The organism is Rhodococcus sp. ACS1 (genome assembly GCF_002300155.1).
Classification (GTDB): domain Bacteria; phylum Actinomycetota; class Actinomycetes; order Mycobacteriales; family Mycobacteriaceae; genus Rhodococcus_F; species Rhodococcus_F koreensis.
This window is the reverse complement of sequence record NZ_NSDZ01000010.1, coordinates 562,766-676,616: the sequence shown is the minus strand read 5'-3', so window position 1 is coordinate 676,616 and position 113,851 is coordinate 562,766. Positions and strand designations below refer to the sequence as shown.

The window sequence follows — 113,851 nt, the reverse complement described above, 5'->3', positions numbered from 1 at the left end:
ACTGACATTCATCGACACACTGTTGAGTTCTCAAAGAACACGCGCACACCATCACTGCCGAAGTATCAACTTCAGCCGCTCCGGGGCAACCGTTCCAACTTATCTCCTGCCGCGTCCCGGCGCAAACCGGGGCGATCAGGACATCTCGAAAGCATCGAAACTTGCTCGGTGTTCTCGGGAAGTTCAGGCGCCTGCGTCCAACCTCGTGTCCCCGGCCTCTCGGTCGGGGTTGGTGTCCGTGTCGCTCTGACCTGGAATAAGTTACGCGAATGAAAACGGAGCGTCAAATCCCCTGGTCAAAGGCATCCGGTACGTGAAATCCGCTGGTGGCCCGCGCTACGCGCGGGCCACCGGACGGAGTAGGTCCGAATTACGCCGCTGTGACCCGCCGCACGCTAGTTCGACAACACTTTGACGCCGGCGAAGTTGCGCTTTCCGCGCCGAACCACGAGCCACGTCCCGTGCAGCAGATCGCCCGATTCGGGAGTCCAGTCCTCACTGGAGATCTTCTGGTTGTTGACGGAGGCGCCGCCTTCCTTCACAGCGCGGCGGGCCGCACCCTTGCTCTCGCACAAGCCGCTGAGAACGAGAAGGTCGACGATGCTGGACGGCTCGCCCGGCGCGAGTTCTGCGACGGACGCCTCCCGAAGGGCGGCGCCGAGCGTCGGCTCGTCCAGGTCCTGCAGTTCCGCGCGGCCGAACAGTGCCTGGCTCGCGAGCTCCACGGCACGGGTGTTGGCTTCGCCGTGCACGAGTGTCGTCATCTCGGCGGCGAGCCGGCGCTGGGCCTCGCGGGCATGCGGCCGCTCGGCGGTGGCCGTCTCCAGTTCCGCCAGCTCCTCGGCGGTGAGGAAAGTGAACCACCGCAGGTACTTGATCACGTCGGCGTCGCCGGTGTTCACGAAGTACTGGTACCACGCGTAAGGGCTCGTCATCTCCGGGTCGAGCCACAGGCTTCCGCCTCCGGTCGACTTTCCGAACTTCTTGCCGTCCGCCGACGTGACGAGCGGGACTGTCAGACCGTGAACCGATTCGGCGTCGACGCGCCGGTTCAGCTCGACGCCGGCGATGATATTGCCCCACTGATCGGATCCGCCGACCTGCAGTGAACAACCGTGGCTGCGTCGCAGGTGCAGGTAGTCGTTGGCCTGGAGCAGCATGTAGCTGAATTCGGTGTAGGACATGCCGTCGGTTTCGAGGCGACGCTTCACGGTGTCCCGCGCGAGCATCACGTTGACGGAGAAGTGCTTGCCCACGTCGCGGAGGAAGTCGATGGCCGACAGCTTGCCGGTCCAGTTCATGTTGTTCTCGATGACGGCGCCACTCGGCGAGTCGTCGAACTCGACGAACCGTTCGAGCTGACCCCGAATCCGATCGGCCCATTCCGCCACGGTGTCGGCGGAGTTCATCGTGCGTTCACCGACGTCGCGGGGATCGCCGATCAGACCGGTCGCGCCACCCGCCAGCACGATGGGACGGTTGCCCGCGCGCTGGAATCGCTTCAGCGCGAGCAGCGGCACGAGATGGCCGGCGTGCAAACTCGGTCCGGTCGGATCGAAACCGGCATAGAGCGTGACCGGTCCGGCGTCGAGATCACGGCGCAGCGCGTCCAGATCGGTTGATTGGGCAATGAGCCCGCGCCAGGTCAGTTCATCGATGATGTTCTCAGTCACGGGTTCGATCATCCCATCCGCTCGTCGGCGGGCGTCGCACGCGGGCTTCTCCGGTACGCGGACACCGCCGGCGACTCCGGAATCCAGAAGCGCCACGGGCGGTCGGCGGCCGTGCTGACCCCGACCCGCGGGCCGCTCACCCAGCCGTCCGAATCCGCAACCTCCAGCCGAACGGGCGAATCGGTTTCGAACAGTGCCGCACCGTTCTCGGCGAGGGTGACGCCGGTCGCGGACCCCAGGTTGCCGGGCCCGCGCGCCCAGTCGGCCGGTCTCGTCACGCGGGGTCTGCGTGCCCGGACCGTCGCGGACCCGTCGAGCACTTCGCCCGCACGCAGCAGCACTCCGCCCGCGGTGCCGACCGGCCCGTAGGACACGTTCATGCAGAAGTGCATCCCGTAGCTGCGGTAGACGTACAGGTGCCCGGCCGGGCCGAACATCACCTCGTTGCGCGGCGTCCTCCCCCGGTACGAGTGCGAAGCCGGGTCGGGCCACGGGCCGTCCTTCTCGCCGCCGTACGCCTCCACCTCGACGATGCGGATCCGGACGTCGCCGACGATCAGCGTGGATCCGAGGACGATGTGCGCGGCGTCCACGGGTTCCGCCCGGTCGAGTCGATCGATGGTCACGTCCCGATTCTCCACAACCGTTGACGCCGCCACCCCGACGGTCGCATAATTCATCACACAATGAATTCACCCAGTGATGAATTGAGGCCCGCCATGAATGGCAGTGCAGCGATCGACATCCGTGATCTGCACGTGCGCCGAGGCAGGAACGAGGTGCTGCACGGCATCGACGTCCAGGTGCCGAGCGGATCCATAACCGGCCTCCTCGGACCCTCCGGATGCGGAAAGACCACGCTGATGCGGTGCGTGGTCGGCACTCAGATCGTGGAATCCGGGACGGTCACCGTGCTGGGGTCCCCCGCAGGCTCGGTCTCGTTGCGAAGCCGCGTCGGGTACGTCACCCAGTCCCCCAGCGTGTACGCCGACCTCACGGTCAGGAAGAACGTCGCCTACTTCGCCGCGCTCTACGGTCAGCCGTCGAGCGCGGTCACCGAAGCGGTCGACGCGGTGGGGCTGACGCGCTTCGCCACCCAGAAGGCGGCAGATCTGTCGGGTGGGCAGCTGGGCCGGGTCAGCCTGGCGTGCGCGCTGGTGGCGCGCCCCGAGATCCTCGTCCTCGACGAACCCACCGTCGGCCTGGACCCACTCCTGCGCGTCGAACTCTGGGAGCGGTTCGAGGAACTCGCCGCCGCCGGCACCACTCTGCTGGTGTCGAGCCACGTCATGGACGAGGCCGAACACTGCGCGTCGCTCCTGCTCATGCGGGACGGCTACGTTCTCGCGCAGGTCTCCCCCGGCGGGCTCCGGGAACAGACCGGTGAGACGAGCCTCGAAGACGCCTTCCTGAACCTCATCCGCGCATCACATGTCGGGAGTGAGAACTGATGAACGTCACGATCTTCGCGGCCACGGCGGGCCGGATCCTCGCGCAACTGCGGACGGATCACCGCACGGTCGCCATGATTCTGGTGGTGCCCAGCCTGCTGATGGTGCTGCTGTACTTCCTGTATCAGAACGTTCCGGCGCCGCCCGGTCAGCAATCGCTGTTCGAGCGCGTCGCGATCACGATGCTGGGCATCCTGCCGTTCGTCGTGATGTTCCTCGTCACGTCGATCGCGATGCAACGCGAACGGACGTCCGGCACCCTCGAACGCCTGCTCACGACGCCCATGGGCAAACTCGACCTGCTCGGCGGCTACGCCGCGGCGTTCTCCAGCGCCGCTGCGGCGCAGGCGGCGCTGGCGTGTGCGGTCTCGTTCGGATTTCTCGGCCTCACCACCGAGGGCAGCGTGACGTGGGTGCTGCTGATCGCCGTGCTGAACGCGATCCTCGGCGTGGCACTCGGTCTGCTGTGCAGCGCGTTCGCGCGCACCGAATTCCAGGCGGTGCAGTTCATGCCGGTGGTCGTGGTTCCCCAGCTCTTCCTGTGCGGGCTCCTCGTTCCACGGGATCAGCTCCCCACCTGGCTGGAGTGGATCAGCAACGTCCTCCCGCTGAGCTACGCCGTCGAGGCGTTGCAACAGGTCGCCACCCACCCCGGGGCGACCGGCCTCATGTGGCGTGACCTGGCGGTGGTCGCCGCCTTCGCCCTGTTCGCACTGTCGCTGGGCGCCGCGACGCTGAGGCGCCGCACACCATGACCGACCCCGCGACACGCACTGACGGCGCCCCCGGGCTGCGGACCGGACGACGCCCGGGCAACCCGGACACGCGGTCACGGATACTGACTGCCGCACGAAAACTGTTTGCACAGAACGGCTTCGACAAGACCAGCGTCCGTTCCGTGGCCTCCGGGGCGGGCGTCGACTCCGCTCTGGTCCACCACTACTTCGGAACGAAGCGACAACTGTTCCTCGCGTCGGTGGACATTCCGGTGGACCCGACGAAGGTGATCGCGCCGGTGCTCGACACCCCGCCGGACGAGATCGGCAGCCGCCTCGCCCGGGCCGTGTTCTCGGTCTGGGAGTCGCCGCACAAGCCCGCCGTGGTCGCGGCGTTCCGGTCCGCGATGGCGGGGAACGAACCGACCCTCATCCGCACGTTCCTCCTCGAGGTCGTGCTCCGAGACCTCGGACCGCGCGTCGACGAACCACCCGGAACCGGCATGCTGCGCATGCAATTGGTGGCATCGCAGATGGCCGGTGTGCTGGTGACGCGGTACATCCTCGAAATCGAGCCACTCGCGTCGCTGCCCGTCGACGACCTGGTCGCGATCGTCGCCCCGACGTTGCAGCGTTATCTCACCGGCGATCTGCCGGTGTGATCAGGCCTCGCCGGCCGCCCGGGCGAGCAGCGTCTCGTGCTCGGCCGCGTCGACGTCCCTGGCCTCGTCGATCAGCAGGACGGGGATCCCGTTCTCGATGGGATACGCCCGCCGAAGGCGAGGGTTGTAGAGCAACTCGTCTCCGACCAACAGCAGAGGACCCTTGTCCTGTGGGCACGCGAGAATGCCGAGCAACGTCGGATCAATAACCACGGAAGTCCTCTCCAACCGTTCGGGTGAGCAGTGTCAGGCTACCGCGCGCCGGCGGGCACTCCGGCGGAGCCGTCCTCGAACTCGGCGGCCACCGCCTTGGTCAGCCGCCGGTACTGGTGCGATTCCGGATCGGCGTACCACACACGGGTTCCCGGCTTGGGCAGGCCGGCAGCGCTCAGGGCATCGGCATTCGGGCGGTACGAGGACCCCAGCGGGATGTCCCCCACCACCTGGATGATGTCGGGCCGCAGCGCGGGAGCAAGCGCGTCGAGCGCGTCGGAGATCTCCGCCAGTCTCGGCGGCGGCCCGTCGCGGAGGGTGAACGCGGCAACGGCCAGCGTGCGACCGCCGACCGCGACCCCGTAGGCCACCGCGAGGTCGACACGATCGACGGACCCGAGCGCGTCGACGATCGGCTGGGTGAACACCGCGCCCCGGGGAGTCGCGATCACGGTCTTCCTGTGGTCGACCAGCCAGTAGTCCCCGTCGGCGTCGCGGCGGAAGAGGTTCTCCGTCGGAATCCACGCGTCGCCCGCGGCGAAGATTCCCCGCATCGCGCCGCCGGACATCTCGGCGTGCACGCCCGCCCTGCCGAGGAGCAGACCGACCTCGTCGTCCTCGCATTCGCGGATGAATCCCTGCTCGTCCTCCAGCAGCCGGCCGGCGATCGGGTCGTAGGCCGCGAGCCGCACCTCGGCGCTGCCGGGCAGGGGCCGCCCCTTCGCCCCGACCTTCGCGCCTGCGACGTTCGCGAGAACCACGTCGCCCTCGGTGGAGGCGTAGAACTCGAGGACCTTCGCCGGTGCGAATCGTTCCGTCGTGCGGCGCCACAAGCCCTGCGGCATTCCGGATCCGATGAAGAGCCGGACGGGGTGGCTTCCGTCGAGCGCGAGGTTCTCGGCGTCGAGGATCTCGCGCATCATCGTCCACGTGTAGCTGACCACTGTGACGCCGTAGCGGTGGACCTCCTCGGCGAACCGCTCGGGGTCGAGTCCGCGCGAGAGCGCGATCCGCGATCCACCCGCCACGGCGCCACCGATCGCGGCGAGCAGGCTCGACGAATGATGCAGAGGCGCAAGGCAATACACGGTGTCACCGCGGTCGAGATCGGCAGCCGAGGCCGTTCCGAACGCCGACAGCGCCCACCGGTAGTTCGTGATCTGCTTGGTCTCCCAGTGCCCGTTGGACTCACTGCAGATGATGAACGCCAATTCGCGGGCCAGTCCGGGATCGGGCCGGTACCAGCCCGGCAACGTCACCGCGTCGGGGTCGATCTTCTCGAGATCGACGACGTTTGCAGACGCATCCACGTCGAGATTGCGCTGGGCGCCGCCGCCGAGCACGAGCACTTGGATGCCGGTGGCGAGCGCGGCGTCCAGATTCTCCGGATCGGTGACGATGCGCTCGACACCGTCGATTCGGAGGGCGGTGTGGACTTCCCGCCCCGGGGGCAGGAGGACCGCGACGGCACCGAGACGGGACAGCGCGACGATGGCGGCGAGCGCGCTCGGGCGCGTCTGCATCACGACGCCGACGTGAGCGGCGGGACGGACACCGGCCTGGATCAGACCGCGGACCACGTTGTCGATCCGCTGATTGACCGCCTCGTAGGTATGCACGCGATTGTCGAAGAGGAAGCACTCGCCGCCCGGCGCCTTTCGGCGCTGCTCGGCCAGCAACCGGCTGAGCGAGATCTGGGTGTGCGGCTGGATCTGGCCGAGCCGGGCCAGCCGGGGCAGCGCCCGCGTGGCCTCGCCGGACAGCTCCACCGTGCCGCGCAACGCGCCGGACGCGAAGTCGCTGATTCCTTTGCCGACACCGACACCCACCTCGGCGACCGACGCCACGGTGTGAATGATGCGGTCGCTGATGGACACTCCGGATTCGCTACCGAAGTGCTCGTCGTAGCGCATGAGCTCGATGTTGGTGGGGCGCGGCCCCAGCCCCTCGTTCCACAGCACCCACTTGCCGGTCGTCGGCCACGTGTGGGTCGCCGCGGCCGAGCCGACCACGAGACCGAAATGCCCTGCCCGCAACGTCGATTCGTACACGTTCGCACGTGGGGCGGCCCGGCGGATGCCGCGGACGGCCAACGGCTGACCGATGTCGTCGACCTCTCCCACGAACGCGAGGACCGGACAGGTCAACTCCGCGAGCGACACCACCTGGTCCTTGATCACGAACCCGCCGGTCATCATGCGGTTGTGCACGATGAACTGCTTGAGCAACTCCGCGACGGCCGGACCGGACCACGCAACCCAGCCCTCGGTCGCGAGGAACCGTCGCTGCTGCTCCCGCGGCAACAGCGCTTCCCTGTCGTGCAACTGACGGAGGAAATCCAACCTCGACTTCAGTGTCTTGACGGGGTCGAGGAGCTGAAACCCGGTGCGGGCCATCCACCCCGACACCGCGAGCCGGTTGAAGACGTGGTCCGCGAGGAAACCCGCGGCGTCGGTGGCGAACCCGGCCGGGATCCCGAACGGCAGCCCGGCGAGCGTGTCGACCGGACTGCCGAACGTCACGAGCCCGGCGATGTTGCGGCTGCGGCGGTACGCGGCGGCCTGGTAGGCGAACATGCCGCCCTGCGAATATCCGGAGAGATAGACGTCACGCCCGGTGTGCGACCGCACCTGATCGATGATCTCGCTGATCGCGACGATGTGGTCGGCGAGATTCCGATCCCAGCCGCCCTCTTCGGAATCCGGCGAACCGAAGTCGACGACCCAGGGGTCGATCCCCATCGAGCGCAGGATGCCGACCGCGCCCTGGTCCCGTGTGACGTCGTAGACGTCGGCCGACATCATCATCGGCGGGACCAGGACGATCGGGGGTCCGGCGTCGGCCGGGTCCGTGTCGGGGAAATACCGTCGGAGCCGATACATCGGTGCGCGTTCGACCACCTCGAACGGCGATGTGGTGAGGTCCGTCTCGAGTCCGCCGAGACGAACCACCTCCAACCCGTTCTGCGCCGTCGCCACCACGCGACGGATCGGGCCCATCACCGTTTCGGTATTCAGTCCCACGAACACTCTCCCAGACTCTCGAACCGTGACGCACGTCTCGCTGCCGCCCGCCCTCACCCTACTGCGCTCGACGCGTCACACAGCCCCTAATCCGGGGCGTCCGACGCCGGTGTCATCGACACCACTCGCGCAGCGACTCGGACAGCTGACGGACCCCGCCCAACTGTTCGGCCACACGGATACCGGCCGTACCGCCGCGGGCGTTACGCGAGGCGATCGAGCCCTCGACGGTGAGCACCTCCCGCACGTCCGGGGTGAGAGCCGGATCGACTCCGGCGAGTTCTTCGTCGGTGAGATCCTCGAGTCCGGCGCCCCGCGCCTCGGCGACGCGGACACACGCCCCCGCAGCCTCGTGCGCGACGCGGAAGGGGACGCCCTGACGGACGAGCCACTCGGCGATGTCGGTGGCCAGCGTGAAGCCCGCCGGTGCCAGTTCCGCCATTCGATCCGTGTGGAATTCGAGGGTGGAGACCAGTCCGGTGATCGCCGGGAGCAGCAACTCGAGCTGCGCCACCGAATCGAAGACCGGTTCCTTGTCCTCCTGCAGATCCCGGTTGTACGCGAGCGGCTGCGCCTTCAGCGTCGCCAGCAGACCGGTCAAGTTGCCGATCAGCCGGCCCGACTTGCCGCGGGTCAGCTCGGACACGTCGGGGTTCTTCTTCTGCGGCATGATCGACGAGCCGGTCGACCAGGCGTCGGCGAGCGTGATGTAGCCGAATTCCGGAGTGCTCCACAGGATGACCTCCTCGGCCATCCGCGACAGGTCGACGCCGATCATCGCGAGCACGAACGCCGCCTCGGCCGCGAAATCCCGCGACGACGTGGCGTCGATCGAGTTCTCGGCCGACGAATCGAACGCGAGCTCCGCGGCGATCGCCTCCGGATCGAGTCCGAGCGACGATCCGGCCAGTGCTCCGGAACCGTACGGCGACACGGCCGCCCGCACGTCGAAGTCCCGCAGCCGCTGAACGTCACGGAGCAACGGGTGCGTGTGCGCCAGCAGGTGGTGCGCGAGCAGCACCGGCTGCGCGGCCTGCAGGTGGGTCTTGCCCGGCATCACCGCGGAGGGGTGCGCGGCGGCCTGCGTGGCGAGGGCGTCGACGACGTCGAGCACACCCTCGGCGACGCGGCGGACGGCGTCCCGCAGCCACATCCGGAACAGCGTCGCCACCTGATCGTTGCGCGAACGCCCGGCGCGCAGGCGTCCCCCGACCTCGGGACCGACCCGATCGATCAGACCGCGCTCGAGCGCCCCGTGCACGTCCTCGTCGGATTCGCTCGGGACGAACTCGCCGCTCGCGACGTCGGCCGCGAGCCTGCCGAGACCGTCGAGCATCGTCGCCAGGTCCTGGTCACCGAGCAGGCCGGCCTTGTGCAGCACCCGGGCGTGCGCCTGGGAGGCGCGCACGTCGTACGGGGCCAGCACCCAGTCGAAGTGAGTGGACTTGCTCAGCGCCGCCATGGCGGCGGCCGGTCCGGACTCGAACCGGCCACCCCAGAGGGCTCCTTCGTTGGTGCCGTGAGCACTCATACCTAGAGACCCAGATCGCGCTTCGCCGCGACCTTCGAGGACAGTCCGTGGATCTGGACGAATCCCTTGGCGTACGACTGGTCGAACGTGTCGCCCTCGTCGTAGGTGGCCAGGTTGAAGTCGTACAGCGACTGGTTGCTGCGGCGGCCGTTGACGATGATCGCACCGCCGTGCAGCACCAGCCGGATGTCACCGGAGACGCGTTCCTGCGTCTTCTCGATGAACGTGTCCAGCGCGACCTTCAGCGGGGAGAACCACAGGCCGTCGTACACCAGCTCGCTCCAGCGCTGCTCGGTCTGACGCTTGTAGCGACCGAGTTCGCGTTCCTGCGTGACGTGCTCGAGTTCCTGGTGCGCGTTGATGAGCACCATGGCACCGGGAGCCTCGTAGATCTCCCGGCTCTTGATGCCGACGAGACGGTCCTCGACGACGTCGAGGCGGCCGACACCCTGGGCGCCTGCGCGGCGGTTGAGTTCCTGGATCGCCTCGAGGACACTGACGGGCTTGCCGTCGATCGCGACGGGGCGTCCGGCCTCGAAGCTGATGATCAGCTCGTCCGGGGCCTGCCAGTTGACGGTCGGATCCTGCGTGTAGTCGTAGACGTCCTTGGTCGGCGCGTTCCACAGGTCCTCGAGGAACCCGGTCTCCACGGCGCGGCCCCACACGTTCTGGTCGATCGAGAACGGTGACTTCTTGGAGACGTTGATCGGGATCTCGTTTTCCTCGGCGAACGCGATCGCCTTCTCCCGGGTCCATGCGTAGTCGCGGACCGGTGCGATGACGTCGAGGTCGGGAGCGAGCGATCCGAAGCCCACCTCGAACCGGACCTGGTCGTTGCCCTTGCCGGTGCAGCCGTGCGCGACGGTGGTGCCGCCGTGGGCACGCGCGGCCTCGACGAGGTGCTTGACGATCAGCGGGCGGCTGATGGCCGACACGAGGGGGTAGCGGTCCATGTAGAGGGCGTTGGCCTGGATGGTCGGCAGGCAGTATTCGTCGGCGAATTCGTCGCGCGCGTCCACCACGACCGATTCGACCGCACCGCAGTCGAGTGCACGCTGGCGCACGACCTCCATGTCCTCGCCGCCCTGGCCGAGATCGATGGCGACAGCAACAACTTCCTTGCCGGTCTCCTTGCCGATCCAGCTGATGGCGACTGAGGTGTCCAGCCCGCCCGAGTAGGCGAGTACGACGCGATCGGCCATGGTCCTTGTGCTCCTTAGGTTGAAGATCTGTAGAGATGATTCAGTTGTCAGGCGAGGGATTCGATCTTGGCCGCGAGTTCCGCCCCGCTCAGCGGCTCGCGTGCCACCACGAGAATGGTGTCATCCCCCGCGATGGTTCCCACGACGTCAGGTAATGATGCCCGATCGAGTGCGCTCGCCAGATAGTGCGCTGCCCCCGGGGGAGTTCTCAGCACCGCCATGTTGCCACTGGCATCGGTCGACACCAGTAGCTCCCCCAGCAACCGCGACAGCCGGTCGGTTCCGCCGGAGACGCCGCGGACGGGATTTCCGTCCTCGGGCACCACGTACACCCCGGCGCCACCGTCGGCGGCACGGAGTTTCACGGCACCGAGTTCTTCGAGGTCGCGCGACAACGTGGCCTGGGTGGCATCGATGCCTTCGGCCGCGAGCAGCGCCGCGAGTTCGGTCTGGCTGCGGACCGGGTTGTTCGACAGGATCGCGACGATGCGCGCCTGCCGACCCGCCCGGGTCGGCGCCGTTGCCGCGTTCGCTGTGCGCTGCGGCGGTGCCGCACCTGTGCGCTGCGGCGGTGCCGCACCTGCGCGCTGCGGCGGTGCCGCATTCACGGACGGTCCCCGGTTCGTTGTGCGAGCAGCCACACCAGCAGTGCCTTCTGCGCGTGGAGGCGGTTCTCCGCCTCGTCCCAGACGACGCTCTGCGGTCCGTCGAGGATCGCGTCGGTGATCTCCTCGCCGCGGTGGGCGGGCAGGCAGTGCAGGACCACCGCATCGGCATCGGCCCTCGCGAGCAGCGCCTCGTTGATCTGGAACGGGCGGAACGGGCCGACCCGGTCGAGTCCGTCGTTCTCCTGGCCCATCGACGTCCAGGTGTCGGTGACGAGTGCGTCCGCTCCGACGACCGCCGCCTGCGGATCCTCGCTGAGGGTGATGGTCGCGCCGGTGTCGGCGGCCCGCGCGCGGGCTGCGTCGACCACCCAGGGCAGGGGTGCGAATCCCTCGGGGCTGGCGATGGTCACGTCGACGCCTGCGGTGACACCGCCCAGCATCAGCGAGTGCGCCATGTTGTTGGCGCCGTCACCGAGGTAGGTGAGCTTCAGACCCTTCAGCGAGCCCTTCCGCTCCGCGAGGGTCTGCAGGTCGGCCAGAACCTGGCACGGGTGGAACTCGTCGGACAGCGCGTTGACGATCGGGACGTCGGCGCCGGACGCCATCGCCTCGAGCCGCTTCTGCCCGAACGTGCGCCACACCACGGCGTCGACGTACCGCGACAGGACGCGGCCGGTGTCCTGCAACGTTTCCTCGCGGCCGAGCTGGGTGCTGCGCCCGTCGACGACGATCGCGTGACCGCCCAGCTGCGCGATGCCCATCTCGAACGAGAACCGGGTACGCGTGGAGTTCTTCTCGAAGATCACGCCGACCCCGCGGGGGCCCTCGAGCGGACGTTCGGCGAACGGGGCCTTCTTCAGCCTGGCGGCGAGTTCGAGGACCTCCGCCTGCTGTTCGGGGGTGAGGTCGTCGTCCCGGAGAAAGTGTTTCACCACGGTCGTCACTGCTTTCCCGGCTGAGCGGCCGATTGCGCGTTGTCGAGGATCGCAGGCAGCGCCGCGACGAATCCTTCGGCCTGCTCGTCCGTGAGGACGAGGGGCGGAGCGAGCCGGACGACGCCCGGCTGCGCGGCGTTGATCAGGTATCCGGCCTCGCGGGCGGAGTTCTCCACCGCGGGGGCCACGTCCTGGGTGAGGACGATGCCGAGCAGCAGTCCGGCGCCGCGGACGTGGTCGATCAGCGGGTGGCCGAGACCTTCGATGCCTGCCGACAGCGTCTTGCCGAGCGTGTCGGCGCGGGAGATGAGGTCGTCCTCGGCGATGGTCCGCAGCACGGCGAGCGCCGCCGACGCGCAGACAGGATTCCCGCCGAACGTCGTGCCGTGCTTGCCCGGCCCGAACAGGTCCGCGGTCGCGCCGGTGGCGATGCACGCGCCGATCGGCATCCCGCCCCCCAAGCCCTTCGCGAGAGTCATGACGTCGGGCACGATCCCGACCGCCTGGTGAGCGTAGAACCAGCCGGTGCGGCCGATCCCGGTCTGCACTTCGTCGAGCACGAGCAGTGCGCCGCGATCGGCGGTGATCTGCCGTGCGCCTGCGAGGTATCCCTCCGGCGGAACGACGACTCCGCCCTCGCCCATCATCGGCTCCAGGAACACGGCTGCGGTGTCGGCGTCGACGGCCTTGTCGAGTGCGTCGAGGTCGCCGTACGGCACGTGCATGACACCCGGAGGCATCGGCTCGAACGGCGCCCGCTTGGCGGCCTGCCCGGTGAGCGCGAGAGCGCCCATCGTCCGGCCGTGGAAGGAGTTCTCCGCCGCGATGATCTTCGATCGTCCCGTGGCCCGCGCGAGCTTGAACGCCGCCTCGTTGGCCTCCGTGCCGGAATTGCAGAAGAACACGCGCCCGGGTGCGCCCAGATGGGACAGCAATTTCTCGGCCAGTTCGATCGCCGGCTCGCTGGCGTACAGGTTCGACACGTGACCGAGGGTCGACAACTGCGCCGTGACGGCCTCGATGATCGCCGGGTGTGCGTGCCCGAGGATGTTGACGGCGATGCCGGCGAGGAAGTCGACGTACTCCTTGCCGTCGGCGTCGGTGAGCACCGCACCCTGACCGCGCGTGAGTGCCACCCGGGGGACGCCGTACGTGTTCATCAGGGCGCCGGACCAGCGCTGCTGGAGTTCCGGGGTTCCGGTCATGGGGCAACTCCCTCGGTAGGTGAAGTCGGGGCGGGCGTGACCATCGTGCCGATGCCCTCGCCGGTGAACAGTTCGAGCAGAACGGAATGCGCGAGGCGGCCGTCGATGACGTGCGCGGTGGGTACCCCGCCGCGGACCGCGCGCAGGCAGGCCTCCATCTTGGGCACCATGCCTGCGTCGAGACTCGGCAGCAGTTGCGCGAGCGCGTCCACGTCGATCTCGGTGGCCAGCGAATCGCGGTCCGGCCAGTTCGTGTACAGCCCTTCGACATCCGTGAGGACCACGAGCTTTTCGGCGCCGATGGCCTCGGCGAGCGCGGCGGCGGCGGTGTCCGCGTTGATGTTGTGCACCACACCGTCCGAGTCGGGGGCGATGGTCGACACCACGGGAATTCGGCCCGCGCGGATGAGGTCGAGAACAGCCTCCGGATTCACGGTCGTGACGTCGCCGACGAGTCCGATGTCCGTCGGCCTGCCCTCGACCATCACGGTGCGCTTGGTGGCGGTGAACAGATGTGCGTCCTCGCCGGAGATCCCGACGGCGTACGGTCCGTGGGCGTTGATCAGCCCGACCAGTTCGCGGCCGACCTGACCGAACAGCACCATCCGGACGACGTCCATCACCTCGGGGGTGGTGACGCGGAAGCCGCCCTTGAATTCCCCTGTCATGCCGAGCTTTCCGAGCATGGCATTGATCTGGGGGCCGCCGCCGTGCACGACGACCGGCTGAATTCCGACCGTCCGCAGGAACGCCATGTCGGCGGCGAACGCCGTCTTCAGCGCGTCGTCGACCATGGCGTTGCCGCCGTACTTCACGACGACGACCTTGTCGCGGAACTGCTGCAGCCACGGCAGCGCCTCCGCCAGGACGTGTGCCTTCTGGTGATCGGTGATGCCGGTGAGCGCTTCGCTGGCCGCTGTCATGACGAATACGCCGAATTCTCTTCGACATAGGCGTGCGAGAGGTCGGTGGTCCGGATGGTCACCGCGTGCTCGCCCAGACCCAGGTCGATGTCGAGGGCGATGTCGATGTCGCTCAGGTCCACGTCCCGCGCACCCGGGGCGCCGACGCCGTCGATGCAGACGGGGGCGCCGTTGAACGACACCGAGATCTTGTCGGGGTCCAGTTCGATCGGCGCGATGCCGATCGCGGCGAGGACCCGGCCCCAGTTGGGGTCGGAACCGAACAGCGCCGTCTTGACGAGGCTGTCCCGCGCCACCGTCCGGGCCCCGATCAGCGCGTCGTGCTCGCTGACCGCGCCGCTGACGGTGACCTGCACCCGCTTGGTGACGCCCTCCGCGTCGGCCATCATCTGCTCGGCCAGATCGTCGCAGACGGCCGTCACGGCCGCGTTCAGTTCGTCCTGGGTGGGTGTCACGTTGCTCGCACCGGACGCGAGCAGCAGCACGGTGTCGTTGGTCGAGGTGGCACCGTCGACGTCCAGTCGGTCGAACGTCAGCCGGGTGGCGGCCCGCAGCGCGGCGTCGAGTTGAGCGGCGGTCGCGACGGCGTCTGTCGTCACCACGCACAGCATCGTCGCCAGCGCCGGCGCCAGCATGCCGGCGCCCTTCGCCATCCCGCCGACGTTCCACTTGCCCGCATGATGCAGGGCGGCCTGCTTCGGCACCGTGTCGGTGGTCATGATCGCGTACGCGGCGTCGGTGCCACCCGAGATTCCGCCTGCGAGTTCGTGGACGGCCTCCGTGACGCCGGTCAGGACCTTGTCCATGGGCAGGCGGTCGCCGATCAGACCGGTCGAGCACACCGCGACCTCGACGGCACCGGTCTCGGTGCCCCAGTTGCTCAGCGCCGACGCCACTTCCTCGGCCGTCTTGTGCGCGTCCTGGAATCCGCCCGCACCCGTGCACGCGTTGGCACCACCCGAATTGAGCACGACGGCGCGCAGCCTGCCCGTGGTGAGCACCTGCTGCGACCACAGCACGGGGGCGGCTTTCACCTTGTTCGCGGTGAAGACGCCCGCCGCCGCGAGTTCCGGCCCCTCGTTGAGGACGAGGGCCAGGTCGGCGTTTCCGCTCGCCTTGATACCCGCCTTGATCCCGGACGCGCGGAAGCCCGCGGGCCCCGACACCCCCTGGCTGCGGACCAGGGTGCCGCCGGCGACTTCCCGGGTCGGGTGCGGATCGATCGTGCTGTCACTGCTCACGGGGCAACTCCCACTGTCGAGAGACCGGCGGTCTCGGGTAGTCCAAGCGCAAGATTCATCGATTGCACCGCTCCCCCGGCGGTGCCCTTCGCAAGGTTGTCGATCACGGCGATCACGACGATCTGTCCGGCGTCGGCGTCGACCGTCACCGCGATCTGGACCGCGTTCGATCCGATGACCGCCCCGGTCTGCGGCAGCACGCCCTGGGGCAGCACGTGCACGAACGGCTCGTCCGCGTAAGCCTTTTCGTAGATCGCGCGCACCTCGTCCTCGGTCGCCGTGGTGACCGCGGTGCAGGTGGCGAGGATGCCGCGCGGCATGGGCGCCAGCACGGGGGTGAACGACACGGTGACACGCTCACCGGCGAGTTCGGAGAGATTCTGGATGATCTCCGGTGTGTGGCGGTGCACGCCGCCGACGCCGTACGCGCGGACCGAACCCATCACCTCGGAGCCGAGCAGATCGGCCTTGGGGGCACGTCCCGCGCCGGACGCGCCGGTCACCGCGACGATCGTGACCCGCGGTTCGACGACGCCCGCCGCGACCGCGGGAGCCATCGCCAGGCTCGACACCGTCGGGAAGCACCCGGGGACGGCGATGCGGGTGGCGCCCGCCAACTTCTCGCGGGCACCGGGAAGTTCCGGAAGTCCGTACGGCCAGCTACCTGCGTGCGGGCTCTTGTAGTACCGCTCCCAGTCCTCGGCGTTCGTCAGCCGGAAGTCCGCGCCGCAGTCGATGATGACCGTGGACTCGGGCAGGTCCTTCGCGTACTGCGCCGAATTGCCGTGCGGCAGACCGAGGAACACCACGTCGTGACCGGAGAGCGTGTCGACGGTGGTGTCTTCAAGCACTCGGTCGGCGAGGGGAAGCAGATGCGGATGGTGTGAGCCCAGGGTCGAGCCGGCGTTGCCGCCGGCGGTGAGCGCGCCGATGACGAGCGAACCGTCCGCATACGACGGGTGCCCCAGCAGCAGACGCAGCACTTCGCCACCGGCGTATCCGCTCGCGCCGGCGACGGCAATCCTGATCGGTTTTCCCGCGTGCTCAGTCATACGATTGATTATGCATCATCATGCAAGCTAATACACAACGTGGTCTTTCGGCGGGACGGAAACCGCGGTCACTGCTTGCCGAGCGACCGCCGGATCTCGTCGAGCTTGGCCTTACCCGCCTTCTCCCGCTTCTCCCACGCATCCTCCAGCGATTGCCCCGACGGGCTGTCGTGCGCGAGTTCCGAGGAGCCCATCGCCGTGCCGAACCGTCCCTCGATCCGCTCACGTACGCGGTCGAACGTCGGGACACCGCCCGGGGTGTAGTCCGGCTCCGGCACACCCAGCACGATGTGGGGCACGACCTCCGCGGTCACCGGATCCTCGGCCGGAATCGCCGCACCCACGTCCACGGCCGCGAGAAGCGCGCCGAGACCCGGACGTCCGGCGGCCACCGCACGCACCACCTCGAGGAACTCGGCGTCGGTCAACTGACTGGCCGCCGCCACGACGTCGCGCACCTCGGTCATCGCCTGCTCCTCACCGTCCCGGGCCCTCCACCCAGGCTACGGGTCAGCTGCGCAGTTCGGCACCCACCGCCGCGGTCGCCGCGGCGACCGCGGCATCGCGAGCGGCGCTCGCCTCGTCCTCGGTCAGAGTGCGGTCGGCGCCCCGGAATCGCAGCGCGAACGCCAGCGACTTCCGGCCCTCCCCGACCTGCTCACCCTCGAACACGTCGAACAACCGGATGTCCTCGAGGAGTTCCCCGCCACCCGACCGCAGGGCCGCCTGGACCTCGGCGGCGGGAACCGCGGTGTCGACGACGACCGCCACGTCCTGAAGGACGGCGGGGAACGGCGAGACCTTCGGCGCAGGCAGATTCTCCACCAGCGGCAGGGCACTCAGATCGATCTCCACGGCACTCGTCCGCGGGGGAAGCCCGGCGCGCTCGAGCACCGCGGGGTGCAACTCGCCCGCGTGTCCGACGACTACGCCGTTCACGAGAAGTTCCGCGCCCCGGCCCGGGTGCCACGGCAGGTACTGCGTCGCGCGGAACTCCAGCTCGACACCGGCCGCGGCGGCCACCGTGCGGGCTGCGGCGAACGCGTCGGTGGCGTCGGCTGCGCGTCCCGCGCCCCACGGACCACTCGGCTCACGCTGCCCGGTGAGCACCGCCGCCACGTGCACCGGCTGATCCGGCAGCGACTGCAGCAGCGCCGTGATCTGCTCGTCGGTCGGACGACGGTCCACCGGCAGCGCCGCGACCGGCTTCGTGTCCGCGCCGGGCAGCACGACCTGCGCGATGCCGAACAGCGACAGGTCGCGCTGACCGCGGGAGACGTTGCGGGCGAGGACCTCGAGCAGTCCGGGCAGCAACGTCGTGGCCAGTTCCGGCCGATCCGATTCGAGCGGATTGAGCACCCGGCCGGTGTTCCTGCGCGGATCCTCCGGGTCCAGCCCCCACGTGTCGAAGACTGCGGTGGGCAGGAAGACGGGGGGAAGGATCTCGACGTACCCCGAGAACGCCAGGGCGCGGCCGACGGCCCGCTTGCGGCGCTGCGTCGGCGTCAGCCCGCGACCTGCGGGGGCCGCGGGCAGCACCGACGGAATCTTCTCGAGACCCTCGAGGCGCAGCACTTCCTCGACCAGGTCGGCGGGCTGTACCAGGTCGGGCCGCCACGACGGCGGGGCCGCGACGAGCTGGCCGTGCCCGCTGTCGCTGACGCCGACCTCGACGTTGCAGCCGATCTGCGTCAGGCGGCGTGCCGCGGTGCCGGTGGGGTAGTCGACGCCCGCCACGCGGTCGGGGAGGTCGATGTCCATGTGGATGGGCTGGTGCGGGGTGACCTCGCCGATGTCGGTGAGCGCCGACTCGACCCGTCCGCCGGCGATGTCGACGAGCAGTGCGGCAGCGCGGTCCAGTGCCGCAACGGGGATCTCGGGATCGACGACGCGTTCGAAACGCTTGCCCGCCTCGCTCGTCAGCTTGTGCCTGCGCGCGGTCTTGAACACCGCGAGCGGATCCCACGTGGCCGCCTCGAGCAGGATGTCGGTGGTTCCGGGTCCGACCTCGGTGGACGCGCCACCCATGATGCCTGCCAGCGACAGGACCCCCGAATCGTCGGCGATCACGACGTCCTCGGGATCGAGGACGCGCTCGGTCTCGTCGAGAGTCGTCAGCTTCTCCCCCTCCACCGCGCGGCGCACGACGAGCTCGCCGCTGATCTTCGCGGCGTCGAACGCGTGCAGCGGCTGGCCCAGTTCGAGCAGAACGTAGTTGGTGACATCGACGGCCGGCGAGATCGGCCGGACACCCGACAGCAGCAACCGGCGCTGCAGCCACCACGGACTCACCGCATTCGGATCGATACCCGTCACCCGGCGGGCGGCGAAGCGCGTCGCCTTCGACTCGGGTTCGACGCGGATCGGCCACGCCTCCCCGTCCGCCGGAGACGGCGGCACCGCGGCGGGGTCGGCGAAGTCCAGGTCGAACCCGCACGCCAGTTCACGGGTGAGCCCGCGGACAGAGAAGCAGTAGCCGCGGTCCGGGGTGATGTTGAGTTCGATGACCGTGTCGTGCAGACCCATCAACTCGTTGGCGTCCGCACCCGGGAGTGCGGTGCCCGGCTCGAGGACGAGGATGCCCGAGTGATCCTTGCCGATGCCCAGTTCGGCCACCGAGCAGATCATCCCGTCGGAGACCTGCCCGTACGTCTTGCGGGACGCGATGGCGAAACCACCGGGAAGGACCGCGCCCGGGAGCGCGACCACCACGAGGTCGCCTTCGGCGAAGTTCCGGGCGCCGCACACGATGCCCTGCGGCTCGGCCGCCCCCACATCCACCGTGCAGAAGCGGATCGGCTTCTTGAATTCGGTGAGCTCGGTGATCTCGAGAACCTTGCCGACCACGAGGGGGCCGTCGACGGGCTCGAGCCGGTCGACTTCCTCGACCTCGAGCCCGACCCGGACGAAACCTGCGTCGAGTTCCTCGGCGGTGACGTCCCAGTCCGGGGTGGCACGCTGCAGGATCTCGGTCAGCCAGGATTGCGCTACTCGCACGTCTGCTCAGCTCTCTCGTTCGTGAAGATGTCGTGACTGTGGTGGACGGGATCCGGGTGACGCGGGGTCAGCCCTGGACACCGAAGGGCAGCGTGAACCGCACGTCGCCCTCGACGATGTCGCGCATGTCCGGGATCCCGTTCCGGAACTGGAGTGTGCGCTCGAGCCCCATGCCGAACGCGAACCCGGTGTACACGTCGGGGTCGATTCCGGAGGCGCGCAGCACATTCGGGTTGACCATTCCGCAGCCGCCCCACTCGACCCAGCCCGCGCCGCCCTTCTTGTTCGGGAACCACACGTCCACCTCGGCGGACGGTTCCGTGAACGGGAAGTAGTTCGGGCGCATCCGGGTGCGGGTCTCGGGACCGAACAGTGCGCGGGCGAACGCGTCGAGCGTGCCGCGCAGATGCGCCATGGTGAGGCCCTTGTCGACCGCGAGCCCCTCCACCTGGGAGAAGACGGGGGTGTGTGTCGCGTCGAGTTCGTCGGTGCGGAACGTCCGTCCGGGGCACACCACGTAGATCGGCACCTCGCGCGAGAGCATCGTGCGCACCTGCACCGGCGACGTGTGCGTGCGGAGCACCTGTCGCGAACCCTCCGGTGCGATGTGGAACGTGTCCTGCATCGTCCGCGCGGGGTGATCGGGCAGGAAGTTCAGGGCATCGAAGTTGAAGTGCTCGGTCTCCACCTCCGGCCCCTCGGCGACCTCCCAGCCCATGGCCACGAACACGTCCTCGACCTGCTCGGAGATGATGCTGATCGGGTGGCGGGCACCCACCGGCTGACGCTGCGACGGCAGCGTCACGTCGATGGCCTCGGCCACGAGAACGGCGGCGTCGCGCTCGGCGAGCAGCACGGCACGGCGCTCGTCGAACGCCGCACTGATCCGAGTGCGGGCGACGTTCACGCGCTTGCCCGCGTCGGCCTTCTCCTTGCCCGGAAGGGCTCCCAGTCCGCGGCGGGCGAGGGCGATCGGCGACTTGTCGCCCATGTGCTCGACCTTGGCCTTCGCCAGGTCGTCGAGATCCGCCACCGACGCGAACGCCTTCTCGGCGCTCTCCGCCGCCGCGGTCAGGGCGTCCTCGGTGAGCGCACTCGCATCGATCGCGCCGCCTTCGACCCCCGTGGAGGCAGCGCCCTCTTTTTTAGCCACGACCGGTGCCACTCCTTACGTTCTTTCAGTCAACACTCTCGACGAAACCGAACAGCTCGCCGTCAAATCCTATGCGATCCGATTTTCGCCGTTTCAGCTGTCGGTTCGCTTGCGGTTCTGGACCCGGGCGCTCGAATACAGGCAGATCGACGCCGCCGTCGCCAGGTTGAGGCTCTCGGCGCGACCGTGGATCGGGATCCGCACCCGGTGGTCCGCTCGCGCCGCGGTGGGCGCATCGAGGCCATGGGCCTCGTTGCCGAACAACCACGCCGTGGGGCGGGCCAGGAGTTCGTCGGCGTCGTCCAGATCGACTTCGCCGTCCGCCGCCGTGGCGAGCAACTGGATGCCCGCCGCGCTGATGCTGTCGAGAACCGCGGCCGTGTCCCGTTCACGCACCACCGGAAGGTGGAAGAGACTTCCGGCGGACGCCCGGACACATTTTCCGTTGTGCGGGTCGACGCTGTCGCCCGCGAGAATCGCCGCGTCCGCACCTACCGCGTCCGCGACCCGGATGACGGTGCCCGCGTTGCCCGGCTCCGCGACCGCGACGGGAACCGCCAGCAGGCGGGTTCCGGGACCCATCGCCTCGGCCAGCGGAACGTCGAGGAGATCGCACACCGCGACGAGACCCGGCGGGGTCACCGTGTCGCTGAGCGCACGAACCGCCCGATCCGTCACCAGCGACGTGCGGACACCCACGGCGTGCGCCCAGTCGATCAGCGTCGAGTACCGCTGCTCCGCGTCCGCGGTGTAGAAGAGGTCGTGCACCGGGTGGGTGGCGAGTGCCTCGCCGACGGAGTTCTCCCCCTCCACCAGGAAGCGCCCAACCTTGCGTCGTTCCGCGGTGCGCAGCAGCTTGACAGCAGAAACGACCCGTGGGGTGCGCTCGGTGAGCGGGTCCACGGGTCGTTTCCGAGGCTCGAAAGGCCCGGGTGCGAGACTCAGGCTGCTTCTCCGGCCGGAGCGTTCACGTCAGCCGGAAGGGCTGCCTTGGCGAGGGCCACGAGGCCGGCGAATGCCGCGGCGTCGGACACTGCCAGCTCGGCGAGGTTCTTACGGTCGACCTCGATCTCGGCCAGACGCAGACCCTGGATCAGGCGGTTGTACGTGATGTCGTTCGCCCGTGCAGCGGCGTTGATACGCGTGATCCACAGCTTGCGGAAGTCGCCCTTGCGCGCACGGCGGTCACGGTAGGCGTAGGTCAGCGAGTGGAGCTGCTGTTCCTTGGCCTTGCGGTACAGGCGCGAGCGCTGTCCGCGGTAGCCGCTGGAGGCTTCGAGAATCGAACGACGCTTCTTCTGGGCGTTTACCGCCCTCTTTACGCGTGCCACTGAAAAATCCTGTCAATCTTGGGGCGGTGAGCTGCCCCGGGTGGTCAGTAAAAGGGGTGTCGACTCAGATGTCGAGCAGGCGCTTGATGCGAGGAGTGTCAGCCTTGCTGACGACAGCCACGCCATCGAGGCGACGGGTCACCTTGGTGGCCTTGTGCTCGAGCAGGTGGCGGCGACCGGCCTTCTGGCGCAGGATCTTTCCGCTGCCGGACACCTTGAATCGCTTCGCGGTGCCGCTGTGGGTCTTCGACTTGGGCATGGAGTCCTCAGTTCTCTGTATCCGGACGGTGATCCGGGTCGTGCTGGTGTAGTCGGACTAGCTGGTCGGCGCTTCGCCGGGCGTAGTGCCGCCCGCCTGCTCCGCAGGTGTCGCCGGAGCCTGTGCCGGTGCGGGAGTTGCCCGCTGCGCCGGCGGCGCGGCGGCGCTCTCCTGCGCCTTGACACGGGTCTTCGCGCCCTTGTGCGGAGCGAGCACCATCGTCATGTTTCGACCGTCCTGCTTGGCGGACGTCTCCACGAACCCGAGATCGGCGACGTCTGCACCGAGACGCTGCAGAAGCCGGAAACCGAGCTCCGGACGCGACTGCTCACGTCCGCGGAACATGATCGTGACCTTGACCTTGGATCCGGCCTCGAGGAAGCGAACGACATTGCGCTTCTTGGTCTCGTAGTCGTGATCATCGATCTTGGGGCGGAGCTTCTGCTCCTTGATGACCGTGAGCTGCTGGTTCTTGCGCGACTCACGAGCCTTCTGCGCGGCCTCGTACTTGAACTTGCCGTAGTCCATGATCTTGCAGACCGGCGGGCGAGCGTCGGGGGCCACCTCGACCAGGTCGAGATCGGCCTCGAGGGCCAAGCGGAGTGCATCTTCAACACGCACGATGCCAACCTGTTCACCTCCGGGTCCGACGAGGCGGACCTCGGGAACTCGGATGCGATCGTTGATGCGGGTCTCAGTGCTGATGGGGCCTCCTAGGTTGAACGGTCTTGTCTCGAGACCGCCAGCAGCCCGTACGCCCGGATTCCCAACAAAAAAGCCCCGCTGCGGTGAATGACTCTCACCATGCGGGGCCCGATGTCGACCGATCAGACGAACTCACGGCTCACGCCGATCCCTCATCTCCTCACACTCGAGGAACTCGAGCCGAGTAACCTCGGACCGAGCGACCGGACCACTGAGCTGCAGTTTTACCTGCCGCGCAGAGGTGGGAGTCGGACTCCACTTGCTGCCCCCGACAAATCCGAAGGCGGTCGTTGCACCAAGGGTAACATTTGCGCACGTCGCGAGCTAATCGATGCCGGGACGTTGCGTCCCACGGCCACCTGGCCGCCATGTCATCGGCCGCTGGTGGAATCCTCTAGGGCATGACGGACAACATCGATGACACCCCGAACGACGGCACCGTGAGCGGCGGTGACCAGAATACCGACGTCCGGGAACTGGCCGACGTTCCCTCGGTCGAGGTCATCAGCCGGGCCGCGGTCATGCTCATGAGTTCGGCAGCCGAGAAACTCGGCCTGTCCGACGCCGACCCCGACTCCAGCCCCCACCGCGACCTCGACGAGGCCCGACGAGTCATCACGGCCCTCGCCGGCCTGGTGACCGCGTCCATCGAGTACCTCGGACCGCACGCGGGGCCGATCCGCGAAGGCCTGCAGGCACTGCAGCGCGCGTTCCGCGAAGCGTCTTCGCACCCGGACGAGCCCGGCAAGGGTCCGGGTGAGAAGTACACCGGACCGGTGTACTGAGAGACGGCAGGCACCGAGATGGCGGGGTACTGAGATGGCGGGCCGCAACAAGACCGAGCAGACTTCGGCCGGCGTCGACGAGTTTCTCGCCACGGTCGTCGACCCGGTGAAGCGCGCCGACAGCGCACGACTGGTGGAACTGCTCACCGCCGCGACGGGAGAGCCCGCCGCGATGTGGGGAACCAGCATCGTCGGATTCGGCTCCCGCTACTACCGGTACGCCAGCGGCCACGAGGGCGACACCGCCCTGATCGGATTCTCGCCGCGGGCGGCGGCACTCACCCTGTATCTCTCCCTCGACTTCACCGAGCACGAGGCCGAACTCGCCGCGCTCGGCAAGCACAAGGTCGGCAAGGGCTGCCTCTACGTCAAGAAACTCGCCGACGTCGACGAGTCGGTTCTCGTCTCGCTGGTGAACCGATCCGTGGCGGCCGCCCGCGCGCTCTGATCGCCCCTCACCGGTCGAACACGGTGCGCGCGTCGGCAGGCGGTTCGCCGAAGAGGTCCGGATCGCGCGGGACGAACGACCGGCCGGTGAGGGTGGCGTCGGAGACCCGGTCCAACCGGAACCAGCGCACACCCGCCCGGCTCAGGCACCACGCGACGAGGAACCACGACCCCCGCGTGTGCGCGAGAAGGTGCGGTTCGACGACCCGCTCGGTGCGGCCGCCGTCCCGGTCGACGTACCGCAGGGACACCATCAGTTCGCGCTGCACACCGTCTTCGACGACGCGTCGGATGCGGGGTTCCGCACTTCCTCCGGTGGTCTCTCGCCGGATCCACACCTTCCCGCCGAGTTGCTCCACCCGCTCCCTCGACTCCGCGTCCATCACGTCGAGCAGCTTGGCGAGCGCGGCCCGCCCGTCGGTCGCGAACGGCGCATCACGGAAGGCCGTGAGGGCGAGAGCCACCGAGACCGCCTGAGCGGGAGTGAAATTCACCGGCGGCAACGTGCCGTTCCCAATGATCCCGTATCCCCCACCCGGTCCGGCAGTGGCCCGGATCGGGGCGCCCGAGGACTGCAGTACGACGATGTCCCGCTTGATCGTGCGGGGCGTCACCTCGAATTGCGCCGCCAACTGCTCTGCCGTCCGGCCCCGGTCACCCGCGCGGCGCAATTCTTCCGTCAGGGCGTGGAGGCGTGCGGGGCGGTCCATGAGGGCAGTCTGCCGAACGTCCACGACAATGTCCCGATTCTCGTCGGACCGATTCCGTTATGCGACTGTGACGAATACGGTGACACGCTGATGTCACCGTTGCGGGTTCACTCTTGTCTCATGACTCGGACAAGCGAAGTACACGGCAGCACAGGCACTCACATCATTCTGGTCCCCGGATTCTGGCTCGGCGCTTGGGCCTGGGAGGCAGTGGAATCCGACCTGACCCGGCGGGGACATCACGTCACCGCGGTGACGTTGCCGGGACTCGACTCCACCGGCAGCGACCGCACCGGCGTCCGGCTGAACGACCACGTCGCCGCGATCACGGAGGCCATCACGAACACACCGTCGTCGGAGCGGGTGGTGCTCGTGGCGCACAGCGGCGCGGGGCCGGTTGCGTACGCGGTGAGCGATCGGGTGCCCGACCGACTCGCCCGCATCGTCTACGTCGACTCGGGACCAGTGCAGAGCGGCACCGCGCTGCGCGACGATCTCGACCCGGCGGTCGCCGAGATTCCGTTGCCGTCGTGGTCCGAACTCGAGGCCGAAGGCAGCAGTCTCGACGGACTCGACGACGACACGCTCGACACGTTCCGCAACCGGGCGGTGCCCATGCCCGCCGGACCTGCGAGGGACACGGTCGAACTCACCGACAGCAGGCGGCTGGACGTGCCGACCACGGTGATCTGCACCAGTTTCCCGTCGGAGGTCATCCAGCAGATGGCCGTAGCGGGTCATCCGATGGCAGCCGAACTCGCGCAGATCGCGAAGGTCGACTACGTCGATCTGCCGACGGGACACTGGCCGATGTGGTCGCGGCCCGCAGACCTCGCGACCGCGATCGACGCGGCCGCGAGAGTCTGACCGGATTCAGCTGACTGCTGCGGCCTTCTTCGGCGCCCGCTTACGCGGTGTCGCCGTGGCGGCCGCGGCAGTCTTCTTCGCCGACGCGGACTTCCGCGTCGGCGAGGACTTGACTGCCTTCGACTTCGCCGGAACGGGTGCCGGCACCGCGAGGACATTCTCGAGGAACCGTCCCGTGTAACTCTCCGGAACCTGCGCCACGTCCTCCGGGGTGCCTTGCGCGACGACGGTTCCGCCACCGGACCCACCCTCCGGCCCCATGTCGACCACCCAGTCGGACGTCTTGATCACATCGAGGTTGTGCTCGATCACGATCACCGTGTTGCCCTTGTCGACCAACCCGTTGACGACCCCGAGCAGCTTCCGGATGTCCTCGAAGTGCAGACCCGTCGTGGGCTCGTCGAGGATGTACACCGTGCGGCCCGTCGAACGTTTCTGCAGTTCGGCGGCGAGCTTCACGCGCTGCGCCTCACCACCGGACAGCGTGGGCGCGGGCTGACCGAGCCGCACGTACCCGAGACCGACCTCGACGAGGGTCTTGAGGTAGCGGTGGATCGACGTGATGGGCTCGAAGAATTCCGCGGCTTCCTCGATCGGCATGTCCAGGACCTCGGCGATGGTCTTGCCCTTGTAATGGACCTCGAGCGTCTCGCGGTTGTACCGGGCACCGTGGCAGACCTCGCACGGCACGTACACATCGGGCAGGAAGTTCATCTCGATCTTCAGCGTGCCGTCGCCGGAGCAGGCCTCGCACCGGCCGCCCTTGACGTTGAACGAGAACCGGCCGGGCTGGTAGCCGCGCACCTTCGACTCGGTGGTGGCGGCGAACAGGGTGCGGATCTTGTCGAACACCCCGGTGTAGGTGGCCGCGTTGGACCGCGGGGTGCGGCCGATCGGCGACTGGTCGACCTGCACGAGCTTGTCCAGCTGGTCGAGCCCGTTGATGCGGGTGTGCCTGCCGGGCACCTGCCGCGCGCCGTTGAGCTTATTCGCCATGACCGTCGCGAGGATGTCGTTGACGAGCGTCGACTTACCGGACCCGGACACGCCGGTGACCGACGTGAGCACGCCCAGAGGGAAGCTGACGTCGATGCCGCCCAGGTTGTGTTCGCGCGCGCCGACGACCGTGACCTGCCGCTTGCGATCGACCGGACGGCGGATCGCGGGAATCTCGATGTGACTGCGGCCCGACAGGTAGGCGCCGGTGAGGGATTCCTCGCAGTCGAGCAGTTCCTGGTACGGCCCGCTGTGGACGACCTTGCCGCCGTGCTCGCCGGCGAGCGGTCCGATGTCGACCACCCAGTCGGACGTGCGGATGGTGTCTTCGTCGTGTTCGACCACGATCAGCGTGTTCCCGAGGTCGCGCAGGCGCGTCAGGGTCTCGATGAGACGCCGGTTGTCGCGCTGGTGCAGACCGATCGACGGCTCGTCGAGCACGTACAGCACGCCGACCAGACCCGAGCCGATCTGGGTGGCGAGACGGATGCGCTGCGCCTCGCCACCGGACAGGGTGCCGGCGGCGCGGGCGAGGGAGAGGTACTCGAGGCCGACGTCGAGGAGGAAGCCGAGTCGGGCCTGGACCTCCTTGAGCACCTGACCGGCGATGGCCTCCTCGCGGCTGCCCAGCGTGAGGCTGTTCAGGAAGTCGGCGCAATCGGAGATCGACAGTTCACAGACCTCGGCGATCGACTTCATCCCGAACTTCTCGTTCGCGATCGTGACCGACAGGATCTCGGGACGCAGGCGCGCACCCCCGCACGCGGGACAGGGGGTGTCCCGCATGTAGCCGTCGTAGCGTTCCTTCATCTGGTCGGACTCGGTCTGCTCGAGCCTGCGGTGCAGGAACGGCATGACGCCCTCGAACTCGGCGTAGTAGGAACGGGTACGCCCGTACCGGTTCTTGTAGCGGACGTGGACCTGCTCCTCACTGCCCTCGAGGATCGCCCGACGCGCCTTCGCCGGGAGCTTGTTCCACGGCGTCTTCATGTCGAAGCCGAGAATGTCGCCGAGGCCGGACAGCAGCCGACCGAAGTATTCGGAACTCTGCCCCATCGACCACGGCGCGATGGCCCCGTCCTCGAGCGACAACTCGGGGTCGGGAACGACGAGGTCCGGGTCGACCTCCTTGCGGATTCCGAGGCCGGTGCACTCGGGGCAGGCACCGTACGGGGAGTTGAAGGAGAACGACCGGGGCTCGAGGTCGTCGATGGACAGCGCGTGGCCGTTGGGGCACGCCAGCTTCTCCGAGAACCGTCGCTCCCGGTCTGCGGCATTCTCCTCGCGGTCGACGAAGTCGAGGACGACGATGCCCTCCGCCAGCCGCAGCGCGGTCTCGACGGAATCGGTGAGCCGCTGCTTGGAACCGGCCTTGACGGTGAGGCGGTCGACGACCACCTCGATGTCGTGCTTCTCCTGCTTCTTGAGCTTGGGCGGTTCGGACAGCGGATACACCACGCCGTCGACCCGCACACGTGAGTAGCCCTGCATGTTGAGCTGGTCGAACAGGTCGACGAATTCACCCTTGCGGGTACGCACGACGGGGGCGAGCACCTGGAAGCGGGTGCCTTCCTCCATCTCCAGAACCTGGTCGACGATCTGCTGCGGCGTCTGCCGCGCGATCTGCTCCCCACAGACCGGGCAGTGTGCGGTGCCGGCCCGGGCATAGAGCAGACGGAGGTAGTCGTAGACCTCGGTGATGGTGCCGACCGTCGACCGTGGGTTCCGGTTGGTCGACTTCTGGTCGATGGACACCGCCGGCGACAGACCTTCGATGAAGTCGACGTCGGGCTTGTCCATCTGACCGAGGAACTGGCGCGCGTACGCCGACAGCGACTCGACGTAGCGTCGCTGGCCCTCGGCGAAGATCGTGTCGAACGCCAGACTCGACTTGCCCGAGCCCGACAACCCGGTGAACACGATCAGGCTGTCGCGGGGCAGATCGAGATCGACCCCTCGCAGATTGTGCTCACGGGCACCCCGCACGATAAGGCGATCCGCCACTCCAAGTCCCTTCATTGTTCGACAGCCGAGGACGCACGTGGACGCTCAGCCCTCTGGCCGTGCCATGGTAAGCCGGGGCACCGACACGTTCTGGGGGACGGATGGCCGCCCTGCCACTCACCTGCCTGTATTCGACGGTAGCCTCCCCATCATGACCGAGCAGCCCATGGTGATAGAAGACTCGTACACCGGCCACGTCTCCCCCGGTTCGGCGCCGCAGCGCCGCACGGTTCCGGGAGCCACGATCACGAAGATGTCCGTCGGCCCCATGGACAACAACGTGTACCTGGTCGTCTGTTCCGCAACCGGAAAATCCATCCTCATCGACGCCGCCAACGAGGCGGACCGCGTCAACCAACTTATCGGCGAACACGCGCCGTCGCTCGACCTGATCGTCACCACGCACCAGCACGGCGACCACTGGCTGGCGCTCGAGGACGTCGCGGCGGCCACCCGCGTGGACACCGCCGCCCATCCACTCGACGCCGACGCACTGCCCGTCCGGCCCGACCGCCTCCTCGAGGACGGCGACACCGTCACCGTCGGCGAGGTCACCCTCGACGTGATTCACCTCGCCGGCCACACCCCCGGCTCCGTCGCGCTCGCACTCACCGAAGCAGGCAGCGGACGCACCCACCTGTTCACCGGCGACTCCCTCTTCCCCGGCGGCGTCGGCAAGACCGCCGACGCGGGCAAGTTCGCATCACTGCTCACCGACGTCGAAACCAAGCTCTTCGGCCGCTACGGCGACGACACCGTCGTCTACCCCGGCCACGGTGACGACACCACCCTCGGCGCCGAGCGCCCCCACCTCGGGGAGTGGCGCGAGCGCGGCTGGTGACCGCATCCGATCGCCGATCGCGCACCGCACGGTCCGCGATTGGCGATCGGCCTCCCTGGGTACTGGTGAATGGGCGGACCGTCGGTTCGGCAACACAGTTGTACGCCGACGACTGCCCAGAACTCTCGTTAGTGTGAGACGGGAGAACTCGAGATTGGGAGGCCAGGAATGCTCGTCCGTCGTATCGCTCGCCCACTGCTGTCCGCGATCTTCATCAGCGGAGGGATCGATGCACTTCGAAATCCGGCGCAGAAAGCACAGGCCGCCGCACCACTGATCGACAAGTCCACCGAGGCGCTTCCCGGGTCCGTCACGCAGAAGATCCCGTCCGACCCGGAGACGTTGGTCAAGATCAACGCCGCCGTGCAGATCGGCGGCGGAGTGCTCCTCGCCACCGGGAAGGCACCGCGCCTCGCGTCACTCGCGCTCGCAGGCAGCCTCGTGCCCACTACCGTTGTGGGGCACGACTTCTGGAACGAGACCGACCCCGCGAAGAGGGCGGCTCAGCGCACTCAGTTCCTCAAGAACGTGAGCCTGCTCGGCGGACTGCTCATCGCCGCCGTCGACACCGAGGGCAAGCCCTCACTGGGCTGGCGTGGACGCCGCGCCGCCCGGCACGCACAGGAGACCGTGGCCGCGGCCCTGCCCCTCGGCTCCGGTCACGACCATCACGGCCCCGAGATCGGAGAGGCCCTGGCCGCGGCGTCGGAGCGCGCCCGCATCCTGTCCGGCGAGGCCGCCGAGCGTGGGTCCGGCCTCCTCGAGGTCGCGAAAGACCGTAGCACCGAACTCGCGAAGGTCGCGGCGGATCGCGGCGCCGAATGGGCGGAGGTCGCGAAGGAACACGGCGCAGAATGGGCAGAGGTCGCGAAAGAACACGGCGCCGAGTGGGCGGACGTCGCCCGCGAACGCGGCGCGGAACTCGTCGAGGCGGCGAAGGAGCACGGCCCGGAACTGGCCGAGGTCGCCCGCGAGAAGGGCGGCGAATGGGCAGGCACCGCCGCAGAACGCGGTGAGGTGCTGAGCAAGCGGGCCCGCAAGCAAGCGGAAACCGCGCTCGAGAAGGCCAGGGCGAAGCGGGACGAACTGTCCCACTGACCCGGCCCGCGCCGGATATTCGATCTGATCGGCCCCGGAGATCGCCGCTGACCTGCGAAGTCAGCGACACACCTCCGGGGCCGACTAGACTGTCCAGGCACTTTTGCAGCCGATCCGGTTGCAGCCGAACCAGTCAAGGAGACCTCTTGCCCGACGAGGACACGTCACGCGACGAGCGCGAGCTCGAGCAGCAGTACGTGACGATGCTCTACACCCGACTGGACGGCCTTCGCCAGTACGCGGCGAACCGGCTGAGCCGTGTACTGCTCGAAACCGGCGGCACCCCGCAGGCGCGGAGCGAGCGCGAGTCCTTCAATCAGCTCTACACCGAAGACCTCGCCAAATACGACGCCGCCGAGAACGGACTGTGCTTCGGCCGGATCGACCTCGACGGCGAGCACCGCTACGTCGGCCGCCTCGGCATCCTCGACGAGGAGAACGACTACGAGACGATGCTCCTCGATTGGCGTGCGCCCCTTGCCCGCCCGTTCTATCTCGCGACCCCGGCCGCCCCGGACGGCGTCACCCGCCGACGGCACATCCGCACGCGGAGCCGCCGAGTGACCGCCGTCAACGACGAATACCTGGACCTGGCGGCCGCGGAGGCCGCGGGCACGGTCACCGGTTCGGACGGCGTCGCGGGTGAGAGCGCGCTGCTCTCGGCGTTGAACGCTGCCCGCACGGGCCAGATGAACGACATCGTCGAGACGATCCAGGGCGAGCAGGACGCCATCATCCGGTCGGAGCACAAGAGCGTGCTCGTGGTCCAGGGCGGTCCCGGAACCGGCAAGACCGCGGTCGCTCTGCACCGCGCCGCCTACCTGCTCTACACGTATCGCCAGCAGCTCGCGAAGGCCGGCGTCCTCATCATCGGCCCCAACGCCACGTTCCTCGACTACATCGGCCAGGTGCTGCCGTCGCTCGGCGAGACCGGTGTGCTGCTCTCCACCATCGGCGACCTCTACCCCGGTGTCCGCGCCACCGTCGAGGACAGCCTCGACGCCGGCGAGATCAAGGGCTCGCTCGACATGCTGGACGTTCTCAAGAAGGCGGTCCGGGATCGACAGGAAGTGCCGTCGCGGCCCGTGGAACTGACGTTCGACACCTATCGGATCACTCTCGACCGCAAGGTCGTCACCCGCGCTCGTGGCCGGGCGCGGTCGTCCAGACGCCCGCACAACCTGGCCCGTCCCGTCTTCGTCTCCTCGGTCATCGAGGCGCTCGCGCAACAACTCGCGGACACCCTCGGCGCCAACGTCGTCGACGGCGGGAACCTGCTGAGCCGGGACGACATCGCCGACATGCGCGACGAGATGCGTGAGGACCCCGACATCATGACGGCGATCAGCGCGCTGTGGCCGGAATTGTCGCCGCAGCAGGTCCTCGCCGAGCTGTACGCCTCACCGAAGCGGCTGGCCGATGCCGCTCCGAATCTGACGGAGGCGCAACGTGACTCGCTGCACCGCCCCGGAATGCGCGGCTTCAGCGCCGCCGACGCCCCGCTCCTCGACGAACTGGCGGAACTCCTCGGCGTCGACGACGCCGCCGAGCGGGAGCGCGCCCGTCGCCAGTGGCGGGCACAGATCGCGGACGCCCAGGGCGCCCTGGACATCCTGACCGGTTCGGCGCCGCAGGATCTCGAGGACGAACTGGACCCGGAAATCCTGATGGCGTACGACCTGATCGACGCCAGCCAGCTCGCCGAACGCCACGACGTCGGGCAGCACCAGACCACCGCGGAGCGCGCCGCCGGCGACCGAACGTGGACCTACGGTCACGTGATCGTCGACGAGGCGCAGGAACTCTCGGAGATGGCCTGGCGAATGCTGATGCGGCGCATACCGAATCGCTGGATGACGCTGGTCGGAGACACCGCGCAGACCGGCGACCCGGCGGGAACGTCGTCGTGGCAGCGGATCCTCGAACCGTATGTCGCGAAGCGGTGGAAGCTGACGGAACTGACCGTCAACTACCGCACACCGGCGGAGATCATGACGTCGGCCCGGCGGGTTCTCGCCGAGATCGACGCCGAGCAGACCGTGCCGCGGTCGGTGCGCGAATCCGGTTTCGCGCCGTGGGCCCTGGAAGTGTCCGAGGCCGAACTGGCAGACACCGTGCGCACCTGCGTGTCCCGGGAAACCGGACCGGGCACCACCGTGGTGATCGGCGGCCACGACCTGGTCGCCGCGCTCGCCGACCTGAGGTCGGACACCGTCAGCGTCCTCACGGTGCGTGACGTCAAGGGATTGGAATTCGACTCGGTGCTCATCGCCGAGCCTCAGGACATTCTCGACGAGTCGCCACGGGGTATGAACGACCTCTACGTCGCCCTGACCCGTGCGACGCAACGACTCGGTGTGGTGCACACGAAGACGTTGCCCGCGGTGCTGTCCGAACTCGGCCCGGCAGAGGTCGGGATCCTGTCGTGACCGCGGGCGGTCGCGGTCGGCTGATCGGGTGTGGTCTCGCCCTCACCACGTTTGCGCTGACCGCGTGCTCGGAGGCCACCGCCTCCGACCCGCCGCCCACCGCCTCGGCGGCATCCACCACCGCCGCATCACACCTGGATGCCCGTGGTCTGCGCTACAAGGAGTCACTGGTCGCGGCCGGGATTCCGGCGCCGCCCGACGACACGGTCCTGGCGCTCGCCAACGGGATCTGCGGTCAGCTGTCCGAGGGGACCGACGAGGCGACGATTCTCGCGCATCTGACGCCGATGGCGCAGTTCGCCTCGGCGACGTCGGATTCCGGTCTTACCACCGAACAGGTGGCGCAGGTGTATCTCGATGCCGCCGAGGCGAATTACTGCTGATCGGTCCGGTGTCAGCGCACCGTGTGGACGATGAGGACGTCGGATGTCGACTTGCGTGCGGCATCGGACGGAACCGACCCGAGGAGCCGCCCGGTGAGGGTGTTGAGTCCACGGTTCCCGATCACCAGGAGACCGGCCTCGACCTCGTCGACCAGGTTCAGCAACGACTCGACGGGGGCACCGACGACGGCGCGTTCGACGACCTCCTTGGCGCCGGCGGCGTGGGCGCGCTCCTTCGCGGTGCGCAGGATCTCGTATGTCGGGGCCGAACCGGTGATCTGGTAGGCCTCGTCACCGAGCGCGTCGGCGGCCTGCCCGACGTCCTTGGGATCGGCCGGGTAGTACGCGCAGGCGATGATCAGCTTGGCACCGGCGTCCCCCGCGATGGCGGCAGCCTTCTCGACGGCCAGAAACGACGACTCGGAGCCATCGGTTCCGACGACAACGGTCCGGTAGGCGCTCATTCATTCCTCCATGTCTGCGGTGGTCAATTGGCCGGGGTCCGGACACAGCTCATGCCTGGGACCCAGCAGCCACTGCGCTGACCCTAGCCGTCCCGGTGCCCTCATAGGTGCATTTGCAACACATGCCACAGGGGATATCCCCGGTGCATGACGGATCACATTTTCCGTGCGCCCGGGCTGTGATCGGTGTCAGCGGGACACGGCGACCTTGGGACCGAACACGCCGGCCGGGAACACTCCCGCCGCGACGATCGCGTCACGCCACGGGGTCGCGAGTTCGACGAGCCGGGCCGCCCCGTCCTCCCCCAGTGCCGCCCACGGAGCCAGCGCGAGATCGTCGGTGAGATCCTCGACCAGTTCCCGCAGTTCCGTGCCTTCGGCGGTGAGTTCGCCCCGGGCGTCCAGGATTTCCCGGTCACGCAGACTGTCGCACGCGGAGTCCCACTGCTCCTGGGTCCAGGCGCGGCGGGTGATCGCGAACTTCTTCTGGAACCCGTACCCGGTCGCGGTGTGGGTGATCAACGATTCGAGTCCGCTCAGACCCGCCGTCTGCAGCGCAGCGATGTGACCGTCGCCGCGGTACTCCCGCAGCACGGTGAGGGCATGCCAGAACGCGACGTGCGGTGAGTCCGGCCACTCCACTTCCGTGTAGCCCGCGCAGAGCGGCCTGCCCTCGACACCCGGGATACCCCGCGCCGCAATCGACGCCAGTTCGGCCGCCTCGGCCATCTCCGGCGACGTCGTCACCGATTCACCGAGCAGTCGCACATACGCCTCGCCGACCGCCCGGTACCGGGCCTCGACGATCGCCGCGGGCGTGGCCAGACCCCAGGCACGCGGAATGATCGACGCGACCGCGGCGGGGCTGAAGTTGAAGAACGTCGCCGTGACAACACCGGCACCGACCGCGCCCATCGGCGCGGAACGTCCGGCGAAGTAGCTCATCCGACCCGGTTCCAACCCCGCCTCGACCAGCCGTTCCTCGACCTCGGGAACGAAATAGCTGAGCGAATGAAGCAATTCCAGGGACCGGGCGGTGCGACCTGCGTTGTGTGCATCCATATGTGCGACCGTACTGCTGTGCGACCGTACTGCCTCGGCGCCCTCGCTATTTCAGGCCCGCGGCATCCATGCCGCGCAACTCCTTCTTCAGATCGGCGATCTCGTCGCGCAGCCGCCCGGCGAGTTCGAACTGCAGATCACGGGCGGCGTTCATCATCTGATCGGTCAATTCCTTGACCAGGTCGGCCAACTCCGCCCTGGGCATCGACTTCGTGTCGCGGCCCTCGTACACGCCGGCGCTGACCGAGCGTCCGGCCTCGCCCTGCGCACGACGCCCGCGGGTGGCGTTGCGTCCGGAACCGCCGACGTCGACGCCGCTGGCCGTATCGTCGGCTTCCTCGTAGACCTGGTCGAGGATGTCGGCGATCTTCTTCCGCAGCGGCTGCGGATCGACACCCATCTTCTCGTTGTAGGCGACCTGCTTCTCCCGACGCCGCTCGGTCTCCTCGATGGCGTGCTGCATCGAGTCGGTGATCTTGTCGGCGTACATGTGCACCTGACCGGAGACGTTACGAGCCGCCCGGCCGATCGTCTGGATGAGGCTGGTCGAACTCCGCAGGAAGCCCTCCTTGTCGGCGTCCAGGATGGCCACCAACGAGACCTCGGGCAGGTCGAGACCCTCACGCAGCAGGTTGATACCCACCAGAACGTCGTACTCCCCCAGCCGCAGCTGCCGGAGCAGCTCGACGCGCCGCAACGTGTCGATGTCCGAGTGCAGGTACCGCACCCGGATACCGAGCTCGAGGAGGTAATCGGTGAGGTCTTCCGCCATCTTCTTCGTCAACGTGGTGACGAGGACGCGCTCGTCACGGTCCGCACGTTCGCGGATCTCGTGCACCAGGTCGTCGATCTGCCCCTTGGTCGGCTTGACGACCACCTTGGGGTCGACGAGACCGGTCGGGCGGATGACCTGCTCGACGAACTCGCCGCCGGCCTGCCCCAGCTCGTACTTGCCCGGCGTGGCCGACAGATACACCGTCTGCCCGATGCGCTGGGTGAACTCCTCCCACGTCAGCGGGCGGTTGTCGGTGGCCGACGGCAACCGGAACCCGAATTCGACGAGGTTCCGCTTGCGCGACATGTCGCCCTCGTACATCGCACCGATCTGCGGGACCGTCACGTGGGACTCGTCGATGACGAGGAGGAAATCCTCCGGGAAGTAGTCGATCAGCGTGGCGGGCGCCGTGCCCGGTCCACGACCGTCGATGTGCCGCGAATAGTTCTCGATGCCGGAGCAGAACCCGACCTGCTTGATCATCTCGAGGTCGTACTGGGTTCGCATCCGGAGCCGCTGCGCCTCGAGCAGCTTGCCCTTGTTCTCGAGGTCGGCGAGCCGCTCCTCGAGTTCGGCTTCGATGTCCTTGACGGCGCGTTCCATCCGCTCGGGACCGGCGACGTAGTGCGTCGCCGGGAAGATGCGCACCGAGTCGACCTTCCGCACGACGTTCCCGGTGAGGGGATGCAGGTAGTACAGCGCCTCGATCTCGTCGCCGAAGAACTCGATCCGCACCGCCAGTTCCTCGTACGAGGGAATGATCTCGACCGTGTCACCGCGCACCCGGAAGGATCCGCGGGTGAACGCCAGGTCGTTGCGGGTGTACTGCACGTCGACCAGCAACCTCAGGAGGGCGTCGCGCGGCACCTCCACACCGACCTCGAGCTGCACCGAGCGGTCGAGGTACGACTGCGGAGTGCCGAGACCGTAGATGCACGACACGGACGCCACCACGACCACGTCCCGCCGCGACAGCAGGCTCGACGTCGCGGAGTGCCGCAGACGCTCGACGTCGTCGTTGATCGACGAGTCCTTCTCGATGTAGGTATCGGTCTGCGCGATGTACGCCTCGGGCTGGTAGTAGTCGTAGTACGAGACGAAGTACTCGACGGAGTTGTTGGGCAGCATGTCGCGCAACTCGTTGGCCAACTGCGCGGCGAGCGTCTTGTTGGGCGCCATCACCAACGTGGGTCGCTGCACCTTCTCGATCAGCCACGCCGTGGTGGCCGATTTACCCGTACCGGTGGCGCCGAGCAGGACCACGTCCTTCTCACCCGCGTTGATCCGGCGTTCCAGGTCCGCGATCGCGGTCGGCTGGTCGCCGGCCGGTTTGTGGTCGCTGACGACCTCGAAACGCGCCTCCGACCGCTCGATCTCCCCGATGGGACGGAACTCGGAATGTGCCACCACGGGGTGCTCGGATGCAAACGCCATGCAACCAGGGTAGGCCGGGGGGCCGACAAACTTCCCGGGCGATCTCCGCCGGCTGAAAAATCGCGGTAGGTTCCCTGCCATGGCAGGCGCGACTCACGACATCCACCCACCGAAGGTCGAGTACTTCGACCTCCGCGACCACACCAACACCGACCCCAAGGGTTTCGTCCGTCACGTCGACCACTACCGCGTCGAGCCGTGGGGGCTGTACATGGCACGCACCTCCGACCACCGGCAGTTCCACTACCTGGAGTCGTGGCTGCTCCCCGACCTGGGGCTGCGCGCGTCGATCTTCCATTACCACCCGTATCACCAGCGCGATCAGGACCACTACGTCGACATCGGCACGTTCACCCGCGGCGAGAACGTGTGGAAGTCGGAGGACCACTACCTGGATCTGGTCATCCGCACCGGCCGCGACACCGAACTCCTCGACGTCGACGAACTGATGGAGGCGCACCGCGCCGGCCTGCTCGACGCCGCGACGGCCGAGCAGGCGATCCTCGCCGCCACCACGGCGATCGACGGAATCGCCGCACACGGCCACGACCTCGGCGGCTGGCTGGCCTCGATCGGCATGCCGATCGACTGGCGGTGACCTACGCGCTCCAGCCGGTTCGCTCGGCCCACTCCCATGCCCGGTGATACGCGCGGTCGAACCACGGGCTCTTCGCGTCGACGTAGGCGGTGATCGCGTCCTGATAGTCGGTGTGACCGGCCGCCTTCTCCGCCGCGGCCTCCTTGACCGCGAGGTACTCGGCGCGGGCGTCGGTGTCCGCGCGGAGCCAGTCCCGGAACACGAGCGCGAACTGCTGCCCGGGCCACCCCTCGACCCGGAGATGGATGTTCACGGGCCGCCCCGGATCGGCGCCGCCGTGGATTCGCTTGCCCCACAGAGCCGGATCGGTCTCGCCGCCCTGATACGAGGGCTTCGGGTCGTCGGCGGTGATGTGCTCGATGCGGGGGAACCCGGCGCCCGCGAGTGATTCCGCGAGTTCGTCCGCGACCGCGAGGTTCGCGACCGTCACCTGGACATCGAGGACGTCCTTGGCAGGCAACCCCTCCACGGCCGTCGACCCGATGTGGTCGATCCGGACGGCGCGGTCGCCGCACACCAGCCGCAACCGGGCGATCAACCGGTCGGCCTGGGCAGGCCACTGCGGATTCGGCGAGGCGAGTTCGGGCAGGACACGGACGACGGTCCGCGTGCGGATGTTGGACTCGAAGGGCACGAGACGCTCGGCCCACAGTGCCCGGACCTCCGGCTCGAGCGCACCCGGGGCGCCGCTGTTGTCGAGCCGGACGTCGGCCGCCGCCCGCCGTTGATCGTCGTCCGCCTGGGCTGCGATCCGCGCCCGCGCGTCGGTCTCGGACATCCCCCGCGATCCGACGAGTCGCTGCACCCGGTCCTCGGCGTCGACGAACACGACGACGACCAGGTGGAACGCGGCACCCATGCCGCCCTCGACCAGCAGCGGAATGTCCTGGACGAGCACGGCGTCCTCCGGCGCCGACTCGATCGTCTCGGTGGTGCGCGCCCCGACCAGCGGGTGGACGATGGAATTCAGCGCCAGCCGCGATTCTTCGTCGGCGAAGGCGCGGGCCGCCAGGGCCGGCCGGTCGAGCGCGCCGTCCGCTGTCAGGATCTCCGCGCCGAACCGGTCGACGAGGGCAGCGAGGCCGGGCGTTCCGGGTTCGACGACCTCCCGCGCGATCAGATCGGCGTCGACGATCACCGCCCCGAGTTCGGCGAGGACCTTCGACACGGTGGACTTACCGGCTCCTATGCCTCCAGTGAGGCCGATTCTCAACACGCCCCCAGTGTTGCACCCGCCCGCAACGACGACGCACGTCCCTCCCAGATCTCCACCCACTTCCCGCTCAGCAGACTCACCTGCCCCAAATACCACAGAAGTCCGACACGTTCGGTTATGTTCGAGCGAACGCACCGACCTGCACCTTCTCCAAGAAGAGGAACGCCATGCGCGATCACCGCAACCAGTTCGGTCGGCACCGCCTCGGCACTGCAGGCGGGGTGCATTGCATCGAGATCCCCGAGGTGGCTTCCGCGCTCGCCGAGCATCGCCGGACCTGGCTCACGGCACTCATCAGCCAAGGCAGGCACAGCTTCGCGACGATGCGCAAGCGCGCCGAGGTGCAGTCCTCGTCCGGTTACTGGATTCCCGCAACGGCGAACTGAGCGTCCGAGCACCACCCACGCACTGTGGCCCGACCTCCGAAGAGGTTGGGCCACAGTCGTATTCAGCGCAGTCACAGTGAGGGGTCCCGCAACGGCGAAACCCCGCCCCTGCAGTGCAGGGGCGGGGTCTTCGGCTGTGCCTGACGAGTCAGGCGGACTTGCTAGGCGTTGCCCGACAGCTTCTCGCGCAGAGCAGCGAGCTGTGCGTCGCTGGCCAGCGATCCACCGGCAGACTCGGACGACGAGGAGCTGGAGGACGAAGCGGCGTCGGCGTCGCCGGCACCCGACTCGGAGGAGTAGCCGGCAGCAGCGGTGGCAGCCTCGGCGGCCTCGTCTGCAGCGGTCTTCTCCATCTGAGCGGTGTGCATCTTGTGACGACGCTCAGCCTCGGCGTAGCGGTTCTCCCACTCTTCACGCTGCTTGTCGAAGCCCTCGAGCCATTCGTTGGTCTCGGGATCGAAGCCCTCGGGGAAGATGTAGTTGCCCTGCTCGTCGTAGCTGTCCGCCATGCCGTACTTGGACGGATCGAACTCGGCGTTGTAGTCCTCGTTGGCCTGCTTCAGCGACAGCGAGATGCGACGACGTTCGAGGTCGATGTCGATGACCTTGACGAGTGCATCGTCGTTGACGCCGACAACCTGGTCCGGAACCTCCACGTGGCGCTCGGCCAGCTCGGAGATGTGGACGAGGCCTTCGATTCCCTCTTCGACGCGCACGAAGGCACCGAACGGAACCAGCTTCGTGACCTTGCCGGGCACGATCTGGCCGATGGCGTGCGTGCGGGCGAACTGACGCCACGGGTCTTCCTGGGTCGCCTTGAGCGACAGGGAGACACGCTCGCGGTCCAGGTCGACGTCGAGAACCTCGACGGTGACCTCGGTGCCGACCTCGACAACCTCGGACGGGTGGTCGATGTGCTTCCAGGACAGCTCGGACACGTGCACCAGGCCGTCGACGCCGCCCAGGTCCACGAAGGCACCGAAGTTGACGATGGAGGACACGACGCCCTTGCGGACCTGGCCCTTCTGCAGCTGGTGCAGGAACTCGCTGCGAACCTCGGACTGCGTCTGCTCGAGCCATGCGCGGCGCGAGAGGACGACGTTGTTGCGGTTCTTGTCGAGCTCGATGATCTTGGCCTCGATCTCCTTGCCGACGTACGGCTGCAGATCGCGGACACGGCGCATCTCGACGAGCGAAGCGGGAAGGAAGCCACGCAGGCCGATGTCGAGGATCAGGCCGCCCTTGACGACCTCGATGACGGTGCCCTTGACGGCCTCGTCCTTCTCCTTGAGCTCCTCGATGGTGCCCCAGGCACGCTCGTACTGAGCGCGCTTCTTCGACAGGATCAGTCGGCCTTCCTTGTCCTCCTTGGTGAGGACGAGAGCTTCGACCTCATCGCCCACGGAGACGACCTCGTTGGGGTCGACGTCGTGCTTGATGGAGAGCTCACGGGAAGGGATGACGCCTTCGGTCTTGTAACCGATGTCGAGCAGGACCTCGTCACGATCGACCTTGACGATGGTGCCTTCGACGATGTCGCCATCGTTGAAGTACTTGATCGTTGCGTCGATGGCGGCGAGGAAGTCCTCGGCGGAGCCGATGTCGTTTACGGCTACCTGCGGCGAGGTCACGGTGGTGGAGGGCATGTGTTGAGTTGCTCCGGACGGGTTGTGGTCGGTTGATGGTGTTCTGTCGGACAAGCAACCTGAACCGACGAAAACATTCCCGCCGAATCAGATCACCGCAAGCGCAAGGAACGACACCCGACTGGAACCGAACAAACTCGAACTGAACCGAATCCGATGCCGCACACATAGACACTCGCGTGGAATAGGCTACGCGCCCGTGGGCAAGCTGGGCAAACCCGGGCACGTTCCCACGCTCTACTCTGTTGCCCATGCCCGATCCTTGCCCGTCCGATTCTCCCCTCTCCGCCGGAGACGACCGCCACGGCACCGCCAACAGCGTCCTCGGAACGTCGGGGGTGAGCCGCGTCCGCGTCGACTCCGAGTCCAGCGAACGCGCGAGCCGGGCCTGGTGGGACGCCGACGCGGACGACTACCACCGCACGCACGGCGAGTTCCTCGGCGTGGACTCGTCCCAGGGTGAGTTCGTCTGGTGCCCGGAGGGGCTCCACGAAGGCGATTACCACCTCCTCGGTGACGTCGCGGGCAAGGACGTCCTCGAGGTGGGCTGCGGTTCCGCACCCTGTGCGCGGTGGCTGGCCGGCCAGGGCGCCCGGGCCGTCGGGCTCGATCTGTCCATGTCGATGCTGACCCGCGGGGTCGAGGCCATGCGGGCGGGCGGCCCGGCCGTGCCGCTCGTTCATGCCGGAGCCGAGCACCTCCCCTTTGCCGACGCGAGCTTCGACATCGCGTGTTCGGCTTTTGGTGCAGTTCCGTTCGTGGCGGACTCACAGCAGGTGATGAGTGAGGTCGCAAGGGTCCTTCGCCCCGGCGGGCTGTGGGTGTTCGCCGTCAACCACCCGATCCGCTGGATCTTCCCGGACGATCCGGGTCCGCGCGGGCTCACCGCCTCGCTGCCCTACTTCGACCGCACGCCCTACGTGGAGGTCGACGGCGACGGTGTCCCCACCTACGTCGAGCACCACCGGACCATCGGCGACCGGGTCCGCGAGATCGTCGCGGCCGGGCTGGAGGTGCGCGACATCATCGAGCCGGAGTGGCCCGAGTGGCTCGACCGGGAATGGGGGCAGTGGAGCCCGCTGCGGGGACAGATCTTCCCCGGCACCGCCATCTTCAGCTGCCGCAAGCCGTGAGTACTTCTTAACCGCCGGCGGTTACGAAGTACTCACGGGGCCGGAGGCCACTAGAGCAGTTTCGACAGGAACAACTTGGTGCGGTCGTGCTGCGGATTGGCCAGCAACTCGCGGGGATCGCCCGATTCGACGACGACGCCGGCGTCCATGAACACCAGCTGGTCGGCCACCTCGCGGGCGAAGCCCATCTCGTGCGTGACGACGACCATCGTCATGCCGCCGGCCGCGAGATCCTTCATCACGGTGAGCACCTCCCCGACCAACTCCGGGTCGAGGGCGGACGTCGGCTCGTCGAACAGCATCAGCTTGGGGTCCATCGCCAGCGCGCGGGCGATGGCGACGCGCTGCTGCTGACCACCCGACAGCTGCGCGGGGTACGCGTCCGCCTTCTCGCTCAGGCCCACCTGGTCGAGAAGATCCCGTCCCCGCTCGAGCGCCTTCTTCTTGCTCAGCTTCTTCACCTGGATGGGCGCCTCGATGATGTTCTCGAGCGCCGTCCGGTGCGGGAAGAGGTTGAAGTGCTGGAAGACCATCCCGATGTCGCGGCGCTGCTTCGCCGCCGCCCGGGGGTGGAGTTCGTAGAGCTTGCCGCCCCGCTCGGAGTACCCGACGATCTCGCCGTCGACGTACAGCCGGCCGGCGTTGACCTGCTCGAGGTGATTGATGCACCGCAGGAACGTCGACTTGCCCGAACCGGACGGCCCGACCAGGCACAGGACCTGGCCGGCGCCGATCTCGAGCGACACACCTTTGAGCACCTTCAGCGCCCCGAAGTTCTTGCAGACCCGGTCCGCCTTGACCATCGGCGTCATTTTCGTTCCCCTCCGGGTGTGTCGGGCAGGGTTTCGGGACCGGGTTCGATCACCAGCGGCTTGCCCTGCGCATCGGCGAGCGCCTGCAATTGCCGCGGGGTGAGCTTGCGGGACGCGCCCTTCGAGTAGTACCGCTCCAGGTAGAACTGGCCGATCATGAGCAGGCTCGTGATGGCGAGGTACCAGGTGGCGGCGACCATCAGCAGCGGGATGGGCTGGAAGTTCGCACCCGAGATGTCCCTGGCACGTCCGTACAACTCCAGGCTGTACGGCACCGCGGTGACCAGCGACGTCGTCTTCAGCATGCTGATCAGCTCGTTGCCGGTGGGCGGGATGATCACCCGCATGGCCTGTGGCAGAACCGTGCGACGCATCGTCTGCGACCACGTCATGCCGAGCGCCACCGACGCCTCGGTCTGCCCCTCGGCGACCGAGTTCACGCCTGCGCGGACGATCTCGGCCATGTACGCGGCCTCGTTGAGTCCCAGCCCGATCACCGCGAACAGGAACGCCGCGTTGATTCCCTGCAGGTCGATGTGCACGAACTGGTGGACGAACGGGATTCCCAGATCAAGCTGCTTGTAGATGGACGGGAACAGCCCCCAGAACACCAACTGCACGTAGACCGGGGTCCCGCGGAAGATCCACAGGTATCCCCACGACGCCGCCTTCAGAACCGGGTTCGGCGACAGCCGCATGACGGCGAGCACGACACCGAGGCCGATGGCGATGGCCATCGACAGGATCGTCAGCTGGATGGTGTTCCACGCCGCGGCCGAGATCCGGGCGTCGAACAGATACTGGGCGTAGACGTCCCAGCGGTACGCCTCGTTGGTGCGCGCACCGTTGACGAACAGCGCCAGCAGCAGGCCGACGACGATCGCGGCGATCCACCGGCCGGGCCGCCGCAGGGGGATCGCCTTGATGGGTTCCGGTTCCTGCCCCGTCTCGGTGCCCGGCCGCCCCGGAGCCTTCTCCACGTCAGACACTCGTCAACCGCTCAGCTCGTGGCGCCGTTGATCTGGGAGGTGGTGATGACGCCCGCCTCGACACCCCAGTTCTCCGCGATCGTCCGGTAGGTGCCGTCGTCGATGAGGTGCTGCAGCGCCTGCTGGAGGGTCTGCGCGAGCGGCGAGCCCTTCGCGACGGGCCAGCCGTACGGCGCGGCGTCGAAGACCTCGCCCGCGGCCTCGATCTTGCCGTCGCTCTGCTTGATCGCATACGCGGTGACGGGCGAGTCGGCGGACATCGCATCGACCTTGCCGAGGGCGACGGCGTTGGCCGCGTCGTCCTGGCTGTCGAACTTCACGATCTCGATGGGCGGCTTACCGGCGGCGACGCACGCCGCGCTCTTGGCGGGCACCTCTTCGAGGTCCTCGATGGTGGTCGTCTGCACGCCCACCCGGAGGCCGCACGCGTTGGTGGGGTCGACGGACTTCCCGGCGGGCTGCGCCCACTGCACTCCGGCGCTGAAGTAGGTGGTGAAGTCGACCGACTGCTCGCGTTCCTTGGTGTCGGTGAACGACGACATACCCATGTCGTAGCTGCCGGCCTGGATCGACGGGATGATCTTGTCGAAGTCCGCTTCGGTGTACTCCGGTGTCACGCCGAGCACCTTGCCCACAGCGTCCACGAGGTCGACGTCGAAGCCGACGATCTTGCCGCTCGGATCCTTGAACTCGTTGGGCGAGTAGGGAATGTTGACGCCGACGATGATCTTGCCGGACGAGGCGATCTTCTCGGGCAGTGTCGCCGCGATGGCATCCACCTTGTCGACTTCCACGGCGACGGTGTCTTCTCCGGACGGCGAGCCGCCGCCCTCGGTGTTGCTGGCGCAGCCGGCGAGCAGCAGAGCACTGCCACCCGCCAGTGCACAGATGGTGCGGGCCACGCGGCCTCGCGCGAAGACGGATCGACCAGACACTGGCATGTCCTCCAAGAATCGTGGTACACCGAGCGAGCTACGGCGACGGAGAACTCTCGAACTCCGACTAGTCGAACGGTAGGTCACGACACCCGCAACTGCGGACGTCGTTACCGAACATTAACGGCCTGACCCGGCCCGTGGCGGCGGTTTCAGCGACGCAGTGTCCGGGCGAGGACCGTCTCGGTGAACTCGCTGGTGGACGCGAGTCCACCCAGGTCAGCTGTGGCGACCCCGGAGGCGATCGTCGCACGGACCGCGTCGCGGATACGGTGGGCCGCGCCGCCGAGATGCCGGTCGGCGCGGCGGTCCCCTAGCCACTCGAGCATCATCGCGGCCGACAGCATCAGGGCCGTCGGATTGGCCCGGTTGCGTCCCGCGATGTCGGGGGCGGCTCCGTGCGCCGCCTGCGCCATCACCTTCGTCTCGGAACTGTTGATCGACGGGGCCGTGCCGAGCGAACCGGACAGCTCGCCCGTCAGGTCCGACAGGATGTCGCCGAACATGTTCTCCGTCACCACGACGTCGAAGTCGCGCCCCCTGCGGACGAGGTGCGCGGTCATGGCGTCGACGTGCTCGTCGTCGATCCGCACGTCCGGGTAGTGGCGCTCCCCCACCTCCCGGCAGACGTCGCGGAACAGTCCGGTGGTCATCGACAGCACGTTGGCCTTGTGCACGATCGTGACGTGGCGGGCCCTTGTGCGCGCCAGCGCGAATGCGGTGTGCGCGATGCGCTCACACGCCCGCCGTGTCACGACGCCGACGGCCAGCGCCACGTCGGGAGTCGGCATGAACTCGCCGCTGCCGGCGAACATGTTCCGATCCGCGTACAAGCCTTCGGTGTTCTCCCGGACGATCACGAGGTCCATGTCCGGCACCGTCGAGGCGACGCCCTCGAGCGAGCGCGCGGGGCGGATGTTGGCGAAGAGGTCGAAACGCTTGCGCACCACCCCGCCCGGGGTCAGCCGGCCGCGGAACGGCTCCGGGTAGGCGGCGCTGTCGTGCGGACCGAGGATCCAGGCGTCGAGTTCGTCCAGCGCGGACAGCGTGGAGTCGGGGATCGGCGTTCCGTGCGACTCGATGGCGCCCAGGCCGAGGGGCAGTTCCACCCAGTCGACGTCGCCGCCTCCCGCCGCGGTCACCGCGGCCGAGACCACCCGCTGGGTCGCCGGAACGATCTCGTGACCGATGCCGTCGCCGAGGAGCACCCCGACCCGGGTACCGGAAATGTTTGCCGTAGCACCGCTCATGAGGCCATCATTGCCTACCATGGTCCAGTCGGTGGAACTGCTGTTCGACGAAGCGACCGACGTTGCCGTGCGCGCCGAGTGGCAACGCCTGTGGGATGCGGGGATGCCCAGCCGCACCCGGGTTCGCGCCGAATCGAATCGGCCCCACATCACCCTGTTCGTGGCACGCCATATCCCACCCGAGATCGACGAACTGCTGGGCCGCCGGATCGCGACGCCCTCGTTCCACATCCGGCTGGGCGGGCTCGTGATGTTCGGGGGCAGGCACGTCACGCTGTCCCGGTTGGTGGTGCCGTCGAAGGCCCTGCTGTCCCTGCACCGCAGCGTGTTCGATCTCGCGGAACATGCCACGGAGGTCACGCCGCACATCCGGCCGGGCGAGTGGACGCCGCACGTGACCCTCGCGCGGCGACTGCCTGCGGATCAGATCCCGGAGGCCGCGCGGCTGCTCGACGGCGGCGACATCGTCGGCCGGGCGTCGGTGGTGCGCCGGTGGGACGGGGACGCCAAACGCGAGTGGGTGGTGACGGCACCCCCGTGATCACGGTGTGCGCGCGGTGATCGTCGCGGCGGCCCTTCGCGAAGACCGTTGGGTGACGACGATTCCCGCGATCACCGCGAGCGCCCCGACGGGCTGGTTCCAGGAGATGTGCTCGTCGAGCGCGACCGCGCCGAGCACGACGCCGACGACCGGGGTCAGGTAGGTGACGGTGGACGCCGCGGTGGGCCCCCAGCCGCGCACCACGTTCGTGTTCCACACGAACGCCAGTCCCGTGCCGAACGCCCCGAGCCCGATCATCGACGCGACGATCGCGGGGGTCAGGTGCATCGGTGTGCTCGCGACCCACGGGGTGGCGAGCACCATGGCGGCTGCGGCGATCGACACCTGCATGAACGCGATGGTCGGAGTGCTCACGCCGCGCGGGAGGATGAACCGCCTCAGGTAGACCAGTGCCACGCCATAGGACGCGGTGGCGCCGAGGCACGCGAGTTGGGCGGGGACGCTGCCGAGAATCCCCGACTGCCACGGCGCCAGCACCACGACCACACCCGTGAACCCGAGCAGGAGACCGAACAACTTTGCGTCCGTGAGCTTCTCCCCTGGCAGGAATGCCAGGGCCACCGACATAGTCATCAGCGGTGTGGTGGCGTTGTAGATGCTGGCCAGCCCCGAACTGATGCTCTGCTCGGCCCAGCTGAACAGCAGCCACGGCAGCAGGCACTGCGCGACGGCCAGCACCGACAGGTGCGCCCAGGTCGCCGCTTCGCGCGGCAACCGCGTCCGGGTGATTCCGAGGACGGCGCCGAGGGTCACCGCCCCGAACACGAGTCGCCACAGCACGACCTGGGTGAAGGACAGGCCTTCGAGACCGACCTTGATGAAGAGGAAACTCGCGCCCCAGGCGAGCGCCGTGCCCGCGTACTGGACCGCCGGATTCCCTCTCAAAACCGGAAGTCTCCGTGCTGGATGACTTCGTTGTGGGTGTCGGGCGTGCGGCCGGCGAGCGCCAGCGCGTCGAGCGCCAGGAACACGAGGAGTACCACGACCAGGATTGTCATGCCTTCAGCCTGGTTCTCTCGGCCTCCGAGCAAAAGTGGCAGAAAAGACATAGTTGATCGTTTTCCTGCCATACTGGGTTGGTGCTGAAAAAGGTCGTCGTACCCCTCATGCCGCTCACCGAGGCGTTCGAACTCGGCGTCGCCTGCGAGGTGTTCGGTTTCGACCGATCCGACGACGGCCTGCCCACCTACGACTTCTCCCTCGTCGCCGGCTCACCGGAACCCATCCGCACCCGTTTCGGATACGGCATCGACGTCCCGTACGATCTCGACCGGCTCGACGACGCCGACCTCATCGTCGTTCCCGCGGGCGGCACCTACGCCGAGGACGACGGCTCCTACCTGTGCGCGAAGGAGCCCGCCCCGCACATGGATCCTCTCCTCGACAAACTCCGGGCCGCGGTGGACCGCGGCGCCAAGGTCGCCAGCCTGTGCAGCGGCGCGTTCGTGCTCGGGGCCGCCGGACTGCTGGACGGACGCAAGTGCACCACCCACTGGCGGCACGCCCGGCGGCTCGCCGAACTCCACCCGGCGGCCACCGTCGACCCGAACGTCCTCTACGTCGACGACGATCCGGTCCTGACCAGCGCCGGCACCGCCGCCGGCATCGACCTGTGCCTGCACATCGTGCGCAAGGAACAGGGCAGCAAGGTGGCCAACGTGATCGCCCGGCGCATGGTCGTCCCGCCGCACCGCGACGGCGGCCAGGCGCAGTACGTGGCGATGCCGCTGCCGTCGACGACGATCGACACCCTCGGGCCGCTGCTCGACTGGATGACCGAGCACCTCGCCCTCGACCTCACGGTGACCGCGGTGGCGGCCAAGGCCAACATGTCGCCCCGGACGTTCGCGCGACGATTCCAGGCCGAGACCGGAACCACCCCGGCCCGCTGGCTCAGCGACCAGCGGGTGCTGGCCGCGCAGCACCTGCTCGAGAACTCGGACCTTTCGGTCGACGTGATCGCCGAACGCGTCGGCTTCGGCGGTGGCGCGGTGCTGCGGCAGCATTTCCTGCGGCTGCGCCACACCACCCCGCAGGCGTACCGCCGCACGTTCCGGGACACGGAGCGCACCGGCTGACGAACCCGCAGGGAAGAATCGACGGCGACGCGGCGTTGCACAGGCAGACCCACCGATCGAAAGGACCCTCGTGGCCACCAAGACTCTGACTCAGCAGAACTTCGACGAGACCGTGACCGGCAACGACGTCGTTCTGGTCGACTTCTGGGCATCGTGGTGCGGACCGTGCCGCTCCTTCGCCCCCACCTTCGAGGCCTCGTCGGAGCAGCACCCCGACGTCGTACACGCCAAGGTCGACACCGAGGCGGAGCAGGGCATCGCCGCCGCCGCGAACATCCGCTCGATCCCGACCATCATGGCGTTCCGCGAGGGTGTGCTGGTGTTCAGTCAGCCGGGTGCGCTGCCGCCCGCGGCGCTCGAGGATCTTCTCACGCAGGTCAAGGCCCTCGACATGGACGAGGTGCGCAAGCAGATCGCCGAGCAGGCCCCCGCCGAATAGGGCGTAGGACCGCCGCGGCCGAACCGAGCGGAGGACCGCCGCCTAGTGCGCGGCGGCGTCCCAGCTGCGACCGGTGCCGACGGACACGTCGAGCGGCACCGACAGTTCGATGGCCGAGGCCATCTTGTCGCGGACCAGCTGTTCCACCTGGTCCCGTTCCGCTTCGACGACCTCGAGCACCAGTTCGTCGTGCACCTGCAGCAGCATGCGCGACTTCAGACCCGCCTCGCGCAGCGAACGCTGCACGTCGATCATCGCGACCTTGATGATGTCGGCGGCCGTGCCCTGGATGGGGGCGTTGAGCGCGGCACGCTCGGCGACCTCCCGCCGCTGGCGGTTGTCGCTGGTGAGGTCGGGCAGGTAGCGGCGGCGCCCGTACAGCGTCGACGTGTAGCCGTCCTTGCGGGCCTGTTCCACGACCTCGTGCAGGTAGTCACGCACCCCACCGAACCGGGCGAAGTACGCCTCCATCTGCGATTTGGCCTCTTCGGTCGAGATCTTGAGCTGCGCCGCCAGACCGAACGCGCTGAGCCCGTACGCCAGCCCGTACGACATCGCCTTCACGCGGCGGCGCAGCTCGGGGGTGACCTCCTCGATCGGCACGCCGAACGCGCGGGCACCGACGAAGCTGTGCAGATCCTCGCCGGTGTTGAACGCCTCGATCAGGCCCTCGTCGCCGGACACGTGCGCCATGATCCGCATCTCGATCTGGCTGTAGTCGGCGGTGAGCAGCGAGTCGAAGCCCTCGCCGACGACGAACCCGTCACGGATCTGACGGCCCGCGTCCGTGCGCACCGGGATGTTCTGGAGATTGGGCTCGGTGGACGACAACCGGCCGGTGGCGGCGACCGTCTGGTTGAACGTCGTGTGGATCCGGCCGTCCTCGGCGACCGTCTTCAGCAGACCGTCGACGGTCACCTTCAGCCGCGTCGCGTCGCGGTGCGCGAGAAGGTGCTCGAGGAACGGGTGCGACGTCTTCTCGAACAGGTTCTGCAGCGCCTCGGCGTCCGTGGTGTAGCCGGTCTTCGTCTTCTTCGTCTTGGGCATCTCCAGCTCGTCGAACAGCACGACCTGCAGCTGCTTGGGTGACCCGAGGTTGATCTGCTTGCCGATGACCCCGTAGGCCGCCTCCGCCGCCTCGGACACCTCGGCCGCGAACCGGCTCTGCAGGTCGTGCAGGTGGTCGCCGTCGACGGCGATACCGGACGCCTCGATGTCGGCCAGCACCGCCAGCAGCGGCAACTCCATCTCGGACAGCAGGGCCGTCGACTCGATGTTCTCGAGTTCCGTGTCGAGCGCGGCCGCGAGGTCGAGGACGGCGCGGGCACTGAGAATCTCGGTCTCGGCGGCTTCGGCGTCGACCTGATCGGCGTCGTCGAGCAGCGACAGCTGCTCCTGCCCGGTCTCCTCCACTCGCAGTTCCCTGCGCAGGTAGCGCAGCGACAGGTCGTCGAGGTTGAACGTCCGCTGCCCGGGGCGCACCAGGTACGCCGCCAGCGCGGTGTCGCTGGTGAGACCGCCGAGCATCCAGCCGCGTCCGCGCAGCGCGTGCATCGCCCACTTGGCCTCGTGCAGGGCCTTAGGCTGGGTCGCGTCCGCGAGCCAGTCGCCGAGCGCCTTCTCGTCCTCCGGGGTGGCGGACGCGGTGGCAATGTACGCGCCCTCGCCGTCGGCGGCTGCGACGGCGATCGCCGTCACGTCGCCGCCGTACGGGGTGCGGGTGCCGACCACCGACACCCCGGACCGCTCGCCCGCCGACGCGTGCGCCGACAGCCAGTCCGCGACCGCACCCGGCTCGAGCGCACTGCCGCGCACCTCGAAGCCCTCCTCCGCCTCGGCTTCGACCGGGGCGAGCGTCGCGAACAGCCGGTCGCGCAGCACCTTGAACTCGAGGTCGTCGAACAGCGCGTGGATCTTCTCCCGATCCCACTGGGCGAGCATCAGCTGGTCCGGGGTGTACGGCAGCGGGACGTCGCGCACCATCTCGGTGAGCTCACGGTTGAGCAGGACGTTCGGCAGGTTCTCCCGCAGCGCGTCACCGACCTTGCCCCGAACCTTGTCGACGTTGTCGACCAGCCCGACGAGATCGCCGTACTCCTTGATCCACTTGGTGGCGGTCTTCTCCCCCACCCCGGGGATGCCCGGCAGGTTGTCGCTCGGGTCGCCGCGCAGGGCCGCGAAGTCGGGGTACTGCGCAGGTGTGAGCCCGTACTTCTCCTCGACGGCCGCCGGCGTGAACCGGGTGAGGTCCGAGACGCCCTTCTTCGGGTAGAGCACCGTCACCCCGTCGGTCACGAGCTGGAGCGAGTCCCGGTCGCCGGTCACCACCAGGACGCGGTACCCGAGCACCTCCGCCTGGGTGGTGAGCGTGGCGATGACGTCGTCGGCCTCGAAGCCCTCCTCGGCCATCACCGGGATGCCGAGGGCCCCGAGGACGTCCTTGGTGATCTCGACCTGCCCCTTGAACTCGTCCGGGGCCTTGCTGCGGTTGGCCTTGTACTCGGGGAACTTCTCGGCCCGGAACGTCTGCCGGGACACGTCGAACGCCGCCGCCACATGGGTGGGCTGTTCGTCGCGCAGCAGGTTGATCAACATCGACGTGAACCCGTAGACGGCGTTGGTGACCTGACCGCTGTGCGTCTTGAAGTTCTCGGCGGGCAGGGCGTAGAACGCACGGAAGGCCAGCGAATGGCCGTCGAGCAGCATCAGGGTGGGGCGATCGTCGGACGGCGCGGCTGCGCCGGACGCGGGGGACGTGGTGGACCGGGGGGTGGTTGCAGGGCTCACGGTTGCCCAGTCTAGGGAGCGGATCCGACACCGATCAGCCGGATGGTTCGATACCCAACCGAAACGTGCCGGAAATCCGAGAACCCCATTTCGCGCGACCGGAGCCGTTAGAGTCCGGAAATTGCGGCACGGGCGGTAGTCGAGCCCGTCGCAGCACGTTCCTGACCGATCTACACGTTTCCGGAGGACCTGCGTGGCCCCAACCGTGAGGAAGCGACTCCCAGCAGTGAGTACGCGACCGACATCCGCGAGGAACCGCACGAGACGAGGTCCGGTCACCCGGCAACTCGGCCGTGCGTTCGTCCTCGTCCTACTCGGCCTCGTCGCGGCGATCGCCTTCGGCGGTCCCGCGGCGGCGCAGGAACCCACCCCACCGCCCCCACCGACCGCAACCAGTCAGCAACCGGCGCCCCCGGAGAACGCGGTGCGGGTCAGCGGCAATCTGAACAACGCCGGCGAACGGCTCGCGGACGTCGAGGTGCGCGCTCTCGATTCGTCGGGCAACGAGGTGGCGAAGGCGACGTCGGAGGCGAACGGCCGCTGGGAAGTCCAGGTCGCGCCCGGCACGTACACGTTCGAGATCGTGGCGGACTCGCTTCCCGACAATGTCAGCGTGCAGGGCACGGTGCAGCGTGAAGTGGTGGCCGGTCGCACCAACACGGTGATCTTCTCGTTCGGCGAGGCCCGCACCGGTTCCGGGGTGCCGTTCTACGAGAAACTGATTCGCCAGACCATCGACGGACTCCGGTTCGGTCTCGTCATCGCCATCGCCGGTGTCGGGCTGAGCCTGATCTACGGCACCACCGGCCTGACGAACTTCGCGCACGGCGAACTCGTCACCCTCGGCGCGGTCGCGGCGTGGGTGATCAACGTGACGTTCGGTGTGCAGCTGATCCCGGCCACCGTCCTCGCGGTGTTCGTGGGGATCCTGATCGGCCTGCTGAACAACGCCGCGATCTGGAAACCGCTGCGAAAACGCAAGACCGGCCTGATAGCCCAGCTGGTGGTGTCCATCGGGCTCGCGATCTCCCTGCGCTACCTGATCCTGATCTTCTTCTCCGATCGCGCGGAGCCGTTCGTCGACTACCAGGCGCAGGTGGAGCGGCACTGGGGTCCGATCGCGATCACCGACGCCAACCTCGTGTGCATCGCAATCAGCCTCGTCGTCCTCGTCGGAGTGGCCCTGCTGCTGCAGAAGACGCGCATCGGCAAGGCCATGCGGGCGGTGTCCGACAACCGCGACCTGGCCGCGTCCTCCGGCATCGACGTCGAACGGGTGATCCGCTTCGTGTGGGGGCTCGGCGGCGGCCTGGCCGCGCTCGGCGGCGTCCTGTTCGGCATCTCCGAACTCGGCGGCCGCGTGCAGTGGGAGATGGGTTTCAAACTCCTCCTGCTGATGTTCGCCGGCATCACCCTCGGCGGACTCGGCACCGCCTACGGCGCGCTGCTCGGCTGTGTGATCGTCGGTCTGCTCGTCCAGCTGTCGACGCTGGTGATCAACCCCGACCTCAAGTACATCGGAGGACTGCTCATCTTGATCGTCATCCTGGTCGTCCGGCCTCAGGGCATTCTCGGCAGCCGGCAAAGGATCGGGTGAGGGCATGGACATCGCAGGAGCACTCCAGGTCTCGCTCGCCCAGCTGATCGGCCCGTCCGCGATCTTCTACGCGCTGCTGGCAATCGGCCTCAACCTGCACTTCGGTTACGCCGGGCTGCTGAACTTCGGTCAGATCGGTTTCGCACTCCTCGGCGGCTACGGCGTCGGGATCATGACCGTCACCTACCAGCAGCCGCTGTGGGTCGGCATCCTCGTCGGTCTCGTCGCCGCCGGGTTGCTGGCCGTCGTCCTCGGTATCCCGACGCTGCGGCTGCGGGCCGACTACCTCGCCATCGTCACGATCGCCGCGTCCGAGATCCTGCGGCTGATATTCCGCTCCACCGCTTCGGATTCGATCACCGGCTCCACCAACGGCCTGTTCGGCTTCGCCGATCCGTTCACCACGCTCAGCCCGTTCGACTCCGGTAAGCAGTACAACTTCCTCGGGGTGAAGTTCTACGGCGACGACCTGTGGTCGATGGTCGTCGGCTGGACTCTCGTCCTGGTGCTGTGCGGGTTCGTGTACCTCCTCACGCACAGCCCGTGGGGCCGCGTCCTCAAGGCGGTCCGCGAGGACGAGGACGCCGCGCGCGCCCTCGGCAAGAACGTCTTCGTCTACAAGATGCAGGCGCTGGTCCTCGGCGGCATGATCGGCGGGCTCGGCGGTGTGTTCAACGCACTGCAGACCAAGTCGATCAACCCCGACTTCTACTCCACCGCCCAGACGTTCTTCGCGTTCGGTGCCCTCATCCTCGGCGGCGCGGCCACCGTCTTCGGACCGGTGGTCGGAGCGATGCTGTTCTGGTTCCTGCTGGCCATCCCGGACGCACTGCTGCGCCAGGCCATCTCCGGTCCGGAGCCGCTGCTGCCGCTGACGGAACAGCAGGTCGGGGCCATGCGCTTCGTCCTGCTCGGCATCATGATCGCGGTGCTCATGGTCTTCCGGCCGCAGGGCATACTGGGCAACAAGCGGGAGGTGCAGCTCAATGCCTGACCACAGACTGCCGGATCATCTGCAGACCGACACGGTGCTCACCGCCGAGCAACGGGCCTCGATCTTCACCGACGTCCCGCACTCCCCCGGCGCATCCAAACCCGACCCGATCCTTCTCGTCGACAACGTGTCCCGCACATTCGGCGGGCTCAAGGCCGTCGACGTGGCGCATCTCGAGATCCAGCGCGGCTGCATCACCGGACTGATCGGTCCGAACGGCGCGGGCAAGACCACCCTGTTCAACCTGCTCACCGGTTTCGACCGGCCGGACAGCGGTACGTGGTCGATGGACGGCCAGTCCCTCGGCCGGATGTATCCGCACCAGGTGGCCCGCCGCGGTGTCGTCCGCACGTTCCAGCTCACCAAGGCGCTGTCGAAGCTGACGGTGCTCGACAACGTGCGGCTCGGCGCCACCGGGCAGCGCGGCGAGCGGATTGTCAACACGCTGCTGCCATGGACGTGGAAGGCGCAGGAACGCGCCGTCACCGAACGGGCCAACGAACTGCTCGCGCGGTTCACACTCGACACCAAGTCCGACGATCTCGCCGGTTCGCTGTCCGGCGGTCAGCGCAAGCTGCTCGAGATGGCGCGGGCGCTGATGACCGAGCCGACCGTGGTGATGCTCGACGAGCCGATGGCCGGCGTGAACCCGGCGCTCACCCAGAGCCTGCTGGGCCACATCAAATCGCTTCGGGACGAGGGCATGACCGTGGTGTTCGTCGAACACGACATGGACGTCATCCGCGACATCAGCGACTGGGTGGTGGTGATGGCGCAGGGCAGTGTGATCGCCGAATCCACCCCGGAACACCTCTCGTCCAACAGCGCGGTGGTCGACGCGTACCTGGGCAGCCACCACGATCAGGCACTCGAGTTCGACGACGAGGGGAATCCGGTGGGCGCGACGGCCGTTCTGGCCGAGGCACTCGAGAGCGCCGAGGCCGAAACCCTCGAGACCGGCGGCGACCTCTCCGAACCCGACATCACCGACCTGAGGCGTGAGAACTCATGACCGAACCGACCCCAGCGGAATTCGCGGCCACACCCGAGGAGCACGCCCGGCTCGCCGAGGGTGCCCTCGTCCGCGCGGACGGTGTGGTGGCCGGGTATATCCCGGGCGTCAACATCCTCCGCGAATGCAATTTCTTCCTGCGCGAGGGTGAGATCGTCGGCATCATCGGCCCCAACGGCGCCGGCAAGTCCACTCTCCTGAAGTCGTTGTTCGGGTTGATCCCGGTGCGTGAGGGCTCGGTGACCCTGCGCGGTGAGGACATCACGTCCAAACCGGCCCACGTTCTCGTGCAGAAGGGCGTCGGCTATGTCCCGCAGACGCAGAACGTCTTTCCGTCGCTCACCATCGAGGAGAACCTCGAGATGGGGATGTATCTGCGCCCCAAGCGCTTCGCGGAGAGGTTCGCGTTCGTCGGCGACCTGTTCCCGCTGCTCGTCGAGCGGAAGAAGGTGAAGGCGGGCGCCCTGTCCGGCGGTGAGCGGCAGATGGTCGCCATGGGCCGGGCGCTGATGATGGATCCGTCCGTGCTGCTGCTCGACGAGCCGTCCGCCGGACTGTCCCCGATGTTCCAGGACGAGGTGTTCATCCGCTGCAAGAGAATCAACGCGGCGGGTGTCTCGGTGATCATGGTGGAACAGAACGCCCGGCGGTGCCTGCAGATCTGCGACCGCGGCTACGTCCTCGACCAGGGCCGCAACGCCTATACCGACTCGGGGCCCAACCTGATGCACGACCCGAAGGTGATCGAGTTGTACCTCGGCACCCTCGCGGGCAGCCAGGAGAAAAAGTAGTCCCAGCGGATCCGGACACGACTGTGGGCCAGGTTTCCCTGGCCCACAGTTCGTTTCAGACGAGTGCGATCACCCGCCGACGACGATGTACCCGTCCGTCGTCAGCTTGTTGTCGGCACCGAACTTCAGCTTGCCGTACGAACCGATGGACGGCTCGCCGGCTGCGGCGAAGTCGAGTTTGCCGGTGATGCCGTTGTAGTCGATGTCCGTTCCGGCCTGCACGAGCGGCAGGCATTCCTGGTACGACGTGCACGGCGTGCCGCCCTCGGTGACGTTGTTGATGTTCGCGGCGATGTCGCGACCCGCCGTCGACTTCGCGGCTTCCGCGGCGAGCGAGGCAATGACCACGGCGTCGTAGGACTCACCGGCGTAGTTGAAGTCGATCAGCCCCGGGTTGATGCCCTTGAGACGATCCTGGAAGGCCGGGCCGACGTCGGTGAGCGGGGTGGTGCCCTGCATGCCGTCGAGCAGCGGCGCCGCCACCGACTCGCCGAGTGCGTTACCCATGTTGCCGTCCACGCCGTAGACCTTCATGCCGTCGGACGGGCCGATGCCGACCTCGTGCATCCGGGTGATGATCTTCGCCGACTCCTCGAATCCCACCACCGCGACGGCGTCGGGCGCGAAGTCCTTGACCTGGTCGACCTCGGAGTTGAACGACTGCGCGTTGGGGTCGTAGATGATCTTCTGGATCTGGTCCTCGGGGATGCCCGCGTCGACGAGGTTCTTCTGGATGTTGTCGGCGAGCCCGGTGCCGTACGGGTCGTTGAGGGCCAGGATGGACACGCGCTGACCGCCGTCGTCCGAGATGAGTTGCGACACAGCCTGAGCCTGCAGGACGTCGGTGGGGGCGGTGCGGAAGTACTGCCCCTTGTCCGGGTAGCAGACGAACTGGTCGGACGTGTTGGCCGGGGAGAACATCACGACGCCGGCGCTGGACACCTTGTCGATGACCTTCAGCGACACCGACGACGACGCCGCACCGATGATCACCTGGGTGCCCGCCGCCAGTTCGCGGTCCACCGTGGTGTTCGCCGTATCGGTGGTGGTGTCGCCGGAGTCGCCGGGAATCAGCTGGACGGGCTGGCCGAGAACCCCTCCTGCCGCGTTGACGTCGTTGACGCCGAGCTGGGTGCCCGCCACCATCGGCGGTCCGAGGAAGGAGAGGCTTCCCGTGTCGGGGAGCAGGGTGCCGATCTTCAGCGGCGCCGTGGACGGGGCACCCGCTGCCGCCGCTTCTTCGGGGGTGCAGTCGGTGGAAACAGTGGTGGCCGAGGCAGAGCTGTCACTCCCGCTCGCGGAGTCGTCGCCACTGTCCGAACTACAACCTGCCAGTGCGAGAGATGCCGCGCCGAGAACCGCGGCCGCCCGCACGAGGGTCCGTTTAGCCATCCAAACTCTCCTTAGATCACCTGTGTGCGGGCGCCACCCGAGTTGGCGTCCGCTGTGGGATCAGACGCTAGCGGTCCGGCGGCTTTCGCGATCGGTCCGGAAAGGCTCGTGACCTTACTGTGATCTGATTACGACGAGTGTTTACGCGGCCGTAGCGTGGCGAGCGTCAGGCGCCGACGAGGAGGCGCACGGACTCGACCACCACCTGGCGCCGGCGGGCCCGGTCCGCGGGCGCCGAGGCGCCGAGTTCCGGGGTCTGCGTGTGCCAGGACATCGCGACGGACCGGACGACGGCGAGCAGCTCCACCGGCGCGAATCGGGTTGGCAGCACACCACTTTTCTGCGCCCGCTCGATATCGGCGAGCTTCGACCGGTTGGACGCGACCACCACCTGGAGCGGCTCACCGTCGGGCCGTTCGAGTTGGTACCAGGTGGCGAGCCGCAGCGTCGCCGGGTTGTCCTCGTACAGGTCGAACGAGCGTCCCGCGTAGCCCGGGAGGTCGGTGGCGTCGAAGCGCACCTGCTCGGTGAACGCCACCACGTGGGCGGCGAAGACGGCGTCGAACAGTTGCCCCTTGTCGCCGAAGTAGGCGTAGATCATCGACTTGTTCGCCTTGGCGGCGAGGGCGATGCGATCGACCCGCGCCCCGGCGATACCGAATTCGGCGAATTCGGCCGCCGCCGCATCGAGTAATCGTTTCTTCGTTGCCTCTGCATCACGGACCATGCGTCCACACTATCAACTAACCAGTTGGTTGACAGCTACGCCGCGCAGGTGTTCCATGGATCCCGTAAGCATCCAACCAGTCAGTTGCAAGCAGAAATGGGATCTCTCATGGCCAAGACCTGGCTCATCACCGGTAGTTCACGCGGTTTCGGCCAGGAACTCGCGACCGCGGTCCTGCGCGGTGGCGACAACGTCGTCGCCACCGCCCGCAGACCCGAACAGCTGACCGACCTGATCGACACGTACGGCGACCGGGTTCGGACGGTCGCCCTGGACGTCACCGACGCCGCGGCCGCCCGCGACGCCGTCGCGACCGCGGTCGAGGAGTTCGGCGGCCTCGACGTCGTGGTGAACAACGCCGGCTACGCCAACAGCGTCCCGATCGAGGAAATGGCCGACGACGACTTCCGGCAGCAGGTCGACGCCAACTTCTTCGGCGTCGTCAACGTCACGCGGGCTGCGCTGCCCATCCTGCGCGAGCAGCGCAGCGGCTGCTTCGTGCAGTTCTCCTCCGTCGGAGGCCGCGTCGGCGGCACACCCGGGCTGAGCGCCTACCAGGCCGCGAAGTTCGCCGTCGAGGGCTTCTCCGAAGTGCTGGCGGCCGAGGTGAGACCGTTCGGGGTGAAGGTGCTCATCGTGGAACCCGGGGCGTTTCGCACCGACTGGCAGGGCTCGTCGATGCAACGCAGCTCCGTCGGGCCCGACTACGAGGCGACGGTCGGCGCGATGAACCGCTACCGGGAGAACTCCGACGGCACCCAGCCTGGGGATCCGGCACGGGCCGCGCGGATCATCATGGATGTGGTTGCCGCCGAGGACGCCCCACTGCGCCTGCTGCTCGGGGCAGGCGCCGTCGCGATGGCCGAGAAGTCGTCCCGCGAACGCGCCGCCGAGGCCCTCGCCTGGGCCGACGTCAGCCGCTCCGCGGACTTCCCCGCCGGCGACTGACCCGCCACCAACGGAAGACGGCCCGGGCGAAAACGCGTCGGCTGCCGCCGATCTCGCCGGTCAGCTGGTGGGGGCTTCCCCACCGAGGGTCTCGAGCACCACCTGCGCGACCGCCTTCATCGTCGACCGGCGGTCCATCGCGGCCCGCTGGATCCACTTGAACGCTTCGGGCTCGGTCAAGGACTGCTTGTCCATCAGCACACCCTTGGCCCGCTCGACGATCTTGCGGGTCTCCAGCCGCTCGGACAGATCGGAGATCTCCCGCTCGAGCGCAGTCACCTCCTTGAACCGGCTGGCTGCCAACTCGACCGCGGGCACCAGGTCGGCCGTGGAGAACGGCTTGACGAGATAGGCCATCGCCCCGGCGTCGCGCGCCCGCTCCACCAGCTCGCGCTGACTGAACGCTGTGAGAATGACCACGGGCGCAATACGTTTCGCCGCGATCTCGGAGGCCGCGTCGATGCCGTCGCGGCGGGGCATCTTCACGTCCATGATCACGAGGTCGGGTTTCAGCTCCACCGCCAGGTCGACGGCGGCCTGCCCGTCCCCCGCCTCACCAACCACGTCGTAGCCCTCTTCCCGCAGCATCTCGACCAGATCGAGCCTGATCAGCGCCTCGTCCTCGGCCACCACGACCCGTCGCGGCTGCGACGGCACACCTTGCTGCTGGGGAGCGTTCATGGCCACCATTCTCCTCTGCTCGGACGACCCCGGCGCGGGGAGCGAACGTTAGAAGGGTACCGGTGGTTGACTCCCGGCGGCGATCTTCTACAGTGGTACAGCGCAACACGCCCTCGTATCCCAATTGGCAGAGGAAACGGATTCAAAACCCGTCCAGTGTGAGTTCGAGTCTCACCGAGGGCACCGCCGGGATCATCCCGCGATCGCAGGTCAGATGCATTCTCTGACCTGCGATTCGCATGTCGCCCCCGTTACGGCGTCCCTGTCACCACTGCCCGCCCGCGACCTGCCGGGTGGCGGCATTGATGCGGTTCCACAGGTTCACGCCGGCGATCGACAGCACCAGCGACGCGAGTTGCTCCTCGTCGTAGTGCCGGGCGGCCTCGGCCCACACCTCGTCGGGCACCGGGTCCGCGCGATCGCTCAACCGGGTCATCGACTCGGCCAGCGCGAGGGCCGCACGTTCGGCGTCGCTGAAGTACGGGGCCTCCCGCCACGCCGCCACCGCGAAGATCCGCTGATTGGTCTCGCCTTCCTTCTCCAGCTCACGCGCGTGCATGTCCACGTACACGCTGCAGCCGTTGATCTGGCTCGACCGCAGGTGCACGAGGGCGTGGGTCACCGGCGGCACGTTCGCCTTCGCCGTGGCCTTCCCCAGCGCCAGCAGAGACTTCATGGCGTCGGGAACGATCATCGCGGGGTTGGTCATCCGGGCTTTCATGATTGCCTGCCTCCAAAGGAATTCGGGTGGTGAGATGTCACACCGGCTTGTTTTCGTTGGTCACTGGTATGACGAACCGCGATGGGAGAATGTGACAGATGGACGCAGAAGAAGTTCTGGCGCACCGCTTCGAGGAGAACCGGACGCATCTGTCGGCGGTCGCGTACCGGATGCTCGGCTCGATCGGCGAAGCGGAGGACGCCGTGCAGGAGGGCTGGCTGCGACTCAGTCGCGCCGAGACGTCCGAGGTGCAGAACCTGCGTGGTTGGCTGACGACGGTCGTCGGGCGGGTCTGCCTCGACATGCTCCGATCCCGCAAGGCGCGGCGCGAGGATCCCCTGGAGGTCCATGTTCCGGATCCGATCGTTCGCGAGGTGGACGGGACCGATCCCGAGCACGAGGCGGTGCTGGGCGACTCCGTCGGTCTCGCGCTGCTGGTCGTTCTCGACACGCTGGCGCCCGCCGAGCGGCTCGCCTTCGTGCTGCACGACATGTTCGCCCTGTCCTTCGACGAGATCGCCCCGATCGCCGACCGCACGCCCGCCGCGACGCGGCAACTCGCAAGCCGGGCGCGCCGGCGAGTCCAGGGATCGGGGCACGCCCCGGAGACCGACCCGACCCGGCAGCGCGAGGTGGTCGAGGCATTCATGACCGCCTCGCGGGGCGGCAGGTTCGACGACCTCCTCGCCCTGCTCGACCCGGACATCGTCCTGCGGGCCGACCGCGGCGCCGACGGAGCCGACGTGGTGCGCGGATCCCGCGCAGTCGGCGAGCAGGCCCTCACGTTCTCGCGTTTCGCTCCTTTCGGCCGGCTCGCCCTGGTGAACGGCACACCCGGGGTGGTGACCGCGCCCGACGGAAAGACGTTCTCGGTCATGGCGTTCACCGTCTCCGGCGGGAAGATCGTCCGGATCGACATCCTGGCCGACCCGGTCCGTTTACAACGTCTGGGCATCTCCCCCGGCGACGTCTGACGACCCGCAGGTAGCGGCGGTTTTTTGTGCCCGATCCTGGGGATCTGCGGCGTCCTGCCAGTACCATGGTGGGACAGGTACGCCCTCGAGCACGGAGGTCACCCATGGAGCTCGGCACCGTCACTTTCACCTACGACGGGCGGGTAGCCCTTCGATTCCAGCAAGCGCTCTCGCACTCGCCGGAGAAGGTGTGGCGTGTTCTCACCGACCCGCAGTACCTGAAGGACTGGTTTCCCGCCGACGTCGACTTCGACCTCACCCCGGGGGCCGACCTCGTCTTCCGGGTGACACCGGAGCAGGTGCGCCGGTTCGGACTGCCCGCAGATCAGACCACCACCGGAACGGTCATCTCGGTGCATCCCGCGCACATCCTCGAATACCTGTGGGACGCCGAGACGCTGCACTGGGAACTCGTTCCCGACGGCAGCGGCGGCTGCTGGCTGACGCTCACCCACACCGTGGAGGAAGAGGAATCCGCCTACGCGCACGCCGCCGGCTGGCACGCGGGGCTCGAGGTCGTCGAAGCGCAATTGGACGGCCGCGAAGTCGACTGGTCGCTGTGGGATCGCGCCGACGAACTCGCCGAGTCCTACCGCAAGACGTCCTGACCACCAGAATTCCCCGACCACGCGAAGTCACCGACAGTAGGGAGTGCGTATCCCGGGCAGCACCACCACACCGGCAGCAACCTACGTGAAGGAGGTCACCGGCGAGGCGACGCGGCGATGGGGTGTGCACGGCACCGACCTCGGTTGTCCGGTGCGCCTGTCCGACGGCCGGGTCGCGTTCTTCTTCGGCGACACGTTCAGCTCCCGCGGCCGGAGCGGCCGGGGGTGGCGCAGTCCCGTGATGTTGCGCTCCACCACAACCGATCTCCGCGGCGGCATCGAGTTCGACTCCGCGGGCGGGGGCCGGACGGCGAGGGAGATCCTGCCGAACGCGCACGACGTCCGCGAATCACCCGACCGGGAATCGGCGGGCAGCGAGTTCACCGTGGTTCCCGCGGACGCCGTCACGATCGGCGACCGGACCTACCTGTCCGTCGTCAGTGTGCACTCGTGGGCGTCGCAGGGGTGGCCGACGAACTTCACGTATCTCGCCTGGTCCGACGACGGCGGCGAGCGCTGGCACCGGACACGCGCCCGGTGGGACAACCGCGGCGGTTCGCTCGACCAACTGTGGACGATGGAACGGCACGAGGGCTACGTCTATGTCGTCTCGAGTGCGTTCGACCGCACCAATCCGGGTGGAATGATCCTGCGCCGAGTCCCCGAAGCGCGGATCCTCGAACCCGGAGCCTACGCAGACTGGGGCTGGGACCGTGGCACGGGGTGGGCGTGGGGACAGCCCGCGACCCCGATCTTGCCGGGTCCCGTCGGGGAGATGTGCCTGCGGCGGATCGACGGCACCTGGGTCCTCGCTTACTTCGACCCCACCGCCTACGCGATCGTCACCCGCACGGCGCAGCGCATCGACGGACGGTGGTCGGAGCCGACGGTGCAGGTTGCCGGCGGCGACTGGGGAGCCGCGGACGGCACGTGGGCGCAGATCTACGGCGGATACGTCCACCCGGCGTCCACGTTGGACGAACTGCATCTGCTTGTGTCGCAATGGAACACGACGACCGGGGACCCCTACCGGGTGCTGCAGTTCACCACCCGGCTGGACGCGCCCGTCACCCCACCAGCTCCGACTCCGTCCACCGCCCTTCCCCTTCGAGTTCCACACCACGGGAATGGAATTGGTTGAGCGTGCTGCGGTGCCCCACGCTCACCACGATGCTGTCGGGGAGTTCGGTCCTGAGCAGGGTGTAGAGCGTGTGCTCGAGGCCCTCGTCGATCGCCGACGTGGCCTCGTCGAGGAAGATCACCGCTGGACGGGCGATCAGCACCCGCGCGAACGCGAGACGCTGCTGCTCGCCCGGCGACAGGATCCGCGTCCAGTCGGCGGTCTCGTCGAGCCGATCACTCAGATTGCCGAGCGACACCCTCGACAGCGCACCACGCACGACGTCGTCGGACGCCGTCGGCTCCTTCGGGTAGGCCAGGGCGGTGCGTAGCGACCCGAGCGGCAGGTACGGGCGCTGGGACAGGAAGATGGCCTCCCCCGACGGCCGCGACACCGTGCCGTCGGCGTATGGCCACAGATCCGCGAGGGTACGGAGCAACGTAGTCTTGCCCGAACCGGACGGCCCCTTGACCAGCAGCGACTGCCCGGGGGTCACGGTGAGCGCGAGGCCCTCGATGAGGGTCTCCCCCGTCGGGATGCGCACGTCCAGCTTTTCGACCTGCAGATCGTCGCCCGACTTGCCGGTCCTCAGGACCGGAAGTTCGGCGGCGTGCAGGTTGTCGTTGGCGAGGCCGTTGAGTCGGATGAGGGTCGCGCGGAAACTGGCGAAGTCAGCATACGACTCGCGGAAGAAGGACAGCGAGTCGTGGACCTGACCGAAGGCCTGCGACGTCTGCATCACGTCACCGAGAGACACCTGGCCGGTGAACAGTCGCGGACCCTGCACCAGGAACGGGAAGATGACGGCCGTCTGGTTGACGGTGAGGTTCCAGCCGCTGAACTTCAACGTCCGGAAGACGATCTGCCACATGTTCCGGATGACGTCCGCGAACCGTCCGGCGAGGGTGCGCCGCTCGACGTTCTCGCCGCGGTAGAACGCGATGCTCTCGCCGTACTCCCGCACCCGGATCAGCGCGTAGCGGAAGTTGGCGCCGAGTTTCTCGTTGAGGAAGTTCAGCTTGATGAGGGGCTTGCCGATCCAGAACGCCACCGCCGTGGTCACCAGCACGTAGATGTAGACGAGGAAGATCATCGCCCGCGAGATCTCGACGCCGAACACGGTCATCGGGCCGGACAGGTCCCACAGGATCCCCGTGAACGACACGATCGACAGCACCGCGGTCACCGCGCCCATCGACAGCGAGCGGGACGTGGTCACGAAGTTGGTGATGTCGGCCTGGATGCGCTGATCCGGGTTGTCGATCGCGTCGCCGAGGAACCGGTCGCGGTAGTAGGCGCGGCTGTCGAGCCAGTCGTCGACGAGATGGTGGTTGAGCCATGTCCGCCAGTCGATGTCGAGGGTCTGCCCGATCACGTACTCGACGAGGGCACGGACCACGTGGACCGTCGCCAGGATGGCGAACACCCGGAGAAAGTGCCAGAACGCCGGCTCGTCCAGGTTCTGGATCGAATCGTAGAAGTCGTTGTACCAGTAGGAGAACAGCACCGTCATGCGCACCGCGAAGACCGTCGACAGCAGCAGCGCCGCCAGGATGGTCAACGGCTTGAGGCTGCGCCGCGGATCGAAGTAGGGCGCGGCGAAGCGCCAGAACTGCCTACCCCATTTGGTGAACCGCGCGAGCAGTATCACCACGACGACGAACGCGACGACAGTCATGACGTATGCCTTGAGCAGCCACATCGAGCTGTCCCATACGACGTTGTTCCAGTCCACGACCCATATCCCCGATCACGAGGTGAAACTCACCAGAAAAGATGGCGAAGTCTAACCCCGGAGGTCGGTGATGGGCGAGAGATCCGCGCAGGACACGCGTCGACCCGGAAGACACAGACCGCCCGATGTCCCATTTGCGCGGTTTCGGCCGCGCGGGTGGACATCGGGCGAGGTGAACGGTCCCCAGGCGACAGGGGGTTCTACGAGTCCTTCTCGGGTTCAGGCTCTTTCAGATTGCCGTCGTCGTCGACGTAGTCGTCGAAGGCGGTTCCCGACACCGTGCCGCCGGAGCCGGGCAGGACGACCGTCTCGCGGGCCCCCGGCTCGTAGCGGGCGTCGATCTCCTCCACCTTCTTCCTGGCTTCGGCGAGCGCCTCGTCGTCGGGCACGGGAACTTCGCTCTCGGCCGGCCGGCCGGCCTTCTTCTCGGGTTCGTCTGCGCTCATGGTGCACGTCCGTTCCGTTTCGGTGATTCCAGACCGACCATACGCCGCGGCCACCGGTTGAACTGCCGTTCAAAGCCGTTCGGTGGCAACGGAATGGCACTGCTCTTATTGGCGCGGCGGGAAGTGCCGGATGAGCCCCTCCTGGACCACCGTCGCCAGCAACTCCCCGTCGAGGGAGAAGAAGCGCCCCGTCGCGAGACCGCGGGAACCTGCCGCGACCGGCGACTCGGTGGCGTACAACGTCCAGTCGTCGAAGCGGAACGGCCGGTGGAACCAGATGGAATGGTTCACGGTGGCCGCGACGATCCGGTCCAGCCCCCACGACAGGCCGTGGGTGGTGATGATGGAGTCCAGGACCGTGGTGTCCGACGAGTAGCCCATGACGGCCACGTGAATGAGTGGGTCGTCCGGAAGGTCGCCGTCCGATTTCATCCAGACCCGGTTGTGGGTGAGTTTCTCCCCCGTGCCCTTCATGATCCACGACGGGTCGTTCGCGTACCGCATGTCGATCGGCTTGAGCGCGTCGACGAACATCTTCAACCGGTCTTCGTAACCCTGGAAGTGGTCGCCGAGCGGCGGCAGCGTGTCCGGGAACGGGACGTCGGGCACCTCGACCGCGTGCTCGAGACCCTTGCCCCAGTCCTGGAACGCCGCCAGCATGACGAACAGTTCCTGACCGTCCTGCAGGGCGGTGACCTGGCGATTCGCGAAGGCCCGCCCGTCGCGGTGCCGCTCGACGCGGTACTCGATGGGTTCCTTGACGTTTCCGCCGCGGATGAAGTGGGCGTTGACTGCGTGCACGGCGCGCTCGCCGCTGACGGTGCGGCCGGCGGCGACCAGTGCCTGGGAGATCAACTGGCCGCCGAACGTCCGGCTACCCACCTGCGCGGGATGCCGACCTCGGTACGTGTCCTCCCCGGTCCTCTCGAGATCGAGAAGTTCGAGCAGGGTCTGGAGATCGGTCTTCGCCGCGACTTCGCTCACCTAGTGGTCCTCTTCGCCGATTCTGTGGACGTGGATCAGGTTGGTCGAGCCTACGGTGCCGGGCGGCGACCCCGCCACGATGACCACCAGCTCACCCTTCTGATACCGGCCCAACCCCAGCAACGCGTTGTCGACCTGCCGCACCATCGCATCCGTACTGTCCACCGGATCGACGATGAACGTCTCCGTCCCCCACGTCAGCGACAACTGGCTGCGCACCTCCGGCAACGGGGTGAACGCCAGCAACGGCAACGGCGTGTGCAACCGCGCCAACCGGCGCACCGTGTCCCCGGACTGCGTGAACGCCACCAACGCCTTCGCATCCAGGCGCTCCCCGATGTCGCGGGCCGCGTACGAGATCACACCCCGCTTGGTGCGCGGCACGTGCGTCAGCGGCGGCACCTGGGTGGACTCGTTCTCCACCGCCTCCACGATCCGCGCCATCGTGCGCACCGTCTCCATCACGTACTTCCCCACCGACGTCTCACCGGACAGCATCACCGCGTCCGCACCGTCGAGCACCGCGTTCGCGACATCCGACGCCTCCGCGCGGGTCGGCCGCGAATTCTCGATCATCGACTCCAGCATCTGCGTGGCCACGATCACCGGCTTCGCGTTCTCCCGGGCGATCTGAATGGCCCGCTTCTGCACCAGCGGCACCTGCTCGAGCGGCAACTCCACCCCCAGGTCACCGCGGGCGACCATCACCGCGTCGAACGCCAGCACGATCGCCTCGAGGTTGTCGATCGCCTCCGGCTTCTCCAGCTTCGCGATCACCGGGATCCGCCGGCCCACCCGGTCCATCACCGCGTGCACCAGCTCCACATCCGCCGGGGACCGCACGAACGACAACGCGATGAAGTCGACACCCAACCCGAGCGCGAACTCCAGGTCCGCGATGTCCTTCTCCGACAGCGCCGGAACCGACACGTTCATCCCCGGCAGCGACACACCCTTGTTGTTGCTGACCGGGCCGCCCTCGGTGACCCGGCAGATCACGTCGTTGCCCTCCACACCGGAGACGACGAGACCGACCTTGCCGTCGTCGACCAGCAGCCGATCGCCCGGCTTGGCGTCCTCCGCCAACTGCTTGTAGGTGGTCGAGACCCGGTCGTGGGTGCCCTCGCACTCGTCGACGGTGATCCGCACCTCCTCACCGTTGGCCCACGTGGTGCGACCCTCCGCGAACCGGCCCAGCCGGATCTTCGGGCCCTGCAGGTCGGCCAGGACACCGACCGCCTTGCCCGTCGCGTCCGAGGCCGCCCTCACGCGTTTGTAGTTCTCCTCGTGATCGGCGTGTTCGCCGTGGCTGAAGTTCAGCCGCGCCACGTCCATACCGCTTTCGACGAGTTCGCGAATACGGTCACCGGTGGCGGTAGCAGGTCCAAGTGTGCATACGATCTTCGTGCGTCGGTTCACGGCCTCGAGCCTAGTCGCCCCGCGCGCCCTTCTCCATTTAGACGACTGCCAGCGGAAGCGCCGTCGGATGCACCGGCGACGGGAGGTCCGACGCCCCTGTCAGGTACACGTCGACGGCGTGCGCCGCGGACCGGCCCTCCGCGATCGCCCACACGACGAGCGATGCGCCGCGATGTGCGTCCCCGCAGACGAAGACCCCGGGTGCGGTGGTCTGCCAGTCCGGGCCGCAGGAGAGCGCTCCGCGCCGGGTCGGCGACAACCCGTAGTCGTCGAGCAGCGGACCGAGATCGACGCCCTCGAAGCCGATCGCGAAAAGTGCCAGTTCGCACGGCAATTCGATCTCCTCGCCGACCGGCGTGATGATGCGTTTGCCGTCCTCGCGGGTGACTTCGACCTCGGCGAGCACCATGGACCGGACGTTCCCGTTCGCATCGCCGAGGAACCGCTGCACCGCGACCTGGTACCGGCGGACACCGCCCTCGGCGTGCGCGGGCGACGTCCGCAGCACCATCGGCCACGCCGGCCACGGCGTCGCCTCCTCGTCCCGTTCGGTCGGCAACTCCGGGTTGTAGTCCAGCAGGGTCACCGACAGCGCGCCCTGGCGGTGCGCCGTTCCGAGGCAGTCGGCGCCGGTGTCGCCGCCGCCGATGATGACGACGTGTTTGCCCTTGGCGGTGATGTCCGCGGGACCGTCGCCCTCGCATTCCTTGTTCGAGGTGACGAGGTGCTCCATCGCGAGATGAATACCGTTCAGCTCCCGGCCCTCGACGGTGGTGTTGTCGCGGGCCCGCAGCGCACCGATCGCGAGCACGACCGCGTCGAAGTTCGCGCTCATCTGCTCCACGGTGAGGTCGACGCCGACCTCGCAGTCGGTGACGAAGTGGGTTCCCTCGGCGCGCATCTGCATCAGGCGCTGATCGAGAATTGCCTTCTCCATCTTGAATTCCGGGATGCCGTACCGCAGCAGTCCCCCGAGCCGGTCGTCGCGCTCGTAGACGGTGACGTCGTGCCCCGCCCGGGTCAGCTGCTGAGCCGCCGCCAGACCGGCCGGACCGGAACCGACCACCGCGACCTTCCGTCCCGTGGCGATCATCGGCGGTGTGGGCACCACCGTCCCCGACTCCCACGCGACGTCCGCGATGGCCTGCTCGATCCGCTTGATCGTGACACTGCCCGTCGTGTGCGTGTCGGCGAGCGAAAGCACACACGCCGACTCACACGGCGCCGGGCACACCCGGCCCGTGAACTCCGGGAAGTTGTTGGTGGCGTGCAGCCGCTCGCTCGCCGCCGACCAGCGGCCGCGCCGCACGAGGTCGTTCCACTCCGGGATCAGGTTGCCCAGCGGGCAGCCCGCACTTCCCGAGTGGCAGAACGGGATTCCGCAGTCCATGCACCGCGCGGCCTGTTCGGACACCTCGGCGGACCGCTCCGCGGAACTCTGCGGCGCGTACACCTCGTTCCAGTCGTGTATCCGCTCCGCGACCGGACGCTTGCGCGCCTCCTTCTTGACGATGTGCAGAAAGCCCTGGGGATCAGCCACGTGCCGCCTCCATGATCGCGGTGTCGACGTCGAGTCCCTCCGCCTTCGCCATCCGGGTCGCGTCCAGCACCCGCTGGTAGTCCACCGGCATCACCTTCGTGAACAGCGCGGACCGCCGGGGCCAGTCGGCGAGCACCGACGCCGCGACCGCGGAACCGGTCCACCGGTGGTGCCGGGTGACGGCGCCGCGCAACCAGTCCAGATCGTCCGGGTCGGGTTGCATCAGCTTCACCATCGCCTGGTTCACGTCCTCCGGGTCCAGGTCGAGGACGTACGCGATGCCGCCGGACATGCCGGCCGCCATGTTCCGTCCGGTCGGTCCGAGGATCACGACCCGCCCACCCGTCATGTACTCGCAGGCGTGGTCGCCGACACCCTCCACGACGGCGGACGCACCGGAATTGCGCACCGAGAAGCGTTCGCCGACGCGTCCGCGGAGATAGACCTCCCCGGAGGTGGCGCCGTAGAGCAGGGTGTTGCCCGCGATCACCTGCGTCTCCGGGACGAACAGGACGTCGTCGGCGGGACGGACCACGATCCGCCCACCCGACAATCCCTTGCCGACGTAGTCGTTGGCGTCCCCGGTCAGGTCGATGGTGATGCCCGGCGGCAGGAACGCGCCGAGCGACTGCCCCGCCGAGCCGGTGAACGTGAGCCGGATCGTGTCGTCCGGCAGCCCGGCGGCGCCGTAGCGGCGGGTGACCTCCGCGCCGAGCAGCGTGCCGACGGTCCGGTTGACGTTGCGCACCGGCATCTCGATCTCCACGGCGTGGGCGTCCTCGAGGGCACCCTCCGCCAGCTGGATGAGCGTGCGGTCCAGTGCCCGGTCCAGACCGTGGTCCTGGTCGCGGTCCCGGCGCCGCTGCGGCAGCGGCTCCCCGTCCGGCCCGGTGGGCACGGCGAAGATCGGGGTGAGGTCGAGTCCGCGGTTCTTCCAGTGGGCGATCCCCTGCGCGGTCTCGAGGACGTCGGCGTGACCGACGGCCTCGTCGATGCTGCGGAACCCGAGGTTCGCCAGGTACCGGCGCACGTCCTCGGCGACGAACCGGAAGAACTCCTCCACGAATTCCGGTTTGCCGGTGTACCGCTTCCGCAGCTCCGGGTTCTGGGTGGCGACACCGACCGGGCAGGTGTCGAGGTGGCACACCCGCATCATGATGCAGCCCGCCACGATCAGCGGGGCCGTCGAGAACCCGAATTCCTCCGCACCCAGCAGCGCCGCGACCACGACGTCCCGTCCGGTCCGCATCCCGCCGTCGCACTGGACGGTGATGCGATCGCGGAGACCGTTGAGCACGAGTGTCTGCTGGGCGTCGGCCAGCCCGATCTCCCACGGCGCCCCGGCGTGCTTCATCGACGTCAGCGGGGTGGCGCCGGTTCCGCCGTCGTTCCCGGAGATGAGGACCACGTCGGCGTGCGCCTTGCTGACGCCGGCGGCGACGGTTCCCACACCCACCGAGCTGACCAGCTTCACGTGGACCCGGGCCCGGTCGTTGGCGTTCTTCAGATCGTGGATCAGCTGCGCGAGATCCTCGATCGAGTAGATGTCGTGGTGCGGCGGCGGGGAGATCAGCCCGACCCCCGGCGTCGAGTGCCGGGTCTCCGCGACCCACGGATACACCTTGTACGCCGGCAACTGGCCGCCCTCACCGGGCTTGGCGCCCTGCGCCATCTTGATCTGGATGTCGCTGGCGTTGATCAGGTAGTCGCTGGTGACGCCGAACCGCCCGCTCGCCACCTGCTTGACGGCGCTGCGGCGCGACGGATCGTACAGACGGTCGACGTTCTCGCCGCCCTCGCCCGTATTGGAGCGTCCGCCGAGATTGTTCATCGCGACGGCCATCGTCTCGTGGGCCTCGGCGGAGATGGAGCCGTAGCTCATCGCGCCGGTGTTGAACCGGGTGACGATCCGCTCGACCGGTTCCACCTCGTCCAGCGGCACGGGCGGGCGCACGCCCTCGCGGAACGTGAACAGGCCGCGCAGTGCGCCACCGGCCTCGGCCAGCCTGTTCACCTCCTCGCTGTACTTCGCGAACACCTCGTGCCGACCGGTGCGGGTGGCGTGCTGCAGCAGGAAGACCGTCTCCGGGGTGAACAGGTGCAGTTCGCCGTCGCGGCGGAACTGGTACTCGCCGCCGTCCTCGAGCCGCCGGTGGGCGAACTCGGCCGGGTTGTCCGGGTACGCCTGCCGGTGGCGGACGGTGACCTCGCGGGCGATCTCGTCGAGACCGGCGCCGCCCAGCTTGCTGACCGTGCCCGTGAAGTACTCGTGGACGAGGTCGCGGTCCAGGCCGATCGCCTCGAACACCTGCGCCGCGGTGTACGAACCGACGGTGGAGATGCCCATCTTCGACATCACCTTGAGCACACCCTTGCCGAGCGCGGTGAGGTAGTTCCGCACGGCGATCGTGTGCTCGACGCCGGTGAGTTCGCCCTCGGACACGAGGTCCTCGATCGACTCCATCGCGAGGTACGGGTTGACGGCCGCGGCGCCGTACCCGATGAGCAGCGCCAGGTGGTGGACCTCGCGGGCGTCACCGGATTCGACGACCAGCGCCACCTTGGTGCGTTCCTTCGTCCGCACCAGGTGATGGTGCACCGCGGCGACCGCGAGCAGCGACGGGATCGGCGCGCGGGTGTGGTCGGAGTCGCGGTCCGAGATCACCAGCGTCCGGTAGCCGTCCGCGATGGCGGCGCTCGCCTGCGCCCGCAACTCCTCGATCGCCTCGGCCATCCCCGCACCGCCGCGCTCGACGTCGTACAGCGCGCGCAGCACCGCCGCGGCGAGCCCGGGATGGTTGCCGTCCGCGTTCACGTGGATGATCTTGTTCAGCTCTTCGTTGTCGAGCACCGGCCACGGCAGCACGATCTGCCTGCACGACGCCGCGGTCGGCTCGAGCAGATTCTGCTCCGGACCCATGACCCGCGACAGCGACGTCACGATCTCCTCGCGGATCGCGTCGAGCGGCGGGTTCGTGACCTGCGCGAACAGTTCGACGAAGTAGTCGTAGAGCAGCCGCGACCGCTGCGACATGACGGCGATCGGCGTGTCCGTCCCCATCGAACCGAGTGGCTCGCCGCCGGACGTGGCCATCGGGGCGAGCAGGATGCGCAGATCCTCCTCGGTGTACCCGAACGCCACCTGCCGCCGCACCACCGACTCGTGGTTGTGCTGCGCGTGCGGGCGATCCGGCAGCGTCTTCAGTTCGAGCAGACCGGCGTACAGCCACTCGGCGTACGGCCACTCCGCCGCGAGCCGCATCTTGATCTCCTCGTCGGGCACGATGCGGCCCTCGGACGTGTCGACCAGGAACATCTGCCCCGGCTCGAGGCGGCCCTTGGCCACGACCTCCGACTGCGGGACGTCGAGGACACCGCTCTCGCTCGCGAGGACCACCCGCCCGTCGACGGTCTGCCACCAGCGTCCCGGGCGCAGGCCGTTGCGGTCCAGCACGGCGCCGACCACGGTCCCGTCGGTGAACGTCACACACGCCGGTCCGTCCCACGCCTCCATCAGCGACGCGTGGAACTGGTAGAACGCCCGCCGGTCCGGGCACATCGACGTGTCGTTCTCCCACGCCTCCGGCACCATCATCATCACCGCGTGCGCCACGCTGCGGCCGGCGAGGTGCAGCAGTTCGAGCACCTCGTCGAACGACGCCGAATCCGACGCGTCGGGGGTGCAGATCGGATACAGCCTGCGCAGGTCGCCCGGGATCACCGCACTCGACAGCAACGCCTCGCGGGCGCGCATGCGGTTCCGGTTGCCGCGGACCGTGTTGATCTCCCCGTTGTGCGCGACGAACCGGAACGGGTGCGCGAGCGGCCAGGACGGGAACGTGTTGGTCGAGAACCGGCTGTGCACGATCGCGATCGCGCTCGCCATCCGCGGGTCGCGCAGGTCCGGGAAGTACCGCGCCAACTGGGACGTGGTCAGCATTCCCTTGTAGACGATCGTCCGGCTCGACAGCGACGGGAAGTACACGCCGCTGCCCTCCGACTCGATGTCGGGGGTGACCTGCTCGGCCCGCTTGCGCAGCGGGTAGACCAGACGGTCGAGGTCGAGCCCGCCGGGCCGGATCCCGCCGACGGCGGGTCCGGCGACGAACAACTGGCTCATGTGCGGAGCACAGGCGCGGGCCGTCGAGCCGACATCCGCGCCGTCCGGATCGACGGGCACCGGACGCCAGCCGAGGATCTGGAGGCCCTCCTCGTCCGCGAGGTCGGACACGCGTCGTTGCGCGGCCGCCCGCGCCTGCGGGTCCCGCGGGAGGAAGCAGATGCCCGCCGCGTACGTGCTGCTGCCGTCGTCCAGGGGCGCGGGGAGGTCGAACGAGGCGAGAGCCCCGAAGAATTCGGTGGGGAGCTGGAGCAGGATGCCGGCGCCGTCGCCGCTGTTCGGTTCGGATCCCGCCGCGCCGCGGTGCTCGAGATTCTCGAGAGCGAGGAGGCCGTCGGAGACGATGGAGTGGGAGCGGCGGCCGTGCACGTCCGCGACCATGGCGACACCGCAGGAATCGACTTCCTGGTCCGGGTCGTACAAGCCCTGGGGACCGGGCAACTGCGAGAACAGCACCGATATACCTCCACATCGGCCGGGAAGACCACCAGTGTGTGCGCTCCGCACGTGCTGTCGGCGGCCTCCGCTAGCGGGGTCGCCACGACGGGCGCTAACTGCTTTTCGGGGGTCTACCGGGACAGCATCGGCCCGTGAAGGTTGTTACCGGACATACATCCGGCGCGCTCAGCTTACCAGGACCGATACCCGGCAAGATATGCCGAATCGGGCCCGGAACGGGCGGTGGCCCGTGTCGCATCAGCAACACGGGCCACACGGTGTCCGGGGATCGTCACTGGTCCCGCAGGGGCCGTCCGTACTGGTCCTTCACGCTCCCGGTCAGCATCATGATGCCGTCGACCAGCGGCCAGATGCCGCCGATTCCACAGGTCAGCCACGTCACGGCGATCTGCGCCACGGCGATGCCGGGCTGGTTCAGGTAGAACCGCCCGACGCCGAACGCGCCGAGGAAGATCTGCAGCAGCCCGGCGGTCAACTTGGACTTGTCGGAGTACGGCTCACCCGTCAGCGGGTGCCTGCCGAACGGCGCCGACGGATCGGCGTACGCGTTGTAGCCGGGGGCGTACCCGGGCGGCGGGTACCCCTGCTGGGGGTAACCCTGCTGCTGTCCGTACCCCGGCTGCTGGTACCCGGGCTGCTGGTAGTCCTGCGGCGATTGCGGAGCAGCCCCGTACTGCGCGCCGTAATTCGGATCCGGCGCCCCGTAGGTCGGACCGTCCGGCTGCTGGGGCTTCTCGTACCCGGTGTACGGCGCGGTCGGCGAAGTCGGCTCGCCCACGTTCGGGAACGGGGCCGTCGGCTCGGTTCCGCCCGGCGACGGGTAGGTGGGCGTCGACCCCCAGCCCGGGCCGTTACCGACACCCGAATAGGTGTCCCAGCCCGGTCCCGTTCCGGACGACCCCGGTGACGGCGTCGCGTCGGACGTGGCGGGCGGCTGGGACAGCGAGGCCTCGGCGGTGGCGTCGTAGTCGAAGGGCGAGCCGAATTCGGGCGGCAGGCTCGAGTCGCTGCTGTTCTCGGTGCCGTCGCTGCTCTTACCCAGGTCGACCTTGTGTGCGTCCTCGGATGCACCCTTGCCGGAATCGTCGGATGCTTTCCCCGGTTCAGTCATTCGCGTCATCCTTCTTGCTGTCGATGGTCTTCGTGCCCGCATCCCCGCCGGCACTCGCAGTGCTCGCGGCCTTGTCGTCCGATACCGACTCCGATGCGGACGCCTTCCCGTCCTCGTCCCTGCCCTCGACCTTCTTCTCCCCCTTCGCCGGTGCGGTCTCGTCCGGCTCCGCCGGTGCGGTGCCGTCCGCGACCGGTTCGCCGTCGACAGGCCGCAGGTCGGCCGGATCCTCGCGCCCCTTCGTGGCAGCAAAGAAGTACACCACGGCCGCGACGAACACCAGGGCGGAGGTGAACGAGTTCACGCGGACACCGGCGATGAGGCTCGCGTGGTCGCTGCGCATCAATTCGATCCAGAAGCGCCCGGCGCAGTACCCGGCTACGTACAGGGCGAAGAGGCGGCCGTGCCCGATGCGGAATCGGCGATCGACCCACACGAGCAGGATCACGATCAGCACGTTCCACAGTGCCTCGTACAGGAACGTCGGATGCACCACGAACGCGACCTCGCCGGTGGACACCCCGTCGATCAGCTGCGGAGACACCTGGCCGACGTCGTTGCGGCGCTCGAAGATCTCGAGCCCCCACGGAACGTCGGTCTCGCGACCGTAGAGTTCCTGGTTGAAGTAGTTTCCGAGCCGTCCGATCGCCTGCGCGAGCAGGATGGCGGGCGCGACCGCATCGCCGAGCGCCGGCAGCGGGATGCCGCGGCGCCGGCAACCGATCCAGGCACCGACACCGCCGAGCGCCACGGCGCCCCAGATGCCGAGGCCGCCCTGCCACACCTTCAGGGCGTCGACGGGGTCGCCGCCCTCCCCGAAGTACGTCGGCCAGTCGGTCATCACGTGGTAGAGGCGGCCGCCGATCAGGCCGAACGGCACCGCCCAGATGGCGATGTCGAGGACGGTGCCCTTCTCGCCGCCGCGGGCGACCCAGCGACGGTCGCCCCACACGATCGCGACGACGATCCCGACGATGATGAACAGCGCGTACGCGCGCAGGGCCACCGGTCCGACATACCAGACACCTTGGGGCGGACTCGGAATGTAGGCCAGTACGTCCACAGTGGAAGTCACGACGCCACGGTAGCGGAGCGAACGCCCTCGGCGAGTTCCTCCGTCAGCGAGCGCACCGCGTCCAGACCGCTCTCCGCCGCGGTGACCAGCGCGGATCCGACGATGACCGCGTCGGCGTAGGCGGCGATCTCGGCGGCCTGCGCGCCGGAGCGGACACCCAGTCCGACACCCACCGGAATGTCCGAGTGGGCGCGGATGCGGGCCGTCAGTTCGGGTGCCATCGACGACACGGCGTCACGGGCGCCGGTGACACCCATCGTGGACGCGGCGTAGACGAACCCGCTGCTGGCGTCGAGGGTGATCGCGAGACGCTCCTCGGTCGACGACGGCGCGACGAGGAAGATCCGGTCGAGGTCGTGTTCCTTCGACGCCGCGATCCACTCGCCGGCTTCCTCGGGGATGAGGTTGGGGGTGATCAGCCCGAGGCCGCCTGCGCTCGCCAGATCGCGGGCGAACTTGTCGACGCCGTACTGCAGAACCGGATTCCAGTACGTCATCACGACGGCCTTGCCGCCGACGGAGGCGATCGCCTCGACCACCGTGAACACGTCGCGTACCCGGACGCCGTTCTTCAGCGCCGTCTCGGCCGCCGCCTGAATGGTGGGTCCGTCCATCACCGGGTCGGAGTAGGCTATGCCGACCTCGACGATGTCGCAACCGGATTCGACCATCGCCTTGAACACGTCGATGGATTCCTGCACGGTCGGGAACCCGGCCGGGAGGTACCCGACGAGCGCGGCACGCTTCTCCTCGCGGCACTGCGCGAACGTCGGGGCGAGGCGCGAGAGTCGTTCGCTCACTTGGCCGAACCTTCCTTGTCAGTCGTGGTGGTCTCGGTCGAGTCGTCCGGATCGAACAGTCCGAACCACTTGGCTGCCGTGTCCATGTCCTTGTCGCCGCGCCCGGACAGGCTGACGACGATGATCGCGCCCTCCCCCAGTTCGCGGCCCAGTCGCAGTGCACCGGCGACGGCGTGGGCGGACTCGATGGCCGGGATGATGCCCTCACGCTCGGACAGCAGACGCAGCGCGTCCATGGCCTCCGAGTCGGTGACCGGCTCGTAGGTGGCGCGGCCGATGTCTTTGAGGAGCGCGTGTTCCGGGCCGACCCCGGGGTAGTCGAGGCCCGCGGAGATCGAGTGCGACTCGATGGTCTGGCCGTCCTCGTCCTGCAGCAGGTACGAGTACGCGCCCTGGAACGCGCCCGGGGTGCCTCCCGCGAACGTGGCGGCGTGCCTTCCGGTCTCGACGCCGTCACCGGCGGCCTCGTACCCGACCAGTCGCACGGACGGGTCGTCGAGGAAGGCGTGGAAGATGCCGATGGCGTTGGACCCGCCGCCGACGCACGCCGTCACGGCGTCGGGCAGCCGGCCGGTCAGCGCCTGCACCTGGACCCGCGTCTCGAGACCGACGACGCGCTGGAAGTCGCGGACGATGGTCGGGAACGGGTGCGGTCCGGCGGCGGTGCCGAAGCAGTAGTAGGTGTTGTGGGCGTTGGTGACCCAGTCGCGCAGCGCCTCGTTGATCGCGTCCTTCAGGGTCCTCGACCCCGACTCGACGGACACGACCGCCGATCCGAGCAGCCGCATGCGGGCGACGTTCAGCGCCTGCCGCTCGGTGTCGACGGCGCCCATGTAGATGATGCATTCCAGACCGAGGAGCGCGCAGGCGGTGGCGGTGGCCACGCCGTGCTGGCCGGCACCGGTTTCTGCGATGATGCGGGTCTTGCCCATGCGCTTGGCGAGCAGCACCTGCCCGAGCACGTTGTTGATCTTGTGCGAGCCGGTGTGGTTGAGGTCTTCGCGCTTGAGGATCAGCCGCGCCCCACCGGCGAACTCGCTCATCCGCGTCGCCTCGAAGATCGGGGACGGACGGCCGGTGTAGTCGCGCTGGAGGCGGTCGAGTTCGTTCAGGAACGACTCGTCGCCGCGCGCCTTCTCGTACTCGGCGGTGACCTCCTCGATCACCGCCATCAGGGCCTCCGGCACATGCCGTCCGCCGTACACGCCGAAGTGTCCTCCGGCATCGGGGTCGTGCGTCGTACGCTCGGCGATTCCGGCGCTGGCAGGCGGCAGATTGCCACCCTTGAAGACGGTTTCCTGATTACGTGAAGTCACAGGTCCAGTCTGCCTCGAGGCCGGGTTCCGCCGCCGTCCGGGTCAGGTCCGCCGGGGCTACCTCAGCGCGACGGCTTGGGGCAGGACGGGTGCGCGCCGGCGTTGACCAGATCGGCCACCGCCTTGCGCGGATCACCGCTGGTGACGAGGCCTTCGCCGACCAGCACCGCGTCGGCTCCCGCACCGGCGTACGCCAGCAGGTCGGCCGTGCCGCGCACCCCGGACTCCGCGATCTTGATGATCTCGGTGGGCAGCCCGGGAGCGATCTCGCCGAACGTGTTCTTGTCGACCTCGAGCGTCTTGAGGTTGCGCGCGTTGACACCGATGACCTTGGCGCCCGCCTCGATCGCCCGGTTCGCTTCTTCCTCGGTGTGGACCTCGACGAGGGCCGTCATACCCAGCGACTCCGTCCGGTCGATCAGCGACGCGAGCGCGTCCTGCTCGAGGGCGGCGACGATGAGCAGCACCATGTCGGCGCCGTGCGCGCGGGCCTCGTGGATCTGGTACGGCCCGACGATGAAGTCCTTGCGGAGGATCGGGATGCTCACCGCGCGGCGGACGGCGTCGAGGTCCGCGAGGGACCCCTGGAACCGGCGCTCCTCGGTGAGCACGCTGATCACGCGGGCGCCACCGGCCTGGTAGGCGGCGGCCAGTTCGGCGGGATCGGCGATGTCGGCGAGCGCACCCTTCGAGGGGCTGGCGCGCTTGACCTCGGCGATGACTCCGATGCCCGGCTCGAGCAGGGCGGCCGCGGCATCGAGGGCCGGCGGTGCGGCGGCGGCGGCAGCCTTGACTGCGGCGAAGTCAAGGACGGCTTCGCGGGCGGCGACGTCGGCGCGCACCCCGTCGAGAATCGAGTCGAGAACGGTCATCGTGGCCCGAGTCCTTTCTGGGCAGAAACCCGATGTGAGGAACATCATCAGGGGTGAAGCCAGCCTAGATGGCACTCTGATTGTGTTTACGTCCGGGTACCCGGGTCATCGTCCGAACCGTCAACTTGGTCGACAGGTTCGGCTTTCTTGTCTTCCACCGTGGGGTCCTCCCCCGCGTCCAGGGCGTCCCAGAGCATGCGCTGGGTGACGGGACCGTCGGCGGAATCGGCACCGGCCTTCTTCGCTGCGTCACGTCGCGCACCCGGGCTGTCGTACTTGGAGGACAACCCCGCCCGCACCCTCGGCCTGCGGACCAGTTCCACCGCGGCGGCGAGCGCCGCCAGGGCCCCCACCAGCACGAAAACGGCGGGTCCGGCGTGCACGGACACCGACTGGACCTCGGCCCGGCCCGGCAGCTCGGCCAGCCGAGCCGCCTCGTCGTCGGAGGCGCCGGACACGAGCAACCCCACCGCCGGGACGGCGGCCGCGACGGCCACCACCGCGACGAGCACACCCAGCACGCGCAGGGCCCAGCCCTTCACGGCGAACGACGCGGCGATCGCGGCGACCAGGGTCAGCGCCAGCGGCGTGAGCGCCGCCGCCCACGTGCCGCCCACGAGCACCGACGTGCGTTCCTCGCCGAGCCCGTCGGAGGAGGTGACCTCCACCCACGTCATCCGTGAGGCGCCCCACAGGCACACTGCGGCGACGGCGAGGAGCAGCACCGCGATCATCGATCGGCGGCGCCCCGCCCGCGCGGGGTCCCGGGCCGGCTCCGACGCGTCGCTCACTGCGTGTCGCCTCCCAGGGTCTTCAGCGTGTGCGCCGCCGCGATCGCGCTGAGCACCGCCATCGCCTTGTTTCGCGCCTCGGTGTCCTCGTATTCGGGGTTCGAGTCGGCGACGACGCCCGCGCCTGCCTGGACGTACCCGATGCCGTCCTTGATCAGGGCGGTGCGGATCGCGATGGCCGTGTCGGCGTCGCCCGCGAAGTCGAGGTACCCGATGATGCCGCCGTAGATGCCGCGGCGGGTGGGTTCGAGTTCCTCGATCAGCTGCATCGCCCTGACCTTCGGCGCTCCCGACAGGGTTCCCGCCGGGAAGCAGGCGGTGACGGCGTCGAGGGCCTGCTTGCCGTCCGCGAGGTGACCGGTGACGGTGGAGACGAGATGCATCACGTGGCTGTACCGCTCGATGTGGCGGTAGTCGTGGACCTTCACCGTGCCCGGTTCGCAGACGCGCCCCAGGTCGTTGCGACCCAGGTCCACGAGCATCAGGTGCTCCGCGTTCTCCTTCTCGTCGGCGAGCAGGTCTTTCTCGAGCAGGATGTCCTCCTCCTCGGTGTGCCCGCGCCACCGGGTGCCCGCGATCGGGTGCGTGGTGGCCACGCCTTCCGACACGGTCACCAGCGCCTCCGGGCTCGAGCCGACGATCGAGAACGCGGTCTCGTCGTCGCCGTTCGGCACGTTGAGGAGGTACATGTACGGGCTGGGGTTGGACGCGCGCAGCATCCGGTAGACGTCGATCGGGTCGGCGGTGCAGTCGATCTCGAAGCGCTGCGACAGCACCACCTGGAAGGCCTCGCCGGCCTCGATGTCGCCGACGAGTTTCTGCACGTCGGCGCCGAACCCTTCGGTGGTGCGCTGACGGCGGTAGTCGGGGGCGGGTTTCGCGAACGTGGACACGGTCGACGACGCCGGGGCCGACAGGGCGTGTGTCATCCGGTCCAGCCGCTCCACCGCGGAGTCGTAGGCCTCGTCGACGCGTTCGTCCGTGCCGTCCCAGTTGACGGCGTTGGCGATCAGGGTGATGGCGCCCTCATGGTGGTCGACGGCCGCGAGATCCGTCGCCAGCAGCATCACCATCTCGGGGATCTGCAGGTCGTCGGTGGCGTGCTCGCCGATGCGCTCGATGCGCCGCACCGCGTCGTACCCGAGGAAGCCGACCATGCCGCCGGTCAGCGGCGGCAGATCGGGCAGCCGCTCGCTTCGGAGTAGTTCGAGGGTCTGGCCGAGGGCGGCGATCGGATCGCCGCCGGACGGCGCGCCCGCGGGAACGTTGCCGTACCAGGCTGCTTCACCGTCGATGACGGTCAGTGCGGCGGGACTGCCCGCGCCGATGAACGACCATCGCGACCACGATCGGCCGTTCTCCGCCGACTCGAGCAGGAAGGTGCCGGGCCGGTTCGCCGCCAGCTTGGTGTAAGCAGACAACGGTGTTTCCGCGTCTGCCAGCACCTTGCGCGTCACCGGGACGACCCGGTGTTCGGCGGCGAGAGCGTGGAACTGCTCACGTGTGGTGGTCGAGTCGGACCCGCCGTCGGCCGGGGTGGCGGCGGACTCGGGTGCGGGAATCGTGGTGGGCTCGCCGTGCATGCCGACCATCATCCCAGGCGCACTCGCACCGTCTGCGTGCGCGGGTAGCCTCGGCACCCATGAAGCCAGGTCAGCTCGCACCGGAATTCACCCTGCCCGATCAGGACGGCATCGAACGATCGCTGTCGAGCCTCCTCGAGGACGGCCCCCTCGTGCTGTTCTTCTACCCCGCGGCGTCGACGCCGGTCTGCACCGCCGAGGCCTGCCACTTCCGGGACCTCGGAACGGAGTTCTCCGCCGTGGGGGCGTCGCGCGCCGGGATCAGCACCGATGCGGTGGCGAAGCAGGCGTCGTTCGCGCAGGCGCAGTCCTTCGATTACCCGCTGCTGTCGGACGCCGACGGAGCCGTCGCGGAGCAGTTCGGCGTGCGCCGCGGACTGCTCGGCAAACTCGCCCCGGTCAAGCGGTCGACGTTTGTCATCGACACCGACCGCACCGTGCTCGAGGTCATCTCGAGCGAGTTCCGCGCGAACACGCACGGTGATCAGGCACTAGCCTTCCTCCGGACGCGTCAGGACACCTGAATCGACCGCTTGGCCAGTCCCATCCAGAAACCGTCGATCACCTGCCGGGGAATCTGCTCGGGGTCGCTCGACGCGCCGAGCGTGACGAAGAGCGGCGCGAAGTGCTCGATCGTCGGGTGTGCGTAGGGCATGCCCGGCGCGAGCGAGCGGAAATCGATCAGCGAATCCACGTCGCCCGCGGCGAGACGCTCGTCCGCCCAGGCGTCGAACTCCGAGGACCAGCCCGGCGCCTTCGCGTCGGGTGACGGGTCGCGCAGGAACGGCAGTCCGTGGGTGGTGAATCCGGACCCGACGATCAGCACGCCCTGCTCGCGCAGGGGACGCAGCCGCTCACCGAGGTGCAGCAGCCGTTGCGGATCGAGGGTCGGTAGCGAGATCTGGAGGACCGGGATGTCGGCATCGGGGTACATGACCGTCAACGGCACGTAGGCGCCGTGGTCGAGGCCGCGATGCGGCTGGTGCGACACGGTCTCGTCGTCCGGCATCAGGGACACGACCTGCGCCGCGAGTTCGGGGGCGCCGGGCGACTCGTACGTGGTCCGGTAGAACCGTTCGGGGAAGCCCCCGAAGTCGTAGACGAGGGGGGTGCCGGTGGTGGTGGATCCGATCGTGAGCGGCGCCGATTCCCAATGTGCCGACACCATGAGAATGGCCTTGGGCCGTGGCAGGTCGCCCGCCCACTTCGCCAGCTGCGACACCCACAGGTCGCTGTCCACCAGCGGTGGCGCACCATGGCTGAGGAACAGTGCGGGCATGGTGGCGGTCATCGCGACTCCTTCGGATCGAGATCCCTCATCGAGGACGCCGGCCGGATCACCGCCGCCTCAATGTTGAACCTTCAAGTTACTATAGGAGTCAACCCGTGGGCGCGGCAACTATTCCCCGGGCACGAATCGGCCCCGCGGCGTGCTAACTATGGAGGACACGCTGCACACGCGTGGAGCGACGTACGGACGGAGGACACCACCGATGAGTGGTAACGACGAGGGCACGTCGACAGAGCCCGGCACCCGATGGCTCGACGCAGAGCAGCAGGAGGCCTGGCTCACCCTCATCGCACTGGTCACCCGGCTCCCCGCCGCACTGGACACCCAGCTTCAACGCGACTCGGCACTCACCCACTTCGAGTACTTCGTCCTCGCCTCACTGTCCGGCGAATCGAACCGGCGCCTGCAGCTGTCCCTGCTCGCACAGCGCGCCAACGCGTCCCTGTCCCGGCTGTCCCACGTCGTCACCAAAATGGAGAAAGCCGGCTGGGTGCGCCGCGAAAGCATCCGCGGCAGCCGCGGCTCCGACGCCGTCCTCACCGACGAAGGCATGGCCAAGGTCGTCGAGGCCGCGCCGCCGCACGTCGAATCCGTCCGGTCACTGATCTTCGACGGCCTCTCCGCCGACCAGGTCCGTCAACTGTCCGAACTGTCCGGCGCCATGCTCACCCAACTCGACAAGAGCATCGCCTCGGGAACCGGCAAGGCCTGACCGCCGCTCACCCCAGCGGCGTCCCGACAGCTCACCCCAGCGGCGTCCCGACAGCTCACCCCAGCGGCGTCCCGACAGCTCACCCCAGCGGCGTCCCGACAGCTCACCCCAGCGGCGTCCCGACAGCTCACCCCAGCGGCGTCCCGACAGCTCACCCCAGCGGCGTCCCGCCGACTCCCCAGCTGTCGCGCGGCACCTCGGTGATCGTCACCCACACCGTCGCCGCATTCTTACCCGTCGCGTCGGCGTACGCCTTCGTGACGGCCTCGATCGTGGCACGCTTCTGCTCCGCCGTGAGCCCCGGCGTCTGACTGATCTGAATAAGTGGCATGCGGACATCCTGCCCGAGGGCATACGAACATCCCGCCGAGGGCCGCTGCGCTAGTCGGCGGCGAGCAGGACGTCCGAGTCGAAGCAGGTGTGCGTGCCCGTGTGGCACGCCGCCCCCTCCTGGTCGACGACGAGCAGCACGGTGTCGCCGTCGCAGTCGAGCCGCACCTCGTGGACGTACTGCGTGTGACCGGACGTCTCGCCCTTCACCCAGTACTGCTGACGGGAGCGGGAATAGTACGTGCCCTTACGGGTCTCGAGGGTGCGTGCGAGCGCCTCGTCGTCCATCCACGCCACCATCAGGACGTCGCCCGTCGACCTTTCCTGCGCGACGGCACTGAACAGTCCCGCCTCGTTGCGCTTGAGCCGTGACGCGATGGCCGGGTCGAGACTCATCGGACGGTGATCCCTTCTGCACGCATGGACTTCTTGACGTCGCCGATCGTCATGTCGCCGAAGTGGAAGACACTGGCGGCGAGGACGGCGTCCGCGCCGGCTCCGACGGCGGGTGCGAAGTGCTCGACGGCGCCCGCTCCCCCACTGGCGATCACCGGCACGTGCACGGCGGCGCGGACCGCGCGGATCATCGGCAGGTCGAAACCGGCCTTCGTGCCGTCCGCGTCCATCGAGTTGAGCAGGATCTCCCCTACGCCCAGTTCGGCGCCGCGGACCGCCCACTCGACCGCGTCGATGCCGGTGCTGCGCTTGCCGCCGTGGGTCGTGACCTCCCACCCCGACGGTGTGTCCGGTTGGCCCTGCGGCACGGTGCGCGCGTCCACCGACAGCACGATGCACTGGGAGCCGAACCGTTCGCTCAGTTCGCGGAGCAACTCGGGCCGCGCGATCGCGGCGGTGTTGACGCTCACCTTGTCGGCGCCGGCACGCAGCAACCGGTCGACGTCCTCGACGGTGCGGACACCGCCGCCGACCGTGAGCGGGATGAACACCTGTTCCGCCGTCCGGCTGACCACGTCGAGCATGGTGCCCCGGTCGGCGGTCGACGCGGTGACGTCGAGGAACGTGAGCTCATCGGCGCCCTGGGCGTCGTACGCGGCCGCCAGTTCGACGGGGTCGCCCGCGTCCCGCAGGTTCTCGAAGTTGACGCCCTTGACGACGCGTCCGGCATCGACGTCCAGACACGGGATCACTCGAACCGCCAGAGTCATTGCGTACGCCCTCCTGAAGGCTCGGAACGGGGATCACCCAGTGATCCGAGGATATCGAGAATTTCGCCGTGCACCCCGGGCGCTCCGGCGAGCACCGAATCGGACGTCACCGTCCAGGGCTTGCCGCCCAGATCGGTCACCACACCGCCCGCGGCGCGCACCAGCGCCACACCGGCCGCGTTGTCCCACGCATTGTGGCCGAACACCACCGCACCGCCGAGTATTCCGGCCGCGGTGAACGCGAGGTCGACGCCGGTGGACCCGTGGATCCGGATCCGCGAGGACACCCGGCTGAGCTGCGCGAGGACCTGCAGCCGGTACGCGCCGGGGATCCGCCCGCGACTGTCGATGTTCAGCGCCCCCAAGCCCACGATCGACGACGCCAGCGACGTGCGGCCGAGACTCGGCAGCGGCTGACCGCCCTCGAGCAACGGGCCGTCCGCGACGGCCGCGTAGCGCCGCCCGACGAGCGGCAGCCACGTGAGACCGAGAACGGGAACCCCGTCGTCGAGGAGCGCGAGCAGCGTGCCCGCGGTGGGCAGACCGGCCGAATAGTTGAAGGTGCCGTCGATGGGGTCGAGCACCCAGACGGGTCCACTGTCGAGGTCGGGTCCGCCGAACTCCTCGCCGTGGACGTCGATGCCGGTCCGGTCACGCAGCTCGCCGGTCAGCCGCTTCTCGAGTTCGAGGTCGACGGCGGTCGCGAAATCGTCGGGGCCCTTGTGGACGGCGCTGGGCGCACCCACCCCGGAGACGAACCGGTCGTGCACTCCGTCGAGCAGCTCACTGGCAACGGCGAGGAGTTCCCGGGGATCGCGGGACAGGGCCATGGCGCGAACTCAGCCCGAGACCGCGGCGAGCGCCTCGGGGAGGGTGAACCGCCCCGCGTACAGCGCCTTGCCGACGATGGATCCCTCGACGCCCTGGTCGACGAGTCCGGCGATCGCCCGGAGGTCGTCGATGGTGGACACACCACCCGAGGCGACGACGGGGGCGTCGGTGGCCGCGCAGACCTGCGCGAGGAGTTCGAGATTGGGGCCGGTGAGAGTGCCGTCCTTGCTCACGTCGGTGACGACGTAGCGGGAGCAGCCGTCCTTGTCGAGCCGGGCGAGGGTCTCCCACAGGTTCCCGCCCTCGGTGACCCACCCGCGGCCGCGAAGCTGGTACTCACCGTCGACGAGGCGCACGTCGAGACCGACGGCGATCTTCTCGCCGTACTTGGCGATGGCGCGGGCACACCACTCGGGGTTCTCGATGGCGGCGGTGCCGAGGTTGACGCGACCGCAGCCGGTGGCCAGTGCGGCCTCGAGCGACGCGTCGTCGCGGATTCCGCCGGACAGTTCCACCTGAACGTCGAGTTCCCCCACCACGTCGGCGAGGAGTTCACGGTTCGAGCCGCGACCGAAGGCGGCGTCGAGGTCGACGATGTGGACCCACTCGGCACCGTCGTTCTGCCATGCGAGGGCGGCATCACGAGGCGAGCCGTATCCGGTCTCGCTTCCTGCCTCCCCCTGGACGAGGCGAACAGCTTCACCGTTGACGACATCTACAGCAGGCAAAAGGACCAGGCTCACGTGCGACAACCCTAGTCGCTCAGCGGTCGGAACCCGGCTTCGGGTCCTCGGGGTCGCGGCCGTAGGCGTTGCGGGTCATGCGTTTCGACACGTAACCCATGGCGGCGATCGCACCGGCGACGCCGAGCAACCCGACGATCAGCCCGAGGACGGGGCCCGGTTTCAGCACCAGAATGATCACGGTCGCGAGGACCAGGACCGCGGTGGCGGCGCCCATCGCGTACACGGCGAGCCTGCCGATCGACAGGTCGCCGCGCCCGTCCCCGGGTTCGGTCACAGACTGCGAACCCAGTTGCGGAGCAGTTCAGCGCCCGCGTCGCCGGACTTCTCGGGGTGGAACTGGGTGGCGGACAGTGCGCCGTTCTCGACGGCGGCGAGGAACTTGCCGCCGTGATCGGCCCAGGTCAGGGCGGGCGGCGCCAGCCGCTCCGGCGTCGGCAGTTCCCAGGTCTGGGCAGCGTACGAGTGGACGAAGTAGAACCGGGTGTCGGGATCGATACCGGCGAACAGCGTGCTGTTGCCCGGTGCCTCGACGGTGTTCCACCCCATGTGCGGCAGCACGTCGGCCTGGAGCCGTTCGACGGTGCCGGGCCATTCGCCGCAGCCTTCCGCCTCGACGCCGAACTCGACGCCGCGTTCGAAGAGGATCTGCATGCCGACGCAGATCCCCAGGACCGGCCGTCCGCCGGCCAGACGCTGACCGATGATCCGCTCCCCCCGCACCGCGCGGAGCCCCTCCATACACGCCGCGAAGGCGCCGACGCCGGGAACGACGAGACCGTCGGCCGCGAGTGCGACCTTGTGATCGGACGTGACCTCGACGCGCGCGCCGGTCCGGGCCAGAGCGCGGGTGGCCGAATGCAAGTTGCCGGAGCCGTAGTCGAGGACGGCAATCGTGGAGACGGTCATGACACAACCTTATCCGGCGGCCGAACGACGCCGGAGGGCGCGGCCGACGACCGTTCCGGCGGCCGGGACCACCGCGACCGCCGTCGCCGCGACCCCGAACACCCAGGAATACCCGGCCACCGACGCGACGGCTCCGAGCGCGAGGGAACCGAACCCGGTGCCGGCGTCGAACCCGATGTTCCATCCGGCGCTCGCCGAGCCGAATCGGGCCGGTCCCGCGGCGGTGAAGATCATGACGAGCGACTCGTTCTGCACCGCACCGAACCCGAACCCGAATGCCAGCGCCGCGCACACGAGCAGCGGCACGGGCGCCGCTGCCGCCGCGGCGACGGCGAACAGGACCAGGCCGAGGCACACGAACGTCAGGGCGGGAATCAGGGCACGGCCCACCCCGAGCCGGTCGGAGAACGATCCCGCGGCGTACCGCCCGATCAGCGTCGCCCCGCTCGACACGGCGAGGATCACCCCCGCGAGCGACGCCCGCTCCGAGATCGCGATCGGCAGCAGGCTGGACAGACCGCCGAACGCGGCCGCCACGATCGCGATCGACAGCCACGGGGTCAACACGGCGGCGAGCGGGATGCGATCGTGCGACGCGCGATCCGCGGGGGCGTGGATCGCGGGGAGCCGCGTGACCGCGACGACCGCGAGCGCGGGAATGAGAGCGCCGATCACGAAGACGGGGGTCGCGGACCAGTGCGCCATGATCGCGAGCCCCGCCGGCAACCCGACCATCTGCGCGGCGGCCACCGCGATTCCCTGCGCACCCGTCGCGCGGCCGAGCATCTGCCGCGGAACGAGTTCCGCGACCAGCGCACTGCTCGCGACGGTGAGCATGCCGAAGCCCGATCCCCGGACGGCCGACACCGCCAGCACCGGGATCGCCTCGGTGGAGAGCAGGAGGAGAAGCGACGGCGGCCCCAGCAGCATGCAGCCCGCGGCGAGCACCCACCGGTGCCCCCATCTACGCAGGAGCCGGGGCACGCCGAGTTGGGTGGCGACGGTCGCGGCCATGAACACGGCCGTCACGCTGCCGGCGAGAGTGTCCGAGCCGCCGGACAGCGAGACGATCAGCGGAACCACCGGCAGCAGCACCGCCCAGCCGCCGAACGCCGCGGCGCCCATCACCATCGCGGTGGGCAGACCGCGGGTGCGGAGCAGGCCGCGGCGCTCCCCCACTGCGACCGGCACTACAGCAACCTGAGAACGCCCGCCACGGCTGCCAGCACCGCCAGTGCCAGCAGCACGCCCGAGGCCAGTTTGTTGAACTTCCACATGGAGTACGCGCCGCCCGCCGCGATACCCGCGGCGATGAACAGGACGTAGACGAGGACGACGCTCACGAATGCGTCCGGTTCACAGGCTGCCCTTGGTGGACGGCACGCCCGTGACGCGGGGATCGGGTTCGACGGCCTCACGCAGTGCACGGGCGACGGCCTTGAACTCGGCCTCGGTGATGTGGTGCTGATCGCGCCCGTAGAGCACGCGCACGTGCAGGGCGATGCGCGCGTTGAGTGCGATCGACTCGAACACGTGCCGGTTGATCACGGTCGCGTACGGCACCCCCGGGTACCCGCCGATGACGGCGTGCAGCAGGTGCTCGGGTTCGCCGGTGTGGACGCAGTACGGTCGCCCGGACACGTCGACCGACGCGTGGGCGAGCGTCTCGTCCATCGGGATGAACGCGTCACCGAACCGGCGGATGCCCTTCTTGTCGCCGAGGGCCTGCCCGAGCGCCTGTCCGAGCACGATCGACGTGTCCTCGACCGTGTGGTGCGCCTCGATCTCGATGTCGCCCTTCGCGTGGACGGTGAGGTCGAAACTCGCGTGGGAGCCGAGCGCGGTCAGCATGTGGTCGAAGAACGGAACCCCGGTGGAGACGTCGACGATGCCGGTGCCGTCGAGGTTCAGTTCGACGGTGATGCTCGATTCCTTGGTGGTGCGCTCCACGCGGGCGATGCGGTCGGTCATCCTCGGTCTCCTGAGCTGGTGAGTTCGGTGGAGGCGATCTCGTCGCTCGCCACGATGAAGGCGTCGTTCTCGGAGGCCAGCCCGACGGTGGCGCGCAGGTATCCGGGGATCCCGACGTCCCGGATCAGCACTCCGCGGTCGAGGTAGGCCTGCCAGGCTCGGGCACTGTCGGTGAACTCACCGAACAGGATGAAGTTCGCGTCGCTGGGGATGACGTGGAAACCCGTGTCCTCCAATGCCTTCGACACCCGCACCCGCTCCGCCGCGAGGGCGTGCACGCTGCCGAGCGTCTCGTTCGCGTGCCGCAACGCCGCGCGGGCAGCGGCCTGCGTGACCACCGACAGGTGGTACGGCAGCCGGACCAGGAGCAGCGCCTCGATGAATGCCGGTGCGGCCGCGAGGTATCCGAGCCTGCCGCCGGCGAACGCGAACGCCTTGCTCATCGTCCGCGACACCACCAGCTTCGACGGGTACTCGTCGATCAGCGTCAGGGCGCTCGGTGCGTCGGAGAATTCGGCGTACGCCTCGTCGACGATCACGATGCCGGGGGCGGCGTCGAGGACACGGCGCAGTTCCGCGATGCCGACGCTGTGCCCGGTCGGGTTGTTGGGGCTGGTGACGAACACGACGTCGGGCCTGCGTTCGGCGATCGCCGCGGTCGCGGCCTCCACGTCGAGCGCGAAGTCGGCGCGCCGGAAGATCGGCAGCCACTCGGTCTCGGTGCCGTCCGCGATGATCGGGTGCATCGAGTACGACGGCACGAATCCCATCGCGCTGCGACCGGGACCGCCGAACGCCTGCAGCAGCTGCTGCAGGATCTCGTTGGACCCGTTGGCCGCCCACACGTTGTCGACCGTGACCGGCACCCCGGTCTGGCGAACGAGGTACGCGGCGAGGTCGGTGCGCAGCGCCACCGCGTCGCGGTCCGGGTAGCGGTGCAGTTCGCGTGCGGCCTCCCGCACGGACTCCGCGACGTCGTCGACGAGCGCCTTCGTCGGCGGGTGCGGGTTCTCGTTGGTGTTCAGCTGAACGGGGACCGTCAGCTGCGGCGCCCCGTACGCCGACTTGCCGCGCAGATTGTCGCGGATCGGCAGGGCGTCGACCCCGATCGACGAACCGGGCACGTTCGCGGCGGTCACCGCAGCGCCTCGAACCGCAGCCGCACGGCCTCACCGTGCGCGGGCAGGTCCTCGGCGTTCGCGAGGGTGATGACGTGGCCGGAGACCTCCTTCAGCGCGGATTCGGAGTAGTCGACCACGTGGATGCCGCGCAGGAACGTCTGCACGCTCAGGCCCGAGGAGTGCCGGGCGCAGCCCGCGGTGGGCAGGACGTGGTTGGACCCGGCGCAGTAGTCGCCGAGGCTGACCGGCGCCCACGGCCCGACGAACACCGCGCCCGCACTGGTCACCTTCGCGGCGACGGCGGTGGCGTTCTCGGTCTGGATCTCGAGGTGCTCGGCGGCGTACGCGTTGACCACCCGCAGCCCGGCCTCGACGTCGGGGACCAGGACGGTGCCCGATTGGGTGCCGGACAGCGCGGCGGTGACGCGCTCCTTGTGCTTGGTGATCTCGAGCTGCGCGGCCAGGGCGGTGTCGACGGCGTCGGCGAGTTCGACGCTGGACGTGACGAGCACGCTGGCGGCCATCACGTCGTGCTCGGCCTGGCTGATCATGTCGGCGGCGACGTGCACCGGGTCGGCGGTGTGGTCGGCGAGGATCGCGATCTCGGTGGGGCCCGCCTCGGCGTCGATGCCGACCAGGCCGCGGCAGAGGCGCTTGGCGGCGGTCACGTAGATGTTGCCGGGGCCGGTGATGAGGTCGACGGGGGCGAGTTCGGCACCGTTCGTGTCGGTGCCGCCGTAGGTGAGCAGGGCGACGGCCTGACCGCCGCCGACGGCCCACACCTCGTCGACACCCAGCAGGGCGGCCGCGGCGAGGATGGTCGGGTGCGGCAGACCGCCGAACTCGGACTGCGGTGGCGACGCCACCACGAGCGAGCGGACGCCGGCGGCCTGCGCGGGCACCACGTTCATCACGACGCTGGACGGGTAGACGGCGTTGCCGCCGGGGACGTACAGCCCGACGCGGTCGACGGGCACCCACCGTTCGGTGACGGTGCCACCCGGGACGACCTCGGTGGTGGTGTCGGTGCGGCGCTGGTCGGCGTGGACCTTGCGGGTGCGTTCGATCGCGACCTCGAGGGCGGCGCGGACTGCGGGGTCGAGTTCGTGGAGGGCGCGGTCCAGCTCGGCCTGCGGCACCCGCACCTGCGCGGGGCGGACGCCGTCGAACTTCTCACTGAATTCGAGGGCGGCGTCGGCGCCGCGTTCACGGACCGCCTCGACGACGGGGCGAACCTGATGCAGGACCGCGTCCACATCCACTCCACCTCGAGGAAGTGCGGCGCGAAGTTCGGCCGTGGAAGGGGTACGACCACGAAGGTCGGTGCGGGCGAGCATGAGAGGTCCTCTCTGCGACTGTCGGGACACGGTGTCTCGGACGAGCGGACTGTTCTGCGGAGAACAGGGCTCGACACCGATTATCCAGGATAGGCGCACCCCGTTTTCACCGGTCGGCGGCCGACCGGGTTTCAAGTTCGGTGGCCGCGCATGCAACAGCACCCGCCGGCGTGACGCCGGCGGGTGCCGCACTGTGCTGCGCGTCGTCCCGGCCGCGGGAATCCGGCGGCCTAGAGACGGGTCGAGTGCAGGAACCTCCTCGCCAGGTTCTCCTCGGTCGACGCGCCCGGCGTCCACTCGGTGATCCAGGGGCCGGTGCCTTCGCTGGGGTCGACCACTCCCCGCTCCAGCCACGCGTACCGTCCTTCGAGGATCGAGCGCGCGACCTGCTTGTCGGCGTCGTCGGTGTTGTGCCACAGACCGTCGAACAACTTCTCGACCCGCAGCGCCGCCTGTCGGCAGAACACGTCGGCGAGTTCGTAGGCCGCGGCGCCCTCGGCCTCGTTCTCCTCCCGCTGCATCTCCGCCTTGACGCAGGTGGCGGACATCGCGAACAGTTCGGCGCCGATGTCGACGACCCGGCCGAGGAAGCCCTGCTGCTTCTCCAGGGCAGCCTGCCACCGGGCCATTCCGTAGAACGTGGAGCGGGCCAGCTTGCGGGAGTGCCGTTCGACGAAACGCAGGTGCTTGGCCAGGACGCCGAATTCGCCGAACGACGTCGGCACCTGTCCCTTGCCCGCCACGAGTTGCGGCAGCCACTTCGCGTAGAAGCCGCTCGCCTTGGCCGCCGCCCGGGCCTTCGCACCGGTGTCGGCGTGCGGGTCGGCGAGATCGCCCGCCGCTGTGAGGTGCGCGTCCACGGCCTCGCGCGCGACCAGCAACCGCATGATCTCGCTGGACCCCTCGAAGATCCGGTTGATGCGCAGGTCGCGGTCCAGCTGCTCCACCGGCACCGCCCGTTCACCGCGGGCGGCCAGCGACGCCGCTGTCTCGTATCCGCGACCGCCGCGGATCTGGATCAGCTCGTCGGAGATGACGCAGGCCATCTCGGACGACCACAGTTTGGCGAGCGCCGCCTCGATCCGGATGTCGTTGCGACCCTCGTCGTTCATCTGCGCCGACAGGTCCACGACCGCCTCGAGCGCGTACGTGGTCGCGGCCATGAACGACAGCTTGTTGGCGACGGCCGCATGCTCGGCGATGGCTTTGCCCCACTGGACGCGGACACCGGACCATTCGCGGGCGATCTTCAGCGACCACTTGCCTGCGCCCGCACACATCGCCGGAATCGCCAGCCGGCCGGCGTTGAGGGTGGTGAGTGCGATCTTCAATCCGTCGCCCTCCCGCCCGATCAGGTTCTCCCGCGGAACGCGCACCTTGTACATACGGGTGACACCGTTCTCGATCCCGTGCAGTCCCATGAACGCGTTGCGCCGTTCCACGGTGATTCCCGGGGTGTCCGCCTCGACGACGAAGGCGGAGATGCCGCCGCGATGGCCTTCGCTCTTCGGTACCCGCGCCATGACGACGAGCAGTTCCGCGACGACGCCGTTGGTCGTCCACAGCTTCACGCCGTCCAGTTCGTAGGCGGCACCGCCCTCGATGGGTACCGCCGAGGACGCCAGCCGCGCCGGGTCGGACCCGACGTCGGGTTCGGTGAGGAGGAACGCGGAGATGGCGCCGCGGGCGCAGCGCGGCAGGAATTCGCGCTTCTGCTCCGGGGTGCCGGCCAGCTTGAGCGGTTCGGGGACGCCGATCGACTGATGGGCCGACAGCAGCGCGCCGAGGCTCGGGTGCACCGACGCGACGAGCATCAACGCCCGGTTGTACGCGACCTGGGAGAGTCCGAGGCCGCCGTACTCCTCCGAGATCTTCAGGCCGAAGCACCCGAGGTCGGCGAGGCCGCGGACGTATTCGTCGGGAATGCGGGACTGCGATTCGATGACACTGCCGTCCATCTCCTCGCAGTATGCGTGGAGGCGAACGAGGAATTCTTCGGCCTTGGCGGCGTCCTCGGCAGCCGGCCGTGGGAAGGGATGAACCAGATCCAGCCGGAACCGTCCGAGAAACAGTTCTTTCGCGAAGGAGGGTTTGTCCCAGCCGGATTCCCTCGCCTCCTCTGCGACTGCTCGTGCTTCTTCCTCGGTGACCTTCGGAGCTGAGGTGTCGACCATGACGCGCCTCCTACTGGCGGGTAGTCCTACTCGCCAGTATCCCCCAATCGGCGCACTCGGGACAGCGTTTCCGCTACTGTTCGGCCGGTGCGGACTCCCACGCGACTCCTGGGTGCCGGCGCGGTCCTGCTGTGCTTGCTGAGCCCCGCCGCCGCGGTGCACGCCGCCCCTCTCCCCGACGACTTCCTGTGGGGTGTGGCGACGTCCGGGTTCCAGTCGGAGGGTTCCTCCCCGGACAGCAACTGGCGGCGGTATTCCGACTCCGGCCGCACCCACGACGTGATCGGCACCTCCGTCGACTTCCGGCACCGGTACGCCGAGGACATCACAAGCGCAGCGGACCTGGGTGTCGACGTCTTCCGGTTCGGCGTCGAGTGGGCGCGCCTGCAGCCCGCGCCGGGCGTGTGGGACGAGACCGAGCTGCGGTACTACGACGACGTCGTCCGCGAGATCACCGGCCGCGGCATGACCCCGATGATCACCCTCGACCACTGGGTGTACCCCGGATGGGTCGCCGACCGGGGAGGGTGGGTGAACCCGGAGATCGTCGACGACTGGCTCGCGAACGCGCAGAAGGTGATCGAGCGCTATTCCGGTGTGGGCGCGCTCTGGATCACGATCAACGAGCCGACCGTGTACGTGCAGAAGGAGCTGTCGTTCGGCGGCATCGGCCCCGACCGGGCGCCGCGGATGCTCGACCGGCTCGTCGAGGTCCACCGCCGCGCATACGACCTGATCCACGAGAACGACCCGGGCGCCCGGGTCAGCAGCAATCTCGCGTACGTCCCGGCCGCCATGGACGCGCTCGACACCACATTCGTCGACCGCGTCCGCGACAAACTCGACTTCCTCGGCGTCGACTACTACTACGGCCTCTCCCTCGACAACCTCACCGCGGTGAGCGCGATCACCGACGCGTTCTACGACATCAGTCCCCAACCGGACGGCATCTACCACGCCCTGATGCGGTACACCCGCAAGTTCCCGGGACTACCGCTGTACGTCGTGGAGAACGGCATGCCCACCGACGACGGGAAACCCCGCCCGGACGGCTACACCCGGTCCGATCATCTCCGCGATCACCTCTACTGGATGGAGCGGGCGCGGACCGACGGCGCACCGGTGATCGGATACAACTACTGGTCGATCACCGACAACTACGAGTGGGGCACGTTCCGTCCCCGGTTCGGCCTGTTCACCGTCGACGCTCTGACCGATCCCACCCTCACGCGGCGGCCGACCGATGCGGTGGCGACCTACCGGGACGTCGTCGCGAACGGGCTCCCGCCCGGCTACGAACCGGGCCGTCGCGCCGGAATCTGTTCCCTCGTCGATCCGCCCCTCAGCTGCACGAATCCCCCGTAACGGGAACACCGCGGGACGCGACGTACGATCAGCTCGTGTCGTGGCAGATGTGGTGTGCAGTGCTCGGGGCGTCCTGCGTGATCAGCCTGTCGCCGGGTGCGGGCGCGATCGCGTCGATGGCCACCGGAATGCGATTCGGGTTGCGGCGCGGCTACTGGAACATCGCCGGTCTCCAGCTGGGGTTGCTGTTGCAGATCGCGGTGGTCGCCGCGGGGCTCGGAGCCCTGCTCGCGAACTCGACCCTCGCGTTCACCGTGATCAAGTGGTTCGGCGTCGCGTACCTGGTGTATCTCGGCGTCCGGCAGTGGCGGGCGAGCGCGACCGATGTGTCCGGCGTCGACGGCGAGGTCGCCGAGACCAGCGGGCCCGCGATGACGCTGCGCGGTTTCCTCGTCAACGCCAGCAACCCGAAGGCCGTCGTCTTCATGCTTGCGGTGCTCCCGCAGTTCATCACCCCGTCGGCGCCGCTGCTCCCCCAATACCTGATCATCGCCGCCACCATGGTCGCGGTCGACGTCGCCGTCATGACCGGCTACACCGGCCTGGCGTCGAAGGTCCTGCGGCTGATGCGTTCACCGCGCCAGCAGCGGGCCACCAACCGGACGTTCTCCGGATTGTTTTTCGTCGCGGCCACGTTCCTGGCGACGATTCGCCGTGCCGTCTGACCCGTGAGTACTTCTCAACCGCCGGCGGTTGAGAAGTACTCACGGGTGGGGTCACATGTCGAGGCCGAGATCCAGCACGGTCACCGAATGGGTGAGCGCGCCGACCGCGAGGTAATCGACTCCGGTCGCGGCGTACTCGGCCGCGACGTCCAGCGTGAGACCACCCGACGATTCCAGCCTGGTGGCGGGGGCGTTCGCGTCGCGGCGCTGCACCGCGATCTGCGTCTGCCACAGCGGGAAGTTGTCGAGCAGCACCAGTTCCACGTTCTCGGCGAGTACCTCGTCGAGTTGCGCGAGGCTGTCGACCTCCACCTCGCATTCGATGTCCGGCGCCGCGGCGCGGACGGCCCGCAGTGCCGCCACCACCGAACCCGCGGCGGCGACGTGGTTGTCCTTGATCAACGCGGCGTCGCCGAGACCCATGCGGTGGTTGACGCCGCCGCCCACCCGGACGGCGTACTTCTGCAGCGACCGCAGTCCCGGCAGCGTCTTGCGGCTGTCGCGGATCTTCGCCCCGCTGCCCTCGACCGCATCCACCCACGCGGATGTGGCGGTGGCGATGCCGGACAGGTGGCAGACCAGGTTGAGCATCGTCCGTTCCGCGGTGAGCAGTCCCTGCGTGGGCGCGGACACCGTCAGCACGGCCTGGCCGGGCACGATCCGGGTGCCGTCGGCGACCCTGTCGAGGACCTCGTAGCGGCCCGCCCCGATCACCTCGTCGAGCACCAGCAGTCCCACGTCGAGGCCGGCGACGGTACCGTGCGCACGGGAGACCACGGACGCCTTGGCGACCGCGTCGGCCGGGACCGTGGACGCGGACGTCACGTCGGGTCCGTACCGCAGGTCCTCGTCCAGGGCGAGGCGCACGAGCGTACGGACCTCGTCCGCATCCAGACCGCCGGGAAGGACGTGGTCGGCCATCACAGCACTCCTGTCAGTTGGGGTTGGAGAAGCTCGAGTTCGCCGTCGCGCAGGCGCACGTGCGTGCTGCGGCGCCACTCGCCGGACGTCTCCGGGTAGTCGCTGCGGGTGTGGCATCCGCGACTTTCGGTGCGCGCGCCTGCGGCGAGCACGAGCGCTGCCGCCGTCAGGGTCAGCGCGGCGTCTTCGAGCGCGGTCTGTCCCTCGGGCACCGTGCGCGGCGCGGCGGCGAGGGCGGCGGCGACCGCCTCGAGGCCTGCGCCGTCCCGGACGACGGAGGCGTTGCCGGTCATCAACTGCTGCACCAGTTCCCGCGGCGCGGACGGCAGTGCGTGGCGGCCGGGATCGGCCGCCTCGACGCGTAGGTCGGCGCGTTCGACGGCTGCGGCGCCGGCCCGTTCGCCGACCACCAGGCCTTCGAGGAGGCTGTTGGAGGCCAGCCGGTTCGCGCCGTGCAGCCCGGTGCGGGCCACCTCCCCCGCCGCGTAGAGGCCGGGGACCGAGGTGCGTCCGTAGACGTCGGTGACCACGCCGCCGCACGAGTAGTGGGCGGCGGGGGCGACCGGAATCAGCTGTTCGCGCGGGTCGATCCCGGCTTCCAGGCAGGACGCCGTCACGGTCGGGAACCGCTGCGCGAACCCGGACAGGTGACGCGCGTCGAGGTAGACGTGGTCGTGTCCGAGTTCCCGCAGCCGCGACGCGATGGCCCGCGACACGACGTCGCGGGGTGCCAGGTCGCCGCGCGGATGCACGCCGGCGGTCACCGAATCGCCGTTGGCGTCGACGAGGATCGCGCCCTCGCCGCGGACGGCCTCGCTGATCAGCGGGCGCCGGCCGAGACCGCCGGGGGTGAACAGCACGGTCGGGTGGAACTGCACGAACTCGAGATCGGCGACGGCCGCGCCTGCGTCGAGTGCGAGGGCGATGCCGTCGGCGGTGGCGCCGGGCGGGTTGGTACTACAGGCGTACAACTGCCCGAGTCCGCCGGTCGCCAGGAGAACGGCGGGTGTGTGGATCACGCCGAGGCCGCGCGGGGAGTCGACGAGCACCCCGGTGACTCCGCGTGCATCGGTGAGCACGCAGACCGCGGAACTGTCGAACAGGACCGGAAGCCCGGCCGCGCCCAGCGCGCGCTGCACCTCCGCGCCGGTGGCGTCGCCGCCGGCGTGGATGATCCGCCGGGTGCTGTGCCCGCCCTCGCGGGTGCGCGACACGGTGCCGTCGCGGCCGCGGTCGAACACCGCACCCAGATCGGTCAATGCGGCCACGGCGTCGCGGCCGCCGGCCACGATCGACCGCACGGCGTCCTCGTCGCACAGGCCGACGCCGGCCTCGCACGTGTCGGCGACGTGAGAGTCCACCGAATCGGTGACGGCGTCACCGACCACGGCGATGCCGCCCTGCGCGTACTGCGTCGCGGTGTCCGTCGCCCCACCCTTGCTGACGGTGAGCACGGTCAGCCCGCGCAGTGAGGCGGTGCGTGCGGCCGTCAGTCCGGCCACACCACCGCCCACCACTACGAGGTCGGCGTGCTCTTCCCAGGAAATCCCCCGGGCCGGGCTGCTCACTCGCCGCCGCCCGGGTTTCCGATCTCGATCATCCGCTGCACCGACTTGCGGGCACGCTCGGCGGTCGCGAGATCGACGTGAACCTCGTCCTTGCCCTCGAGCAGGCAGCGGAGCAGGGCGGCGGGGGTGATCATCTTCATGTACGGGCAGGACGCGCGGTCGTTGACGGCCTGGAAGTCGACCTCCGGCGCGGCCTTGCGCAACTGGTGGAGCATCCCGACCTCGGTGGCCACCAGAACCTGCTTGGCCCCGGTGGCGCGGGCGGCGTCGAGCATGCCGCCCGTCGACAGGATCTTCACCTTGTCCTCGGGCACGAATCCTTCACCGGCGAGGTAGAGCGCCGAGGTGGCGCAGCCGCATTCGGGGTGGACGAAGAGTTCGGCACCGGGGTGCGCCTTGGCCTGCGCGGTGAGCTCGTCGCCGTTGATGCCGGCGTGGACGTGGCACTCGCCGGCCCAGATCTGCATGTTCTTGCGACCGGTGACGCGCTTGACGTGGGCGCCGAGGAACTGGTCGGGCAGGAACAGGACCTCGCGGTCGGGGTCGATCGACGCGACCACGTCGACGGCGTTGGACGACGTGCAGCAGATGTCCGTCAGACCCTTCACCTCGGCGGTGGTGTTGACGTACGAGACGACGACGGCGTCGGGGTATTCCGCCTTCCACTCGCGCAGCTGATCGGCGGTGATCGAGTCGGCGAGCGAGCAGCCCGCGCGCTCGTCCGGGATCAGCACCGTCTTGGCGGGGCTGAGGATCTTCGCGGTCTCGGCCATGAAGTGCACGCCGCAGAACACGATGGTGTCCTCGGGGGCTTCGGCCGCGATGCGCGAGAGTGCCAGCGAGTCGCCGACGTGGTCGGCGACGTCCTGGATGGCGGGCAACTGATAGTTGTGTGCGAGGAGGGTTGCTCCCCGCTCACGCGCCAGCCGTTTGATCTCGGCAGCCCACTCTTCGCTCGCCTCGACGCCCGCGTAACCGCCGGGACCGTCCTGAATCTGCGGGTTGGTACCCGCCCACAACGTCGTGGTCGTCATGGCTTGCTCCTTCACCGTGAACTCGGGCGGGCTGGCCCGAATTTCCGCAATCGAGGTTTTCGACTTAGGATCGAAAACATGCCCAATAGTAACACCACGCATGAAGTGCTTACCGCGGTGTTCCAGGTTCGCCACTTTCCCGACCACATCGCCGCAGGTCACAGCGGTGATGCGCGTCACGCGGCGGGCACCGGCGAGCTCGCCGTGCTGCTGTGGCAACGGGCCCTCGATCCGCAGGCCGGCGCATGGTCGCTGCCCGGCGGACTCCTCCACGAAGACGAGGACCTCACGACGTCCGCGCGACGCCAGCTGGCCGAGAAGGTGGACGTGCAGGAGGTCTCGCACCTCGAGCAGCTGTCGGTGTTCAGCGATCCGCGACGGGTGCCCGGTCCGCGCACCATCGCGTCGACGTTCCTCGGGCTCGTCCCCCTCCCCGCCGACCCGCAGTTGCCGCCGGACACCGCGTGGCATCCGGTGTCCGCCCTGCCCGAGATGGCGTTCGACCACGGCACCGTCGTCCGGCACGCCCGGACCCGCCTCGCGGCCAAGCTCTCTTACACCAACATCGCGTTCGGTCTGGCGCCCGACGAGTTCTCCATGTCGACGCTGCGCGAAATCTACTGCGCCGCACTCGGTTACCAGGTGGATGCGACCAACCTCCAGCGCGTCCTCGGACGCCGCGGGGTGCTGACCCCCACCGGCAACACAGCACCGTCCGGCCGCACCGGCGGTCGCCCGGCCGCCCTCTACCGCTTCACCGACTCCACCCTGCGGGTGACGGACGAGTTCGCGGCGCTTCGACCGCCGAGCTGAATCCGATCGTCAGGCGGCCGCGGATCCACCTTCTTGCGTGGTGCGCCGCCGCCACGCCGACGCGACCGAGGGCTCCGCGCCGAGCACCGAATCGATGCGGCCGAAGCGGCCGAGAACGCGGTCGAGAAACTGCTCGACCTGGCGGGGGTCGTCCGGATCGGCGGCGACCGCGAGGAGTCGGTGACCGGACATGCCCGGCATGATCCGGGCCAGTTCCGCGACCGTGCGTGCGGTGACCGCAACGCACCAGCCCGAATCGAGCAACTCCTGCGCGGTACGCCTGCCCTGCTCGCTGCCGGCGGCAGTCACCACCACGACACCACGGGCCGAGCCGGCTTCGTCGGTACGCATCATCTTCGCCTCCTGGGGATCGACATTTCCGACTCCAGGTAAGCGCCAGTACTCGAGACTGCGACGGGAGTGCGCTGTGAGATCGCCGGGAGACGGTGTCACGCCCGGGCGAGACCCCGCCAGAACGTGTCGGATGCGGCGGTGACCACTTCGTCCACCGGCGCGTCGTCGAGCATTCCCCCGGCGGCGAGGGTCGCGATCCCGTGGAAGGTCGCGAACGCGACCAGGGCGATGCGCGAGGCGTCCCCGGGTCCGATGTCGCCCGCGGCCTGGGCCTCGGTGACGATCCGGACCGTCAGGTCCATCGAGGTGTGGCCCGCCTCCACGACCTGGGAGGCGGCCCCGGGCGCGTGCTTGTTGCCGTACATCAGGGCCAGCAACTCCCGGTGCGCGAGCGCGAAGGTCACGTAGGCGTCGGCGAGCGCCGCGAAGCGGGCCCGGGCATGGGGTTCGGCCTGGTCGACCGCGCGTTCGAGGGCGGCGGTGAGCCGCCGGAAACCGGATTCGGCGAGTGCGTCGAGCAGCGCCTGACGGTCGCGGAAGTGCTTGCTGGGTGCGGCGTGACTGACCCCGGCCTCTCGGGCGAGCTGTCGCAGGGACAGGCCGTCGACGCCGTCCCGCTCGAGGGTGCTCTCGGCGCGTGCGAGCAGCACCTGGCGAAGACTCCCGTGGTGGTAGGGCTGTTCGGCGGCGGACACGGCGCAAGCCTAGCAAAATGTTGTCATTGACTACATAGATGGCACTGACTACATTCGGAATCACCCCACCGCTAGGAGCAGACATGCCTTTCGACGCATCCGGAACCACCGTCCTCATCACCGGCGCGAGCGCGGGCCTCGGTGCCGAATTCGCCCGCCGGTTCGCCGGGCGCGGCGCCGACCTCGTCCTCGTCGCGCGGCGCGCCGACCGGCTCGAACAACTCGCCGCCGAACTCCGCGCCGCACACCACGTGACGGTCACCGTGCTCCCGTTCGACCTCGCGGCACCCGGCGCAGGCGCGCGGTTGCGCAGCGAACTCGCCGCGCGCGACATCCGCGTCGACTCGCTGATCAACAACGCGGGATTCGGGACGCACGGAGACTTCGCGTCCGCCGACCTGGAGCGGCTGACCTCCGAGATCCAGCTCAACGTCACCACCCTCGTCGAGTTGTCGCACACGTTCCTGCCCGACCTGCTCCGGGGACGCGGCGCACTCGTCAACGTGGCGAGCACCGCCGCGTTCCAGCCGACACCGGGCATGGCCGTCTACGGGGCGACGAAGGCGTTCGTCCTGAACTTCACCGAGGCGTTGTGGGCGGAGGCGCGAGGAACCGGCCTCACCGTGCTCGCCGTCTGCCCGGGCCCCACCCGCACCGAATTCTTCGACGTCGTCGGCTCCGACGACGCCGCCGTCGGCCGCATGCAGACCGCCGACCAGGTGGTCGCGACGGCGCTGCGAGCCCTGGACCGGCGCAGCACACCGCCGAGCGTCGTCTCCGGGCTGATGAACTGGGTGTCGTCGGTCAGCACCCGCTTCGCGACCCGCCGCATCGGCGCTCTCGCCAGCGGGCGCCTGCTCGGTGACGTCCGGATGCAGGCCTCCGTCACCCGGTAAGCGTCACGAAGTCACCGTCGCGTCGCGCTCCTCCGGCTCGTCGAGTTCGACCGGCGCATCACCGACGCCGAGATCGTCGTACGGGTTGAGCGCGGCGAGCACCAACGTCACGACGCACGCGACGAGCGGTTGGAAGATCAGCACCAGCGGGGTCCCGATCCCCGGCGCGACCGCCACGACGGCACCGGCGGTCGAGGTGTCGGGATCGGGGAAACGCAGGGCCGCCACACCGATGCCGCCGAGGGCCATCACACAGGCCCCGGCCACGCTGCCGGCGAGTACAGCGCCCAGTGCCACCGGTCCGCGACTTCGCCGCGCCGTCCACGCCGAGACCGCGGTGAGGATGCCGACCACCAGGCCGGCACACGCGAACATCCCGACCGCGTCGAACCGGTGCACGCTCTCCCCCGTCAGCGACACCCCGCGGTCGGGGGACACCACCAGCAGATGTTCGGGTGGTGCCAGAAGTCCCCACAGCACCCCGGCGAGCGCGCTCGCCACCACCGTCCCGCAGAAGATTCCGGCGGCAGATCGAACCCTGAAGCGCGGGAGCGTGGTCACGCGTGCGACGCTACCGCCGTCCGCGGCAGATCGAGTCGAACACACCGTGGCGGGAACATTTCGCCCACCAGCCGTCGGGGCTGATCTGCACCACCATCCGGCGGCCGCACGCCTCGCAGAAGCGGGGCGGTTCCAGCCCGAGTTGCGCGGCGGTGGGGACCGCGTCGTCCACACCGGCCACCACGCGGCGGCCGGTGTACGGGTTGTAGCGCTCCTCCAGGCCGTCGGCGTCGCCCGCGGTCGTCTCCATGGTCGTCACAGGGTGTCGTTCAGGGCCTTGATCGGCATCTGCAGATCGACGAGCAGGTCGAGGTCCTGTTCCGCCGGACGGCCGAGGGTCGTCAGGTAGTTGCCGACGATCACGGCGTTGATGCCGCCGAGGATGCCCTGCTTGGCGCCGAGGTCGCCGAGGGTGATCTCGCGGCCGCCCGCGAAGCGGAGGATGGTGCGGGGCAGCGCGAGCCGGAAGGCGGCCACCGACTTGAGGGCCTCGCTCGCCGGCAGCACCTCGAGGTCGCCGAACGGGGTTCCCGGACGCGGGTTGAGGAAGTTCAGCGGGACCTCGTCGGGTTCGAGTTCGGCCAGGTTGGCCGCGAACTCGGCGCGCTGCTCGAGGCTCTCACCCATGCCGAGGATGCCGCCGCAGCACACCTCCATGCCGGCTTCGCGGACCATGCGGAGGGTGTTCCAGCGTTCGTCCCACGTGTGGGTGGTGACGACGTTCGGGAAGTGGGACTTCGACGTCTCCAGGTTGTGGTTGTAGCGGTGCACTCCCATCGCGGCGAGCTGGTCGACCTGTTCCTGGGTGAGCATGCCCAGCGAGCAGGCGATCTGGATGTCGACCTCGTTGCGGATAGCCTCGATACCAGCGGCGACCTGGGCGAGCAGCCGCTCGTCGGGCCCGCGGACGGCGGCGACGATGCAGAATTCGCTGGCACCGGACTTGGCGGTCTGCTTGGCGGCCTCGACGAGCGACGGGATGTCGAGCCACGCGGCGCGCACCGGCGACTGGAACAGCCCGGACTGCGAGCAGAAGTGGCAGTCCTCGGGGCAGCCGCCGGTCTTGAGGCTGATGATGCCCTCGACCTCGACCTCGGGGCCGCACCACTTCATCCGCACGTCGTGCGCGAGGGCGAGCAGGTCCTCGAGGCGGTCGTCGGGAAGTTGCAGGACTTCGAGCACCTGGCTCTCGTTCAGCGCTTCGCCGCGCTCGAGAACCTGCTCACGCGCGAGGGCGAGAATGTCTGTCTGTACCGGGGCCGAGGTCACACGTATCTCCTGGAAAACGGGCCGATCACGTGCCGTGAGTCGACGGAACCGAAAAATTGAACACCGTACAAGTTGAACGGTGTTCACGTTAGATCCGTGATGGAATACTGTCAAAGCCGGAGCAAGCTTTTCGACGAGATTGGGAGATCACACAGTGCAATTGCGACGCGGCGACGTACTCGACGGCGCAATGGCCATCCTCGACGAGTTCGGCCTCGCCGACCTCACGATGCGCAGACTCGCAACGGCCCTCGGCGTGCAGCCCGGCGCGCTGTACTGGCATTTCCCCAACAAGCAGACGTTGCTCGGTGCCCTCGCCGACAAGATCCTCGAAGACGTCGACGCCCCGGTCACGGCGCCCGGATGGGACGCGGAGTTCACCGAACTGGCGCATCGGCTGCGCACAGCGCTGCTCGCCCACCGTGACGGCGCCGAACTGGTCTCCGCCACCTACGCGTCCCGCATGACCAACTCCCGGGTCCGGGAAAGCTTCGCGGCCGTGGGTCTGCGATCCGGGCTGTCCCGCGAACACGCCGAACTGTCGTCCTACTCGCTGCTCTACTACGTCCTCGGCCACACGGTCGACGAGCAGTCGCGGGCGCAGATGGAATCGGCAGGCGCTCTCACCCGCGCCGCGCTCTCCCCCGACGCCCCGCAGTCGCAGATCGCGGCGTACGACGAGGATCTCCTCGACGGCGATCCGGCGGTGCGGTTCGACTTCGGCTTGTCGCTGTTCGTCGACGGAATTCGCGCGCGACTGAAAGACTCCGCCCACCGCCCGTGAGCGGGCACAATTGAGTGGACGCCGCGCCGGCCACTCGCGGACCGCGCGGCGCCTCCCACGGCCCAGGGACGGACGCGATGACGTCTTCGCTCGGCCGCCGCGCCGGAACGGCCCTCGCGGCGGCACTCGCACTGTCGCTTCTCGCCGCGCCCACGCCGGCGCCGGCGCAGACCGCGGTGGGCGATCCCGGTGCCGTCGTCGCCGAGACCCCGGTGGCGACGGACGCGCGGCCGGCGGGTGTCGCCGAGGCCACGTACGTCACGTACTGGACGACAGGGCCGATGAACGAACCCGCGCTCAGCACCGGCGCGGTCCTGCTGCCACCCGGTGACGCGCCACCCGGCGGATGGCCCGTGGTGTCCTGGGCCCACGGAACGGTCGGCATCGCCGACGCGTGCGCGCCGACGGTGACGGGGAAACTCGCCGGACCGTACGTCAAGGCCTGGCTCGACCAGGGGTACGCCATCGTCGCAACGGATTACGTCGGCCTCGGCACACCCGGCGTGCACCCGTACCTGGACGGACCCACCGAGGCGCACAGCGTGATCGACATGGTGCGCGCGGCGCGGGCCGTCACGCCGTCCCTGTCGAACCGGTGGGTCGCGATCGGTCAATCGCAGGGCGGCCACGCCGCTCTCGTCGCCGCCTCGATGGCCACCACCTACGCACCCGATCTCGACTTCCGCGGCACCGTCGCCACCGGTGCCCCGTCCAATCTGGAGAACCTCGCGCCCCTCGTCGGCCCAGGTTTCCCGCAGATCCCCCTCACCGGGAGCACGGTGTTCGTGGCGTACGCGCTCGCGGGACTGCGCGCGTCGCGGCCCGACCTGGACGTCGACAGCTACCTCACCCCGCTCGGCGTCGACGTCCTGAATCGTGTCGAGTCGCTCTGCTACGAGGAGGCGGCCCCGCAACTCGCCGGCATCTCCATCGGGCAGTTGATGTCGCGCCCCCTCGACGACCCGGCGGTCCTGGCGGCGCTGCGCACCACGCTCGGAGTCCCCGTCCGGGGCTACGACCGGCCGTTGTTCATCGGTCAGGGATTGTTCGACGACGTCGTCCCCATCGCCCTCACCTGGAAGTTCACCGCCGACCTCACCGCGAACGGGCAGCAGTTCCTCTTCCGGACGTATCCGACGGGCCACCTCACGACCATGCCCGCGTCCCTGCCCGACACCACCGCGTTCGTCCGGAGCCTGTTCGGCTGAGATTCACTGGTAAGACCACTTGACCTCTTACCTGTAGCCGTTCTAGTGTCGGGTCATGATGTTCGAGCCGATCGCGCGGAAATCCGCCTCCACCGAAGTCTTCGACCAGATCACCGCGCGCGTACTCGGCGGCGACCTCGCCGCCGGCGAGGCCCTGCCCAGCGAGCGGCGCCTGGCCGAGGCGTTCGGGGTGTCCCGGCCCGCGGTCCGGGAAGCGATCCAGAAACTCGCCCAGGCCGGGCTCGTCGAGGTCCGGCAGGGCGACGCCACCTCGGTCCGCGACTTCCGGCAGCACGGCGGGCCCGAACTGCTGTCCCAGCTGCTGATCCGCGGCGGTGAACCCGACTGGGCGGTGGTCCGCAGCATCCTCGAGGCCCGGCGGATGATCGGCGTGCAGATCGCCCGGCTCGCCGCGGACCGGGCGACCGAGAAGTCGGCCGCAGCTCTCCGCGAGGCCGTGGATCACCTTGCTGCCGAGAGCGATCCCGTCGCGCAGCAGGTCGGCGCGCTGGCCTTCTGGGAGCGCGTCGTCGACACCGCCGATTCCATCGCGTTCCGGCTCATCTTCAACAGCCTCCGCAACGCGTACGAACCGACCATGACCGCGATGGCCGCCGTGATGGTCGCGGAGGTCGGCCGCGCCGACCTGTACCACCGGCTTGCGGACGCCATCTCCGCACACGACGAAGACCTCGCGGCGCACACCGCCACCACCCTGCTCGACCTCGGGACGGCGGCCGTGACCGCCGTGATCGACACACTGCAACACCACGATTCGGAGAAGGACACATGACCACGACACCTCCCGCAGATCGCCGCCAGCGCAGGTCGATCACCCTCCGCGACGCCGCAGACCAGTTCCGCCGCCACCCGTCCCCGTGGATGATCGGCGGCATGCTCGCCGCTGCCTCGGTCGCCCGCGTCGTCGTCGGCGACTGGCAGGTCACCGATGCCGTCGTGCCGCTGGTGATGCTGGCGGTGTTCCCGTTCGCCGAATGGGTCATCCACGTCTGCATCCTGCACTGGAAGCCCCGGAAGGTCCTGGGCCTGACCGTCGATTCGCTCCTCGCCCGGAAGCATCGCGAGCACCACGTCGATCCCCGCGACGTGCCGCTCGTCTTCATTCCGTGGCAGACCCTGATGTGGCTGATCCCGGTTCTCGTGGCGCTCGCAGTGTTCACGTTCCCCCGCACCGGGCTCGGGCTGACCTTCCTCGTGGTGCTGAGCGTCCTGGGCGTCCTCTACGAATGGACGCACTACCTCATCCACAGCGACTACAAGCCGAACTCCCGCCTCTACCGCGCGATCTGGCGCAACCACCGCCATCACCACTACAAGAACGAGCACTACTGGTTCACCGTCACCACCTCGGGAACCGCCGACCGGATCCTCGGCACCGACCCGGACCCCGAATCGGTCGAGAAATCGCCCACCGCCCGCAACCTCCACGCCGTGCGCTGACGCACCCGTGAGTACTTATTAACGTCGGGCGGTTAACAAGTACTCACGGGCCCGAAGGGCACTAACGACGGCGAAAGAGCTTGTTGCCCAACCAGACGATCGGGTCGTACCGCCGGTCGACCACCCGTTCCTTCATCGGAATGATGGCGTTGTCGGTGATCTTGATCCCTTCGGGGCACACCTCGGTGCAGCACTTGGTGATGTTGCACAGCCCGAGACCGAAGTCTTCCTGCGCCGCGTCACGACGGTCCGCCGTGTCCAGGGGATGCATCTCCAGTTCGGCGACACGGATGAAGAAGCGGGGACCGGAGAACGCCGGCTTGTTGTCGTCGTGATCACGGATGACGTGGCACGTGTTCTGGCAGAGGAAGCACTCGATGCACTTGCGGAATTCCTGCGACCGTTCGACGTCGATCTGCTGCATTCGGTACTCGCCCGGCCCGAGTCCCGGCGGCGGGGTGAACGACGGGATCTCCCTCGCCTTCTGGTAGTTGAACGACACGTCGGTGACGAGGTCCCGGATGACGGGGAACGCCCGCAGCGGTGTCACCGTCACCACCTCGTCCTCCGTGAACGTCGACATCCGGGTCATGCACATCAGCCGCGGCTGGCCGTTGATCTCCGCGGAGCACGACCCGCACTTGCCCGCCTTGCAGTTCCATCGCACCGCCAGGTCCGGGGTCTGCGTCGCCTGCAACCGGTGGATGATGTCGAGCACCACCTCACCCTCGTTGACGGGAATGGAGTAGTCCTGGAGGGCGCCGCCGTCGGCGTCGCCGCGCCATACCCGGAACTGCGCGTCGTATCCCATCTCAGGCCGTCCTTCCCGGATGTTCCGCGAGTTCGGCGTCGGTGTAGTACTTGGCCAGTTCGTCGATGTCGAACAACTCCAGCAGTTCCGGTCGCATCGGAAGCTGCGGCTCGCGGGTGACCGTGACGTCCGGGACCACGGAATCGGGGTGCGCGGACATGTCGCCGACGACGCTGCACACCAGCAGGGTGTTGCGCCACTCCGCCTCCATGCTCGGGTGGTCGTCGCGGGTGTGCCCGCCGCGACTTTCCGTGCGCAGCAGGGCCGCCTGCGCGACGCATTCGCTGACCAGCACCATGTTCCGCAGGTCCACGGCGAGGTGCCATCCCGGGTTGAACTGGCGGTGCCCCTCCACCTCCACGCCCCCGATCCGGCCCTTGATCTCCGTGAGTTTCTCCAAGGCGCGGACGATCTCGTCTTCCTTCCGGATGATGCCGACGAGGTCGTTCATGGTCTGCTGCAGTTCGGTGTGGAGCGTGTACGGGTTCTCGGTGGTACCGCCCTCCCCGACCGCGGGATCGAACGGCGACAACAGCATCCGCGCCGCCGCATCCACGGCGGCCGCGGAGACCACCGGCCGCTCCTGCAGCGACTTCACGTACTCCGCCGCCCCCAGTCCGGCGCGACGCCCGAACACGAGAAGGTCGGACAGCGAGTTGCCGCCGAGCCGGTTGGAGCCGTGCATCCCGCCCGAGCACTCCCCCGCGGCGAACAGACCCGCGACGCTGGACGACCCGCTGTCGGGGTCGACCTCGATGCCCCCCATCACGTAGTGGCAGGTGGGCCCGACCTCCATCTGTTCCTTGGTGATGTCGACGTCCGCGAGTTCCTTGAACTGGTGGTACATCGACGGCAGCCGCCGGACGATCTCGTCGGCGGGCATCCGCGAGGCGATGTCGAGGTACACGCCGCCGTGCGGGGTCTGCCGTCCGGCCTTGACCTCGGAGTTGATAGCGCGGGCCACCTCGTCGCGGGGCAGCAGATCCGGTGTGCGGCGGTTGTTGTCGGAATCCTTGTACCAGCCGTCGGCCTCTTCCTCGGTCTCCGCGTACTGCCCTTTGAAGACCGGCGGGATGTACGAGAACATGAACCGCTCGCCCTCGGAGTTCTTCAGGACCCCGCCGTCGCCGCGGACGCCTTCCGTCACGAGGATGCCCTTGACGCTCGGCGGCCACACCATGCCGGTGGGGTGGAACTGCACGAACTCCATGTTGATGAGGTTGGCGCCTGCGCGGAGAGCGAGGGCGTGACCGTCGCCGGTGTACTCCCACGAGTTCGACGTCACCTTGAACGACTTGCCGATCCCGCCCGTGGCCATCACCACGGCGGGTGCCTCGAACAGCACGAAACGTCCACTCTCGCGCCAGTATCCGAAGGCACCCGAGATCCGGTCGCCGTCCTTGGTCAGCTCGGAGATGGTGCACTCGGCGAAGATCTTGATCCGCGCCTCGTAATCGCCGGTGGCGGCGAAATCTTCCTGCTGCAACGACACGATCTTCTGCTGCATGGTGCGGATCAGTTCCAGCCCGGTGCGGTCACCGACGTGCGCGAGCCGCGGATACGTGTGACCGCCGAAGTTGCGCTGGCTGATCCGGCCGTCGGGGGTCCGGTCGAACAGGGCCCCGTACGTTTCGAGTTCCCACACCCGGTCGGGAGCCTCCCGGGCGTGCAGTTCGGCCATCCGCCAGTTGTTGAGGAACTTGCCGCCGCGCATCGTGTCCTGGAAATGCGTCTGCCACGTGTCCTTCTCGTTGGCGTTCCCCATCGCGGCGGCGCAACCGCCCTCCGCCATGACGGTGTGCGCCTTGCCGAACAGCGACTTGCAGACGACGGCCACGGACAGGCCCTGCTCCCGGGCCTCGATGACGGCTCGCAGTCCGGCGCCCCCGGCACCGATGACCACGACGTCGTACTGGTGCCGTTCGACTTCCGTCATTCCACTCCCTCTTCGGTGAAGTCAGTTGATCAGGCGCAGGTCGGAGATGGTGCCGCTCGCCACGAGCATCACGTAGAAGTCGGTGACGATCAGTGTGGCGAGGGTGGTCCAGGCGAGCTGCATGTGCCGGGTGTTCAGTTTGCTGACCCCGGTCCAGAGGCGGTATCGGATCGGGTGCCGGGAGAAGTGGGTGAGCCTGCCGCCGGTGACGTGCCTGCAGGAATGGCAGGAGACGGTGTACGCCCAGAGCAGGATTACGTTGCCCACCATGATGAGGGTGCCGAGCCCGATTCCGAAGCCGCCGTCGGCGCCGTGGAACGCGCGGATCGCGTCGTACGTGTTGATCAGCGACACGACGAGTGCGACGTAGAAGAAGTAGCGGTGCGCGTTCTGGACGATCAGCGGCAGCCGCGTCTCCCCCGTGTATTTGCCGTGTGGTTCCGCGACCGCACACGCGGGCGGCGAGAACCACACCGACCGGTAGTAGGCCTTGCGGTAGTAGTAGCACGTGAGCCGGAAGCCGAGCAGGAACGGCAGCACCAGGAACCCCAGCGGGATGATCATCGGCAACTCGCCGATGGGTGTCCCGAAGTCGCTCGAACCGGGCACGCACGAATCGCTCAGGCACGGCGAGTAGAACGGCGTCAGGTAGTGGTAGTCCTCGACGAAGTACGCCGTGCGGACCCACGACCGGACCGATGCGTACACCACGAAGACGGACAGGCCGAGCACCGTCAGCAGCGGCGCCAGCCACCACCGGTCGGTGCGGAGCGTGCGTTCCGCGATCCGGGCACGCGTCGGCGCCCCCACACCGGCACTTTCGGAATTCTTCGGCGGCGCGCTCATCCGCGCTCGTAGTGGAGCCCGCCCAGCCCCTCGTCATCGATACCGAGCCACATCGACGCGTCGTACGGGGTGTCCGACACCTTGATTCGTTCCACCGGTTCGCGGTGGACGACGTTCGGTGGCGAGGAGTCGAGGTCGCGCGCGTCGATCTCGAGGCGCTCCAGATCGTTGCTCAGCCGCCGCACGGATGCGGCGTCGCCGTACATCGTTCGCAACGAACCGACTGCGCGCCGGAGGCGGTCGATGGTGCGATTCAATTCGAGCATTTCGGAGGTCGACATGTGACCCCTCCCAACCCAGCCGGATGTATCCGTGACCTGAATCACACTACCGATATTCCGGGAACCCGGGGCAGCTTTCGGCCCGCGGAAAACCGGGGCGATGAATTTCGCCGGGCGGCCGAGTCGATACCTGTAGGACAACCGAAACCGAACCCTCACCGGGAGGAAATCATGGCCGACGCCACCATCGGAAGCATCCTGCTCGCCAGCACACACCCCGAACGATTGCGGGACTGGTACACGGCCGCGTTCTCGCCGAAGGTCGACCGCACGCCCGGCGAACCGGGCTACGACGTCCTCGATTTCGACGGTTTCTACGTCATGCTCGACCGGCGCGACGACATCGGCGACACGAACCCCGAACCCGGGCGTGTCCTCCTCAACGTCGAGGTCGGCAACGCCCGCGCCGCGGCCGGCCGCCTCGACGAGCTCGGGGCGACGTGGCTGTCCCCGCTCGAGGATCGTGACGGCAGCTGGTTCGGCACCGCCGTCGACCCCGACGGCAACTACGTTCAGATCATCCAGCTCAGCGCGCGGGCGCGCGCCGAGATGTCCTGACCACCGGCAGTGGAAGAGAGACCGACATGTTGAACAACGCCAGAGCATTCAGCGGATTCGCCGTCGACGACATCGCCGCGGCCAAATCCTTCTACAGCGACACACTGGGGCTCGAGGTCACCGAGGAGGAGATGGGCCTGCTGGGCCTGCATCTCCCCCAGGGTCCCGTGGTGCTGATCTACCCGAAACCCGATCACACGCCTGCGACGTTCACGATCCTGAACTTCGCGGTCGACGACGTCGAGAAGGCCGTCGACGCGCTCATCGAACGCGGGATCCGGTTCCTGCGGTACGACGGTTTCGATCAGGACGACAAGGGAATCATGCGCGGCAACGGGCCGGACATCGCCTGGTTCACCGACCCGGCAGGCAACGTGCTGTCGGTGCTCGCGGAATCCTGACCGTCCCGCTCAGCGAGCCGTGATCGTCGCCTTCAGCCACGTACCGTCGAACCATGTGGACGCGGACGCGGCGAACGACGCCGGGTCGAGACGGCCGCTGCCCGCCGGGATCGAGCCGGCCAGTTCGACGCCCGTCACCGCGGGCAGGTCGTCCAGATTGCACCGCTCGGCGAGTCCGGGCTCGTCCGGCCACGACCCGATCACCGTGCCCGCGCAGGCGATCCCTGCCGCCGCCAGAGCCCGGGTCGTGAGTTCGGTGTGGTTGAGCGTGCCGAGTCCGGCCGCCGCGACCACGACGGCCGGTGCGCCGAGCGTGAGCGCGAGATCGACGAGCGTGAAGCCCTCGGCGCCCATCCGCACCAGCAACCCGCCCGCACCCTCGACGAGGACCAGATCGTGCCGGTCGGCGAGGGCGCGGACCGACTCGACGACGTCGCCGCACCGCAGCATCGGCAGGCCGCTGCGCCGGGCGGCGGTGTCGGGGGCCAGTGGCTCCGGATAGCGGGCAAGTTCCACCACCGCAGTGACACCGGACAGGCGGGTCACCTCCGCCAGATCGCCCGGTTCTCCCGGCGCGACCCCGGTCTGCGCGGGCTTGCACACCGCGACGGACAGCCCCGCCTCGCGCGCGGCCGCCGCGAGCGCCGCCGTCACCACCGTCTTGCCGACGTCCGTCGACGTTCCGGTGACCATGAGGATGCTCATGCCGACGCCCCCGCCAGGACGTCGGTGAGCACGGACTCGATCCGGGCCAGTTCGTCCTGATCGAGCGTCGCGCGGGCGGTGAGCCGCAGCCGCGACGTGCCCTCGGGCACCGACGGGGGCCGGAAGCAGCCGACGTGCAGCCCCTGCTCGCGGCAGGCGGCCGCAGCGTCGAAGGCGCGTTGCGGGTCCCCGAGGATCACCGAGACCACCGCCGACTCGGGTGCCGCGGCACCGGTGAACCGCGCGAGATCCCGGGCGCGGTTCAGGACGGAGTCGGCGCGGTGCGGTTCACGCCGCAGAACGGCGAGGGCG

The 113,851-nt window shown here is 68.5% G+C and carries 113 protein-coding genes and 1 tRNA gene (1 of these 114 only partly in view); 37 read left to right on the top strand and 77 right to left on the bottom strand.

Annotated features, from left to right (window positions below; translation table 11 throughout):
• Positions 1-395: 395 nt before the first annotated feature.
• Both tyrS and CJ179_RS41525 read right to left on the bottom strand, forming a co-directional pair.
• Entirely contained in the window at positions 396-1,673 is a 1,278-nt protein-coding gene (gene tyrS, locus CJ179_RS41530; RefSeq protein ID WP_095865329.1) for a tyrosine--tRNA ligase, read from the bottom strand.
• Positions 1,674-1,681: 8 nt separating this feature from the next.
• Positions 1,682-2,353, bottom strand: coding sequence for a DNA-3-methyladenine glycosylase (locus CJ179_RS41525; RefSeq protein WP_072949259.1), 672 nt, complete (start codon positions 2,351-2,353; stop codon positions 1,682-1,684).
• 39 nt (positions 2,354-2,392) lie between these two features.
• Between CJ179_RS41525 and CJ179_RS41520 the strand changes: the two genes are divergently transcribed.
• From CJ179_RS41520 to CJ179_RS41510, 3 genes are read left to right on the top strand one after another with little or no spacing between them, the layout of a single operon-like run.
• Complete coding sequence (locus CJ179_RS41520) at positions 2,393-3,124, top strand: ABC transporter ATP-binding protein (protein ID WP_072949260.1); 732 nt, start codon at positions 2,393-2,395, stop codon at positions 3,122-3,124.
• Entirely contained in the window at positions 3,124-3,879 is a 756-nt protein-coding gene (locus tag CJ179_RS41515) for an ABC transporter permease (protein WP_072949261.1), read from the top strand. Before CJ179_RS41520 ends, CJ179_RS41515 begins: the two co-directional genes overlap by 1 nt.
• Positions 3,876-4,502: a TetR/AcrR family transcriptional regulator gene (locus CJ179_RS41510; protein ID WP_095865301.1), complete on the top strand. Its 627-nt coding sequence runs from the start codon at positions 3,876-3,878 to the stop codon at positions 4,500-4,502. Before CJ179_RS41515 ends, CJ179_RS41510 begins: the two co-directional genes overlap by 4 nt.
• On the opposite strand, the gene CJ179_RS41505 is transcribed toward CJ179_RS41510, so the two are convergent.
• From CJ179_RS41505 to infC, 17 genes are all read right to left on the bottom strand, one after another.
• The gene (locus CJ179_RS41505; protein ID WP_072949263.1) at positions 4,503-4,715 is read right to left on the bottom strand and encodes a Trm112 family protein; all 213 of its coding nucleotides are present in this window, start codon (positions 4,713-4,715) and stop codon (positions 4,503-4,505) included.
• Between the two features lie 38 nt (positions 4,716-4,753).
• Positions 4,754-7,744, bottom strand: coding sequence for an acyl-CoA synthetase (locus CJ179_RS41500; RefSeq protein WP_095865300.1), 2,991 nt, complete (start codon positions 7,742-7,744; stop codon positions 4,754-4,756).
• 106 nt (positions 7,745-7,850) lie between these two features.
• Positions 7,851-9,269, bottom strand: a complete 1,419-nt coding sequence (gene argH, locus CJ179_RS41495; protein ID WP_072949265.1) for an argininosuccinate lyase — start codon at positions 9,267-9,269, stop codon at positions 7,851-7,853.
• 2 nt (positions 9,270-9,271) lie between these two features.
• Positions 9,272-10,471 (bottom strand): argininosuccinate synthase, encoded by a 1,200-nt coding sequence (locus tag CJ179_RS41490; RefSeq protein ID WP_005247359.1) that lies wholly within the window; start codon positions 10,469-10,471, stop codon positions 9,272-9,274.
• Between the two features lie 47 nt (positions 10,472-10,518).
• Positions 10,519-11,079 carry an arginine repressor gene (locus CJ179_RS41485; protein ID WP_095865299.1) on the bottom strand — a complete coding sequence of 187 codons (561 nt, stop codon included), beginning with the start codon at positions 11,077-11,079 and terminating at the stop codon, positions 10,519-10,521.
• Positions 11,076-12,023: an ornithine carbamoyltransferase gene (argF, locus tag CJ179_RS41480; RefSeq protein WP_072949267.1), complete on the bottom strand. Its 948-nt coding sequence runs from the start codon at positions 12,021-12,023 to the stop codon at positions 11,076-11,078. The genes CJ179_RS41485 and argF overlap by 4 nt, the downstream gene beginning before the upstream one ends.
• Complete coding sequence (locus CJ179_RS41475; RefSeq protein WP_072949269.1) at positions 12,020-13,219, bottom strand: acetylornithine transaminase; 1,200 nt, start codon at positions 13,217-13,219, stop codon at positions 12,020-12,022. The genes argF and CJ179_RS41475 overlap by 4 nt, the downstream gene beginning before the upstream one ends.
• Positions 13,216-14,142 (bottom strand): acetylglutamate kinase, encoded by a 927-nt coding sequence (gene argB, locus CJ179_RS41470; protein ID WP_072949270.1) that lies wholly within the window; start codon positions 14,140-14,142, stop codon positions 13,216-13,218. The genes CJ179_RS41475 and argB overlap by 4 nt, the downstream gene beginning before the upstream one ends.
• Positions 14,139-15,383, bottom strand: a complete 1,245-nt coding sequence (gene argJ, locus CJ179_RS41465) for a bifunctional glutamate N-acetyltransferase/amino-acid acetyltransferase ArgJ (RefSeq protein ID WP_072949272.1) — start codon at positions 15,381-15,383, stop codon at positions 14,139-14,141. Before argJ ends, argB begins: the two co-directional genes overlap by 4 nt.
• Positions 15,380-16,435 (bottom strand): N-acetyl-gamma-glutamyl-phosphate reductase, encoded by a 1,056-nt coding sequence (gene argC, locus CJ179_RS41460; protein WP_072949274.1) that lies wholly within the window; start codon positions 16,433-16,435, stop codon positions 15,380-15,382. Before argC ends, argJ begins: the two co-directional genes overlap by 4 nt.
• Before the next feature lie 68 nt (positions 16,436-16,503).
• Positions 16,504-16,902 carry a hypothetical protein gene (locus CJ179_RS41455; RefSeq protein ID WP_095865298.1) on the bottom strand — a complete coding sequence of 133 codons (399 nt, stop codon included), beginning with the start codon at positions 16,900-16,902 and terminating at the stop codon, positions 16,504-16,506.
• A 43-nt stretch (positions 16,903-16,945) separates the two neighbouring features.
• Positions 16,946-19,432 (bottom strand): phenylalanine--tRNA ligase subunit beta, encoded by a 2,487-nt coding sequence (gene pheT, locus CJ179_RS41450; protein ID WP_095865297.1) that lies wholly within the window; start codon positions 19,430-19,432, stop codon positions 16,946-16,948.
• 67 nt (positions 19,433-19,499) lie between these two features.
• The gene (gene pheS / locus CJ179_RS41445) at positions 19,500-20,585 is read right to left on the bottom strand and encodes a phenylalanine--tRNA ligase subunit alpha (protein ID WP_072949334.1); all 1,086 of its coding nucleotides are present in this window, start codon (positions 20,583-20,585) and stop codon (positions 19,500-19,502) included.
• Positions 20,586-20,678: 93 nt separating this feature from the next.
• Positions 20,679-21,488, bottom strand: a complete 810-nt coding sequence (locus tag CJ179_RS41440; protein WP_095865295.1) for an RNA methyltransferase — start codon at positions 21,486-21,488, stop codon at positions 20,679-20,681.
• A gap of 38 nt (positions 21,489-21,526) precedes the next feature.
• A complete protein-coding gene (gene rplT, locus CJ179_RS41435; protein WP_005247385.1) occupies positions 21,527-21,916 on the bottom strand; it encodes a 50S ribosomal protein L20 in 390 nt (129 codons plus the stop codon).
• Positions 21,917-21,980: 64 nt separating this feature from the next.
• Entirely contained in the window at positions 21,981-22,175 is a 195-nt protein-coding gene (rpmI, locus tag CJ179_RS41430; RefSeq protein ID WP_005247390.1) for a 50S ribosomal protein L35, read from the bottom strand.
• A 57-nt stretch (positions 22,176-22,232) separates the two neighbouring features.
• Positions 22,233-22,880 carry a translation initiation factor IF-3 gene (infC, locus tag CJ179_RS41425; RefSeq protein WP_072949281.1) on the bottom strand — a complete coding sequence of 216 codons (648 nt, stop codon included), beginning with the start codon at positions 22,878-22,880 and terminating at the stop codon, positions 22,233-22,235.
• A gap of 401 nt (positions 22,881-23,281) precedes the next feature.
• On the opposite strand from infC, the gene CJ179_RS41420 reads away from it, so the two are divergent.
• Positions 23,282-23,665 (top strand): DUF1844 domain-containing protein, encoded by a 384-nt coding sequence (locus tag CJ179_RS41420; RefSeq protein ID WP_072949283.1) that lies wholly within the window; start codon positions 23,282-23,284, stop codon positions 23,663-23,665.
• 34 nt (positions 23,666-23,699) lie between these two features.
• On the top strand, positions 23,700-24,113 hold the full coding sequence (locus tag CJ179_RS41415; RefSeq protein WP_095865294.1) for a DUF1801 domain-containing protein: 414 nt from the start codon (positions 23,700-23,702) through the stop codon (positions 24,111-24,113).
• Positions 24,114-24,120: 7 nt separating this feature from the next.
• Here CJ179_RS41415 and CJ179_RS41410 read toward each other — a convergent pair whose 3' ends face one another.
• A complete protein-coding gene (locus CJ179_RS41410; protein ID WP_072949287.1) occupies positions 24,121-24,822 on the bottom strand; it encodes a YafY family protein in 702 nt (233 codons plus the stop codon).
• A 120-nt stretch (positions 24,823-24,942) separates the two neighbouring features.
• Here CJ179_RS41410 and CJ179_RS41405 point away from each other — a divergent pair, with 120 nt between their 5' ends.
• Positions 24,943-25,689, top strand: coding sequence for an alpha/beta fold hydrolase (locus CJ179_RS41405; RefSeq protein WP_095865293.1), 747 nt, complete (start codon positions 24,943-24,945; stop codon positions 25,687-25,689).
• A gap of 6 nt (positions 25,690-25,695) precedes the next feature.
• On the opposite strand, the gene uvrA is transcribed toward CJ179_RS41405, so the two are convergent.
• Positions 25,696-28,689 (bottom strand): excinuclease ABC subunit UvrA, encoded by a 2,994-nt coding sequence (gene uvrA, locus CJ179_RS41400; protein ID WP_176583107.1) that lies wholly within the window; start codon positions 28,687-28,689, stop codon positions 25,696-25,698.
• Positions 28,690-28,840: 151 nt separating this feature from the next.
• Between uvrA and CJ179_RS41395 the strand changes: the two genes are divergently transcribed.
• The 4 genes from CJ179_RS41395 (at position 28,841) to CJ179_RS41380 (ending at position 33,440) form a co-directional block, all read left to right on the top strand.
• On the top strand, positions 28,841-29,530 hold the full coding sequence (locus CJ179_RS41395) for an MBL fold metallo-hydrolase (RefSeq protein ID WP_095865292.1): 690 nt from the start codon (positions 28,841-28,843) through the stop codon (positions 29,528-29,530).
• Positions 29,531-29,698: 168 nt separating this feature from the next.
• Entirely contained in the window at positions 29,699-30,628 is a 930-nt protein-coding gene (locus CJ179_RS41390) for a DoxX family protein (protein ID WP_095865291.1), read from the top strand.
• A 146-nt stretch (positions 30,629-30,774) separates the two neighbouring features.
• Positions 30,775-33,057 (top strand): ATP-binding domain-containing protein, encoded by a 2,283-nt coding sequence (locus CJ179_RS41385; protein WP_095865290.1) that lies wholly within the window; start codon positions 30,775-30,777, stop codon positions 33,055-33,057.
• Positions 33,054-33,440, top strand: a complete 387-nt coding sequence (locus tag CJ179_RS41380; RefSeq protein ID WP_095865289.1) for a DUF732 domain-containing protein — start codon at positions 33,054-33,056, stop codon at positions 33,438-33,440. Before CJ179_RS41385 ends, CJ179_RS41380 begins: the two co-directional genes overlap by 4 nt.
• Before the next feature lie 11 nt (positions 33,441-33,451).
• On the opposite strand, the gene CJ179_RS41375 is transcribed toward CJ179_RS41380, so the two are convergent.
• From CJ179_RS41375 to uvrB, 3 genes are all read right to left on the bottom strand, one after another.
• The gene (locus CJ179_RS41375; RefSeq protein ID WP_005247414.1) at positions 33,452-33,904 is read right to left on the bottom strand and encodes a universal stress protein; all 453 of its coding nucleotides are present in this window, start codon (positions 33,902-33,904) and stop codon (positions 33,452-33,454) included.
• Positions 33,905-34,093: 189 nt separating this feature from the next.
• On the bottom strand, positions 34,094-34,966 hold the full coding sequence (locus CJ179_RS41370; RefSeq protein ID WP_095865288.1) for a hypothetical protein: 873 nt from the start codon (positions 34,964-34,966) through the stop codon (positions 34,094-34,096).
• A gap of 46 nt (positions 34,967-35,012) precedes the next feature.
• Positions 35,013-37,175, bottom strand: coding sequence for an excinuclease ABC subunit UvrB (uvrB, locus tag CJ179_RS41365; RefSeq protein ID WP_095865287.1), 2,163 nt, complete (start codon positions 37,173-37,175; stop codon positions 35,013-35,015).
• Between the two features lie 79 nt (positions 37,176-37,254).
• Between uvrB and CJ179_RS41360 the strand changes: the two genes are divergently transcribed.
• Positions 37,255-37,773: a DUF402 domain-containing protein gene (locus CJ179_RS41360; RefSeq protein WP_095865286.1), complete on the top strand. Its 519-nt coding sequence runs from the start codon at positions 37,255-37,257 to the stop codon at positions 37,771-37,773.
• A gap of 1 nt (position 37,774) precedes the next feature.
• Here CJ179_RS41360 and coaE read toward each other — a convergent pair whose 3' ends face one another.
• Complete coding sequence (gene coaE, locus CJ179_RS41355) at positions 37,775-38,989, bottom strand: dephospho-CoA kinase (RefSeq protein ID WP_095865285.1); 1,215 nt, start codon at positions 38,987-38,989, stop codon at positions 37,775-37,777.
• 167 nt (positions 38,990-39,156) lie between these two features.
• On the opposite strand from coaE, the gene CJ179_RS41345 reads away from it, so the two are divergent.
• A complete protein-coding gene (locus CJ179_RS41345; protein ID WP_072949307.1) occupies positions 39,157-39,375 on the top strand; it encodes a hypothetical protein in 219 nt (72 codons plus the stop codon).
• A 161-nt stretch (positions 39,376-39,536) separates the two neighbouring features.
• Here the strand turns inward: CJ179_RS41345 and rpsA are convergent, their stop codons facing one another.
• Positions 39,537-41,021 (bottom strand): 30S ribosomal protein S1, encoded by a 1,485-nt coding sequence (rpsA, locus tag CJ179_RS41340; protein WP_012687956.1) that lies wholly within the window; start codon positions 41,019-41,021, stop codon positions 39,537-39,539.
• Between the two features lie 251 nt (positions 41,022-41,272).
• Here rpsA and CJ179_RS41335 point away from each other — a divergent pair, with 251 nt between their 5' ends.
• On the top strand, positions 41,273-42,154 hold the full coding sequence (locus CJ179_RS41335) for a class I SAM-dependent methyltransferase (protein WP_095865284.1): 882 nt from the start codon (positions 41,273-41,275) through the stop codon (positions 42,152-42,154).
• Positions 42,155-42,204: 50 nt separating this feature from the next.
• On the opposite strand, the gene CJ179_RS41330 is transcribed toward CJ179_RS41335, so the two are convergent.
• The 4 genes from CJ179_RS41330 to CJ179_RS41315 all read right to left on the bottom strand — a co-directional run bounded on the left by CJ179_RS41330 (position 42,205) and on the right by CJ179_RS41315 (position 46,140).
• Entirely contained in the window at positions 42,205-42,966 is a 762-nt protein-coding gene (locus tag CJ179_RS41330; RefSeq protein ID WP_072949310.1) for an amino acid ABC transporter ATP-binding protein, read from the bottom strand.
• Complete coding sequence (locus CJ179_RS41325; protein ID WP_072949312.1) at positions 42,963-43,946, bottom strand: amino acid ABC transporter permease; 984 nt, start codon at positions 43,944-43,946, stop codon at positions 42,963-42,965. The genes CJ179_RS41330 and CJ179_RS41325 overlap by 4 nt, the downstream gene beginning before the upstream one ends.
• Before the next feature lie 20 nt (positions 43,947-43,966).
• On the bottom strand, positions 43,967-44,896 hold the full coding sequence (locus CJ179_RS41320) for an ABC transporter substrate-binding protein (protein WP_012687960.1): 930 nt from the start codon (positions 44,894-44,896) through the stop codon (positions 43,967-43,969).
• Positions 44,897-45,042: 146 nt separating this feature from the next.
• A complete protein-coding gene (locus tag CJ179_RS41315) occupies positions 45,043-46,140 on the bottom strand; it encodes an isocitrate/isopropylmalate dehydrogenase family protein (protein WP_072949314.1) in 1,098 nt (365 codons plus the stop codon).
• Between the two features lie 19 nt (positions 46,141-46,159).
• On the opposite strand from CJ179_RS41315, the gene CJ179_RS41310 reads away from it, so the two are divergent.
• Positions 46,160-46,681, top strand: coding sequence for a 2'-5' RNA ligase family protein (locus CJ179_RS41310; protein WP_095865283.1), 522 nt, complete (start codon positions 46,160-46,162; stop codon positions 46,679-46,681).
• Here CJ179_RS41310 and CJ179_RS41305 read toward each other — a convergent pair whose 3' ends face one another.
• Positions 46,682-47,587: a DMT family transporter gene (locus tag CJ179_RS41305; RefSeq protein ID WP_095865282.1), complete on the bottom strand. Its 906-nt coding sequence runs from the start codon at positions 47,585-47,587 to the stop codon at positions 46,682-46,684.
• Positions 47,588-47,781: 194 nt separating this feature from the next.
• On the opposite strand from CJ179_RS41305, the gene CJ179_RS41300 reads away from it, so the two are divergent.
• Together CJ179_RS41300 and trxA are read left to right on the top strand one after the other, a co-directional pair.
• Positions 47,782-48,780, top strand: coding sequence for a helix-turn-helix domain-containing protein (locus tag CJ179_RS41300; protein WP_072949321.1), 999 nt, complete (start codon positions 47,782-47,784; stop codon positions 48,778-48,780).
• 70 nt (positions 48,781-48,850) lie between these two features.
• Positions 48,851-49,219 carry a thioredoxin gene (trxA, locus tag CJ179_RS41295; RefSeq protein WP_005260388.1) on the top strand — a complete coding sequence of 123 codons (369 nt, stop codon included), beginning with the start codon at positions 48,851-48,853 and terminating at the stop codon, positions 49,217-49,219.
• A 42-nt stretch (positions 49,220-49,261) separates the two neighbouring features.
• On the opposite strand, the gene polA is transcribed toward trxA, so the two are convergent.
• Positions 49,262-52,006 (bottom strand): DNA polymerase I, encoded by a 2,745-nt coding sequence (gene polA, locus CJ179_RS41290; protein ID WP_095865281.1) that lies wholly within the window; start codon positions 52,004-52,006, stop codon positions 49,262-49,264.
• A gap of 226 nt (positions 52,007-52,232) precedes the next feature.
• Here polA and CJ179_RS41285 point away from each other — a divergent pair, with 226 nt between their 5' ends.
• Genes CJ179_RS41285 through CJ179_RS41270 form a run of 4 tightly spaced genes read left to right on the top strand, consistent with a single transcriptional unit; the run spans position 52,233 to position 56,400 of the window.
• Positions 52,233-53,603, top strand: a complete 1,371-nt coding sequence (locus CJ179_RS41285; RefSeq protein WP_072949325.1) for a branched-chain amino acid ABC transporter permease — start codon at positions 52,233-52,235, stop codon at positions 53,601-53,603.
• A 4-nt stretch (positions 53,604-53,607) separates the two neighbouring features.
• On the top strand, positions 53,608-54,597 hold the full coding sequence (locus CJ179_RS41280) for a branched-chain amino acid ABC transporter permease (protein ID WP_072949327.1): 990 nt from the start codon (positions 53,608-53,610) through the stop codon (positions 54,595-54,597).
• On the top strand, positions 54,590-55,609 hold the full coding sequence (locus tag CJ179_RS41275) for an ABC transporter ATP-binding protein (protein ID WP_095865280.1): 1,020 nt from the start codon (positions 54,590-54,592) through the stop codon (positions 55,607-55,609). The genes CJ179_RS41280 and CJ179_RS41275 overlap by 8 nt, the downstream gene beginning before the upstream one ends.
• Positions 55,606-56,400 (top strand): ABC transporter ATP-binding protein, encoded by a 795-nt coding sequence (locus CJ179_RS41270; RefSeq protein WP_072949330.1) that lies wholly within the window; start codon positions 55,606-55,608, stop codon positions 56,398-56,400. Before CJ179_RS41275 ends, CJ179_RS41270 begins: the two co-directional genes overlap by 4 nt.
• A 69-nt stretch (positions 56,401-56,469) precedes the next feature.
• Here CJ179_RS41270 and CJ179_RS41265 read toward each other — a convergent pair whose 3' ends face one another.
• A complete protein-coding gene (locus CJ179_RS41265) occupies positions 56,470-57,792 on the bottom strand; it encodes an ABC transporter substrate-binding protein (protein WP_074933928.1) in 1,323 nt (440 codons plus the stop codon).
• Between the two features lie 166 nt (positions 57,793-57,958).
• Entirely contained in the window at positions 57,959-58,519 is a 561-nt protein-coding gene (locus CJ179_RS41260; RefSeq protein WP_072951539.1) for a TetR family transcriptional regulator, read from the bottom strand.
• 108 nt (positions 58,520-58,627) lie between these two features.
• Between CJ179_RS41260 and CJ179_RS41255 the strand changes: the two genes are divergently transcribed.
• Entirely contained in the window at positions 58,628-59,467 is an 840-nt protein-coding gene (locus tag CJ179_RS41255; RefSeq protein ID WP_095865279.1) for an oxidoreductase, read from the top strand.
• Between the two features lie 60 nt (positions 59,468-59,527).
• On the opposite strand, the gene CJ179_RS41250 is transcribed toward CJ179_RS41255, so the two are convergent.
• Positions 59,528-60,157, bottom strand: a complete 630-nt coding sequence (locus CJ179_RS41250) for an ANTAR domain-containing response regulator (protein ID WP_083395834.1) — start codon at positions 60,155-60,157, stop codon at positions 59,528-59,530.
• A gap of 100 nt (positions 60,158-60,257) precedes the next feature.
• Between CJ179_RS41250 and CJ179_RS41245 the strand changes: the two genes are divergently transcribed.
• Positions 60,258-60,331 (top strand) — tRNA-Leu (locus CJ179_RS41245).
• 82 nt (positions 60,332-60,413) lie between these two features.
• Here CJ179_RS41245 and CJ179_RS41240 read toward each other — a convergent pair.
• Positions 60,414-60,869: a carboxymuconolactone decarboxylase family protein gene (locus CJ179_RS41240; protein ID WP_095865278.1), complete on the bottom strand. Its 456-nt coding sequence runs from the start codon at positions 60,867-60,869 to the stop codon at positions 60,414-60,416.
• A 98-nt stretch (positions 60,870-60,967) separates the two neighbouring features.
• On the opposite strand from CJ179_RS41240, the gene CJ179_RS41235 reads away from it, so the two are divergent.
• The 3 genes from CJ179_RS41235 to CJ179_RS41225 all read left to right on the top strand — a co-directional run bounded on the left by CJ179_RS41235 (position 60,968) and on the right by CJ179_RS41225 (position 63,592).
• Positions 60,968-61,843 carry a sigma-70 family RNA polymerase sigma factor gene (locus CJ179_RS41235; protein ID WP_095865277.1) on the top strand — a complete coding sequence of 292 codons (876 nt, stop codon included), beginning with the start codon at positions 60,968-60,970 and terminating at the stop codon, positions 61,841-61,843.
• A gap of 104 nt (positions 61,844-61,947) precedes the next feature.
• The gene (locus CJ179_RS41230; protein WP_072951548.1) at positions 61,948-62,451 is read left to right on the top strand and encodes an SRPBCC family protein; all 504 of its coding nucleotides are present in this window, start codon (positions 61,948-61,950) and stop codon (positions 62,449-62,451) included.
• 43 nt (positions 62,452-62,494) lie between these two features.
• Positions 62,495-63,592: a DUF4185 domain-containing protein gene (locus CJ179_RS41225; protein WP_095865276.1), complete on the top strand. Its 1,098-nt coding sequence runs from the start codon at positions 62,495-62,497 to the stop codon at positions 63,590-63,592.
• On the opposite strand, the gene CJ179_RS41220 is transcribed toward CJ179_RS41225, so the two are convergent.
• The 13 genes from CJ179_RS41220 to CJ179_RS41160 form a co-directional block, all read right to left on the bottom strand.
• Positions 63,519-65,306, bottom strand: a complete 1,788-nt coding sequence (locus tag CJ179_RS41220; protein WP_095865275.1) for an ABC transporter ATP-binding protein/permease — start codon at positions 65,304-65,306, stop codon at positions 63,519-63,521. The two genes, CJ179_RS41225 and CJ179_RS41220, sit on opposite strands and share 74 nt — an antisense overlap.
• Before the next feature lie 200 nt (positions 65,307-65,506).
• Entirely contained in the window at positions 65,507-65,752 is a 246-nt protein-coding gene (locus tag CJ179_RS41215; RefSeq protein WP_072951555.1) for a hypothetical protein, read from the bottom strand.
• Positions 65,753-65,857: 105 nt separating this feature from the next.
• The gene (locus CJ179_RS41210) at positions 65,858-66,736 is read right to left on the bottom strand and encodes an acyl-CoA thioesterase II (RefSeq protein WP_072951558.1); all 879 of its coding nucleotides are present in this window, start codon (positions 66,734-66,736) and stop codon (positions 65,858-65,860) included.
• Positions 66,737-68,155, bottom strand: a complete 1,419-nt coding sequence (pyk, locus tag CJ179_RS41205) for a pyruvate kinase (RefSeq protein ID WP_074933926.1) — start codon at positions 68,153-68,155, stop codon at positions 66,737-66,739. It lies immediately after the preceding gene.
• A 37-nt stretch (positions 68,156-68,192) separates the two neighbouring features.
• Positions 68,193-69,695, bottom strand: a complete 1,503-nt coding sequence (locus CJ179_RS41200) for a glutamate synthase subunit beta (protein ID WP_072945210.1) — start codon at positions 69,693-69,695, stop codon at positions 68,193-68,195.
• On the bottom strand, positions 69,688-74,271 hold the full coding sequence (gltB, locus tag CJ179_RS41195; RefSeq protein ID WP_095865274.1) for a glutamate synthase large subunit: 4,584 nt from the start codon (positions 74,269-74,271) through the stop codon (positions 69,688-69,690). The genes CJ179_RS41200 and gltB overlap by 8 nt, the downstream gene beginning before the upstream one ends.
• Before the next feature lie 274 nt (positions 74,272-74,545).
• A complete protein-coding gene (locus CJ179_RS41190) occupies positions 74,546-75,385 on the bottom strand; it encodes a TM2 domain-containing protein (RefSeq protein WP_072945214.1) in 840 nt (279 codons plus the stop codon).
• Positions 75,378-76,460 carry a prolipoprotein diacylglyceryl transferase gene (gene lgt, locus CJ179_RS41185; RefSeq protein WP_095865273.1) on the bottom strand — a complete coding sequence of 361 codons (1,083 nt, stop codon included), beginning with the start codon at positions 76,458-76,460 and terminating at the stop codon, positions 75,378-75,380. Before lgt ends, CJ179_RS41190 begins: the two co-directional genes overlap by 8 nt.
• Positions 76,457-77,260, bottom strand: a complete 804-nt coding sequence (gene trpA / locus CJ179_RS41180) for a tryptophan synthase subunit alpha (protein WP_072945218.1) — start codon at positions 77,258-77,260, stop codon at positions 76,457-76,459. Before trpA ends, lgt begins: the two co-directional genes overlap by 4 nt.
• Positions 77,257-78,576 (bottom strand): tryptophan synthase subunit beta, encoded by a 1,320-nt coding sequence (trpB, locus tag CJ179_RS41175; RefSeq protein ID WP_072945220.1) that lies wholly within the window; start codon positions 78,574-78,576, stop codon positions 77,257-77,259. The genes trpA and trpB overlap by 4 nt, the downstream gene beginning before the upstream one ends.
• Positions 78,577-78,638: 62 nt before the next feature.
• Entirely contained in the window at positions 78,639-79,448 is an 810-nt protein-coding gene (trpC, locus tag CJ179_RS41170) for an indole-3-glycerol phosphate synthase TrpC (protein ID WP_012687986.1), read from the bottom strand.
• A gap of 86 nt (positions 79,449-79,534) precedes the next feature.
• A complete protein-coding gene (locus CJ179_RS41165) occupies positions 79,535-80,239 on the bottom strand; it encodes a TIGR02234 family membrane protein (protein WP_095865272.1) in 705 nt (234 codons plus the stop codon).
• The gene (locus CJ179_RS41160; RefSeq protein ID WP_179377865.1) at positions 80,236-81,822 is read right to left on the bottom strand and encodes an anthranilate synthase component I; all 1,587 of its coding nucleotides are present in this window, start codon (positions 81,820-81,822) and stop codon (positions 80,236-80,238) included. The genes CJ179_RS41165 and CJ179_RS41160 overlap by 4 nt, the downstream gene beginning before the upstream one ends.
• Positions 81,823-81,881: 59 nt before the next feature.
• On the opposite strand from CJ179_RS41160, the gene CJ179_RS41155 reads away from it, so the two are divergent.
• A complete protein-coding gene (locus CJ179_RS41155) occupies positions 81,882-82,346 on the top strand; it encodes a peroxiredoxin (protein WP_072945224.1) in 465 nt (154 codons plus the stop codon).
• Here the strand turns inward: CJ179_RS41155 and CJ179_RS41150 are convergent.
• Positions 82,334-83,113 carry a dioxygenase gene (locus CJ179_RS41150; protein WP_072945226.1) on the bottom strand — a complete coding sequence of 260 codons (780 nt, stop codon included), beginning with the start codon at positions 83,111-83,113 and terminating at the stop codon, positions 82,334-82,336. The genes CJ179_RS41155 and CJ179_RS41150 overlap by 13 nt on opposite strands.
• Positions 83,114-83,315: 202 nt before the next feature.
• On the opposite strand from CJ179_RS41150, the gene CJ179_RS41145 reads away from it, so the two are divergent.
• Positions 83,316-83,825, top strand: coding sequence for a MarR family winged helix-turn-helix transcriptional regulator (locus CJ179_RS41145; RefSeq protein ID WP_072945229.1), 510 nt, complete (start codon positions 83,316-83,318; stop codon positions 83,823-83,825).
• Between the two features lie 151 nt (positions 83,826-83,976).
• Here CJ179_RS41145 and CJ179_RS41140 read toward each other — a convergent pair whose 3' ends face one another.
• From CJ179_RS41140 to CJ179_RS41085, 13 genes are all read right to left on the bottom strand, one after another.
• Complete coding sequence (locus CJ179_RS41140) at positions 83,977-84,156, bottom strand: 2-hydroxymuconate tautomerase family protein (protein ID WP_072945232.1); 180 nt, start codon at positions 84,154-84,156, stop codon at positions 83,977-83,979.
• Between the two features lie 50 nt (positions 84,157-84,206).
• Positions 84,207-84,551, bottom strand: coding sequence for a phosphoribosyl-AMP cyclohydrolase (hisI, locus tag CJ179_RS41135; protein WP_095865270.1), 345 nt, complete (start codon positions 84,549-84,551; stop codon positions 84,207-84,209).
• Entirely contained in the window at positions 84,548-85,321 is a 774-nt protein-coding gene (hisF, locus tag CJ179_RS41130; protein ID WP_072945236.1) for an imidazole glycerol phosphate synthase subunit HisF, read from the bottom strand. The genes hisI and hisF overlap by 4 nt, the downstream gene beginning before the upstream one ends.
• Positions 85,318-86,151: an inositol monophosphatase family protein gene (locus CJ179_RS41125; RefSeq protein WP_095865269.1), complete on the bottom strand. Its 834-nt coding sequence runs from the start codon at positions 86,149-86,151 to the stop codon at positions 85,318-85,320. The genes hisF and CJ179_RS41125 overlap by 4 nt, the downstream gene beginning before the upstream one ends.
• A 9-nt stretch (positions 86,152-86,160) precedes the next feature.
• Positions 86,161-86,895, bottom strand: coding sequence for a bifunctional 1-(5-phosphoribosyl)-5-((5-phosphoribosylamino)methylideneamino)imidazole-4-carboxamide isomerase/phosphoribosylanthranilate isomerase PriA (gene priA / locus CJ179_RS41120; RefSeq protein ID WP_005247511.1), 735 nt, complete (start codon positions 86,893-86,895; stop codon positions 86,161-86,163).
• A 19-nt stretch (positions 86,896-86,914) separates the two neighbouring features.
• Positions 86,915-87,172: a hypothetical protein gene (locus tag CJ179_RS41115; protein ID WP_072945241.1), complete on the bottom strand. Its 258-nt coding sequence runs from the start codon at positions 87,170-87,172 to the stop codon at positions 86,915-86,917.
• Positions 87,169-87,804, bottom strand: a complete 636-nt coding sequence (hisH, locus tag CJ179_RS41110) for an imidazole glycerol phosphate synthase subunit HisH (protein WP_072945244.1) — start codon at positions 87,802-87,804, stop codon at positions 87,169-87,171. Before hisH ends, CJ179_RS41115 begins: the two co-directional genes overlap by 4 nt.
• A 9-nt stretch (positions 87,805-87,813) precedes the next feature.
• Positions 87,814-88,995 (bottom strand): MFS transporter, encoded by a 1,182-nt coding sequence (locus CJ179_RS41105; RefSeq protein ID WP_095865268.1) that lies wholly within the window; start codon positions 88,993-88,995, stop codon positions 87,814-87,816.
• Complete coding sequence (locus tag CJ179_RS51845) at positions 88,995-89,147, bottom strand: hypothetical protein (protein ID WP_167372216.1); 153 nt, start codon at positions 89,145-89,147, stop codon at positions 88,995-88,997. Before CJ179_RS51845 ends, CJ179_RS41105 begins: the two co-directional genes overlap by 1 nt.
• A 13-nt stretch (positions 89,148-89,160) precedes the next feature.
• The gene (gene hisB / locus CJ179_RS41100) at positions 89,161-89,775 is read right to left on the bottom strand and encodes an imidazoleglycerol-phosphate dehydratase HisB (protein ID WP_005247522.1); all 615 of its coding nucleotides are present in this window, start codon (positions 89,773-89,775) and stop codon (positions 89,161-89,163) included.
• The gene (locus tag CJ179_RS41095; protein ID WP_095865267.1) at positions 89,772-90,914 is read right to left on the bottom strand and encodes a histidinol-phosphate transaminase; all 1,143 of its coding nucleotides are present in this window, start codon (positions 90,912-90,914) and stop codon (positions 89,772-89,774) included. The genes hisB and CJ179_RS41095 overlap by 4 nt, the downstream gene beginning before the upstream one ends.
• On the bottom strand, positions 90,911-92,233 hold the full coding sequence (gene hisD / locus CJ179_RS41090) for a histidinol dehydrogenase (RefSeq protein WP_095865266.1): 1,323 nt from the start codon (positions 92,231-92,233) through the stop codon (positions 90,911-90,913). Before hisD ends, CJ179_RS41095 begins: the two co-directional genes overlap by 4 nt.
• A gap of 230 nt (positions 92,234-92,463) precedes the next feature.
• Positions 92,464-94,407 carry an acyl-CoA dehydrogenase family protein gene (locus tag CJ179_RS41085; protein WP_072945252.1) on the bottom strand — a complete coding sequence of 648 codons (1,944 nt, stop codon included), beginning with the start codon at positions 94,405-94,407 and terminating at the stop codon, positions 92,464-92,466.
• 87 nt (positions 94,408-94,494) lie between these two features.
• On the opposite strand from CJ179_RS41085, the gene CJ179_RS41080 reads away from it, so the two are divergent.
• A complete protein-coding gene (locus tag CJ179_RS41080; RefSeq protein ID WP_095865265.1) occupies positions 94,495-95,772 on the top strand; it encodes a glycoside hydrolase family 1 protein in 1,278 nt (425 codons plus the stop codon).
• 35 nt (positions 95,773-95,807) lie between these two features.
• On the top strand, positions 95,808-96,437 hold the full coding sequence (locus tag CJ179_RS41075) for a LysE family transporter (RefSeq protein ID WP_095865264.1): 630 nt from the start codon (positions 95,808-95,810) through the stop codon (positions 96,435-96,437).
• Positions 96,438-96,488: 51 nt separating this feature from the next.
• On the opposite strand, the gene nadC is transcribed toward CJ179_RS41075, so the two are convergent.
• The 3 genes from nadC to nadA are packed head-to-tail and all read right to left on the bottom strand — an operon-like array spanning position 96,489 to position 99,960.
• Complete coding sequence (gene nadC, locus CJ179_RS41070) at positions 96,489-97,358, bottom strand: carboxylating nicotinate-nucleotide diphosphorylase (RefSeq protein ID WP_095865263.1); 870 nt, start codon at positions 97,356-97,358, stop codon at positions 96,489-96,491.
• Positions 97,358-98,926: an L-aspartate oxidase gene (locus CJ179_RS41065; protein WP_095865262.1), complete on the bottom strand. Its 1,569-nt coding sequence runs from the start codon at positions 98,924-98,926 to the stop codon at positions 97,358-97,360. Before CJ179_RS41065 ends, nadC begins: the two co-directional genes overlap by 1 nt.
• A complete protein-coding gene (nadA, locus tag CJ179_RS41060; RefSeq protein WP_095865261.1) occupies positions 98,923-99,960 on the bottom strand; it encodes a quinolinate synthase NadA in 1,038 nt (345 codons plus the stop codon). Before nadA ends, CJ179_RS41065 begins: the two co-directional genes overlap by 4 nt.
• Positions 99,961-100,038: 78 nt before the next feature.
• Between nadA and CJ179_RS41055 the strand changes: the two genes are divergently transcribed.
• Positions 100,039-100,773 (top strand): NUDIX domain-containing protein, encoded by a 735-nt coding sequence (locus tag CJ179_RS41055; protein ID WP_095865260.1) that lies wholly within the window; start codon positions 100,039-100,041, stop codon positions 100,771-100,773.
• 9 nt (positions 100,774-100,782) lie between these two features.
• Here the strand turns inward: CJ179_RS41055 and CJ179_RS41050 are convergent, their stop codons facing one another.
• Positions 100,783-101,127 carry an SDR family NAD(P)-dependent oxidoreductase gene (locus CJ179_RS41050; protein ID WP_095865259.1) on the bottom strand — a complete coding sequence of 115 codons (345 nt, stop codon included), beginning with the start codon at positions 101,125-101,127 and terminating at the stop codon, positions 100,783-100,785.
• Between the two features lie 95 nt (positions 101,128-101,222).
• On the bottom strand, positions 101,223-101,822 hold the full coding sequence (locus tag CJ179_RS41045; protein ID WP_072945261.1) for a TetR/AcrR family transcriptional regulator: 600 nt from the start codon (positions 101,820-101,822) through the stop codon (positions 101,223-101,225).
• Positions 101,823-101,905: 83 nt separating this feature from the next.
• Between CJ179_RS41045 and CJ179_RS41040 the strand changes: the two genes are divergently transcribed.
• Positions 101,906-102,718, top strand: coding sequence for an SDR family oxidoreductase (locus tag CJ179_RS41040; RefSeq protein WP_095865258.1), 813 nt, complete (start codon positions 101,906-101,908; stop codon positions 102,716-102,718).
• A gap of 3 nt (positions 102,719-102,721) precedes the next feature.
• Here CJ179_RS41040 and CJ179_RS41035 read toward each other — a convergent pair whose 3' ends face one another.
• From CJ179_RS41035 to bioB, 3 genes are read right to left on the bottom strand one after another with little or no spacing between them, the layout of a single operon-like run.
• A complete protein-coding gene (locus CJ179_RS41035) occupies positions 102,722-103,279 on the bottom strand; it encodes a DUF2567 domain-containing protein (protein WP_095865257.1) in 558 nt (185 codons plus the stop codon).
• Positions 103,280-103,289: 10 nt separating this feature from the next.
• Positions 103,290-103,529 (bottom strand): hypothetical protein, encoded by a 240-nt coding sequence (locus CJ179_RS41030; protein WP_095865328.1) that lies wholly within the window; start codon positions 103,527-103,529, stop codon positions 103,290-103,292.
• 5 nt (positions 103,530-103,534) lie between these two features.
• Positions 103,535-104,548, bottom strand: a complete 1,014-nt coding sequence (bioB, locus tag CJ179_RS41025; RefSeq protein ID WP_087556279.1) for a biotin synthase BioB — start codon at positions 104,546-104,548, stop codon at positions 103,535-103,537.
• A 154-nt stretch (positions 104,549-104,702) separates the two neighbouring features.
• On the opposite strand from bioB, the gene CJ179_RS41020 reads away from it, so the two are divergent.
• The 4 genes from CJ179_RS41020 (at position 104,703) to CJ179_RS41005 (ending at position 108,001) form a co-directional block, all read left to right on the top strand.
• Positions 104,703-105,332, top strand: coding sequence for a TetR/AcrR family transcriptional regulator C-terminal domain-containing protein (locus CJ179_RS41020; RefSeq protein ID WP_095865256.1), 630 nt, complete (start codon positions 104,703-104,705; stop codon positions 105,330-105,332).
• Positions 105,333-105,409: 77 nt separating this feature from the next.
• Positions 105,410-106,540: a lipase family protein gene (locus tag CJ179_RS41015; protein ID WP_095865255.1), complete on the top strand. Its 1,131-nt coding sequence runs from the start codon at positions 105,410-105,412 to the stop codon at positions 106,538-106,540.
• A 55-nt stretch (positions 106,541-106,595) separates the two neighbouring features.
• Positions 106,596-107,333 carry a FadR/GntR family transcriptional regulator gene (locus tag CJ179_RS41010; protein WP_083395832.1) on the top strand — a complete coding sequence of 246 codons (738 nt, stop codon included), beginning with the start codon at positions 106,596-106,598 and terminating at the stop codon, positions 107,331-107,333.
• Positions 107,330-108,001, top strand: a complete 672-nt coding sequence (locus CJ179_RS41005; RefSeq protein ID WP_095865254.1) for a sterol desaturase family protein — start codon at positions 107,330-107,332, stop codon at positions 107,999-108,001. Before CJ179_RS41010 ends, CJ179_RS41005 begins: the two co-directional genes overlap by 4 nt.
• Before the next feature lie 61 nt (positions 108,002-108,062).
• Here CJ179_RS41005 and CJ179_RS41000 read toward each other — a convergent pair whose 3' ends face one another.
• Genes CJ179_RS41000 through CJ179_RS40985 form a run of 4 tightly spaced genes read right to left on the bottom strand, consistent with a single transcriptional unit; the run spans position 108,063 to position 111,875 of the window.
• Positions 108,063-108,812 carry a succinate dehydrogenase/fumarate reductase iron-sulfur subunit gene (locus CJ179_RS41000; RefSeq protein ID WP_095865253.1) on the bottom strand — a complete coding sequence of 250 codons (750 nt, stop codon included), beginning with the start codon at positions 108,810-108,812 and terminating at the stop codon, positions 108,063-108,065.
• Between the two features lies 1 nt (position 108,813).
• Positions 108,814-110,748 (bottom strand): fumarate reductase/succinate dehydrogenase flavoprotein subunit, encoded by a 1,935-nt coding sequence (locus CJ179_RS40995; RefSeq protein WP_072945275.1) that lies wholly within the window; start codon positions 110,746-110,748, stop codon positions 108,814-108,816.
• 21 nt (positions 110,749-110,769) lie between these two features.
• Positions 110,770-111,594, bottom strand: coding sequence for a hypothetical protein (locus CJ179_RS40990; RefSeq protein WP_072945277.1), 825 nt, complete (start codon positions 111,592-111,594; stop codon positions 110,770-110,772).
• The gene (locus CJ179_RS40985) at positions 111,591-111,875 is read right to left on the bottom strand and encodes a hypothetical protein (protein ID WP_072945279.1); all 285 of its coding nucleotides are present in this window, start codon (positions 111,873-111,875) and stop codon (positions 111,591-111,593) included. The genes CJ179_RS40990 and CJ179_RS40985 overlap by 4 nt, the downstream gene beginning before the upstream one ends.
• 171 nt (positions 111,876-112,046) lie before the next feature.
• Here CJ179_RS40985 and CJ179_RS51840 point away from each other — a divergent pair, with 171 nt between their 5' ends.
• Complete coding sequence (locus tag CJ179_RS51840) at positions 112,047-112,433, top strand: VOC family protein (protein ID WP_179377864.1); 387 nt, start codon at positions 112,047-112,049, stop codon at positions 112,431-112,433.
• 26 nt (positions 112,434-112,459) lie between these two features.
• Entirely contained in the window at positions 112,460-112,834 is a 375-nt protein-coding gene (locus CJ179_RS51835; protein WP_179377863.1) for a VOC family protein, read from the top strand.
• Between the two features lie 9 nt (positions 112,835-112,843).
• Here CJ179_RS51835 and bioD read toward each other — a convergent pair whose 3' ends face one another.
• Together bioD and CJ179_RS40970 are read right to left on the bottom strand one after the other, a co-directional pair.
• A complete protein-coding gene (gene bioD / locus CJ179_RS40975; RefSeq protein ID WP_072945282.1) occupies positions 112,844-113,539 on the bottom strand; it encodes a dethiobiotin synthase in 696 nt (231 codons plus the stop codon).
• Positions 113,536-113,851: the final stretch of an 8-amino-7-oxononanoate synthase gene (locus CJ179_RS40970; RefSeq protein WP_095865252.1), read on the bottom strand. Its footprint extends 839 nt past the window's final position; the window shows 316 of its 1,155 coding nt (coding positions 840-1,155); its start codon lies beyond the right edge, outside the window; it ends in the stop codon at positions 113,536-113,538. Before CJ179_RS40970 ends, bioD begins: the two co-directional genes overlap by 4 nt.

Coding starts and splice junctions, on each gene's coding strand:
- CJ179_RS41420 (WP_072949283.1), top strand. CDS start 23,282: ATGACGGACAACATCGATGACACCCCGAACGACGGCACCGTGAGCGGC.
- CJ179_RS41395 (WP_095865292.1), top strand. CDS start 28,841: ATGACCGAGCAGCCCATGGTGATAGAAGACTCGTACACCGGCCACGTC.
- CJ179_RS41415 (WP_095865294.1), top strand. CDS start 23,700: ATGGCGGGCCGCAACAAGACCGAGCAGACTTCGGCCGGCGTCGACGAG.
- rpsA (WP_012687956.1), bottom strand. CDS start 41,021: ATGCCCTCCACCACCGTGACCTCGCCGCAGGTAGCCGTAAACGACATC.
- CJ179_RS41040 (WP_095865258.1), top strand. CDS start 101,906: ATGCCTTTCGACGCATCCGGAACCACCGTCCTCATCACCGGCGCGAGC.
- nadA (WP_095865261.1), bottom strand. CDS start 99,960: ATGACGACCACGACGTTGTGGGCGGGTACCAACCCGCAGATTCAGGAC.
- CJ179_RS41030 (WP_095865328.1), bottom strand. CDS start 103,529: ATGGAGACGACCGCGGGCGACGCCGACGGCCTGGAGGAGCGCTACAAC.
- CJ179_RS51840 (WP_179377864.1), top strand. CDS start 112,047: ATGGCCGACGCCACCATCGGAAGCATCCTGCTCGCCAGCACACACCCC.
- rpmI (WP_005247390.1), bottom strand. CDS start 22,175: ATGCCCAAGTCGAAGACCCACAGCGGCACCGCGAAGCGATTCAAGGTG.
- CJ179_RS41050 (WP_095865259.1), bottom strand. CDS start 101,127: ATGATGCGTACCGACGAAGCCGGCTCGGCCCGTGGTGTCGTGGTGGTG.
- CJ179_RS41055 (WP_095865260.1), top strand. CDS start 100,039: ATGCCCAATAGTAACACCACGCATGAAGTGCTTACCGCGGTGTTCCAG.
- CJ179_RS41455 (WP_095865298.1), bottom strand. CDS start 16,902: ATGACCGAGGTGCGCGACGTCGTGGCGGCGGCCAGTCAGTTGACCGAC.
- CJ179_RS41330 (WP_072949310.1), bottom strand. CDS start 42,966: ATGACGCCGATGGTCAAGGCGGACCGGGTCTGCAAGAACTTCGGGGCG.
- CJ179_RS41520 (WP_072949260.1), top strand. CDS start 2,393: ATGAATGGCAGTGCAGCGATCGACATCCGTGATCTGCACGTGCGCCGA.
- CJ179_RS41215 (WP_072951555.1), bottom strand. CDS start 65,752: ATGAGCGCAGACGAACCCGAGAAGAAGGCCGGCCGGCCGGCCGAGAGC.
- CJ179_RS41250 (WP_083395834.1), bottom strand. CDS start 60,157: ATGGTGGCCATGAACGCTCCCCAGCAGCAAGGTGTGCCGTCGCAGCCG.
- CJ179_RS41160 (WP_179377865.1), bottom strand. CDS start 81,822: ATGCACGGCGAGCCCACCACGATTCCCGCACCCGAGTCCGCCGCCACC.
- CJ179_RS41255 (WP_095865279.1), top strand. CDS start 58,628: ATGGCCAAGACCTGGCTCATCACCGGTAGTTCACGCGGTTTCGGCCAG.
- CJ179_RS41370 (WP_095865288.1), bottom strand. CDS start 34,966: ATGGATGCACACAACGCAGGTCGCACCGCCCGGTCCCTGGAATTGCTT.
- hisI (WP_095865270.1), bottom strand. CDS start 84,551: ATGAGTCTCGACCCGGCCATCGCGTCACGGCTCAAGCGCAACGAGGCG.
- CJ179_RS41150 (WP_072945226.1), bottom strand. CDS start 83,113: ATGACCGCCACCATGCCCGCACTGTTCCTCAGCCATGGTGCGCCACCG.
- hisD (WP_095865266.1), bottom strand. CDS start 92,233: ATGCTCGCCCGCACCGACCTTCGTGGTCGTACCCCTTCCACGGCCGAA.
- CJ179_RS41260 (WP_072951539.1), bottom strand. CDS start 58,519: ATGGTCCGTGATGCAGAGGCAACGAAGAAACGATTACTCGATGCGGCG.
- CJ179_RS41005 (WP_095865254.1), top strand. CDS start 107,330: ATGACCACGACACCTCCCGCAGATCGCCGCCAGCGCAGGTCGATCACC.
- CJ179_RS41320 (WP_012687960.1), bottom strand. CDS start 44,896: ATGCCAGTGTCTGGTCGATCCGTCTTCGCGCGAGGCCGCGTGGCCCGC.
- CJ179_RS41410 (WP_072949287.1), bottom strand. CDS start 24,822: ATGGACCGCCCCGCACGCCTCCACGCCCTGACGGAAGAATTGCGCCGC.
- hisH (WP_072945244.1), bottom strand. CDS start 87,804: ATGACCGTCTCCACGATTGCCGTCCTCGACTACGGCTCCGGCAACTTG.
- CJ179_RS41235 (WP_095865277.1), top strand. CDS start 60,968: ATGGACGCAGAAGAAGTTCTGGCGCACCGCTTCGAGGAGAACCGGACG.
- CJ179_RS41525 (WP_072949259.1), bottom strand. CDS start 2,353: ATGAATTATGCGACCGTCGGGGTGGCGGCGTCAACGGTTGTGGAGAAT.
- CJ179_RS41145 (WP_072945229.1), top strand. CDS start 83,316: ATGAGTGGTAACGACGAGGGCACGTCGACAGAGCCCGGCACCCGATGG.
- CJ179_RS41475 (WP_072949269.1), bottom strand. CDS start 13,219: ATGACCGGAACCCCGGAACTCCAGCAGCGCTGGTCCGGCGCCCTGATG.
- CJ179_RS41510 (WP_095865301.1), top strand. CDS start 3,876: ATGACCGACCCCGCGACACGCACTGACGGCGCCCCCGGGCTGCGGACC.
- CJ179_RS41265 (WP_074933928.1), bottom strand. CDS start 57,792: ATGGCTAAACGGACCCTCGTGCGGGCGGCCGCGGTTCTCGGCGCGGCA.
- bioD (WP_072945282.1), bottom strand. CDS start 113,539: ATGAGCATCCTCATGGTCACCGGAACGTCGACGGACGTCGGCAAGACG.
- CJ179_RS41155 (WP_072945224.1), top strand. CDS start 81,882: ATGAAGCCAGGTCAGCTCGCACCGGAATTCACCCTGCCCGATCAGGAC.
- CJ179_RS41015 (WP_095865255.1), top strand. CDS start 105,410: ATGACGTCTTCGCTCGGCCGCCGCGCCGGAACGGCCCTCGCGGCGGCA.
- CJ179_RS41190 (WP_072945214.1), bottom strand. CDS start 75,385: ATGACTGAACCGGGGAAAGCATCCGACGATTCCGGCAAGGGTGCATCC.
- CJ179_RS41375 (WP_005247414.1), bottom strand. CDS start 33,904: ATGAGCGCCTACCGGACCGTTGTCGTCGGAACCGATGGCTCCGAGTCG.
- CJ179_RS41230 (WP_072951548.1), top strand. CDS start 61,948: ATGGAGCTCGGCACCGTCACTTTCACCTACGACGGGCGGGTAGCCCTT.
- argC (WP_072949274.1), bottom strand. CDS start 16,435: ATGACTGAGCACGCGGGAAAACCGATCAGGATTGCCGTCGCCGGCGCG.
- CJ179_RS40985 (WP_072945279.1), bottom strand. CDS start 111,875: ATGTCGACCTCCGAAATGCTCGAATTGAATCGCACCATCGACCGCCTC.
- CJ179_RS41390 (WP_095865291.1), top strand. CDS start 29,699: ATGCTCGTCCGTCGTATCGCTCGCCCACTGCTGTCCGCGATCTTCATC.
- hisB (WP_005247522.1), bottom strand. CDS start 89,775: ATGACCGACCGCATCGCCCGCGTGGAGCGCACCACCAAGGAATCGAGC.
- argB (WP_072949270.1), bottom strand. CDS start 14,142: ATGACAGCGGCCAGCGAAGCGCTCACCGGCATCACCGATCACCAGAAG.
- CJ179_RS40990 (WP_072945277.1), bottom strand. CDS start 111,594: ATGAGCGCGCCGCCGAAGAATTCCGAAAGTGCCGGTGTGGGGGCGCCG.
- CJ179_RS41010 (WP_083395832.1), top strand. CDS start 106,596: ATGATGTTCGAGCCGATCGCGCGGAAATCCGCCTCCACCGAAGTCTTC.
- trpC (WP_012687986.1), bottom strand. CDS start 79,448: ATGACCGTTCTCGACTCGATTCTCGACGGGGTGCGCGCCGACGTCGCC.
- CJ179_RS40995 (WP_072945275.1), bottom strand. CDS start 110,748: ATGACGGAAGTCGAACGGCACCAGTACGACGTCGTGGTCATCGGTGCC.
- CJ179_RS41360 (WP_095865286.1), top strand. CDS start 37,255: ATGGCAGGCGCGACTCACGACATCCACCCACCGAAGGTCGAGTACTTC.
- CJ179_RS41280 (WP_072949327.1), top strand. CDS start 53,608: ATGGACATCGCAGGAGCACTCCAGGTCTCGCTCGCCCAGCTGATCGGC.
- CJ179_RS41140 (WP_072945232.1), bottom strand. CDS start 84,156: ATGCCACTTATTCAGATCAGTCAGACGCCGGGGCTCACGGCGGAGCAG.
- CJ179_RS41275 (WP_095865280.1), top strand. CDS start 54,590: ATGCCTGACCACAGACTGCCGGATCATCTGCAGACCGACACGGTGCTC.
- CJ179_RS41345 (WP_072949307.1), top strand. CDS start 39,157: ATGCGCGATCACCGCAACCAGTTCGGTCGGCACCGCCTCGGCACTGCA.
- CJ179_RS41310 (WP_095865283.1), top strand. CDS start 46,160: ATGGTCCAGTCGGTGGAACTGCTGTTCGACGAAGCGACCGACGTTGCC.
- CJ179_RS41085 (WP_072945252.1), bottom strand. CDS start 94,407: ATGGTCGACACCTCAGCTCCGAAGGTCACCGAGGAAGAAGCACGAGCA.
- uvrB (WP_095865287.1), bottom strand. CDS start 37,175: ATGGCGTTTGCATCCGAGCACCCCGTGGTGGCACATTCCGAGTTCCGT.
- CJ179_RS41490 (WP_005247359.1), bottom strand. CDS start 10,471: ATGGCCGATCGCGTCGTACTCGCCTACTCGGGCGGGCTGGACACCTCA.
- CJ179_RS51835 (WP_179377863.1), top strand. CDS start 112,460: ATGTTGAACAACGCCAGAGCATTCAGCGGATTCGCCGTCGACGACATC.
- hisF (WP_072945236.1), bottom strand. CDS start 85,321: ATGACTCTGGCGGTTCGAGTGATCCCGTGTCTGGACGTCGATGCCGGA.
- CJ179_RS41270 (WP_072949330.1), top strand. CDS start 55,606: ATGACCGAACCGACCCCAGCGGAATTCGCGGCCACACCCGAGGAGCAC.
- CJ179_RS41335 (WP_095865284.1), top strand. CDS start 41,273: ATGCCCGATCCTTGCCCGTCCGATTCTCCCCTCTCCGCCGGAGACGAC.
- CJ179_RS41515 (WP_072949261.1), top strand. CDS start 3,124: ATGAACGTCACGATCTTCGCGGCCACGGCGGGCCGGATCCTCGCGCAA.
- CJ179_RS41405 (WP_095865293.1), top strand. CDS start 24,943: ATGACTCGGACAAGCGAAGTACACGGCAGCACAGGCACTCACATCATT.
- argH (WP_072949265.1), bottom strand. CDS start 9,269: ATGAGTGCTCACGGCACCAACGAAGGAGCCCTCTGGGGTGGCCGGTTC.
- CJ179_RS41125 (WP_095865269.1), bottom strand. CDS start 86,151: ATGGCCCTGTCCCGCGATCCCCGGGAACTCCTCGCCGTTGCCAGTGAG.
- CJ179_RS41315 (WP_072949314.1), bottom strand. CDS start 46,140: ATGAGCGGTGCTACGGCAAACATTTCCGGTACCCGGGTCGGGGTGCTC.
- CJ179_RS41240 (WP_095865278.1), bottom strand. CDS start 60,869: ATGAAAGCCCGGATGACCAACCCCGCGATGATCGTTCCCGACGCCATG.
- CJ179_RS41000 (WP_095865253.1), bottom strand. CDS start 108,812: ATGGGATACGACGCGCAGTTCCGGGTATGGCGCGGCGACGCCGACGGC.
- nadC (WP_095865263.1), bottom strand. CDS start 97,358: ATGGCCGACCACGTCCTTCCCGGCGGTCTGGATGCGGACGAGGTCCGT.